This is a genomic window from Mitsuokella sp. UBA4253, assembly GCF_002395285.1.
In the GTDB taxonomy this organism is placed as follows: domain Bacteria; phylum Bacillota; class Negativicutes; order Selenomonadales; family Selenomonadaceae; genus Mitsuokella; species Mitsuokella jalaludinii.
This window is the reverse complement of the sequence record NZ_DGWR01000004.1, coordinates 1-115,343: the sequence shown is the minus strand read 5'-3', so window position 1 is coordinate 115,343 and position 115,343 is coordinate 1. Positions and strand designations below refer to the sequence as shown.

General features: G+C 58.8%; 104 protein-coding genes, 5 tRNA genes and 1 rRNA gene (1 of these 110 running past the window's edge). 19 read left to right on the top strand and 91 right to left on the bottom strand.

Annotated elements, in window-relative coordinates; translation table 11 throughout:
* The 6 genes from B2X55_RS02205 to brnQ form a co-directional block, all read right to left on the bottom strand.
* On the bottom strand, positions 1-764 hold the beginning of the coding sequence (locus tag B2X55_RS02205; RefSeq protein WP_286820702.1) for a sensor histidine kinase. 808 nt of this gene lie to the left of the window's left edge; the window shows 764 of its 1,572 coding nt (coding positions 1-764); it begins with the start codon at positions 762-764; the stop codon falls past the left edge of the window.
* A gap of 108 nt (positions 765-872) precedes the next feature.
* The gene (locus B2X55_RS02200) at positions 873-1,925 is read right to left on the bottom strand and encodes an ABC transporter substrate-binding protein (protein WP_286820701.1); all 1,053 of its coding nucleotides are present in this window, start codon (positions 1,923-1,925) and stop codon (positions 873-875) included.
* Between the two features lie 36 nt (positions 1,926-1,961).
* Complete coding sequence (locus B2X55_RS02195; RefSeq protein WP_226867821.1) at positions 1,962-3,611, bottom strand: ABC transporter permease; 1,650 nt, start codon at positions 3,609-3,611, stop codon at positions 1,962-1,964.
* A complete protein-coding gene (locus B2X55_RS02190; RefSeq protein ID WP_226867820.1) occupies positions 3,604-4,728 on the bottom strand; it encodes an ABC transporter ATP-binding protein in 1,125 nt (374 codons plus the stop codon). The genes B2X55_RS02195 and B2X55_RS02190 overlap by 8 nt, the downstream gene beginning before the upstream one ends.
* Positions 4,729-4,929: 201 nt before the next feature.
* Positions 4,930-5,274, bottom strand: a complete 345-nt coding sequence (locus tag B2X55_RS02185; protein ID WP_286820698.1) for a nitrous oxide-stimulated promoter family protein — start codon at positions 5,272-5,274, stop codon at positions 4,930-4,932.
* Between the two features lie 236 nt (positions 5,275-5,510).
* Complete coding sequence (gene brnQ / locus B2X55_RS02180) at positions 5,511-6,836, bottom strand: branched-chain amino acid transport system II carrier protein (RefSeq protein WP_286820696.1); 1,326 nt, start codon at positions 6,834-6,836, stop codon at positions 5,511-5,513.
* Positions 6,837-7,015: 179 nt separating this feature from the next.
* Here brnQ and B2X55_RS02175 point away from each other — a divergent pair, with 179 nt between their 5' ends.
* Complete coding sequence (locus tag B2X55_RS02175) at positions 7,016-7,456, top strand: hypothetical protein (protein ID WP_286820695.1); 441 nt, start codon at positions 7,016-7,018, stop codon at positions 7,454-7,456.
* Positions 7,457-7,561: 105 nt separating this feature from the next.
* On the opposite strand, the gene B2X55_RS02170 is transcribed toward B2X55_RS02175, so the two are convergent.
* From B2X55_RS02170 to rsmH, 16 genes are all read right to left on the bottom strand, one after another.
* Positions 7,562-8,374, bottom strand: coding sequence for a G5 and 3D domain-containing protein (locus tag B2X55_RS02170; RefSeq protein ID WP_036374180.1), 813 nt, complete (start codon positions 8,372-8,374; stop codon positions 7,562-7,564).
* 198 nt (positions 8,375-8,572) lie between these two features.
* Entirely contained in the window at positions 8,573-9,349 is a 777-nt protein-coding gene (locus B2X55_RS02165) for a TatD family hydrolase (protein ID WP_036374185.1), read from the bottom strand.
* Positions 9,349-11,301, bottom strand: coding sequence for a methionine--tRNA ligase (gene metG / locus B2X55_RS02160; RefSeq protein ID WP_270527748.1), 1,953 nt, complete (start codon positions 11,299-11,301; stop codon positions 9,349-9,351). Before metG ends, B2X55_RS02165 begins: the two co-directional genes overlap by 1 nt.
* Positions 11,302-11,425: 124 nt before the next feature.
* A complete protein-coding gene (locus B2X55_RS02155; RefSeq protein WP_286820694.1) occupies positions 11,426-12,715 on the bottom strand; it encodes a tetratricopeptide repeat protein in 1,290 nt (429 codons plus the stop codon).
* 165 nt (positions 12,716-12,880) lie between these two features.
* A complete protein-coding gene (locus B2X55_RS02150; protein ID WP_270527746.1) occupies positions 12,881-13,912 on the bottom strand; it encodes a LacI family DNA-binding transcriptional regulator in 1,032 nt (343 codons plus the stop codon).
* Positions 13,913-13,947: 35 nt separating this feature from the next.
* Entirely contained in the window at positions 13,948-15,453 is a 1,506-nt protein-coding gene (gene galT / locus B2X55_RS02145) for a UDP-glucose--hexose-1-phosphate uridylyltransferase (RefSeq protein WP_286820692.1), read from the bottom strand.
* Positions 15,454-15,498: 45 nt separating this feature from the next.
* Positions 15,499-16,488, bottom strand: a complete 990-nt coding sequence (galE, locus tag B2X55_RS02140; protein WP_036374199.1) for a UDP-glucose 4-epimerase GalE — start codon at positions 16,486-16,488, stop codon at positions 15,499-15,501.
* 80 nt (positions 16,489-16,568) lie between these two features.
* On the bottom strand, positions 16,569-17,744 hold the full coding sequence (locus tag B2X55_RS02135) for a galactokinase (protein WP_286820691.1): 1,176 nt from the start codon (positions 17,742-17,744) through the stop codon (positions 16,569-16,571).
* A gap of 275 nt (positions 17,745-18,019) precedes the next feature.
* Positions 18,020-18,892, bottom strand: coding sequence for a 16S rRNA (cytidine(1402)-2'-O)-methyltransferase (gene rsmI, locus B2X55_RS02130; protein ID WP_286820690.1), 873 nt, complete (start codon positions 18,890-18,892; stop codon positions 18,020-18,022).
* A complete protein-coding gene (locus B2X55_RS02125; protein ID WP_036374207.1) occupies positions 18,889-19,647 on the bottom strand; it encodes a tRNA1(Val) (adenine(37)-N6)-methyltransferase in 759 nt (252 codons plus the stop codon). The genes rsmI and B2X55_RS02125 overlap by 4 nt, the downstream gene beginning before the upstream one ends.
* Positions 19,644-20,804, bottom strand: coding sequence for a PSP1 domain-containing protein (locus tag B2X55_RS02120; protein WP_286820689.1), 1,161 nt, complete (start codon positions 20,802-20,804; stop codon positions 19,644-19,646). The genes B2X55_RS02125 and B2X55_RS02120 overlap by 4 nt, the downstream gene beginning before the upstream one ends.
* A gap of 19 nt (positions 20,805-20,823) precedes the next feature.
* Complete coding sequence (holB, locus tag B2X55_RS02115) at positions 20,824-21,834, bottom strand: DNA polymerase III subunit delta' (protein ID WP_286820688.1); 1,011 nt, start codon at positions 21,832-21,834, stop codon at positions 20,824-20,826.
* A gap of 123 nt (positions 21,835-21,957) precedes the next feature.
* Entirely contained in the window at positions 21,958-23,214 is a 1,257-nt protein-coding gene (locus B2X55_RS02110; protein ID WP_286820687.1) for a PucR family transcriptional regulator, read from the bottom strand.
* Between the two features lie 121 nt (positions 23,215-23,335).
* Entirely contained in the window at positions 23,336-24,061 is a 726-nt protein-coding gene (locus tag B2X55_RS02105; RefSeq protein WP_286820686.1) for a phosphatase PAP2 family protein, read from the bottom strand.
* Between the two features lie 46 nt (positions 24,062-24,107).
* Positions 24,108-25,004: an NAD(P)/FAD-dependent oxidoreductase gene (locus tag B2X55_RS02100; protein WP_286820855.1), complete on the bottom strand. Its 897-nt coding sequence runs from the start codon at positions 25,002-25,004 to the stop codon at positions 24,108-24,110.
* A 148-nt stretch (positions 25,005-25,152) separates the two neighbouring features.
* Positions 25,153-26,244, bottom strand: a complete 1,092-nt coding sequence (rsmH, locus tag B2X55_RS02095) for a 16S rRNA (cytosine(1402)-N(4))-methyltransferase RsmH (protein WP_270527737.1) — start codon at positions 26,242-26,244, stop codon at positions 25,153-25,155.
* Positions 26,245-26,468: 224 nt separating this feature from the next.
* On the opposite strand from rsmH, the gene B2X55_RS02090 reads away from it, so the two are divergent.
* The gene (locus B2X55_RS02090) at positions 26,469-27,776 is read left to right on the top strand and encodes a dicarboxylate/amino acid:cation symporter (RefSeq protein WP_286820685.1); all 1,308 of its coding nucleotides are present in this window, start codon (positions 26,469-26,471) and stop codon (positions 27,774-27,776) included.
* A 75-nt stretch (positions 27,777-27,851) separates the two neighbouring features.
* On the opposite strand, the gene B2X55_RS02085 is transcribed toward B2X55_RS02090, so the two are convergent.
* The 12 genes from B2X55_RS02085 to B2X55_RS02030 form a co-directional block, all read right to left on the bottom strand.
* Positions 27,852-28,691, bottom strand: a complete 840-nt coding sequence (locus B2X55_RS02085; RefSeq protein WP_286820684.1) for an RsiV family protein — start codon at positions 28,689-28,691, stop codon at positions 27,852-27,854.
* Between the two features lie 105 nt (positions 28,692-28,796).
* Complete coding sequence (gene smpB, locus B2X55_RS02080; RefSeq protein ID WP_036374220.1) at positions 28,797-29,270, bottom strand: SsrA-binding protein SmpB; 474 nt, start codon at positions 29,268-29,270, stop codon at positions 28,797-28,799.
* A gap of 28 nt (positions 29,271-29,298) precedes the next feature.
* Positions 29,299-31,998 carry a ribonuclease R gene (gene rnr / locus B2X55_RS02075; RefSeq protein ID WP_286820683.1) on the bottom strand — a complete coding sequence of 900 codons (2,700 nt, stop codon included), beginning with the start codon at positions 31,996-31,998 and terminating at the stop codon, positions 29,299-29,301.
* A 56-nt stretch (positions 31,999-32,054) separates the two neighbouring features.
* The gene (locus B2X55_RS02070; protein WP_055162152.1) at positions 32,055-32,837 is read right to left on the bottom strand and encodes an alpha/beta hydrolase; all 783 of its coding nucleotides are present in this window, start codon (positions 32,835-32,837) and stop codon (positions 32,055-32,057) included.
* A gap of 63 nt (positions 32,838-32,900) precedes the next feature.
* Positions 32,901-33,113, bottom strand: coding sequence for a preprotein translocase subunit SecG (gene secG, locus B2X55_RS02065; RefSeq protein ID WP_005841344.1), 213 nt, complete (start codon positions 33,111-33,113; stop codon positions 32,901-32,903).
* A gap of 191 nt (positions 33,114-33,304) precedes the next feature.
* On the bottom strand, positions 33,305-33,514 hold the full coding sequence (locus B2X55_RS02060; protein WP_036374228.1) for a hypothetical protein: 210 nt from the start codon (positions 33,512-33,514) through the stop codon (positions 33,305-33,307).
* A gap of 192 nt (positions 33,515-33,706) precedes the next feature.
* Positions 33,707-35,134 carry a pyruvate kinase gene (gene pyk / locus B2X55_RS02055; protein WP_286820681.1) on the bottom strand — a complete coding sequence of 476 codons (1,428 nt, stop codon included), beginning with the start codon at positions 35,132-35,134 and terminating at the stop codon, positions 33,707-33,709.
* 347 nt (positions 35,135-35,481) lie between these two features.
* Positions 35,482-36,078 carry an AAA family ATPase gene (locus B2X55_RS02050; RefSeq protein ID WP_036374234.1) on the bottom strand — a complete coding sequence of 199 codons (597 nt, stop codon included), beginning with the start codon at positions 36,076-36,078 and terminating at the stop codon, positions 35,482-35,484.
* Between the two features lie 233 nt (positions 36,079-36,311).
* On the bottom strand, positions 36,312-37,322 hold the full coding sequence (locus B2X55_RS02045; RefSeq protein WP_036374237.1) for a Gfo/Idh/MocA family protein: 1,011 nt from the start codon (positions 37,320-37,322) through the stop codon (positions 36,312-36,314).
* Between the two features lie 66 nt (positions 37,323-37,388).
* Positions 37,389-38,222 carry a sugar phosphate isomerase/epimerase family protein gene (locus tag B2X55_RS02040; RefSeq protein ID WP_036374521.1) on the bottom strand — a complete coding sequence of 278 codons (834 nt, stop codon included), beginning with the start codon at positions 38,220-38,222 and terminating at the stop codon, positions 37,389-37,391.
* 168 nt (positions 38,223-38,390) lie between these two features.
* Positions 38,391-39,296 (bottom strand): AraC family transcriptional regulator, encoded by a 906-nt coding sequence (locus B2X55_RS02035; protein WP_286820679.1) that lies wholly within the window; start codon positions 39,294-39,296, stop codon positions 38,391-38,393.
* A gap of 157 nt (positions 39,297-39,453) precedes the next feature.
* Entirely contained in the window at positions 39,454-40,860 is a 1,407-nt protein-coding gene (locus tag B2X55_RS02030; protein ID WP_036374240.1) for a sugar porter family MFS transporter, read from the bottom strand.
* A 269-nt stretch (positions 40,861-41,129) separates the two neighbouring features.
* Between B2X55_RS02030 and B2X55_RS02025 the strand changes: the two genes are divergently transcribed.
* Positions 41,130-41,975, top strand: a complete 846-nt coding sequence (locus tag B2X55_RS02025; RefSeq protein ID WP_279182857.1) for an AraC family transcriptional regulator — start codon at positions 41,130-41,132, stop codon at positions 41,973-41,975.
* Between the two features lie 62 nt (positions 41,976-42,037).
* Here B2X55_RS02025 and B2X55_RS02020 read toward each other — a convergent pair whose 3' ends face one another.
* Both B2X55_RS02020 and B2X55_RS02015 read right to left on the bottom strand, forming a co-directional pair.
* Positions 42,038-43,201: a Gfo/Idh/MocA family protein gene (locus B2X55_RS02020; RefSeq protein WP_286820677.1), complete on the bottom strand. Its 1,164-nt coding sequence runs from the start codon at positions 43,199-43,201 to the stop codon at positions 42,038-42,040.
* Positions 43,202-43,321: 120 nt separating this feature from the next.
* Positions 43,322-44,248: a TIM barrel protein gene (locus B2X55_RS02015; protein ID WP_286820676.1), complete on the bottom strand. Its 927-nt coding sequence runs from the start codon at positions 44,246-44,248 to the stop codon at positions 43,322-43,324.
* A gap of 458 nt (positions 44,249-44,706) precedes the next feature.
* On the opposite strand from B2X55_RS02015, the gene B2X55_RS02010 reads away from it, so the two are divergent.
* The 4 genes from B2X55_RS02010 to B2X55_RS01995 all read left to right on the top strand — a co-directional run bounded on the left by B2X55_RS02010 (position 44,707) and on the right by B2X55_RS01995 (position 47,891).
* A complete protein-coding gene (locus B2X55_RS02010) occupies positions 44,707-45,627 on the top strand; it encodes a sugar phosphate isomerase/epimerase family protein (RefSeq protein WP_036374251.1) in 921 nt (306 codons plus the stop codon).
* 16 nt (positions 45,628-45,643) lie between these two features.
* Positions 45,644-45,964 (top strand): PTS lactose/cellobiose transporter subunit IIA, encoded by a 321-nt coding sequence (locus B2X55_RS02005; RefSeq protein WP_036374255.1) that lies wholly within the window; start codon positions 45,644-45,646, stop codon positions 45,962-45,964.
* A gap of 265 nt (positions 45,965-46,229) precedes the next feature.
* The gene (locus B2X55_RS02000) at positions 46,230-46,931 is read left to right on the top strand and encodes a YczE/YyaS/YitT family protein (protein WP_286820675.1); all 702 of its coding nucleotides are present in this window, start codon (positions 46,230-46,232) and stop codon (positions 46,929-46,931) included.
* Between the two features lie 93 nt (positions 46,932-47,024).
* A complete protein-coding gene (locus tag B2X55_RS01995; protein WP_286820674.1) occupies positions 47,025-47,891 on the top strand; it encodes a helix-turn-helix transcriptional regulator in 867 nt (288 codons plus the stop codon).
* A gap of 51 nt (positions 47,892-47,942) precedes the next feature.
* Here B2X55_RS01995 and B2X55_RS01990 read toward each other — a convergent pair whose 3' ends face one another.
* From B2X55_RS01990 to B2X55_RS01965, 6 genes are all read right to left on the bottom strand, one after another.
* A complete protein-coding gene (locus B2X55_RS01990; protein WP_286820673.1) occupies positions 47,943-49,292 on the bottom strand; it encodes an amino acid permease in 1,350 nt (449 codons plus the stop codon).
* 124 nt (positions 49,293-49,416) lie between these two features.
* Positions 49,417-50,082, bottom strand: coding sequence for a respiratory nitrate reductase subunit gamma (gene narI, locus B2X55_RS01985; protein ID WP_036374266.1), 666 nt, complete (start codon positions 50,080-50,082; stop codon positions 49,417-49,419).
* Positions 50,079-50,618, bottom strand: coding sequence for a nitrate reductase molybdenum cofactor assembly chaperone (gene narJ, locus B2X55_RS01980; protein WP_286820671.1), 540 nt, complete (start codon positions 50,616-50,618; stop codon positions 50,079-50,081). Before narJ ends, narI begins: the two co-directional genes overlap by 4 nt.
* 1 nt (position 50,619) lies before the next feature.
* On the bottom strand, positions 50,620-52,044 hold the full coding sequence (narH, locus tag B2X55_RS01975) for a nitrate reductase subunit beta (protein WP_286820670.1): 1,425 nt from the start codon (positions 52,042-52,044) through the stop codon (positions 50,620-50,622).
* Entirely contained in the window at positions 52,034-55,717 is a 3,684-nt protein-coding gene (locus B2X55_RS01970; protein ID WP_286820668.1) for a nitrate reductase subunit alpha, read from the bottom strand. The genes narH and B2X55_RS01970 overlap by 11 nt, the downstream gene beginning before the upstream one ends.
* A 134-nt stretch (positions 55,718-55,851) precedes the next feature.
* Positions 55,852-56,559 carry a Crp/Fnr family transcriptional regulator gene (locus B2X55_RS01965; RefSeq protein ID WP_286820667.1) on the bottom strand — a complete coding sequence of 236 codons (708 nt, stop codon included), beginning with the start codon at positions 56,557-56,559 and terminating at the stop codon, positions 55,852-55,854.
* A gap of 242 nt (positions 56,560-56,801) precedes the next feature.
* Here B2X55_RS01965 and B2X55_RS01960 point away from each other — a divergent pair, with 242 nt between their 5' ends.
* Positions 56,802-58,142 (top strand): MFS transporter, encoded by a 1,341-nt coding sequence (locus B2X55_RS01960; RefSeq protein WP_286820666.1) that lies wholly within the window; start codon positions 56,802-56,804, stop codon positions 58,140-58,142.
* Between the two features lie 114 nt (positions 58,143-58,256).
* Positions 58,257-58,757, top strand: coding sequence for a cyclic pyranopterin monophosphate synthase MoaC (gene moaC, locus B2X55_RS01955; protein ID WP_055161853.1), 501 nt, complete (start codon positions 58,257-58,259; stop codon positions 58,755-58,757).
* Positions 58,758-58,948: 191 nt separating this feature from the next.
* On the opposite strand, the gene B2X55_RS01950 is transcribed toward moaC, so the two are convergent.
* From B2X55_RS01950 to purB, 5 genes are all read right to left on the bottom strand, one after another.
* Positions 58,949-59,809, bottom strand: coding sequence for an AraC family transcriptional regulator (locus B2X55_RS01950; RefSeq protein ID WP_286820665.1), 861 nt, complete (start codon positions 59,807-59,809; stop codon positions 58,949-58,951).
* A 146-nt stretch (positions 59,810-59,955) separates the two neighbouring features.
* The gene (locus B2X55_RS01945; protein ID WP_036374284.1) at positions 59,956-61,248 is read right to left on the bottom strand and encodes an ammonia-forming cytochrome c nitrite reductase subunit c552; all 1,293 of its coding nucleotides are present in this window, start codon (positions 61,246-61,248) and stop codon (positions 59,956-59,958) included.
* A complete protein-coding gene (locus B2X55_RS01940) occupies positions 61,241-61,729 on the bottom strand; it encodes a cytochrome c3 family protein (protein ID WP_036374287.1) in 489 nt (162 codons plus the stop codon). The genes B2X55_RS01945 and B2X55_RS01940 overlap by 8 nt, the downstream gene beginning before the upstream one ends.
* Before the next feature lie 144 nt (positions 61,730-61,873).
* Complete coding sequence (locus B2X55_RS01935) at positions 61,874-63,289, bottom strand: anion permease (protein WP_286820664.1); 1,416 nt, start codon at positions 63,287-63,289, stop codon at positions 61,874-61,876.
* Between the two features lie 23 nt (positions 63,290-63,312).
* Positions 63,313-64,671, bottom strand: a complete 1,359-nt coding sequence (purB, locus tag B2X55_RS01930) for an adenylosuccinate lyase (protein ID WP_286820661.1) — start codon at positions 64,669-64,671, stop codon at positions 63,313-63,315.
* 328 nt (positions 64,672-64,999) lie between these two features.
* On the opposite strand from purB, the gene B2X55_RS01925 reads away from it, so the two are divergent.
* Both B2X55_RS01925 and B2X55_RS01920 read left to right on the top strand, forming a co-directional pair.
* Complete coding sequence (locus B2X55_RS01925; RefSeq protein WP_286820660.1) at positions 65,000-65,911, top strand: LysR family transcriptional regulator; 912 nt, start codon at positions 65,000-65,002, stop codon at positions 65,909-65,911.
* Positions 65,904-66,782 (top strand): hypothetical protein, encoded by an 879-nt coding sequence (locus B2X55_RS01920; RefSeq protein ID WP_286820659.1) that lies wholly within the window; start codon positions 65,904-65,906, stop codon positions 66,780-66,782. Before B2X55_RS01925 ends, B2X55_RS01920 begins: the two co-directional genes overlap by 8 nt.
* 108 nt (positions 66,783-66,890) lie before the next feature.
* Here B2X55_RS01920 and B2X55_RS01915 read toward each other — a convergent pair whose 3' ends face one another.
* The 11 genes from B2X55_RS01915 to B2X55_RS01865 all read right to left on the bottom strand — a co-directional run bounded on the left by B2X55_RS01915 (position 66,891) and on the right by B2X55_RS01865 (position 75,723).
* Positions 66,891-69,008 (bottom strand): heme lyase CcmF/NrfE family subunit, encoded by a 2,118-nt coding sequence (locus B2X55_RS01915; RefSeq protein WP_288851229.1) that lies wholly within the window; start codon positions 69,006-69,008, stop codon positions 66,891-66,893.
* Positions 69,009-69,065: 57 nt separating this feature from the next.
* The gene (locus B2X55_RS01910; RefSeq protein ID WP_036374293.1) at positions 69,066-69,434 is read right to left on the bottom strand and encodes a cytochrome c maturation protein CcmE; all 369 of its coding nucleotides are present in this window, start codon (positions 69,432-69,434) and stop codon (positions 69,066-69,068) included.
* On the bottom strand, positions 69,431-70,081 hold the full coding sequence (locus tag B2X55_RS01905) for a cytochrome c biogenesis protein (protein WP_055161862.1): 651 nt from the start codon (positions 70,079-70,081) through the stop codon (positions 69,431-69,433). Before B2X55_RS01905 ends, B2X55_RS01910 begins: the two co-directional genes overlap by 4 nt.
* A 30-nt stretch (positions 70,082-70,111) precedes the next feature.
* Positions 70,112-70,780 carry a heme exporter protein CcmB gene (locus tag B2X55_RS01900; RefSeq protein WP_036374298.1) on the bottom strand — a complete coding sequence of 223 codons (669 nt, stop codon included), beginning with the start codon at positions 70,778-70,780 and terminating at the stop codon, positions 70,112-70,114.
* Positions 70,752-71,384 (bottom strand): ABC transporter ATP-binding protein, encoded by a 633-nt coding sequence (locus B2X55_RS01895; protein ID WP_286820657.1) that lies wholly within the window; start codon positions 71,382-71,384, stop codon positions 70,752-70,754. Before B2X55_RS01895 ends, B2X55_RS01900 begins: the two co-directional genes overlap by 29 nt.
* Before the next feature lie 4 nt (positions 71,385-71,388).
* Positions 71,389-72,069, bottom strand: a complete 681-nt coding sequence (locus B2X55_RS01890) for a Crp/Fnr family transcriptional regulator (RefSeq protein ID WP_036374303.1) — start codon at positions 72,067-72,069, stop codon at positions 71,389-71,391.
* A 242-nt stretch (positions 72,070-72,311) separates the two neighbouring features.
* Positions 72,312-73,946, bottom strand: coding sequence for a hydroxylamine reductase (gene hcp / locus B2X55_RS01885; protein WP_286820656.1), 1,635 nt, complete (start codon positions 73,944-73,946; stop codon positions 72,312-72,314).
* A 147-nt stretch (positions 73,947-74,093) separates the two neighbouring features.
* A tRNA-Arg gene (locus tag B2X55_RS01880) sits at positions 74,094-74,170 on the bottom strand.
* A gap of 51 nt (positions 74,171-74,221) precedes the next feature.
* Positions 74,222-74,995, bottom strand: coding sequence for an acetolactate decarboxylase (gene budA / locus B2X55_RS01875; protein ID WP_286820654.1), 774 nt, complete (start codon positions 74,993-74,995; stop codon positions 74,222-74,224).
* Positions 74,996-75,189: 194 nt separating this feature from the next.
* Positions 75,190-75,393, bottom strand: coding sequence for a protein kinase (locus tag B2X55_RS01870; RefSeq protein ID WP_036374308.1), 204 nt, complete (start codon positions 75,391-75,393; stop codon positions 75,190-75,192).
* 84 nt (positions 75,394-75,477) lie between these two features.
* Complete coding sequence (locus tag B2X55_RS01865) at positions 75,478-75,723, bottom strand: hypothetical protein (RefSeq protein WP_036374311.1); 246 nt, start codon at positions 75,721-75,723, stop codon at positions 75,478-75,480.
* Between the two features lie 185 nt (positions 75,724-75,908).
* Here B2X55_RS01865 and B2X55_RS01860 point away from each other — a divergent pair, with 185 nt between their 5' ends.
* Positions 75,909-76,508, top strand: a complete 600-nt coding sequence (locus B2X55_RS01860) for a hypothetical protein (RefSeq protein WP_286820652.1) — start codon at positions 75,909-75,911, stop codon at positions 76,506-76,508.
* Positions 76,509-76,629: 121 nt separating this feature from the next.
* Positions 76,630-79,293, top strand: a complete 2,664-nt coding sequence (locus B2X55_RS01855) for an EAL domain-containing protein (RefSeq protein ID WP_286820650.1) — start codon at positions 76,630-76,632, stop codon at positions 79,291-79,293.
* Between the two features lie 84 nt (positions 79,294-79,377).
* Here B2X55_RS01855 and B2X55_RS01850 read toward each other — a convergent pair whose 3' ends face one another.
* The gene (locus B2X55_RS01850; protein ID WP_286820649.1) at positions 79,378-80,637 is read right to left on the bottom strand and encodes a DAK2 domain-containing protein; all 1,260 of its coding nucleotides are present in this window, start codon (positions 80,635-80,637) and stop codon (positions 79,378-79,380) included.
* A 317-nt stretch (positions 80,638-80,954) separates the two neighbouring features.
* On the opposite strand from B2X55_RS01850, the gene rpmF reads away from it, so the two are divergent.
* A complete protein-coding gene (gene rpmF / locus B2X55_RS01845) occupies positions 80,955-81,134 on the top strand; it encodes a 50S ribosomal protein L32 (RefSeq protein WP_036374320.1) in 180 nt (59 codons plus the stop codon).
* A 105-nt stretch (positions 81,135-81,239) separates the two neighbouring features.
* Here the strand turns inward: rpmF and B2X55_RS01840 are convergent.
* A tRNA-Ser gene (locus tag B2X55_RS01840) sits at positions 81,240-81,328 on the bottom strand.
* 242 nt (positions 81,329-81,570) lie between these two features.
* On the opposite strand from B2X55_RS01840, the gene B2X55_RS01835 reads away from it, so the two are divergent.
* Entirely contained in the window at positions 81,571-82,011 is a 441-nt protein-coding gene (locus B2X55_RS01835) for a Fur family transcriptional regulator (protein WP_036374322.1), read from the top strand.
* 88 nt (positions 82,012-82,099) lie between these two features.
* Here B2X55_RS01835 and B2X55_RS01830 read toward each other — a convergent pair whose 3' ends face one another.
* The 13 genes from B2X55_RS01830 to B2X55_RS01770 all read right to left on the bottom strand — a co-directional run bounded on the left by B2X55_RS01830 (position 82,100) and on the right by B2X55_RS01770 (position 95,946).
* Positions 82,100-84,037: a TRAP transporter permease gene (locus B2X55_RS01830; protein WP_414683475.1), complete on the bottom strand. Its 1,938-nt coding sequence runs from the start codon at positions 84,035-84,037 to the stop codon at positions 82,100-82,102.
* A 44-nt stretch (positions 84,038-84,081) separates the two neighbouring features.
* The gene (locus tag B2X55_RS01825; protein ID WP_414683481.1) at positions 84,082-84,567 is read right to left on the bottom strand and encodes a DUF1850 domain-containing protein; all 486 of its coding nucleotides are present in this window, start codon (positions 84,565-84,567) and stop codon (positions 84,082-84,084) included.
* A gap of 98 nt (positions 84,568-84,665) precedes the next feature.
* Positions 84,666-85,628, bottom strand: coding sequence for a TAXI family TRAP transporter solute-binding subunit (locus B2X55_RS01820; RefSeq protein WP_036374327.1), 963 nt, complete (start codon positions 85,626-85,628; stop codon positions 84,666-84,668).
* Positions 85,629-85,821: 193 nt separating this feature from the next.
* Positions 85,822-86,466 carry a CBS domain-containing protein gene (locus B2X55_RS01815; protein ID WP_036374329.1) on the bottom strand — a complete coding sequence of 215 codons (645 nt, stop codon included), beginning with the start codon at positions 86,464-86,466 and terminating at the stop codon, positions 85,822-85,824.
* Positions 86,467-86,565: 99 nt separating this feature from the next.
* Positions 86,566-87,270, bottom strand: coding sequence for an ABC transporter ATP-binding protein (locus tag B2X55_RS01810; RefSeq protein WP_081828385.1), 705 nt, complete (start codon positions 87,268-87,270; stop codon positions 86,566-86,568).
* A 45-nt stretch (positions 87,271-87,315) separates the two neighbouring features.
* Entirely contained in the window at positions 87,316-88,080 is a 765-nt protein-coding gene (locus B2X55_RS01805) for an ABC transporter ATP-binding protein (protein WP_036374332.1), read from the bottom strand.
* Entirely contained in the window at positions 88,073-89,029 is a 957-nt protein-coding gene (locus B2X55_RS01800) for a branched-chain amino acid ABC transporter permease (protein WP_036374334.1), read from the bottom strand. The genes B2X55_RS01805 and B2X55_RS01800 overlap by 8 nt, the downstream gene beginning before the upstream one ends.
* A 12-nt stretch (positions 89,030-89,041) precedes the next feature.
* Entirely contained in the window at positions 89,042-89,929 is an 888-nt protein-coding gene (locus B2X55_RS01795) for a branched-chain amino acid ABC transporter permease (protein WP_036374336.1), read from the bottom strand.
* Between the two features lie 73 nt (positions 89,930-90,002).
* Positions 90,003-91,172 carry an ABC transporter substrate-binding protein gene (locus tag B2X55_RS01790; protein ID WP_036374338.1) on the bottom strand — a complete coding sequence of 390 codons (1,170 nt, stop codon included), beginning with the start codon at positions 91,170-91,172 and terminating at the stop codon, positions 90,003-90,005.
* Positions 91,173-91,440: 268 nt separating this feature from the next.
* Positions 91,441-92,013 (bottom strand): 3D domain-containing protein, encoded by a 573-nt coding sequence (locus tag B2X55_RS01785; protein ID WP_407717118.1) that lies wholly within the window; start codon positions 92,011-92,013, stop codon positions 91,441-91,443.
* Positions 92,014-92,135: 122 nt separating this feature from the next.
* Positions 92,136-93,332: a putative lipid II flippase FtsW gene (ftsW, locus tag B2X55_RS01780; RefSeq protein ID WP_286820643.1), complete on the bottom strand. Its 1,197-nt coding sequence runs from the start codon at positions 93,330-93,332 to the stop codon at positions 92,136-92,138.
* Positions 93,333-93,352: 20 nt separating this feature from the next.
* Positions 93,353-94,003 (bottom strand): tRNA (guanosine(46)-N7)-methyltransferase TrmB, encoded by a 651-nt coding sequence (gene trmB / locus B2X55_RS01775; protein ID WP_055161893.1) that lies wholly within the window; start codon positions 94,001-94,003, stop codon positions 93,353-93,355.
* Positions 94,004-94,029: 26 nt separating this feature from the next.
* Positions 94,030-95,946 carry a sigma 54-interacting transcriptional regulator gene (locus B2X55_RS01770; protein WP_286820642.1) on the bottom strand — a complete coding sequence of 639 codons (1,917 nt, stop codon included), beginning with the start codon at positions 95,944-95,946 and terminating at the stop codon, positions 94,030-94,032.
* A 231-nt stretch (positions 95,947-96,177) separates the two neighbouring features.
* Between B2X55_RS01770 and B2X55_RS01765 the strand changes: the two genes are divergently transcribed.
* A complete protein-coding gene (locus B2X55_RS01765; RefSeq protein WP_036374344.1) occupies positions 96,178-96,510 on the top strand; it encodes a hypothetical protein in 333 nt (110 codons plus the stop codon).
* Positions 96,511-96,574: 64 nt separating this feature from the next.
* Here B2X55_RS01765 and B2X55_RS01760 read toward each other — a convergent pair whose 3' ends face one another.
* Positions 96,575-96,946, bottom strand: a complete 372-nt coding sequence (locus B2X55_RS01760) for a RidA family protein (RefSeq protein WP_055161902.1) — start codon at positions 96,944-96,946, stop codon at positions 96,575-96,577.
* A gap of 85 nt (positions 96,947-97,031) precedes the next feature.
* Positions 97,032-99,308, bottom strand: coding sequence for an anaerobic ribonucleoside triphosphate reductase (locus B2X55_RS01755; protein ID WP_270527690.1), 2,277 nt, complete (start codon positions 99,306-99,308; stop codon positions 97,032-97,034).
* A gap of 322 nt (positions 99,309-99,630) precedes the next feature.
* On the opposite strand from B2X55_RS01755, the gene B2X55_RS01750 reads away from it, so the two are divergent.
* A complete protein-coding gene (locus B2X55_RS01750) occupies positions 99,631-101,460 on the top strand; it encodes a phosphoethanolamine transferase (RefSeq protein ID WP_286820640.1) in 1,830 nt (609 codons plus the stop codon).
* A gap of 143 nt (positions 101,461-101,603) precedes the next feature.
* Entirely contained in the window at positions 101,604-102,338 is a 735-nt protein-coding gene (locus tag B2X55_RS01745; protein WP_036374352.1) for a LytR/AlgR family response regulator transcription factor, read from the top strand.
* Positions 102,339-102,343: 5 nt separating this feature from the next.
* On the opposite strand, the gene B2X55_RS01740 is transcribed toward B2X55_RS01745, so the two are convergent.
* The 10 genes from B2X55_RS01740 to B2X55_RS01695 form a co-directional block, all read right to left on the bottom strand.
* Positions 102,344-103,684, bottom strand: coding sequence for a GHKL domain-containing protein (locus tag B2X55_RS01740; RefSeq protein WP_286820638.1), 1,341 nt, complete (start codon positions 103,682-103,684; stop codon positions 102,344-102,346).
* Complete coding sequence (locus B2X55_RS01735; RefSeq protein ID WP_286820637.1) at positions 103,681-104,595, bottom strand: hypothetical protein; 915 nt, start codon at positions 104,593-104,595, stop codon at positions 103,681-103,683. The genes B2X55_RS01740 and B2X55_RS01735 overlap by 4 nt, the downstream gene beginning before the upstream one ends.
* A gap of 48 nt (positions 104,596-104,643) precedes the next feature.
* On the bottom strand, positions 104,644-105,552 hold the full coding sequence (locus tag B2X55_RS01730; RefSeq protein WP_278821675.1) for a radical SAM protein: 909 nt from the start codon (positions 105,550-105,552) through the stop codon (positions 104,644-104,646).
* A gap of 22 nt (positions 105,553-105,574) precedes the next feature.
* Complete coding sequence (locus B2X55_RS01725; RefSeq protein WP_414683474.1) at positions 105,575-107,458, bottom strand: LTA synthase family protein; 1,884 nt, start codon at positions 107,456-107,458, stop codon at positions 105,575-105,577.
* A gap of 143 nt (positions 107,459-107,601) precedes the next feature.
* Entirely contained in the window at positions 107,602-108,369 is a 768-nt protein-coding gene (locus tag B2X55_RS01720; protein WP_040635996.1) for a DeoR/GlpR family DNA-binding transcription regulator, read from the bottom strand.
* 168 nt (positions 108,370-108,537) lie between these two features.
* Positions 108,538-110,097 carry a ClC family H(+)/Cl(-) exchange transporter gene (locus B2X55_RS01715; RefSeq protein WP_055161914.1) on the bottom strand — a complete coding sequence of 520 codons (1,560 nt, stop codon included), beginning with the start codon at positions 110,095-110,097 and terminating at the stop codon, positions 108,538-108,540.
* 70 nt (positions 110,098-110,167) lie between these two features.
* Positions 110,168-110,398, bottom strand: coding sequence for a 30S ribosomal protein S18 (gene rpsR / locus B2X55_RS01710; protein WP_199497607.1), 231 nt, complete (start codon positions 110,396-110,398; stop codon positions 110,168-110,170).
* A gap of 21 nt (positions 110,399-110,419) precedes the next feature.
* Positions 110,420-110,866, bottom strand: coding sequence for a single-stranded DNA-binding protein (locus tag B2X55_RS01705; RefSeq protein ID WP_286820633.1), 447 nt, complete (start codon positions 110,864-110,866; stop codon positions 110,420-110,422).
* Between the two features lie 73 nt (positions 110,867-110,939).
* Complete coding sequence (rpsF, locus tag B2X55_RS01700) at positions 110,940-111,227, bottom strand: 30S ribosomal protein S6 (RefSeq protein WP_036374361.1); 288 nt, start codon at positions 111,225-111,227, stop codon at positions 110,940-110,942.
* Between the two features lie 131 nt (positions 111,228-111,358).
* Complete coding sequence (locus B2X55_RS01695) at positions 111,359-112,303, bottom strand: DMT family transporter (RefSeq protein WP_286820631.1); 945 nt, start codon at positions 112,301-112,303, stop codon at positions 111,359-111,361.
* A 140-nt stretch (positions 112,304-112,443) separates the two neighbouring features.
* Between B2X55_RS01695 and B2X55_RS01690 the strand changes: the two genes are divergently transcribed.
* A complete protein-coding gene (locus B2X55_RS01690) occupies positions 112,444-113,397 on the top strand; it encodes an AEC family transporter (protein ID WP_286820630.1) in 954 nt (317 codons plus the stop codon).
* A gap of 66 nt (positions 113,398-113,463) precedes the next feature.
* Here B2X55_RS01690 and B2X55_RS01685 read toward each other — a convergent pair whose 3' ends face one another.
* From B2X55_RS01685 to rrf, 6 genes are all read right to left on the bottom strand, one after another.
* Positions 113,464-114,087, bottom strand: coding sequence for a DedA family protein (locus B2X55_RS01685; protein WP_036374366.1), 624 nt, complete (start codon positions 114,085-114,087; stop codon positions 113,464-113,466).
* Between the two features lie 83 nt (positions 114,088-114,170).
* Positions 114,171-114,746 (bottom strand): TMEM165/GDT1 family protein, encoded by a 576-nt coding sequence (locus B2X55_RS01680; RefSeq protein WP_278821685.1) that lies wholly within the window; start codon positions 114,744-114,746, stop codon positions 114,171-114,173.
* A 58-nt stretch (positions 114,747-114,804) separates the two neighbouring features.
* Positions 114,805-114,880: transfer RNA gene (locus B2X55_RS01675), tRNA-Phe, on the bottom strand.
* Positions 114,881-114,884: 4 nt separating this feature from the next.
* Positions 114,885-114,961: transfer RNA gene (locus B2X55_RS01670), tRNA-Asp, on the bottom strand.
* 38 nt (positions 114,962-114,999) lie between these two features.
* A tRNA-Lys gene (locus B2X55_RS01665) sits at positions 115,000-115,075 on the bottom strand.
* Positions 115,076-115,254: 179 nt separating this feature from the next.
* A 5S ribosomal RNA gene (gene rrf, locus B2X55_RS01660) occupies positions 115,255-115,343 on the bottom strand; the annotation flags it as partial.

Sequence of the window (115,343 nt, the reverse complement as noted above, 5' to 3'; positions counted from 1 at the left end):
GTGTAGAGGCGAAAATCACCTTTCACAAGCACCTGCGACGTCACGTAATAATAGTCCTGATGGACGCGCACGAGCCGCTGCACGCTGCCGTGCAGTTCAGGGAAGAGCTTGTGCAGACCGCTGGCATAATCGCTGCCGGTCTGCAGGCAGACGTTGCCGAAGGAATCTTCCAGCACGAAGTCAAGCTGCGGCGAGCTGATGTTGCGGCGCAGGTATTCAGCCGGAGTCACGAAGAGGATGTATCCCTCGACGCTGCCCGCCTCCGATACGATGGCCTGCCCGATGACGAGGTCCTGCAAGCCGTCAGGGCGCAGGACAAATTCGACACCAGCATCATGAGGAGTCCGCGACAATCGCCGCAGGATGCCCCACGACTGGCCGAGCGGCAGGAGATATGGCGGCAGGCCGCCGACATTGCTTAGGACGACCTGGTCGCCATCGAGCAGGAAGAAGGACGTCCCGTCATGCGTGATATTGACCTCGTGATAGAGATAGGCGTAGAGCGCTGCGCGGCCCGCTCCCACCGCCCGCAGGTCGGCGGGATGGAGTCCCAGCCCTGCCACGTATGAGGCGCGCGCCTCATAGTCCCGGATCTCACTGTCGAGGACCTCCGCCGCCACCTCGCGCCGCTCCTCGCTGAGACCGGCCACGTAATACTGCCAGCTCGCGCCGATCAGCACGAGCCCGACCACGCCGAGGAACAGCACGGGCAGCAGGGCGTACTTCGTCAGCGACCGCCTGACCTCATCCTGTATCGCCTTCATTCGCTCACCCCGCAATCCCCTTTCTCATAATAGTATACCAGAAAAACAGCCAAAAAGAATCCTCCGGCCGAAGCCGGAGGACTCCCTTCCTTCTCGATACAGATAGTATCACTGCACGCTCGTGAAGATATCCTTGAACTTGTCGAGCCATGCCTTCTTGTTCTGGTTGACGACCTGCTCATCGTCATTGATGATATGGATCTCGGACTTCTCCTCGAGGCCTGCCGGCGCCGGCACATCATCGCGGACGCTGCGGCGATGGAGTTTCTGGGTGATCAGGGTCTGTGCTTCCTTGCTCGTGACGAAGTCGATGAACTTCTTGGCGTTCTCCATGTGTTTCGCATTCTTGATGATGTAGATGCCATCCGGTTTCGAGATGACGCCTTCCTTCATGTAGATGAGCTTGACAGGAGCGCCATCGGCGACGTACTTCGCGCCGCCCTCTTCAAAGGTGCAGCCCACGACGTACTCGCCATCGGCAACGCCCTTATAGACGGCCGAAGAACCGGAGAGCAGCTTGCCGTCCAGGTTCTTGCAGAACTTCGTGACGTAGTCCCAGCCATTGTCCGGGTTTCCGTTGCCCATCGCGTAGAGCATGTTGATGAGGTGCTCATAGGCCGACGAGGATTTCGACGGGTCTGCCATGGCAATCTTGCCCTTGAGCGCCGGATTCAGCAGGTCTTCATAGCCCTCGACCTTGATGTCGCCGATGAGGTCCGTGTTGACCATGATGACGCTCGGGATATCCGTGAAGCGCGTCATCGAGCCCTCAGTGTTCTTGAAGGCTTCCTGGATATGGTCTTCATTCGCAGACTTATAGGGCTCGAAGAGGTTGGCCTTCGGCTTCATCGTCGAGAGTGAGCCTCCCCAGAAGATATCGCCGAGCGGATTGGCCTTCTCCGACTCGACGCGCTTCAGGAGCTCGCCCGTGCCAGCTGCGACGACCTCTACCTTGATGCCGCTCTCTTTCTCGAATTCCTCGACGAGCGGGTTGATGAACGAGAGCGGATGCGGACAGTAGACGACGAGCTTGTTCTCGTCGCTGCCCGAGCCGGCAGAGCCGCTCGTCCCGGCCTGCTTGCTGTCGCCGCCACAGCCGGCGACGCTGACTGTCAGCATGGCTGCACCTAATAGAGTCGCGATGACCTTCTTGAGTTTCATGAGATTACCCTCCCTTTCATGAAGAAAATACATGTATCAAAGCGTGACATCCCTGCGGCCAGAAACCTTGAAGAAGAGGACCATGGCCGTGATGGTCGTGACCGTCAGGATGGTCGACAGTGCCGCTGCCGTGCCATAGCTTGCGCGGATGACTTCCGTGTAGATGGCGACCGACATCGTCTTCGTCGCGCCCGTGAACAGGATGATGGAGCTCGAGAGCTCGTTGATGGCCGTGATCCACGAGATGATAGCACCGCTCATGACGCCCGGCAGCATCATGACAGCCGTGATCTTGAAGAACGTCTTGAGTGGCGATGCGCCGAGGCTGATGGAAGCCTCTTCCATGCTAGGGCTCAGCTGGTAGAGGATGGCCGAGCTCGAGCGCAGCGTGTACGGCAGTCGCCGGATGATCAGCGAGATGATGATGATCGCTGCCGTGCCCGAGAGCAGGAGCGGCTCATCGTTAAAGGCCAGCAGCAGCGTGATGCCGAGGACAGAGCCCGGGATGATGTACGGGAACATCGAGAGTGTGTCGATGATCTCGGTGAGCCAGCTCTTCTTGCGCGTCGTCAGGTAGGCGATCGTCATACCGAGGAAGACGATGGCAATCATCGCCGTCGTGCTGAAGAGGTACGTATTCGAGATAGCCGTGCCGAGGCTGTCGAAGATGGTCCGGTAGCTGTCGAGCGAGTAGCCGTCGACGAAGATCGAGCCGCTCGTCTTGAGGAACGAGGTGTAGATGACGACGAGCTGCGGGATCATCGAGAGCGCGACGAGCGTGTAGATGAAGAGGTGCACGATGACTTTGCGCAGGCCGTGGAGCTCGCCGACCGGCAGCGGCCGCAGGGAGCTCATCGTGAAGGACTTGCGGTTGACGACGTATTTCTGCAGCATGAAGATCGTCGAGGTGATCAGGACCATCAATGCGGCCATTGCCGCTGCGAAATTCGCCTGATCGCCGACCTCATTGATGAACTCCGAGTAAATCATGACCGGCATGACGTTGTAGCCCTCGCCGATAAGCATCGGCGTGCCGAAGTCGGCCATCGCGTTCATGAAGACCATCAACGCACCGGCAAGGATGGTCGGCGTGATCAGCGGGACGATGATCGTCACGACCTTGCGGATGCCGCTGCAGCCGAGGCTCTCCGCCGCCTCGATGAGCGCCGAATCGATGTTCTTCATCGCGCCGGCCACGTAGAGGTAGATGAAGGGGTAGAGCTTCAAGGTCAGCACGAGCAAGATGCCGGCAAAACCGTAGATTGACGGGAAGTCGATGCCGTACTGCGCGAGGAAGCGCGTGACGTAGCCATTGCGGCCGCCGATGAGGATCCAGGAGTACGCGCCGATGAATGGCGGCGACAACAGTGAGATGACAATGCAGATCTCCACGGCGCTCTTGAACTTGATCTTGTAGAGCGTCATGAAGTAGGCGACGATTGTGCCGATGATGACGGCAAGGATCGTCACGCATGTCGTGACGGAGAAGCTGTTGATCATCGACTGGTAGTAGTACTTGCGTTCAAAGAAGTGCACGAAGTTCTGCATGCTCCAGGCACCAGTACTGGCATCCTGGAAGGCGCTGACAAAGAGCGAGAACAGCGGGTAGATGAGGAAAAGCGCGAAGACCGCGATGGAGAGCAGCGTGACGCCTGCCCAGAAGTCCCAGTGGAATCTCTTATTCATTCTGCACCACACCTTCCATCAGGCTGTGACTGCCATCCGCCGAGAATACATTGACCTTCATCGGATTAGGACGCAGCGTCACCATGTCACCTACCTCGAGAATCTGCTCGGCATGGCCGAGGTCTTGGCTGAACTCGATGGACGGCTGGTCGGGGATCAGCATCTCCTCCGGGAATTCCAGCCCGTAATTGATGTACTTGCCGAGGAATACCTTGCTGTGGACGCGGCAGCGCACGCCCTGCCCCTCCGGCTGGATGGAGAACTCCTCCGGCCGGACGGAGATGATGACTTCCATGCCAGGGCTAGCCTCTGCGCCGAGCGTCGTGAGCGGCATCTCGTAGCCGTCAGCAAACACGGCCTTGAGCCCCTCTTTCGCCTCCTGCAGGCGGCCGCGAAAGAGGTTCGAGTGGCCGATGAAGGTCGAGACGAAGACATTGTAGGGGCGCGTGTAGACTGTGTGCGGCCTTGCCGTCTGCTGAATCTCGCCCTTCTTCATGACGGCGATGCGGTCCGAGATGGAGAGCGCTTCTTCCTGGTCGTGCGTGACGTAGACCGTCGTGATGCCGACCTGCTTCTGCACCTCGCGGATAGCCGAGCGCATCTCGACGCGCAGCTTGGCATCGAGGTTGGAGAGCGGCTCGTCCATGAGCAGCACGCTCGGGTGGATGACAATGGCGCGCGCCAGGGCGACGCGCTGCTGCTGGCCGCCCGACAGGCGCTCCGGCAGGCGGTCCTGGTACTCCGTGATCTGCACGACATCGAGGATCTTGTCTACCTTCTCCTTCATCTCGGCCTTCGGCGTCTTGCGGAGCTTGAGTCCGTACTCGACATTCTCGCGCACCGTCATGTGCGGGAAGATCGCATAGCTCTGGAAGACCATGCCGATATTGCGCTTGTGCGCCGGGATATCGTTGATGACCTGGTCATTGAAGCAAATCTTGCCGCCTTCAATGGTGTTGAAGCCCGCGATCATGCGCAGGAGCGTCGTCTTGCCACATCCCGACGGGCCGAGCAAGGTGAAGAATTCTCCATTCTTGATGTGCTCCGTCAGTCCCGGGATGATGGTCAGCTTGCCGTAGCGCTTGATGACCTGGTCGATGTTGATTGCCACACTCATAGGATAACCTTCCTTCCTCCACAGGATTCTACGATTTTACGATTCACGATGCGAAGTAAAATTCCGATATATCTGATTTATCTTCATTGTAAAAAAAATAGCAGGATGGAACAATCCCAAATCCTGCAATACTATCCGCAAAACTGAACAAAAAACGTTTACTATCCGCTATCCTGCCATCATATCCCCCAGGCGCTCACTTCATCTCAGCGCGGCGCGCAGCCGGGCGAGACGCGCCTGCCAGCCCAGCATCATGTGGCGCAAGGTCATCAGCGGGTGATGGAGCAGCATGCGCGGGCCGCCGTAGCGCATGACGGCCTGGATTTCCTGGCGCCGCGCCGGTGCGTAGCAGTGCACGGGACAGACGCTGCAGAAGCTCTTGACCGCCATACGCGGGCAGGCGGCGATGCGCGCTTCTGCGTAGCGGGCCAGGGATTCGCACTGCGGGCAGAGCCCTTCTCTCCTGCCATGATGAGCCCTGCAGTAGATCGCGATGATCTCCGCCACGGTCTCTTGCTCCTGCTGCCGCTTCTTCTCAACATCCATCTTCAATGTCCATCCCCCGCTTTGCCAGTCGTCGCCTATCGTACTATCATCATATTCTGATGCAATCGTAACAAAAAAAGAGGAGCTACGCGGTGACTTTTGTTACGCGCAGCTCCCTGTGGATAAGTCGCCGATTTCCGCACAACTTATCCACAGCTCACACAGCAATTATCCACGGAATTTGTGGATAACTGCGAACCTGTCAAGGTCAGCCGTCCACTTTTCCAAGAAAAGCCTCACTCGGCCGGTCTTCTCTGGAAAAACGAGAGCACGAGGCCGATGGCCGTGCCGCAAAGCGCCGGCACGACCCAGCCCATCGTCAGGCTGTAGAATGGCAGGTATGCCGTCAACAGCTGGTTGAGCAGATGGAAGTGGATACCCGCGGCGTTGAGACCGTCAATCAGGGCGAAGATCAGCGTGAGGTTCAGCGCCCAGCGGTAGACGCCCTTGCGCCAGCCGATCATGCGGTCGAACAGCGAGAGGATGACGAAGACGATGACGAGCGGGTAGATCGTCACGAGGAACGGCACAGCCAGCGCGATGATCTGCGTCAGGCCGACGTTCGAGACGGCGAAGCTGAAGAACGTGAATAAGAGCAGCAGGCGCTCGTACGAGATGCGCTTCTTGAAAAGCTGGTTGAAGAACCAAGCGCCGCCTGAGAGCATGCCGCAGCTCGTCGTCAGGCAGGCCAGGATGATGATGGCCGCCAAGAGGCCGTTGCCCGCCGTGCTGAAGAAGATGCTGACGGCGCTCGCCAGCAGTTGGCCGCCGTTTGGCGAGTGGCCGAGCACCATCGTGCTCGTCGCGCCGAGATACGCGAGCGAGCCGTAGACGCAGGCCATCAGCGAGACGGTGATGAGCCCTGCAATCAGGCAGATGCGCCCGATTGCCCGGTTATCCGTCACACCGCGCATGCGCACGGCATTGACGACGAGCGTGCCGATGGCCACTGAGGCCAAGAGGTCCATCGTCTGGTAGCCGTCCTGGAAGCCCTGCGTGAACGGCGCGTCGATGTAATTGCCCGTGGGCGGCAGGATCGTGCCGAGCGGCGAGAGGAACGCCTTTGCAAACAGCACGGCCAGCACGACGAGCAGGACAGGCGTCAGCATCTTGCCGACGCGGTCGATGAGCTTGTTGGGATTCAGCGAGAGGTAGTACGAAGCGCCGAAGAACAGAGCCGTGTAGACAGCCTGCCCAATCTTCAGCGAATCCTCCTGCAGGAATGGGCGAATGCCAATCTCAAAAGAGACGGCACCCGTGCGCGGCACGGCGAAGACCGGGCCGATGCAGAGATAGAGCACAACGAGCAGCGCCGTCGCGAACCACGGATACATCCTGGTGTTGATGAGTTCGAGGTAGCGGCCGCCCTGCAGCGCGATGGCGGTGATGCCCAGAAGCGGCAGGCCGACGCCCGTCGTCAGGAAGCCCAGCATCGCCAGTGGCGTGCTCGTGCCTGCCGCCTGCCCGAGTGCAGGCGGGAAGATCAGGTTGCCTGCACCGAAGAAGATGGAGAACATCATGAAGCCGATGGTGAGCAGTTCGCTCTTCTTGAATGAATTCATGGATTGATTCCTTTTCCTTTTTCTTGATTTCGCTTAGCTTCTAGCCAGCGATACTTATTTTATCACAGGATGTACATCAGTGCAAGACCACGTGTCTCTTTGTAAAGGATAAAGACAAGAACTTCCACCCTGTTCATATGGTATAATAGAGGAAATACAGAGAAAAGGAAGTGTCTCCCATGGCAGAAGAAGCAGAGAACAACGACAAGAATGCCCCCGTGAGCATCAAGAGAGCCCACGGCCAGGAACAGCAGATCAAGATGGATGTCCTCGACATGGTCAACCGCGCGGAGGACCCCTTTGCCATCATCTACCACCTCGTCAAATGGCTCGGCGAGTTCTCCGGCGAGCCAAGCTATGCCAAGTACGTCGAAGACCAGATCCGCGCAATCTACGGCCTGGCCCTGCAGCATGTCAAGCCCATGCAGGACGAGCTAGATGAGGTCGAGGCGCGCCTCAAGCGCATCGAAGACGCCTACGAGAAGCCTGAGTTCACCGAGGAAGAGCGCATCCGCATCGGCTTCGCGATCCAGCACCACAAGGAGAACATCGAGCGCCTCAAGGTCCTCATCAAGCAGGCCAAGGCCGACCACACGAAGATGGTCATCAAAAAAGACTGACCCCGTGCAGCAGAAATAAAGAGGAGACGGCTCATGAGGAATTCTCATGCGTCGTCTCCTCTTTATCTACGAGATGCGCGATGTATCGATGTGCTGTATGCGCTTTCAGTCGAGGACGTAGACCGTCACATAACGGCGGCCGAAGTCCATGGCCTGGCCGTAGTCCTCCATGCAGAGGTCGATGCGGTCGCCGACGATGGCGCCGCCCGTGTCCGCGGCGATGGCCTCACCGTAGCCCGGGATGTAGAGACGCGTCCCGAGCGGGATCACATCCGTATCGACGGCTGCGATGCCGTACTGGGCCGGGAGGCCCGAGGCCGTGATGCCCTCTCCACCGCCGTCCCACGGCAGGTAAGCTGTCGCTTCCATCGTGTAGACTGCGCTGTAAGGTGCCATGCCATATGAAGTCTCAACTTGTTCTCTTGCTGGTTCCGGTTCGGCAATCTCCAGCGCTGCTGCGTTGTCCACCACCGATATGTCCATATTGCTGTGAATTTTCGTGTCCATGCCCGGCGATGCTGTCACATCGTCCGGATTGTAGCCCTGTTCAACGAGGGCGTCTTTTACGGTCTGAGTGCTGGTCAGGACCTCTTTTTTCTGTCCCTGATAGTCAATCGTGACAGGGACCGCTCGATAAATCGTGATGTCTGTGCTTCTGTCGTCTAATTTCTGTAACTGGTAGGAATCTTTGGCGCTGAGTTTCACGCCAGCTCGTTCGAGTATTGCTTCTGGATTTCTGTGTATCGTGCTGAGTTCAATCGTGTGTCCATCGACGTGGATCTGTACCTGATGCGCATTGTCGGGTGCGCCTGCGCGCGTGAAGCCCGAAGTCATCATGAGCATGATGACCAGCGTCATGCATACCAGGACCTTCTTTTCTGCTTTGTTGTGTAAGGAAATGAGTCGTCTTATACTCATTCAATCCCCCCTTTTTCTTTGATGGGAACCCTTTGAGAACAAGTTCAGTATAGCATAGCAAAAAGAGCAGTGTCAAACTGCATGGTTCTATTGTCCCACTTAAAGCTGAAATCAACCTGAAAAATGGGAACGAAAAAGTGGTGAGCGGCTCTTTCATCGAGCTACTCACCACTTTTCTGTTTCATGTATGTTTCACGCTTATAGGCCGTATAACTGGACCGCATTCTCGGTCGTCTTCTCTGCCACTTCGTCGAGCGTCATGCCGCGGAGCTCTGCGACCTTCTCGGCGACGAACCGCACATACGCAGGTTCGTTCCGCTTGCCGCGCATCGGTACGGGGGCCATGTAGGGGGCGTCTGTCTCGACGAGCAGGCGTTCCATCGGCATGGCCTTGACGATCTCCGGCAGCTTGGCTGCGTTCTTGAACGTCAGCGGGCCGTCGACACCGATGTACCACCCCATCTTGATGAGCTCTCTGGCCATCTCATAGCTGCCCGAGTAGCAGTGCAGGACCCCACGGATGCCCTTACCCTCTTTCTTGAGGATGGCGAGCGTATCGCCGTGGGCATCGCGGTCGTGGATGCAGACAGGCATGTGCAGCTCGCGCGCGAGGTCGAGCTGCCGGATGAAGATGCGGCGCTGCAAGGCGCGACGATCTTCATCCTTCTCCCAGTAATAGTCGAGGCCGATCTCGCCGATGGCAACGACCTTCGGCATGTCCGTCCAGCCCGCAAGGATGTCGTCCTCGCGCGAGGTCATCTCAAAGGCCTCCTCCGGGTGGATGCCGACACCGGCGTAGAGGCCCTCATAGGACTCGGCCAGGTTGACAGCCCGCTCCGAGGACTCGAGCGTGTCGCCCATGTTGATCATGCGCGTGACGCCAACGGCTCTGGCTCTCTGCACCGTCTCCTTGACATCCGCCTGGAACTTCGCGTCATTGAGATGCGTGTGCGTGTCGACGAGTTCGATGCTCATCAGCGCACCTCGGTGCCGGCTGGCATGTTGACCTCGAGCACCTTGAGGCCCTTGCCGTCGCTGGCGGCGAGGATCATTCCCTCGGAGACGACGCCGCGGAGTTTGGCCGGCTTGAGGTTGGCAACGAGCACGACGTGCTTGCCGACGAGCTCATCCGGCTGGTAGAACTTAGCGATGCCCGAGACGACCTGGCGCTGCGGCTGGCCTTCGCCGAGGCTCAGCTGGAGCTTCAGGAGCTTGTCGGCCTTCGGCACCGGCTCTGCCGCCACGACTTCTGCTACGCGCAGTGCGACCTTGCCGAAGTCCTCGATACCGATCACGCCCGGCACTTCTTCTTTCTTCTCTGTTTTCTTCTGCTTGGCAGCTTTCTCCTGCTTTGCCTTCTTGGCAGGCTTCTCCGCCTCTTCCTTCTCTACCTCGATGCGCGGGAAGAGCTGCTCCGGCTCACCGACCTTGAGGCCGGCCGGCACGCCGCCCCACGACTCGATATCCTCGATCTGGACGTCCTTGAAGGCCTGCGGCAGGTTGAGCTGCTTCCAGATGCGCTCCGCCGTGACTGGCATGAACGGGGAAATCAGCACGCTGATGACGCGCAGGGATTCTGCCAGGTTGTACATGACATTGGCAAGTTCCTGCTTCTTCTCCGGATCTTTGGCCAGCGCCCACGGCGTCGTCTCGTCGATGTACTTGTTGGCGCGGCTGATGAAGGCCCAGACCTTCTTGATGGTGGCCGAGAGCTGCATATCCTGCATATTCTTCTTGAAGAAATCCACCGTCTCCTTGGCGTCAGCCTTGAGCGACTTGTCGACTTCACTCTCGCCTTCCGGTGCGAGCAGGACGCCGTCCTGGAACTTGATCGTCATGTTGAGCGTGCGGTGCAGCAGGTTGCCGAGGTCGTTCGCGAGGTCGCTGTTGATGCGCTGGATCAGGGCATCGCGCGAGAAGTTGCCGTCCTGGCCGAGGTTGATCTCGCGCAGCAGGAAGTAGCGGATGGCATCGGCGCCGAACTCGTCGATCAGGCCGTTCGGATCGACGACATTGCCCTTGGACTTCGACATCTTGTCGCCGTCGACGATGAGCCAGCCGTGGCCGTAGACCTTCTTCGGCAGCGGCAGGTCGAGCGCCATGAGGATGCACGGCCAGATGATCGTATGGAAGCGCACGATCTCCTTGCCGACGAGATGCAGGTCAGCCGGCCAGTACTTCTGGAACTTCTCCGGATCGTCGAGGAAGCCGATCGGCGTCAGGTAGTTCGTCAGCGCATCAAACCAGACGTAGATGACGTGCTTCGGGTCGATGGGGACCGGGATGCCCCAGTCGAACGACGTGCGCGAGATGCAGAGGTCATCGAGACCCTGCTTGATGAAGTTGATCATCTCGTTGCGACGCGAGACTGGCTGGATGAAGTCGGGATGATCCTCGATGTACTGCAGCACGCGGTCAGCGTACTTGCTCATCTTGAAGAAGTACGCCTCCTCCGATACTTCCTGTACCGGACGGTGGCAGTCCGGGCAGCAGCCGTTCTCATCGAGCTGATGCTCCGTCCAGTAACTCTCGCACGGCGTGCAGTAGAGTCCCTTGTAGGAGCCTTTGTAGATATCGCCCTTCGCGTAGATGCGGTTGAAGATCTCCTGCACGACGCGCTCGTGACGCTTCTGTGTCGTGCGGATGAAGTCATCGTTGCTGATATTGAGGCGTTTCCAGAGATTCTGGAAGCCTGCGACGATCTTGTCGACGTACTCGATTGGCGTGACGCCTGCCTCTTCTGCCTTCTGCTGGATCTTCTGGCCGTGCTCGTCGGAGCCCGTCAGGAAGAAGACATCCTCGCCGATGAGGCGATGAAAACGAGCGATCGAATCCGCGATCGTCGTGCAGTATGCATGACCGATGTGGAGCTTGGCACTCGGATAGTAGATTGGTGTCGTGATGTAGAATGGTTTCTTTTCCGTCATGAGATTTCCTCCCCGTCAGGCGCTAATGGAACGCCTGCGTAAAATTCAGTATCCTTGCGAATCTGTTGTGTCTATTATAGAACAATTTCCCGCAAATGGAAATAAGCGTAAGAATCAGCGCGGCTCACTTGAGGCATGCTTCGAAGATGAACTGGTTGGCCAGCACGTTCATGTTCGCCGAATTGATATCGGCTGCCTCGCCGAGTGCCTGCCATGCCTTGGCGTAGTCCTTCTGCCGAATGTAGGCGACGGCCTGCGCGTTCTTGGCATCGGCCGTCTGCGGCGTCAGGCGAAGTGCCTCCTGGAAATCGGCCAGGGCTTCTGTTTCCTTTTTCTGTTCCAGCGCCAAGAAGCCGCGGTTATACCAGGCCTGCATGAACTCCGGGCTGAGCTTCAGCAATGCATCGTAGCTCTTGAGCGCCGCCTTGTGGTCGCCCTCGCGCTGCTGGGTGATGGCGAGGTTGTAGTGCGCCGCCATCGAGTCCGGCTTTAGGCCTGCTGCCTGCTTGAAATCCGCCTGAGCCTCCTTGTAGGCGGCGCGGTTGAAGTAGACGATGCCGCGGTAGATGTAGGAGCCTGCCTCGTCCGGCATCTGGCGCACCTTCTTCTCGGCGGCGGCCAGCGAGGCATCAGAGCCGTCCGGAGCCTGTGCCTGCTGCCAGAGGTAGAGTATCTCCTGGCCGTAGCGCGTGCCCGGCACAGCCCAGACGCCGTTGAGCCCCGTCCACTTCGTGATGTGGCCGTGGATGTCGGGGCGGTTGACGACGACATGCTTGTAGCGCGGGTCGACGATTGCACCGTGCGGCCGCTCCTGCGTGGCATAGGCCATAAGATGCTGGATGTGGGCGCGCACGCCGAGCTGCGGCGTCGCAAAGCTCGCGCCCGGCTCGCGGTTGCCCGTCGCGCCGAGGCCGCAGAAGTTGTTCTGCTTCGGCGAGACGTCCCCGCCGTAGGCAAAGAAGCCCGTCTCCTTCAAGGCCTGGCACAGGGCGACGTCCGGCCGGATGCCCTCGCGGCCGGCCTCTTCGTAGTAGTAGCGGACAATGTCCTCGACCGAGCAGTTGAGCTTAGGCTGCGGGTTGCGCTTCTCGATGTAGTGGACCATCTGCTCCTCAGACGCCTCTGCCGCGCCCATGATCGTGATGGTATCGGCCGCGGCCTCCGCCTCGAGCATCGGTTCCTCGTAAGCCGGCGCCAAACGCCACTTGACGCTGTCCATCGCGCGGCGGTTGACCTTGCCCGCCATCTTCTCGGGGAACTGGGGGCGCCCCGGTATCGTGCGCACCGCGGCATCGGCCGCCTTCGACGAGGCAGCCGGGGCGGCCTGGGCCATCACCGGCGCGATCAGGGACGGGATGGGATAGAGCGAGGCCCCGCAGAGCGCGGCAGCCAGCATCACACGCGAAATCTTCATAAAAACCTCCAGGATGTCAATCGAAATGTCAATGTCAATCGTGTCGAATGCTCAAGAGCATCCACCCCATTATACCATATCAAGGCAGTGCCCTCATCCCCGTCGCTTCCCTCGATATTTGCGGATAAAAAAGCTCCCCGCCGCTTATGCAGTGGAGAGCTTCTGTCATGCTTCTGTTTTGCAGGGGCCTGTCGACTCGCGCGTGATCAGGATGTTCTCGAGCGTGATGCGCTTGCTCTGGCCGCCGTGGATCATCTCGACGAGCACGGCGGCTGCGTTGCTGCCGAGCTGGAACATGTTCTGGTCCATCGTCGTGATCTGCGGGTCTACGAGCTTCGAGAGCGTGATGTTGTCGAAGCCGACGACCGAGACGTCCTGCGGCACGCGGAGGCCGAGGCGCTTGCAGGCGCGGATGGCCCCCGTCGCCATGAGGTCATTGCAGCAGAATACTGCTGTCGGAGCGAGCTCCGGCATCACCTTCATGAGCTTGATGCGCGCAGACGTCACCGTATCGATGTTGTTGCCCTCACCGATGTCGACGATGTCTTCCTCATTGAAGAGGCCCTGCTCCGCCATGAAGGCGCGGTACGCCCGCTCCTTGACCGTGTAGGAATCGGAATTCTCACCGCGGACAAAGAGGATGTGCTTGTGGCCGAGCCCTGTCAAGTACTCGAGCGCCTGCCTCGTGCCGAGTGCCTCGTCGTTGGCGACGTACGAGACGTTCGGGATGCGGTGATAGCCATTGATGAAGACGAGCGGCACACGCTTGACGATGCGGCGGTAGAACTCCTCGCGCAGCCCCTCTGTGTTCGGGCTGATGACGATGATGCCGGAGACACTGCGCGAGACGAGCGCATTGATGCACTCCATCTCGAGCTCCGGATCGTTCTGCGCACAGTTCAGGAGCAGGGAATACCCCTGGCGCCGCATGGACTTCTCGATGCCGTCGATGACCTCTGCGAAGAACATGTTGTAGAGGCCGGGCACCACGACGCCGATCGTCGAGGAATGGCGCGTGTTGAGCTCGCGAGCCTGCACATTCGGCACGTACTGCAGTGCGTTGATGGCAGACTGGACGCGCTCACGCGTCTCCGGCTTGACCGGATAATTCCCGTTGACGACGCGCGACACTGTCGCAACCGAGACGCCAGCCTCTTTGGCGACGTCCACGATGGTGGCTTTCTTCTTCATTTCCATGGTCGTTCCCTGCTTTCTTTGGATGATGAGCGTCCTCAATCCTTAGCAGCAGTTGCAACGAAGCGGTCAAATGCCTCCATGCCCTTCGCGTCGCGCTTGTAGACGCCGGCATGCGTGAGAACTGTCTCGAATACTTTGCCTATTTCCTCCTCGAGGATGCCCGTGACATCCTGCTCCGATACCGTCGGGTACCTCTCGCGGAGCATCTTGTACCAGTCAGCATGGCTGGCAATCTCCGTCATGCCCGAGATATCCGGCGTGCCCTTGACGAGCTCCTCGCCGACGCGAGCCATCTCCTTCTTGAGGCGGGCCGGCAGCACAGCAAGACCCATGACCTCGATGAGGCCGATGTTCTCTTTCTTGATGTGATGCACTTCGGCATGCGGATGGAAGAGACCGAGCGGATGCTCTTTCGTCGTGCGGTTGTTGCGCAGCACGAGGTCGAGCTCGTAGAGATTGCCGCGGCGGCGCGCGATCGGCGTGATCGTGTTGTGCGGCGTGCCGTCTGTCTCAGCGAGGATCTCGACGCTCGGGTCGCTGTACTTGCGCCATGCATCGAGAATCTTCTCAGCGAGGTCCGCGAGCTCCTCGCGGTCTTCGCCCTGCAGGCGAATCGTCGACATCGGCCATTTGACGCGGCCTACCTTGATGTCCTCAAAGCCCGGGAAGGTATAGAACTTCTCGATTGGGGCCTTGGCCATCGCGAAGGTGTAGCGGCCACCCTGATAGTGGTCGTGCGAGAGGATGGAACCGCCGACAATCGGCAGATCTGCATTGGAACCAAGGAAGTAGTGCGGGAAGATCGTCACGAAGTCCAGGAGATTCTCGAAGCTCTTGCGCGAGACTTTCATCGGCACGTGCTTGCGGTTCAGGACAATGCAATGCTCATTATAATACGTATACGGGGAATATTGCAAGAACCAGCGGTGAGCCGAGAGGCGCAGCGGGATCAGGCGATGCGTCTCGCGAGCCGGATGGCCCGGATGGCCGGCATAGCCTTCGTTCTCGCGGCAGAGCAGGCACTTCGGATAGCCCGAGGACGGTGCGAGCTTCGCCTTGGCGATGTCGCGCGGGTCCTTCTCCGGCTTCGAGAGGTTGATCGTGATGTCGAGATCACCGTACTCTGTCGCCGTCTTCCAGACGATGTTCTTGTCGATGCGGTCCTTGCGGATGTAGTTCGACGCGATGCTCATCTTGTAGAACTCGTCCGTCGCGGCCTTCGGGCTGCGCGCGTAGTCATTCGTGAAGCGGCGCACGACTTCCGACGGGCGCGGCATGACACAGTCCATGATGCGCGTGTCGAAAAGGTCGCGATTCTCGGTCGTATTCTCGATCAGGCCCTTCTCGGCAGCATAATCGAGCATGTTCTCGAGGATCGGCATGGCCGTCGGCAGCTTCTCGTCGACGAACTCCGGCTCAAAGGCATCGACTTTCAGGACGTCGATCAGGCGGTTGGCCGCATAGTAGTAGTCATCCTCGTTGATCAGCATGTTCTGCTTTGCAAAATTCAACAAGCGATTGATTTCCGTATTGATGGACATGATTTTCCTTCCTTTCACCCTTCGGCTCTTGCAAGACTGCCTATCTTATTTCTCGTAGCCGTTCGGGTGTTTCTGGTGCCAGGTCCAGGCCGTGCCGATGACCTGCTCGACGTTCGTATAGCGCGGCTTCCAGCCGAGGATCTTCTTGGCCTTGTCCGAGGAAGCGATGAGCTGGGCCGGGTCGCCGGCGCGGCGTGCGCCCATCTCGACCTTGATGTCCTTGCCCGTCGCCTTCTTTGCTGCCTCGATCATCTCCTTGACCGAGAAGCCCTTGCCGTTGCCGAGGTTGAAGATATTGCTCTCGCCGCCCTTGCGCAGGTACTCGAGGGCCAACACATGAGCGTCAGCGAGATCGATGACGTGGATGTAGTCGCGCAGGCACGTGCCGTCCGGCGTCGGATAGTCATCGCCGAAGACCGTGATGTGATCGCGCTTGCCGAGCGGGACCTGCAGGATCAGCGGGATGAGGTGCGTCTCCGGGTTGTGGTCCTCGCCGATGGAGCCATCGTCGAGTGCACCGGCTGCGTTGAAGTAGCGCAGCGAGACGTAGCGGATGCCGTTCGCGCGGCTGACCCACTTCATCATCTTCTCCATCGTGCGCTTCGACTCGCCGTACGGGTTCGTCGGCTCCGTCGGATCGTCTTCCATGATTGGCACGCGCTTCGGCTCGCCGTAGACAGCAGCCGTCGACGAGAAGACGATCTTATCGACGTTGTTGCGTACCATCGCCTCGAGCAGCACCTGCATGCCGTAGACGTTGTTGTTGAAGTACTTCAAGGGTTTCTGGACGCTCTCGCCGACGAGGGAGTTCGCTGCGAAGTGGATGACCGCCTCGATGTTGTTCTCCGTGAAAATCTTGTCGAGGATGGCTGCGTCGCGGATATCGCCCTCGTAGAACTTCGCCTTCGGATTCAGGGCATCGCGATGACCCGTCTGCAGATTGTCGACGATGACAACGTCTTCGCCCTTCGCCACGAGCTGATGGACTGCATGAGAACCGATATAACCAGCGCCGCCACAAACCAGAATAGACATATGTAATCTTCTCCTTTTTTCTTTCATGATACAACAGATTGTATCCGGAAACCTTACCGACTTGTTAAGATTCTGTTACGTCAGCCCTCGATGCGGTGCGTACCGTCCGAGATGCTGGCAACGACGAAGCTCGGCGCGTAGCCGATCTTCTCCGTGTATGCTTCGCCGACATTCTTCTTGAATGCCTCGATGGCATCGTTCTTGACGAGGCTGACCGTGGAGCCGCCGAAGCCTGCACCCGTCATGCGCGAGCCGATGACACCTTCCTGCTGCCATGCGATCTCTGCGAGCGTGTCAAGCTCCTTGCCCGTCACTTCGTAGTCGTCGCGCAGCGAGAAGTGCGACTCGTTCATCAGGCGGCCGAACTCCGTGACATCATTGTTCTCGAGTGCCTTGACGGCGTCGAGCGTGCGGTTGTTCTCGTAGACGGCATGGCGTGCGCGATGACGCTCGAGGACTTCCTCGATGTGGCCGGCAATCTGATTGAATTCGTCATTGCCGAGCTCGCCGAGTGCCTTGAGCTCCGGCTTGACTTCCTTGAGCTCGTTGAGCGCATGCTCGCACTGTGCGCGGCGGACATTGTAGGCCGAGGAAGCGAGGCTGTGCGGCTTGTTGGTGTTCGTGATGACGATGCTCGCGTCCTCAAGCGCGATCTTGCTGTAGCGATACGAGAGCGTGTTGCAGTCGAGCAGGATAGCGCAGTCCTTCTTGCCCATGCCGACAGCGAACTGGTCCATGATGCCGCAGTTGACGCCGACGAACTGGTTCTCTGCCTTCTGCGAGAGCTTGACCATCTCGATCATGTCGAGTCCGAAGCCGAATGCCTCATTGAGGATGACCGACGTCAGCACCTCGAGCGAAGCCGAAGAAGAAAGGCCAGCGCCTGCCGGCAGTGTGCCGTAGATCAGGATGTCAAAGCCGTGCGTGGCCTTGTGGCTGGCCTTCTCGAATACATCGACGACGCCCATCGGGTAGTTTGCCCAATCCTTGGCAGTGTCATAAGAGAGGCCCGTCATCGGGAACTCGATGATGCCCTTGTCGGCAAGGTTCATCGAGTAGATGCGCGTCGTCATGTCCTTGCGGTCTGCGACGACAGCGTACGTGCCGAGCGAGATGGCGCACGGGAAAACATGACCGCCATTGTAGTCCGTATGCTCGCCAATCAGATTGACGCGGCCTGGGGAGAAGTAGCTGCGCTCCGCTTCCCCGCCGAACTGCTTTGCAAATTCCTGTTTCATCGTCGCTAAGATTTCCATTTTTGTAACCCTCCATCGCCTTAGTTTGACTCTTCGTCTGCTTTGTCTCTGTGCGTCTCCGATCGATATGATTCGGTAAACGTTTTCTTATAGCCCCTAAAAGATGGCGCAAACCTGATTACCCGCCGATTTGCACCTTCTTTTTTCTTGTTGTCTCTAGTTTACCGCGTCTAAGCTGTATTGTCAAGTATTATTGTAAACGTTTTCTGGAATTGTTTCTATCAAAAAGAAAAGACCAGGTCGCAGCCTGGTCTTCCGTACAGATCCAATCGCTCTCACGAATCCGCCTGCAACAAGGCGTTGTAGACATCGCGGCGCGCAATGCCAAGCGTCTTTGCCGCCTCGCGCATAGCGTCTTTCTTGCCGAGCCCTGCCGCCATGAGCTCGCGGCAGAGCGCGACGGGGTCCTTCTGCTGCACCTCAGGTTCAGTCTCCTCGCCGGAGAAGCCCTCGACAATCAGGACGTACTCGCCGCGCGGCTCCTGCGCGTCGTAATAGTCTGCGAGTTCCTGCAGCGTGCCGCGGTGGAATTCCTCGAAGCGCTTCGTGAGCTCACGACCGAATGCAGCGCGGCGTGCGCCCCCGAGGACAGCTATGAGCTGGCGCAGTGTCGCGCGCAGGTGGTGTGGCGCCTCGTAGAAGATCAGCGTCTCACGGTGATCTTTGACCTCTGCTAGGACTTCCTTCTGCTTCTTGGCCGTCTTGGGCAGGAAGCCGACGAAAGTGAAACGCGTCGTGTCAAGCCCCGAGCAGATCAGGGCTGAAAGCCCCGCATTGCAGCCCGGAAGTGGCGAGACGCGGATGCCCGCCTCGATGGCGAGCATGGCGAGATGGCTCCCCGGGTCGCAGATGCCTGGCAGGCCCGCGTCGCTGACGCAGATCAGGTCGTGGCCCTGCAGCAGCCATTCCACGAGCTCCGGCCCCTTCGTGAACTTATTGTGCTCGTGATAGCTCGTGAGCTTCGTGTGGATGTCGAAATGCGTGAGAAGCTGGCGCGTGTGACGCGTGTCCTCCGCCGCAATGAGCTCGACCTCGCCGAGCATGCGCACAGCGCGGTACGTCATGTCCTCGAGATTGCCGATTGGCGTCGCGCAGAGGTAGAGGGTGCCTGCGGCAGCGCCCCGCTTCTCTTCCTGTTGTTCCTTCATTTGTTTTCTCCTGCATCCTGCATGCCGTAGATGGCAAGGATCTCCTCCGTATAGCTGCCGTCTTCCCGATGCACGATGAGCGGCGGCATGACCTTGAGCCCTCCAGGGGCCGCGCCGACAACGGCTTCGATGAGCATCATGTTCGGCGCCCGGCCCTCCTTCGGCTGCACCATGCGCAGCCGCTTGGGCTCCATCTGATTCTCGTGCATGGCCACGATGATCTCGCCGAGGCGCTCTGGCAAATGGACCATCGCGAAGCGGCCGCCGAACTTCAGCGCGTAGCGTGCAGCCCGCACGACGTCCACAAGCCGCGCCGTGAACTCATGGCGTGCGCGCGCGACGCCGCTCATCTTGTTGACCTGCCCGTGCGCCACGGGGCGGTACGGCGGATTGGCCAGCACGGTGTCGAAGGATTCGGCGGGGTAGAGCGTGCGGATCTCGCGGTAGTCGCCCTGCCGGACCGAGATGCGCGCCTCGAGCTCATTCATGTAGACATTGCGCGCCGCGAGCTCCGCCATGACGGGGCTGATCTCCACGGCTTCGACGTGTGCAACCTCATCGGCGATGAGGAGCGGGATGACGCCCGTGCCCGTGCCGAGCTCCAGCACGCGCTGGCGTGAGCGGTAGTGCGGGAAATGCGCAAGGAGGACCGCGTCGAGCGAGAAACAGAATTCCCGCGTGTCCTGGATGATCTTGCGGCCACTCCTCATGAGGTCATCGAGCCGCTCGTGCTCGCGAAGCACTGCCTCTCTCATGACTTCGTATCCTGACGGGCCTGCTCCTTCGGCTGCCCGCTCTCCTGCTTCTCGCGCGGCGCTCTCGGACGGCGCGCATTGTGCGGCCGGCTCTGGCGCTCAGCGCTGCGGTTCTCGCGCGGGCGACGGCTGCGGCGGCTGCGCGAGCTGTGCTCTCTTGCCTGCTCGCTGCTTCCGTTGCTGCCATTACCATTGCTGCCGTTGCGGCCGCTGCGGCTGCCGTGCTCGCGTCCCTCGCGGGGGCGGCGGCTGCCCGTGCGCTCGCGTTTCGACGGGCGGCGTTCTTCGCGCGGCTCCCGCTTGACCTCAGGCGCCTTTTGCTCCGCGCTCTCGACTTCGACTTCCTGCTCGATGACATCTTCCCACGCAGCGACAACCGTGCGGCTATTGTCGAGCAGGATGGTCGCCGTGCGCCGCTGCTGGTTGAGGGAGATGACCTTGCCTTCCCCATCCACCGTGACGACGCGGCCGCCCTGCTGCGGCGGTTGGATTTTCTTCACCTGCTTCGGGCACTGGCCGCAGTAGCAGTCGCTTTCGTATTTGAGGCAGCACATGAGGCGGCCGCAGATGCCCGAGATCTTCGTCGGGTTCAGTGAGAGATTCTGCTCCTTAGCCATGCGGATGGACACAGGCTCGAAATCCCCTAGGAAAGTCGCGCAGCAGAGCGGCCGCCCGCAGCAGCCGATGCCGCCCATCATCTTGGCCTCATCGCGCACGCCGATCTGGCGCAGCTCGATGCGCGTGCGGAAGACAGAGGCAAGGTCCTTGACGAGGTCGCGGAAGTCAATGCGGCCGTCCGCCGTGAAGTAAAAGATAATCTTGTTGAGGTCGAACGTGTACTCAACCGAGACGAGTTTCATGGGAAGGCCGTGCTCGCGGATCTTCTTCTTGCAGATGACGCGCGCCTCTTTCTCATGCTTGCGGTTGTCCTCGACGCGCTGCAGGTCGTGCGCATTCGCGATGCGCTGGATGACCTTGAGCGGCGGGGCATCCGGTGCCGGCTCGATTTCCTCGGGACCCGTGACGACGCGCCCGCACTCCATGCCCCTCGCCGTCTCGACGATGACATGCTGTCCCTTGGCAATCGTGAGCTGCCCGGGGCTGAAATGATAGATCTTGCCCGCTGTCCTGAAGCGGACTCCGATGATTGTCTCCAATATGTTCCTCCTAAATATATCAAAGCGTGCGCAGCGCGATATCGCGCGCACGGATCAAGAAGCCTTCCATCAGAAGGCGCAGATTGACATTGGCCTGCAGGCGCTTCTGCACCTCGCGCAGCTCTCCGAGCAGCGCGAAGACAATGTCCTCCGGATAGCGCGGCAGGAGCTCCAGGAGCTTCGCGCGGATATCCGCATGGTACAAGAGCGCGCTGCCTCCGTCCTCAGCCAGGACGAGAAGATCGCGCAGCATCATGTTGAGATACAGGAACCATTCCCGCAGCGCCTCGCGGTCGCGCGCGCCCATATCGCTGGCGAGCGACCAGACGCGCTCCATGTCGAAGGACGGCAGCTGCGTCAAGAATTCCAGCACCTCGCCGCGCAGGTGCAGGCCTTCGTGCTCGTGAAGCATCAGAGCCCGCCCGGGGCTGCCATCCGACAGAGCGGCGAGTTCCACGGCCTCCTGCTCTGGCACGCCGCGGCCCAGCAGCACCGGCTTCATCTCCTGCGGCGTGAGCATGCCGAAGGCCATGGGCATGCAGCGCGAGAGGATTGTGTCGAGCAGGGCACTGCGCGCACTCGTGACCAAAATGAAAGTCACGGGGCCTTCCGGCTCCTCGAGCGTCTTCAGCAGACTATTCTGCGCCGCTTCATTCATGCGGTCCGCCTCATCGATGAGGACGACGCGCTGCTTGGCGAGCACGGGATAGCGTGAAACCTGCGTCTGCATGGAGCGTATGGCCTCGATGCGGATCTGGGCCGCCGATTTGCCATTCTGCTCCGGCACGACTTCGAGGTAGTCGGGATGCGAGCCGAGCTGCATCGCCCGGCAGGACTCGCAGTGGCCGCAGGGGCCTTCCTGCGAGTCGCAGAGTATGGCCGCAGCGAGCACATGGCCGAGCATGCGCTTGCCGATGCCGTCAGGGCCCGCAAAGAGCAGAGCATGCGGCAGGCGCCCCTCGCGCAGCATCGTGCGCAGAGATGCCTTCTGCCCCGCATGACCCGAAATCGCATCCCATCGCAGTCCCATCTCGATTGCCTCCTTCACACGCTTCTCGGCCTTCTGGTCAAGGTAGAGTCATTCTTCTCATTATATCGTCGCCACGTTTTTTTCGCAATGGCGGAGTTCAAAAGCACATGGCTTTACGCGGCTTCAATGACCGGTGGCAGCCTCACTGCTGTGCAGCTTCTCGTGCACCCTGCCGACGTAGCCGCCTGGCAGGATGTGCATGTCGACGAGGATCTCCTGTACGCGCAAGGCCGCATAGAGATTGAAGCGCACATCGGGGTCACGGAGGTCGAGCATGAGCAGCTGCTCGATCTTCTCGCAGCGGTAGCGCACCGTGTTGGCGTGGATGAAGAGGTCGGCTGCCGTTGCTGAGTAGTTGAAGTTCGTCTCCAAGAGCAGTTTGAGCGTCACTAAGAGATCCGCGTCATTCTCGCCGTCGTAGTCGAGCAGACGCCCGAGCGCCGAGCGGCAGAAGGCAAAAGCTGACTCCACGCCTCCCGAGAAGATATTGCTGATGATGCCACAGTCCTCGTAGCAGCGGAAAAAGCCGTGCTCATGCTTCGTCCGGCCGTAGGACAGCGCCAGGCGCGCCTCCTGATAGCTCTTCTGGATCTCCGGCAGCACGTGCAGATCGCCGAGCCCGCAGTCGAGCCGGACCTGATGGCGCTTCGAGAAATCCTGCTGCCAGTCATGCAGGAGATCCTGCATGACCTTCGCATGCTCGCAGAGCGCCTGGTCGGCGATGCGGTCGACGTCCGGCATGATGACGAGTCCCCTGCCGTTCCAGGTCAAGGGGCAGAGGATGACATCTGTGTAGCGGTGCGCGAGCTGCGCGAGGCTCCCCTTGAAGTCCACCCCCATCTCCGAGACGGAGCGGTCCTCGAACTCGACGAGCATCACGCGGTACGCCTGGCTCTCATCGAGATGGATGCCGTTCCGGCGCAGCAGATTCTCGAGGCGGTACTGTATACCAGAGAACGCATCCGTCAGTATCCCCTCAATGGCACGCTGTATCTCGTTCCCGAGGTCAATCTGGCTGCGCAGGAAATACGCCAGCGCCAGGCGTGCCGGCCTGACCTTCTGAACGAGCTCATCGATGTCCTCTGCCGCCGTGCGGCTGATGAAGAGGAAGAGGCGCAACTCCTCCTGCGGCAGGCTTTCCTGCAACACGAGCAGGCGCCTGTCATGTATGTAATAATACTGTTCGTCTTGAAAAGATGGCATATGGCAGAGGATCTTGCGGATGGATTCCGCCACGGGAATCCGCTCCGGATAGAACTCCCTGCCATTCCCCGTGACCAGCAGGATTGGCTTGCTCAGAATCTTCTTTAAATATTGGCCGAGTCCGTCCGCGCCCTGAACGATACTCGTCTGCAGCAGCTCATATGACTTTTGATCCAAAGTATGTTCACCCTTTTCCAAAACCTTTCCTTTCATTATAGCACAGGATTTCCTCTGAGCAGAATAGGTATCCAGCAAAAAAGCAGCGCAGCCTCGTGGACTGCACTGCTGAAAACAAGATTCAGTTTTTCGTTTTGGCCTTGTCCTGATGCGGCAGATAGCGGTCAAACAGCGCAATGATGCGGTCCGATGCCGGTGTCAGGAGCATCCAGCTCAGGACGATGCTGCAGATGGAGCCGGAGCCGACGACGACATCCGTCAGCCAGTGTGCCCCCGACATGATGCGCGGCATCGAGAAGACGATGACGACGAACAGGCTCGCCGCGAAGGCCTTCTTGCCGAAATAGCGCAGCATGTAAAAGGTGAAGATCAAGAGCATCATGCCGTGGTCGCCTGGAAAGCTCGTGCTCGACCAGTCCTTGGCCGGCCAGCCCGTGAGCTCGGAGACACGCAGCACGGGCACCCCCTGCAGGGTGAAGAACTTCGTCGCGCTCGGCCGCTCAAAGCCGAGCATCATATCGAACTGCTTCGCGATCACGGCCGTCACGAGCATCGTCAGGCCGATGCAGAGCATCCAGCGCCTGCCCTTGGCATCCTGCTGGCGGTAGTAGTGGTAGAAGATTCCCAGCATGAAGAGGAAGGCCACTGCATCGAACGGGCGCAGATTCGTGAAGGCCACCAGATAGAGCAGGGCCTGGCTCTGCCCGATCAAATGATTGAAGAAGAAAAATACCGAGCTGTCGAGTCCATACCAGAAGCCCATCTGCCCCGGAAGCAGCCAGCTCGCGAAGAGCAGGATACCGAAAATCGTGAAGCCCAGGACACCGAGCCATCGTTTTGTCGTCAAGAAATCATCCTTCTTTCTCGTAAAACCATCGTATCATCATGTGCCATCACTTGGCATTGCGCTTGCTGCGCACATAGCGCAGCGCGGAGAGACCGGCCTCGGCCCCCTCATGAACGGCCTTGGCCACCTGCAGCAGACCGCCCGTGCAGTCACCTGCCGCAAAGAGGCCCGGCACATTCGTCGCCTGATGCACGTCCACCTTGACATCGGCACCGTCGAGCATGGCACCGATCTTGCGCGCCAGCTCCGAGCTGCCCGCCGTGCCGATGGCGAGGAAGAGCCCGTCGAGCGGCAGCACTTCGCCGTCTGCAAAGCGCACGCGCTCGACGCGCTCCGCGCCTTCCGCGGCTGCGATCTTGCCATCGCATACTGCCACATCATCGGGCACCTCCGCCGTCAGCGGCTCGCCGTTCGTCAGCAGCGTGACCTTCTCGGCATGCGGCAGCAAGACCTGTGCTTCATGCACGGCGTACTCGCCCGAACCGATGACGGCGACTTTCTTGCCGCGGTAAAAGAAAGCATCGCAGATGGCGCAGTAGCTCACACCCTTGCCCTCGAATTCTGCTATCCCCGGTATCGGCAGCGTGCGGCGCGAAGCACCGGCAGCAAGAACGACGGCCGATGCCTCCCACTCGTGCTGACGGGAAGCAGCCTTGAAGCCGTCGAACGTATCGTTGAAGGAGAGCGCCAAGAGCTCCTCCTCGACGATCTCCACGCCGAGGCGTCTGGCACCTGCCGCGCCGCGGCGCAGGAGCTCCTTGCCGGAGATAGGCTCAGCAAAGCCGTAGTAATTCTCGATTTTCTCCGCCTTAGAGAGGCCGCCCGTCTCAATGCCCTTTGTCACGACCGTCACAGAGAGGCCGCCGCGCCTCGCATAGAGCGCCGCTGAGATGCCCGCAGGGCCTGCGCCAATCACCAAAAGATCTGTCTTCTCCATCGTCATCCAGGAACTTCCTTTCTTGCTTGCTTTCTTGCTTTTCTCAATCTCACTTTTCAGTTCCATCATCGTCCATCGTCCGCTATGCGGACGTTTATCCGTCCAGTATAGCAAGTGTCAGGCGCGAAGTCCGTGAGCCAGTCACAAGCGCGGCTCACTCGGCGCGGATGGCCCAGCGCAACTTCGTCGAGTGCGCGCGGCTGTTGTTGTAGCACTCCTCGCGGCTTGGCCGGATGACATCGCGCGCGATGTCCTGGTAGATGCCCTGCTGGTGGAACGCCTTGAACGCCTTCTTGACGATGCGGTCCTCGCCCGAGTGGAACGTCAGGATGGCGGCGCGCCCGCCCGGTGCCAGCGCAAACGGCAGCTTCTCCATGAACTCGTAGAGGACTTCGTACTCGTGGTTGACATCGATGCGCAGGGCCTGGAAGACGCGGGCACTGCTCTTGCGGATGACGTCGCGTCGATCAGGCTGCCTGCCGTCCGCGCCGCGCTGCAGGCGCACCTTCTCGAGAGCCGCCTCGATCACCGCGTAGAGCTCCCGCGTCGTGCGGATGGGCCGACGCTTCTCTGCGCGGACAATCTGGCGCGCGATCTCCTCGGCATACGGCTCATCGGCGTTCTCCTGCATCATGCCGACGAGCTCCGCCTGCGTCATCTCGCGCAGTCGGTCCGCCGCCGAAATGCCCGCCTGCGGGTTGAGGCGCAGGTCAAGCGGGCCGTCCGACTTGTAGGTGAAGCCGCGCTCCGGATTGTCGATCTGCATGGAGGAGACGCCGAGGTCGGCTAGCACGAAGTCAAAAGGGCCGGCCTCCTCTACTAGCTTGTCGATCTCGCAGAAGTTCATCAGGCGGCGTTCCCAGATCTCAGGTCCATAGCCCTTCGCGCGGATGCGCGCCTCCGTCTTGGCCGACTCGATCGGATCGACATCGCCGCCGTAGAGGTGGCCTCTGCCCTCGAGCTTCTCGAGCATCGCCATCGTGTGGCCGCCGTAGCCGAGCGTCGCGTCAAAGCCGCGCTCCCCCGGCTTTATCGCGAGAATCGCGAGGATCTCCTCGACCATGATGGGGATGTGCGTGCCAGCCGGCGTATTCCCCTTGGCGCGCACGTGAGCGATCTCCTCCCCGTACTTCTCCGGGTTGAGCTCCTTGTATTTCTCCGCGAAGTGGCGCGGATAGCGCCCGCTGTAGTGGATGCGCCGCTTGTGCACTTTCTCCTGCTGCTTGTTTTCGTCCTGTCCTTCCATATCATCCGCCTCTCTTTCTATCTTTCTCTTTTCTCTGTCATGTGATACTATGGTCCAGTATAGCAATGACATTTCCACTCTGTCAAAGGCACGATTGCCAAAATGGTGATTTTCACTCTTGACAGGTCGCCGCAATCCATCTATAATGTATCACATATTAATCATATATGCTTTACAAGCACTTAGCCATCATCCACGATTGAATCAACGAAAGAAGGTATATTATGGCAAATCCCAATAAAGATTCCGTCGACCTCGCGAAAGACGAGGCCCTGCGCCAGCGCAAGGGCGGGCAGGCCAAGCAGATGATCCTCTGGTTCGCCGCTCTGATTGTCGGCGCCATCCTAGGCTGGCTGCAGGTTCCTGCGCTCAACGAGCTCTTCAACTTCGTGGCCACGGTCTTCACGCGCCTGTTCCAGTTCATCGCCGTGCCGACCATCGCGCTTGCCGTCATCACGACGCTCTCGGCGCTCGGCGCCAAGAAGGACACGGGCCGCATCTTCGCGCATGCCGTCACCTACACGCTGCTGACGACGATTGCCGCCGCTTCCATCGGCCTCATCCTCTACCTCTGGATCGCGCCGGGCAATCTGCCGGCTGACCTCATCGGCGCCGGTGCCTCGGATGTCCCGATGCAGAAGCTCGGCTCCCTCTCCTACTACGACCACTTCCTCTCGGTCATCCCGAACAACATGCTGCAGCCGTTCCTCGCCGGCAATGTCCTGTCCGTCATGCTGATTGCCGCGGCCGTCGGCCTCGCGCTCGCCTTCATGCCGAAGACGGAAAACCGCGCCGTGCTCCTCAAAGGCATCCACGGCCTGCAGGAACTCCTCTTCACGCTGATCCGCGCCCTGCTCTGGGCTCTGCCGACTGGCATCCTCGCCTTTGCCGCACAGCTCTCCTCGCAGATTGAAGCAGGCGTCATCGTCGGTGCACTCGGCAAGTACACGCTCGTCGTGCTCGGCGGCAACGTCATCCAGTTCTTCATCGTCATCCCGCTCTTCCTGCTCGCGCGCGGCCTCAACCCGCTCTACGTCTTCCGCAAGATGGCACCGGCCATCGCCGTCGCTCTCTTCACGAAGAGCTCCGCCGGCACGCTGCCTGTCACGCTCGCCTCTGCTGAAGCGCGCCTCAAGGTCAACCCGCGCGTCTCGCGCTTCGTCCTGCCGATCTGCACGACGATCAACATGAACGGCTGTGCGGCCTTCATCCTCGTGACGTCGCTGTTCGTCATGCAGAACGCCGGCTTTGACCTCTCGATTGGCACCATGATCACGTGGCTCTTCGTCGCCGTCCTCGCCGCCATCGGCAACGCCGGCGTCCCGATGGGCTGCTACTTCCTGACGCTCTCGCTCATGAGCTCCCTCGGCGCACCGCTCGGCCTCATGGGTGTCATCTTGCCGATCTACACGATCATCGACATGATCGAGACGGCCGAGAACGTCTGGTCCGACTCCGCCGTCTGCGCGATGACCGACCACGACCTCCAGGGCAAGATCGAAGATTCCCGCGGCGAAGCCGTCGAGGCCTGAGCCCGTAAAAAAAGTCCCATCCATCAGATACTGCTATCTGATGGATGGGATTTTTTCATTTTTCATGCACGCATATCAGCGCGCCTTGAAGAGCCCCGGATTTCCCTCGGGCATCAGCGTCAGGATGAAGTCGCCGGCAGCGTACGGTGCGAGCTCGTAGGCGCTGTAGTAGACGCGGATACCGCCTCCGGGCAACATGATCCAGACCGTGGACTGATCCCAGTCGAGGTACGGGTAGATGGACTCAAGCTGCGCGTCGATCGTGCGCCGGAATGTCTCATCTTCGCGCCCCGGATACTGCGCGCGAAACGCCGCCGCCACAGCCGTCAGGAAGGCCCTTCGGCTCGTGACGATATCGCGAAGCGCGATGGGCTCGCCCGTCCGGAGATCCAAATTCCAGCTCTGATAGGCGTGATTCGGATGCGCGCCGCCCGTATAGGACTCCGTGCGCGTGCAGAAACTCAGCACCGCATCGTCGACGCGTCCCCAGCCCGCGATGGAATGGCCCATGTAATACGGCGCATACATCGGGATGCCGTTCTCCTCGGTGAAGTGCACGGCATTCCTGAGCATCTTCTCGTCGCCTGCCCAGCGCGTGCGCTCCGCATCATTCCAGCGCGCTAGCGACCGGCGCAGCGCATGGCTTGCCCCAGGCTTTGCGGCCAGTTCAAGGTATTTGCCTGTGTGGAGCTCCCTGCCCTGATAGTCCCTGAGTGCCACATTGTGCTGGCGCACTGTCACGAGAGCATTCCCAGCAACCTCTTGGATATGCTCCTGCCTCTCGGCCGCTGCCGATGCCGCCTCAGCGGCCTGCAAGCAATCTGGCACAGCGCTGACCGCCGAGATCACGCTGCCCGCACCGACAAGCAAGGCGATGGCCAGCGTGCGACCAAGTTTTTCCCCCAGATCTTTCATGATAATCACCTCTTCTCAACATACATACTTCCTTACTGAGTAATTCGCGCTACTGACAAAAAACTCCTGCCGGCCCCGCAAATGCGGAGCGGCAGGAGTTTTTTGTCAGTAGCGCTGGCGATCCTTGAGCGCGCGCTCGATCTCGCGCTTGGCGGCCTTCTCGTGGAGGTCCTGGCGCTTGTCGTAGTTGTGCTTACCGGAGGCCAGTGCAATCTCCATCTTGGCCCGGCCGTGCTTGAAGTAGATCTTGAGCGGCACGAGCGTGAAGCCCTTCTCGCGGGTCTTAGCGAAGAGCTTCACGATCTCGGCCTTGTGCATCAGGAGCTTCCTGCGGCGCAGGGGATCGTGGTTGAAGATATTGCCCTGGTCGTACGGGCTGATGTGGAGATTCTCGACGAAGAGCTCGCCATCCTGGATGCTCGCATAGCTGTCCTTGAGGTTGGCGCGGCCTGCGCGCAGGGACTTCACTTCTGTTCCCTGCAGCGCGATGCCGGCTTCGTATGTCTCGTGTATGAAGTAATCATGGCGTGCCTTGCGGTTCTCGCAGACCGTCTTGATACCTGCATTCTTTCTTCCCATTTATCTCACCTGAGTGGTTTCATTGGTCTTATTTATTGGACGTCGTGCCGCCCTCTGTCTTGCGGTGCGGGCGCGGGCGGTGCTTCGGGGCGGCCTTTGCCTTCTCGGCGCGCGCCTCTTCGCGCAGCTTGCGCTCGTGGTATCCCGGCGGGTCCGGCCAGACGGCGCTGTTGAGGCCCGTCACCGTGACGCGATGGTAGTCGCGCTCCCCGCGGCCATTCTCGCGGTCACGGCGCTCCTGGCGGTTACCGGAACGCTCCCTGCCCTTGCCGTGATCGCGCTCGCGTTTCTCACGCTTCTCGCGCGGGGCGCGGCCATGGTCCGGGCGCGAGAGCTTCTCGCCCGAGGCGCCGCGGTTCTTCTTGCCGTGGCTGCGCTTCTTCTTCGGCTTCTCCTCGCCCTCTGCTGCCGGCAGGTCCGCGATGATGTCGTCGACGGGACGGCGTGCCGGGCGCTTCTTGGCCTCCTGGCGGCCGCCCTTGTCCGCCTTGCCGTTCTTGTCGTTCTTATCGACCTTGTCGGTCTTCGCCGGCTTCGGCCCCTTATTGCGGCCGCCGCGCACGGCATTCCTCATCGCGAGGGGGTCATAGGCGCCGTTGTCCTTGAGCACGAAGTCGAGGTTGCGCTCTTCGACGTTCGCGCGCACGAGCAGGACTTCGACCTCATCGCCGAGGCGGTACGCCTTATTCGTGCGCTCGCCGACCATCGCGAACTGCTCTTCGCGGTACTCGTAGTAATCGTTGACCATCGTCGAGACGTGGACGAGTCCCTCGACGCCATTGTCGAGCTCGACAAAGATGCCGAAAGCCGTGACACCGCTGATGATGCCGGTGAACTCCTCGCCGACGAACTGCGCCATGTACTCGATCTTCTTCATGTCCGTCGTCTCGCGCTCCGCTTCGATCGCGATGCGCTCGCGCTCCGAAGCGTGATCGGCGATCTCCGGCAGCATCGTGCGAAGCTTCGCCTGGCGCTCAGCCGGGATGCTGCCCGTCGCGAACGTCTCGCGCAGCAGACGGTGCACGATGAGATCCGGATAGCGGCGAATTGGCGAGGTGAAGTGCGTGTAATAACGCGCGGCCAAGCCGAAGTGGCCGAGGCTCATGTCGCTGTAGCGCGCCTGCTGCATCGAGCGCAAGGCTACCGTGCTGATGATGCGCTCCTCCGGCTTCCCCTTGACCTTTTCGAGTACCTGCTGGACATCCACCGGCTTGATATCGCCCGTCTCCGATTGATGAACAAAGAGGCCAAATGCTCCGAGCAAGTTGTTGAGGCGCTCGATCTTCTCATCCGACGGCTGCTCGTGCACGCGGTACATGAAGGGCTGCTGCTTCGTGTCCATGTGACGCGCCACCGTCTCATTGGCGATCAGCATGCACTCCTCGATGATGGACTCCGCCAGCGAGCCCTCGCGCTTGATGAGCGCGACGGGATGGCCCTTGTCGTCGAGCTTGACCTTGACCTCCGGCACATCGAAATCAATGGAGCCGCGGCGATGCCGCTTGGCCTTGAGAACATGGCGCAGTGCTTCAAGCGTCTCGAGCATCTCGCGGATGTCCTGGTTGTCCGAGAGGAACGGCTCTGCCTTGTCGACGAGGACCTTGTTGACAATGTTGTAGGTCAGACGGCGGTAGACGTGGATGACAGTCGGCACGATCTCGTAGCTCGTGACCTCGCCCTCCGGCGAGATCTGCATCTCACAGGCCATCGCGAGGCGGTCGACGCCGACGTTGAGGCTGCAGATGCCATTGCTGAGCTCCTTCGGCAGCATCGGGATGACGCGGTCGACGAGATAGACACTCGTGCCGCGCTCGCGTGCCTCGCGGTCGAGCGGCTGATTCTCACGCACATACCAGCTGACATCGGCAATGTAGACGCCGAGGAAGAAGGAACCGTCCGGATTGCGGCGCGCAAAGACGCCGTCATCGAGGTCCTTCGAATCCTCGCCATCGACCGTGACGATCGGCAGGTCGCGGCGGTCGCGGCGGCCTCTGTACTCCTCCGGCGAGGGCTCCTGCTCCACGTTATCGGCTGCCTCCTGCACGTCCTCGGGGAACGTCTCCGAGAGGTCGTACTGGCGCATGACCGAAAGAACGTCGACGCCAGGGTCGCCGACCTTGCCGAGCACCTCGATGACCTTGCCCTCCGCATTGCGGCGGCGGTCCGGCCACTTCGTGATCTCGACGACGACCTTGCTGCCCGTCTTCGCGCCGTGGAATGCTTTCTTTGGCACGAAGATATCCTGGCTGAGCTTCGTGTTGTCCGGCGTCACGAAGCCGAACGTCTTGCTGCTCTCGAACGTGCCGACGATCTTCTCGTTCGCGCGCTCGAGGATGCGGATGATCTCGCCCTCGCGCGAGCGGCCTTCCTCCTGAGCTGGCGTCACGCGGGCGACGACGCGGTCGCCGTGCATGGCCGTATTGAGGTCCGCGCCCGGCACGAAGACATCTGTCTCCTCTTCGGAATCGCGCACATCCGGGATGATGAAGCCGAAGCCCTTGGCCGTCATCGAGAGGCGGCCGACGACGAGGTGCATGCGGCTCGGGATGCCGTAGAGGTCGCTGCGATTCTTGATGATCGCGCCCTCTTTTTCCAATTCTTCAAGCGCTGCATCGAACTGTACGAGGTCCTCCGGCGTCAGCTGCATCCCGTCGGCCAGCTCCTCGGCCGGCAGCGGGCGGTACGCCTCTTCATGCATGTACGCTAAAATTCGTTCTTTTAAATCCATACTCTTTTCTCCAACAATCTGTCTATCCGTTTCTTCTCATCAGGTCTTTGCCTGTTCTATCGATCCGCTTCTGCCCCGCCGCCGGCAAGCGCCCCGATAAAGGCAGCCGACTCCGAGAATACGATATCCCTCTCCTCGCCGAGCGGGATCAGGTGGCCCGACGATTTGAGCCAGACGAGCCTCTTCTGCGCGCTGCCCAGATTCTCCCGGATGTAGATGGCGCTCTCCGCATCCGCCGTCCTGTCGTTGAGGCTGTGCAGGATGAGCGCCGGGAGCTTGAGGCCCGGCAGGGCCGCCTTCGTGCGCTCGATGAGCGCGAGCATCTCGTAGACGCCCTCGAGGGGCATGAAGCGGTACGTGTGGTTGACGGCAGGCGGCACATCCCTGAGGCGCCGTCTCGCCTTGGGGACGAACTTGCCGCGGCAGAGCTCGCGCGGCGGCAGCTGTGCGATGCCCCGCTCCTCTGCGATGTAGATGGGCGCCGCCATCGAGATGACGCCGGCAAGTCCCGTGTCCTTGCCGGCTTTCTCGGCTGCCAGCAGCAAAGCGAGCAGGCCGCCCATCGAATGGCCAGCCACGACGACGCGCTCGCATGAACCCCTGAGCAGGGCATAGCCGTCGCGGACCGAATCGAGCCAGTCCTCAGCCGTCATGCGGCTCATGTCCTCGACTGTCGTACCGTGGCCGGCCAGACGCACACCGAGGACGGTGCAGCCCCGCTGCTGCAAGTACTCCCCCATCATCGAGAGCTCCGCCGGCAGCCCCGTGAAGCCATGGACGAGCAGGACTCCCATGCTGCCTCCCGGGAGGAAAAAGGGCTCTGCCCCTTCCATGATCATGGCAAGCACCCCCTATGCAAGAAAATTTCCCCTGCCGGAGAGCAGGGGATGATCATCATCATATCAGTTCGTCATACGTGCAATCACGATGGTGATGACCGCAAACAGAATGGCGAAGACGACCGTCACGCGAGCGAGCAACGCGTCCATGCCGCGCGCCTTGCTCGAGAAGACGGTATCCGCACCGCCGCCCATGCCGCCCATGCCGGCGGATTTGGCTTCCTGTCCGAGGATCGATGCAATCAGGATGATGCAGACAATCGCATCGAGTATCATTAAAATGGTAAGCAAAAGATTGGCCCCCTTAAAAATGCGGAACAAATTACTCCTTTATCATACCATACAATGCATTCCCTCCGCAATAAAAATGGCTGAAACCTTTGCTACACAGAGGTTCCAGCCATCTTCATGCTTGTCGTTGTACGTCCGTTACTGCATCGTATGCCTCATTCCCTTCCCCGCAGCGTTCAGTTGCCCCGCATCTCTGACGAGTTCTCGCTTTTCTGGCGGGAGAGAGGAATGCCATTATAGCACTTACTTGAATATTTTGCGGAAAAATAAACGGTCTTGTCATCTGCTTCAGCCACGACATACGCGCCATGTACCATGTACATGTAATCATCGCTGCAATGGCGACTGCCACCTGGCTTCGGCGTCATCGTATCCAGCCAACCCATAGATACTCCTCCTTTTATTTATTCCAATTCTTTCTTTATTGTATCACATTGTAACAGTATTCTCAATCGATTTGTAGAAATTTTTTTGAGCTGTACAGCCTATCTCTCCGTAGCGGACACAAAAGGCCACCGGCTCTGCCGGTGGCCTCTTCTCGGTCAACGAGATAGACCAGGATATGCGCTATCCTGCAATCAGATCTTGTAGACGCGGATCATGTTCGTGTTGTTGCCGACGCTCGTCTTGCTCTGGAGCTTGATGCCGGACGTGATGATCGTCGTGTCGCCGCGCTTCACGAAGCCATCCTTGACGGATGCGGAAACAGCGTTCGCGATCATCTCGTCGACGTCCTTCCACTGCGTGCCGAGGATCGGGTATACGCCCCAACGGAGGTTGAGCTGGCGGACGACCTTCTCATGCGGCGTGTAGGCAACGATAGCTGCTTTCGGACGGTAACGGGATACGATCTTCGTCGTGTAGCCGCTGTCGGTCGGCGTGATGATAGCCGGGACATCGAGCTCGTAAGCCATCTGTACCGTAGCATGTGCGACGGCGCGCGTACGGCTCTGGCTGTGCTCGAAGCCGCGCTCGACGAAGAGATCCTTGTACTCGAGGGATTCCTCGATGCGGCAAGCGATGCGGTTCATCGTGGAAACAGCCTCGACCGGGTAATCGCCGGAAGCCGTCTCGCCGGAGAGCATGATGGCGTCCGTACCATCGAGGATAGCGTTGCCGACATCGGAGACCTCAGCGCGCGTCGGGCGCGGGTTGCGCTCCATGGAGTCGAGCATCTGCGTAGCGACGATGACCGGCTTGCCAGCCTTGTTGCACTTGCGGATGATCTCTTTCTGGATCAGCGGAACGTCCTCAGCGGGGACCTCAACGCCGAGGTCACCGCGGGCGACCATGATGCCGTCGGAGACTTCGAGGATTGCATCGAAGTTCTTGACGCCTTCGAGGTTCTCGATCTTCGGCAGGATCTCCATGTGGCCCTTGTGCTCCTCGATGAGCTTGCGGATGGCCAGGACGTCTTCCGGACGCTGGATGAAGGAAGCAGCGACGAAATCCATGTCCTGCTCGCAGCCGAAGACGATGTCCTTTGCATCCTGCTCCGAGATCGGCGGCAGGCCAAGGGATACGCCCGGAGCAGCGACGCGCTTCTTCGTGCTCATCTTGCCGCTGTTCTGGATTGTCGTGATGATGTCCTTGCCGCGGATCTCATCGACCTTCAGGGCAACGAGGCCATCAGAGAGGAGCAGCGTGTCACCCGGCTTGACTTCCGTGTAGAGGCCCTTGTGGTTGACGGAGACATGCGTCTCATCGCCCGGGATGTCCTCATACGTCAGCGTGAACTGATTGCCCTTCTCGAGCATGACCTTGCCGTCCTTGAACTCGCCGAGGCGCATCTCCGGTCCCTTCGTATCGAGAATCAGGGAAATGACCTTGCCGGCCTTCTTGGCAGCCTCGCGCACCATGTTGATGCGGTTGAGGTGCTCTGCGTGGTCACCATGGGAGAAGTTAAAGCGTGCACAGTTCATGCCGTTTGCAATCAGTGCATCGACTACGCCCGGTCTCTCCGTAGCAGGACCCTGCGTGCAGATAATTTTCGTCTTCTTTAACATGTGATAATCCCCACCTATTCTTTTAGTACCCTACTATCTATTCAGACAGATGCCGCCGCGCACCGAACCGCTGCAGCATCATGTCTCGGCCTGTTTCAAAGGGGTTTTCTTGCCCCTGTCTATCCTTATTCTACACTGTTTAACGGCATAAGTAAAACCATTTCCCTCAAAAACTCCTAAAATAAATTTATTCTGAAAAGTCTCTGTCATAATCAAAATTTATTGCTTGTGTTTGCCGCCCTTTGCGCCGACTTCCGTATCAATCCGAAAGAAAAGCGAAGCTGGCCCGCGCGTCCTCACACAAAAAAACTGCCGCAGGCTGCGGCAGTTCTGAGAGAAGAGGCTACTCAGCCTCTCGGGTTCTTCTTGATGTAGTCGAGGATGAAATCTGCTACATCCTCGAGCGCCATGTTCGAGGTGTTGATCATGAGGTCGTAGTGCTCTGGAGCACCCCAGGTCTGGCCCGTGTAGAACTCATAATACTGCTTGCGGCGTTTCTCTTCCTTGTTGAGCTGGTCAAGCGTCGCCCCATTGTAGTCCGTCTTGGCGCGCTGTGCGCGGAAGTCATCATCTGCATAGATGAAGAACGAATAGCAATTCGGCTTGTCCTTGAGGATGTAATCTGCACAGCGGCCGAGGAAGACAGCGCTCTCCTTCTCCGCCACGCCGAGGATGACCTTGGCCTGCTCGATGTACATGCGGTTGTGGCGCGCCACGCGCTCATAGCCGTAATCGCCGAGGTTGCCGAGGCAGTTCGACGGCGTGTTGTACGAAAGTTCGACGGCTTCCTTCGGGTCCATGCCCTCCTCGATGTTGTCGGCAGCCATCTCGACGATCTTCTTGTCGTAACGGCGCACGCCGAGTTTCTTGGCCAGGATTTTCGAGACCTCACGGCCGCCGCTGCCGAACTGGCGCGAAATCGTGATCAGCATATGTTTTTCCATGTTTCAATTCCTCCATAAATCGTTATTCAAAAGTAAACATAAGGATTTCCATTGATTTCTCACTTGCAGTATACTACAACCGCACTAAAATTTCCACTGACTTCTGTCCAAAAGAAAAGGCCCGCCAGCCCTCGCGGGCGACGGACCAAAGAAACGATTCTTGGAACAGAGAACAACAGTACAAGTAAAAGGGGAAATGAATTTTCAAGGAGTGGGAAAGAGTAGTCGGGAAATCAGGCGTAGAATGCCGGTTTCTCCTTGGCCGGAGTGATCGTCTCGACCTTGCCGCTCGTCTGAGCGCGTACCAGGGCATCTGCCGTGATAGCTGCGAGATAGCCGTCCCAAGCGTTCGGGCCGCCGATGACGCCTTCAGCTGCCTCGTTGACCCAGTTCTGGACCTCTTCGTCATAGGCGCCGTAGAAGCGGACGAAGCAGTCCGTATCGATCGTCTGCGAGATCTGTGCGTTCTTGCGGTACGTCGGATAGAGCGGCTGCGGCATCTCGATGACGCCATCTTCGCAGACGACCTGGCAGTTGATGTCATAACCGAACTTGCAGTTGACGAAGACTTCGTCCTCGACGACAATGCCGCTCTTCGTCTGCAGGATCATGAGCTGCGGGTCAGCGAGTTCCGTGTGCGCATACTTCGTGACCTTCGGCATGATGACCTGTGCCGAGACGAAATCGTCGTTGACGAGCCAATGCGTTACATCGATCTCATGGATGGCCGTATCATGGACAGCCATGGCCGTCGTATAGCTGTCCGGTACTTCCGGATTGCGGTGCGTGCAGTGCAGCAGCAGCGGCGAGCCGTACTCACCGGAATCGAGGGCAGCCTTGACCTCGTTGTAGCCCTTGTCGTAGCGGCGCATGAAGCCGAGCTGGATCAGGTGTTTGCCGGATTTGACTTCTGCATCGATGACTTCGAGGCAATCCTCAGCCGTCGTGCAAAGCGGTTTCTCGCAGAAGATGCGCTTGCCAGCCTTGATGGCCATAAGCAGTGCTTCTTTGTGGGCAAAGCCCGGCGTGACGATGAAGACGGCATCGACGGCCGGATCGTTGATGAGGTCGGCTTCGCTCTTGTACTTCTTGCAGTTCGGGCCGGCGATAGCAGCACCCTTCTCGACGAGTGCGTCCACCATATCCGCAACGGCGACAACCTCTGCACCCTGCGTGCGATTCGTCAGACGATCAATGTGGCTTCTGCCCATACCACCGCAACCAATGACACCTACATGTAACATGATGATTCCTCCTCATATATCTTAAAAATGATACTTCTGAATGACTCAGTGACTCAACGACACAGCTCAGAAATTGCGCTTGATGACCGCTTCGGACTTCTCCTTGCCGATGCGATAGACATCTTCCGGGTCCATCTTGTAGTATTCCGGACGGAAGAGCTCGAGCGAGACGACATCTTCCTGCCAGCCGATCTTCTTGAGCGTCTGGAAGATAGCGTCGAGGTCGATGCAGCCATCGCCAGGCCAGACGCGGTCCTCATCGAGCAGCGAACCGATCGGGAAGTCCTCCGTATCGTTGAGGTGAACGATGAAGATTTTCTTGCCATCTGCCTTGGCGAGGTCTTCGAGCTTCGAGCCCATGCCATGGAAGTGGAAGCAGTCGAGCGTGATGCCGACGTTGTCCATGTCGACGTCCTCGATGACCGACCAAGCTTCACCGAACGTGTTGATGGAAGCAGCCGGATGGCCGATGAACTCGACCGAGATGCGCATGCCGTACTCTGCGGCGATCTCGCCCATCTCCTTGAGGCACTTGACAGCCGACTTGTGGATTTCCTGGCGCGTGACCTTCTTGAGGTCGACCGTCGGCACCGTGATGATCGTCTTGCAGCCAATCTTCTTGCCCCACTCGCACATCTGGCGCAACTCCTGCAGGACTTTCTGGTAATCCTCCGGCGTGCGGTTGTTGAAGAAGCAGAGCGTATTGAAGGCCAGCGGCTTTACCTTGTGGCTCTTGAACCAAGCGGCGAGTTCATCGATCGTGTGGTTCTTGAGGTAGTTCGGGATGCCGTCCATCGTGCGCGGCTCGATCATGTCGTAGCCGTATTTCTCGCAAAGCTCGAGATCCTTTTCAAGACTGGATTTTTCCAGGCAGGTTGCCTGATTCATGCTGAGTTTCATCGCATTCATGCTCCTTTTCTTTATTCTTCAGGATGTTTTCCTCTCACTTGATGGTTTTAGTATACCTCTGTTTTCAGAATATTACTTTCTCGTTCCTGCTCCCTTTCGCCAAAAAAATAACGTGCAAGTCCGATGACTTGCACGTTTCTGCAAAAACGCTCCTGAAGACTAGCTGTTGAGGTGCGGAACCAGTTTATTGAGGTTCTTGAACTGGCGCTCTCCAACTTTGTATTTGCGGTAACTCTGTGGCGACATTCCTGCAAAGCGCTTGAACTGATTGTTGAAGTAGCTGATGTTGTCGTAGCCCACGCGCACGCTGACCTCCGTGATGGAGAGGTCCGTCGTGATCAGCAAGGTCTGTGCCTGGCCGATGCGCCGCCGGATGATGTACTGGATGGGCGGGAATCCGAAGATCTTCTTGAACTGATGCGCAAAGCCCGAGACACTCATATGCGAGCGCTCTGCCAGCTTCTCCACCGTCAGCTCTTCCGTGAAATGACAGTCGATGTAGTCCTTGCAGTCAATCAGCAGACGTTCCTTCTCCTTGGACGGCGGCTGCTTTTCCCGCGGCAGCTGGTAGAGGATGATCTCGACGAGTGCGCGCAGGACTGCCTGCGTGATCTCATCATTCTTCGGCAGATTGCGATCCACTTCTATATAAAGGAGACGGAACAGAGACTCGATCTCCTCCGACAACTCGCCCGCATGAAGGCGCGGCGAGATGTCCCGCTCGATGAGCACGCCTTCGCTCTGTCCGGGCAGGGAGATCCCCGTCACGCCGCAGTTGTAGAACCACAGGCCCTCCTGCGGGTCCGCGCTCTCATCGTGGAATTTTCCCTGATTGTAGACGAGGATATCCCCCTTCTGCACCTCGTAGAGGCGCCGTCCGATCCGGATGTTGCCGCGTCCGCCGCATATATACTGGAGCTCGAGATTGTTCTCATGACAGTGGACCGCCGTCGGGGTCAAGGTCTCCTTGCTGTCGTTGAAGCTCACGTAGACGAGGCGCATGCCCTCCCACGAGAGATGCGGCTCGAGGATATTCTTATTCTGCTTGTAGTAAACGACACCCATTTTTCCCACCTGCTGTCACGTATCTTATCTTTATTTATATCTTACCAAGTATTTCTCGATTCGACTTGACATATCCTGCAATAAAAAGCACCCCCTACCCGCCGCCGGAGCGGGGAAGGGGGGGGTGCTGTACACGCAATGGATTCAGATGGAACGATCAAGCTTTCTCTTCGCAGTGAACGCTCTTCTCACCGTGATGGCGGAAGTCATGCTCGATCTGCTCGAGCGTGCGGCCACGCGTCTCCGGCACGAACTTGTAGACGAAGGCGAGGCCGAGAAGGCCGATGGCCGCGAAGATGAAGAACGTAGCCGAGAGGCCGAACGAGTAGAGCAGCGACGGGAAGGCCGAGCCGATGCAGAAGTTCGTCAGCCAGAGGCAGAGGACGGCGCAGCCCATGCCCATGCCGCGGATGCGCAGCGGGAAGAGCTCCGAGAGCAGCAGCCAGGTGACCGGGGAAAGGAAACCCTGCTGGAAGAACAGGAAGGTGACAGTCAGCGAAAGGACGACGAACGGCAGGATCTCGGTGCCGGCAAGCAGATTCGAGAGAACGCCGATCGCGCAGAGGCAGGCCATCGTGCCAATCTGGCCCGTCATGATGAGCGGACGACGGCCGTGACGCGTCATGAGCCACATGCCAAAGATCGTGGCAGCAACGGAAATCGTGCCGTTGGCGATGTTGCCGATCAGTGCGGCTTCCGTCGAGAAGCCGGCCTGCGTCAAGATCTGCGTGCCGTAATACATGATGGAGTTGACGCCAGAAATCTGCTGGCAGATGGAGACGCCCATGCCGATGAAGACGATGCGGCGGATCCAAGGCGTTGCCAGGTCCTTGTAACCAGCCTTGTCGAGATGCTTCTCCGAATCGATGCTGTCCTGGATCTCGTTGAGCTCTGCGATGGCCATGCGCTCATCGCGGATCTTCTTGAGTACCTGCATCGCATCGCTGACACGGCCCTGCAGCAGCAGCCAGCGCGGGCTCTCCGGCATCACGAGCATGCCGAACCAGAGCACGACAGCCGGGATGGATGCGAGTGCGAGCATGTAGCGCCAGATGTGGCCGACCTCACCGAAGGTGACGCCGAGGATAGCGTTGAGGATGAAGGCGAGCAGCTGGCCCGTGACGATCATGAGCTCATTCTGGGTGACCATGCGGCCGCGCCTGTCGGCCGGTGCCATCTCTGCCAGGTAGGCAGGTACCGTGACCGAAGCACCACCGACTGCCAGGCCGAGGACGAAGCGGCAGGCGATGAGGATGCCAGCCGTCGGTGACAGCGAGCAGCCGATGGCTGCGAAGAAGAAGATGACTGCCAGGCAAAGCAGCATCTTGCGGCGTCCCTCAGCATCCGAAAGACGGCCGCCGAAGAACGAACCGATGGCCGCACCGAAGAGCAGGCCACTGGCCACGAAGCCCTCCACTGCCGGAGTCAGGTTCAACTGATCCGGACGGGCCATGAAGGCAAGGGCGCCGTTGATGACGCCGGTGTCATAACCGAAGAGCAAGCCACCGAACGTCGAGACGACTGTGACACGCTTGAGGTATTTGCGATGAGATGATTCCGCCATGTTACATTTCTCCTCTCAAATTATGTTAGCCGTTCCCACCTCGCAGGAACATCGCTCTTTTTCTTGACAAGTCATATTATAAATGAATTATCAGAAAAATACTTCATTGTTTCTGTCTCGTTTCGTCTTAGAAAACGTTATCTTTCATTGCCTTTTGTATTATTCTGCACGGATATCTGCTGGAATCAAGCGGCCAGTCGATTCTCCTTCAAAAATACACAAAAGCTTGCTAGACTATAGAAAAGACATTGCAGAAAGAAGGTTGTTCCATGGCATTCATCTCGACAAAGTACCGCCCCGTCTTCACAGGCGAGGCCATGCCCCGGCTCACGACGCTCTACCGCGCAGAGACGCTGTACACCTCGATGCCGCGCACGATGCACCGCCATGAGGATGTCGCGGAATTCATCCTGATCACAGAGGGCAGCGGCATCCATATCATCGACGGGCAGCGCTACTACACGCAGAAGGGCGACCTGCTGCTGATCGGTCAGGGCGTCGTGCACGATGAGTCCTCCCCCGCGAATCGCAATCTCTCCATCTACTCTGGAGCCATCCGCAATCTGAGACTGCCTGAGCTGCCCGCCGGGCAGTTCTTGGCGCAGGACGTGCTTCCCGTCCAGAAGACCGAGGAGCTCTTCCCCGCCTTCTGCCATCTGCTCGAGCTCATGTACCGCGGCGCACAGGGCAAGGGCTGCCACCCCGAAGAGAGCATCAATCACCTGCTCTGTGCCCTGCTACTCCTGACCATGGAAGTGACGAGCCGCAGCATCGTGCTGCCGCCCGAGGAACACAATCTCATGGACGCCGTGCGCAGCCGCCTCGATGCATCGTACGACGAGACCATCACGCTTGCAGCACTCGCCAGAGAATTCCACATCAGCAGCTTCCACCTCGCCCATGCCTTCAAGGCCGCCTACGGCTATGCGCCGCTCCAGTACATCACGCGCCGCCGCATCGGTGAAGCACAGACCCTACTCATCGACACGGCACTGCCCATCACGGAGATCGCCATCCGCACGGGCTACAACAGCTCCAGCTATTTCAACAAGGCCTTCCACAAGATCACCGGCATGTCTCCGCGCGACTACCGCAAGGCATATCGCAAGATATGAGGGCATGCACAAAAAAACCGCTCGAATGAGCGGTTCTTTTTGTTGGGGATATGGCACTTTTATCAGTATTTGACCCAGACAGCACCCTTCTTGGCCGATTCCACGCACTTCTCGACCCACTTGACGCCTTCGGCACCAGCATGGACATCCGGATACCAGAAGTCAGCCTTCTCACCTTTATTGGCCTTCTCCATGGCGATGGCAAAGCGGCGGTAGAGGTTCGACCACGCATCGAAGAGGCCTTCCGTGTGGCCGCCGCTGATGCGGTCCTCCGCACGAGCCGAAGGATAGAGGTAAGCGCCGCCGCGCTCGAGGATGCGGACCGGCTCGCCCTCGATCTCGTACGTCAGCTGGTTCGGGCGCTCGTCGTACCACTCGACAGAAGCCTTCGAGCCGACGATGCGGACTTTCTGGCCGTGCAGGGCGCCGCAGTTGATGGCCGAAGCCCAGCACGTCGCCTGCGCGCCGCCCTTGAGGTTCATGATGACAAACGCGTTGTCTTCGAGCTTGCGCGTCGGGATGAAGGACTTCGTCGTGCACATGAGGTTCTCGATCTCGAAATCAGGAACCATCGTCTCAGCGAGGAAGAGAGGATGCGTGCCGACATCGCCGAGCACAAAGGACGGGCCAGCCTTAGCGGGGTCCATGCGCCAGCGCGCCGCAGCATTCGTCTCTTCGACTGCCGTATTGTAGGCACCGAACGGGAACTGCATCTTGATGAGGCGGATCTCGCCGAGGTCGCCGTGCAGGACCATCTGGCGGGCCTGCTCGATGAGCTGATGGCCGGAATAGCCGTACGTCACACCGACGACGAGCCCTTTGCTGTCAGCCAGATGGACGAGTTCCTCTGCCTGCTCCGTCGTGAAGCAGAGCGGCTTCTCACAGACGGCATGAAAACCGGCTTCGAGCACAGCCTTGCAGACCGCATAATGAAGGCCATTCGGCACGGCAATCGTCACGGCTTCAATGCGGTCCTCAGGGCTGCGCTTTGCCTCTTCCATGAGCATCGTCTTGTAATCCGGGTAGCAGCGTTCCGGCGCTACTCCGAGCTGAATGCCGAAGTCCTTGCCGCGCTCCGGATTGATATCGAAAGCGCCTGCCACGAGTTCAAACGAACGATCGCGCAGGGCGGCGCTCCTGTGGATATAGCCGATCTGGCTGCCGCGGCCGCCGCCGACCATAGCCCAGCGAATCGGGTGATCGAGTACTTTTTCACCATTGATCATGATAAACGCTCCTTTGTCTGAATAAACTCTTGAAATCCATCCCAAAATTCATGATGCCGGCCAGTATCTATAGTTGTCAGGATCATGCGCAGGCCGGCCTGCGTCATCCATCCGATTGTCTCATTCAAAGCCAAGACTGTGCAGGTAGTCGCAGCTGGCCTTGACATCGCGCAGGCTCGTCGCGACGTTGCGCGGATCGCGCTCCTGCTCGACGGTGATGTAGCCATTGTAGTGAATCTCTTCGGTCAACACTTTGTAGATGGCAGGATAGTCGAGCATGCCCGTGCCAATCGGGCACATCGACCCCTTGCCGCAGCCCTCGAAGAAGCGGATGTGCTCCGAAAGGACCTCGTTGTAGACCTTCTCGTCGATATCCTTGAAGTGGATGTAGTCGAGACGGTCTGCGTACTTGCGCAGCCAGGTGACCGGATCCATGCCGGAATACCGCAGATGGCCCGTATCGAAGCAGAGACCTGCAACTTCCTTCGGGATATCGCGTGCGAGCTTGTCGATCTCATCGGCAAATTCGATGTAACCGCCAGCATGCGGATGAACAACGGCCCGGACGCCCCACGAAGCCGCCTTTTCGGCGATACCCTTGATGTGGCTCATCATGCGGTTCCAGTCTTCATCGCTGAGGCGCGGCGCCCTGTCGCTGTGTCCAGCATTGTAGTCGCGCTCATCGTGGCCCCAGTCCATAACCGTCAGATATGGCGCCGGATAACGCTGCCCCGGCTCCGTCGGCAGCTTGGGCAGTTTCGTGATGATGCCGCAGATATCGTCGACCTGATGAAGGACGTTCTCGTAGTTTCCTTCATCCAACAGGTCATCAAAGATCGTGCCCGCCACGATGCCGATGTTGTTCTTCGCGAGCTCTTCGCTCACGACGTCGATGTCGAGCGGCAGATAGCCGTACGGGCCAAGCTCGATGGCCTTGTAGCCTGCCTGCCCTGCTTCGTAGAGCACCTTCTGCCAAGGTGGCAGATACGGATTCTTGACATCGTCGACGCCCCAGCAGCACGGTGCGCCTGTGATATGGATTGCCATGGATAAATCCTCCCTTTCTTTCCCTGTCGTGTCCCCGGTCGTCTGTTTGACCTTGCACTGTCATTATACGGCGAAACGCCGCCAAATAATTCCACCATGTTGCCTTTGTTGTGGGCAAAAAACTGCCGACTCAGCGCCAAAATAGCACAATCTTGTCTTCTCTCTTATTATCTATCGCTATTGTTTTGACGCGAAAATTTCTTTCAAAAAAATTTTCAAGGTGAAACTTGCACAATCCTGCTGTAGAACTCCGTCTTGTCGAGCGCTCCCCTCCCATAGTTGTACAATCCTGCTAAAACCGCGCCATTACTAGCGTTACGGTGTAGTCGGAACATTCTTGACAACTCGTTTCAGCCATGGTATTTTGTAAGCACAGCAAGAAAACAGCGCAGACCTCCCGCGAGGCTGTGCGGGTCATCCATATTACTTTATCGTGTTTTGCAATTGGAGGGTTTACCATGAAAATCGCATTCGATGTTGACGTGCTTTCCAAACAGATGAGCATCAACGATCTCGTTCACCAGGTCGCCGACTGGGGCTATAAGTACATTGAGCAGTCCCCGCATCCGCGGATCAATCCCTTCTACAAGCACCCACTGTTCTCCAAGGAGTGTGAAGAAGAATACCGCAAGGCACTCAAGGAGACGGGCGTTGAGATCTCGTCCTTCATCTGCGTCTATCGCTGGTCCGGCCCGACCGAGGAGCAGCGCAAGATGGCCGTCGCCAACTGGAAAAAGATGATTGAGATTGCCGTCAACATGGGCGTTCCCGTCATCAACACGGAACTCTCCGGCGATCCGAACCAGCAGGAGATCTGCAACGGCATGTGGTTCCGCTCCATGGAAGAGCTGCTGCCGATCATCGAGCGCGAAGGTCTGCGCGTCGAGATCCAGTCGCATCCGTACGATTTCTGTGAGCTCAACGACGAGGCCTGCGACATGGTCAAGTCCTTCCGCTCCAAGAACCTCGGCTACGTCTACTCCTCCCCGCACGGCTTCTTCTACGACCAGGGCAAGGGCGATGTCCGCCATATGCTCAAGTACGCCGGAGATGAACTCACGCACGTCCTGTTCGCCGATACGTTCAACCAGACGCTCGACTGCCGCTACATCCTCAACCCGCCTTCTCTGAATCAGCGCGGACGCGAGGACGTCAGTGTCCACCAGCACCTCAACCTCGGCATGGGCGATGTCGACTTCGACGGCATCTTCGAGACACTGCGCGAGATGGATTTTGCCAACAAGCAGCTCAAGCCAGATGCGCCGAAGGTCGGCGGCGACAACATCGCCTGCGTCTCCATCTTCGGCTTCCCCGAGAAGATGAACGAGTGGGCTCCAGCAGCACGCGAGCGCATCGAGAATGAACTGCTGAAGAAGTAATAAGGAGGAATTATAAATGGCAAAGACAGAAGATGTGGCATTCGCAATCATCTCGGCGGCTGGTGACGGGCGCGCGAAGGTCGCGGAAGCCCTCAAGCAGGCCCGCCGCGGGAATTTCGGTGAAGCAGAGGAATGCCTCAAGGATGCCGACGAGCATCTCCTCAAAGCGCACAAACTCCAGACGGAAGAATTGCTGCAAAAAGAAGCCAGCGGCGAACTCCAGGGCCCGTTCAACGTCCTGATCTCTCATGCACAGGATTACGTCATGACGGGCATGGCCATGAAAGAGATGGCCGTAGAGATCGTCAATCTCTACACGCAGCTGCGCGCCAAGTAATCCCATCTCAGATTTCAGTACAGCGGCATATTCACCCCCGAGAACAAAGCGGACAGGAATTCATCCTGTCCGCTTTTTCTGTACCTCCCCGCCAGAAAGCAGGAATGTCCAGTTTTTACAGCGAATCATTTCAAAGAACACGATAAGACAAGGCTTTGCGGGTTTCACATTTTGCTAGATTGTGAAGGAATTTCTCCAGAAAAACAGGTATGATAGAGTCATCGTTGAGACGTAATCTTTTCTGTGCACCCAGAAGGAGGGTAGCATGATGACATCCCCGCTCATTCTCTATCAGAAGCTCATTGCCGAGGCAAAAAGCAACAGCCAGACCGGTCTTTCCTCCTCTCTGCTGAAGCGTGGTGCGTTCTTTTCCGCAGCAATCAGCTGCATGGCCTGCTCGACCAGTCTGCTGCGTCTGAGCCTTTTCGGCAACGATCCATATTCCTGCATGAACCTCGGCTACAGCCTGCTGACAGGGCTGAGCTTCGGCAGCTGCGTATCGATCTTCAACGTCCTGCTGCTCATCCCGATGCTGACCTGTGGCCGCCGCTACCTGCGCATCGGCACATTCTTATACCTCATCCTGCTGGGGTCCGTATCCGACGTCAGCTACAGCATCTTTGCCCCTGTCCTCGCAGTCCCGGCCAGTGATCTCGCTGCCCGCATCATCCTGCTGCTGAGCGGCATGGCCGTCTCCTGTTTCGGTGTCTCGCTCTACATGTGCCTGAACTTCGGCATGGGACCATACGACGCCTTCAGCTGCATCATCGACGATATGACGCACGGACGCCTGCCCTTCCGCTATGCGCGCATCCTGCTCGACAGCACAGCCGTCATCATCGGCTTCCTGCTCGGCAGTCTCGTGGGCATCGGCACTGTCGTCATGGCACTGGGCATGGGACCTTTGATCAATTTCTTCAACAAGCACATCAACATCCCCATCCTGCGCCGCAACGGCCTCTATTAAGCCCGCCCCCTCCGCTCCCTTGCCCTTTCATGTTTGCAAAGGAGCTTTTTTTTTGCAAGATCAATACTCTATCAGACCAGAAAGGAACAACGTATGCCCGTCTCCATCGACATCAATCAACAGGAAGCATCCCCCTTCCAGCAGGAACCGCGCCTCATCGGCTTCTATCACTGGAACCGCAGCGTCCGCACGATGCATCAGCACGAGAACTGCATCGAGCTCAATTTCATGCTCTCCGGCAACGGCACGCATATCGTCGGCAATGAGATATGCCATACGCAGCCCGGCGATATCATCGTCTACGACAGTAAGATCATGCACGATGAAAGTCTGATGCTTGATTCGCTCACGGATGCCTGCTGCATCGCCGTCACAGGACTCCAGCGCCCCGGCGCTCGCCCCAATGCACTGCTTCCGCCCGGCACTCATCCCTGCATTCCCTGCCAGTCCATCGCCGAAGAACTCCGCACCCTCTACCACATCATTGAACACAGCCTCGCCAAGCCGCACGGATATCCCGCAGCAAATGCAGCAGCCCAGACCATCGTCCATCTTGTATGGCAGCAGATCTCGAAGCGGGCCGTCAAAGCTGCTGAGCCGGAAAACCTCTTGGTTGAACACGCCCGCTCGTACATCGAAGAGCATTATGCCGAAGACCTCTCCATCCGCGACATTGCCCAGCATTTCCACGCCAGCCGCGACTACATCTCCCATGCGTTCAAGCACACGACCAACTACGCCCCGCTTCAGTACCTGCGCCGCTGGCGCATCGGCAAGGCCCAGACCCTGCTCATCGATACCGACCTGCCCCTGACCGAGATTGCCCTGCGCGTCGGCTTCGATGACTCCAACTACTTCAGCCGCGTCTTCCGTCAGATCATCGGCATGCCGCCGGGCACATTCCGCCGCGCCTGGCGAGCCGCCCAACAGGGCAGGCCAGCAGATTCGCGCGCCAAATAAAAAAGACTGCTTCATGCGAAGCAGTCTTTTTTTGACATCATGTTGCAGCGGTCAAATCCTATGCCGCTTGTACTGGCAGTAGCCGATCCAGAGCACGAGCAGCCATATCGGCAGGAAGAGCACAGCGAGCTGCATGTCAGGAATCTGGGCCATAAAGAAGATGACGCCGGCGAGGAAGGCAAGGGAGAGGTAGTTCGCCCACGGATAGAGGATAGCGTGGAACTTCGTTTCCTTCTTGTGCCGCTTGCAGTAGGCGCGGAACTTCAGGTGTGTGACACAGATGACCACCCAGCTGATGACGGCGGCGCACGTCGCAATCATCATGAGGTACATGAAGACGTGGCCCTGCAGGAAGTAGTTGAGCGCGACGACGATGAGCGTGATGCCCGACGAGACGAGAATGCCGCGCACGGGCACGCCGCGCGGCGAGAGCTTGCGGAAGAACGAAGGGGCCTCGCCCGTGCCCGCCAAGCCGTAGAGCATGCGGCTGTTGCTGTAGATGGCCGAATTGTAGACCGAGATGGCTGCCGTCAGCACGACAAAGTTCAGGATGTGCGCGGCGGCCGGGATGCCGACGTTGTTGAAGATCTGGACGAACGGACTCGCCTCCATGCCGACCTTGTTCCACGGCCAGAGGGCCATGAGGACGATCATCGTGCCGACATAGAAGATCAGGATGCGCCAGATGACCTGATTGATGGCACGCGGAATCGTGCGGTCCGGATCTTCGGCCTCACCGGCCGTGATGCCGATGAGCTCGATGCCGCCGAATGAGAACATGACGACAGCAATCGAGAGCGCGAGCCCCCAGAGGCCGTTCGGCAGGAAGCCACCGTTTTCCCAGATATTGCTGAAGTTATCGGGGAACGGCTGGCCGTTCGTGAAGATCAGGCCGAGACCCAAGAGGATCATGCTGACGATGGCCGCAATCTTGATGAGTGCCATCCAGAACTCTGCCTCGCCGTATGCCTTGACATTGACGAGGTTCAGCGCTGTGATGGCCACGAGACAGACGAGTGAAGAAATCCACTGCGGCAGGTTGGGGAACCAGAAGTTCATGTAGATGCCGACGGCCGTGAGCTCTGCCATCGAGACGAGCACGTAGTTAAACCAATAATTCCACCCCGAGAGGAATCCCGGGAAGCGTCCCCAGTACTTCGTCGCGTAGTGGCTGAAGGAGCCCGACACCGGCTCATCGACGGCCATCTCGCCGAGCATGCGCATGATCAGGAAGATCACGATGCCGCCGATCAGGTACGAGAGCATCACCGCAGGCCCCGCGAGCGCGATGGTCGAGGCAGAGCCGTAAAAGAGACCCGTGCCAATCGCGCCGCCGAGCGCGATCATCTGCAGATGGCGGTTCTTGAGCCCCCGCTTCATCTCTGTATTCTCATGTTCCATATATTCATCTCCTAACAAAAATATGCCTCCATTATACCATCATGCAGGCCAGATGCACAGGTTTACACCGAGAAAAGCGAAAAGCGAAGCCCGGCTGGACTTCGCTTTTCATCTGCAGGAAAAATCACTTGCGGCGGTAGACGATATTGCTGCGCATGAGGTACTCGAACGGCAGGCTCAGGCAGTGCACGAGACGCGTGAACGGGAAGAGGATGGCCGTCATCATCCACATGAACATGTGGAACTGGAAGATGGCGGGGACATCCTTCATGAGGCTGACGTCCGGCGAGAGCATGAGCACGGAGCGGAACCACGGCGAGATGCTCTCGCGGTAATCAAAGCCGGCCGAGATGTTCGAGAGCGTGCCCGCGGTGCCCGAGAGGATGGTCAGGAGCAGTACGAGATAGAGCAGCTTGTCCATCGAGCTCGTGTTGACCTTCATGCGGCTCGTGCCGAAGAAGCGGCGCTTCATGAGCCAGAGGAAACCGCCGAGGAACAGGACGGCAGCCGGGATGCCGCCCGCGAGCGAAATCATGTGATACGTCGCTTCATCCGTCCCCGCTGCCTCCGTGACGAACTTCGGCACGAGGATGCCGATGAAATGGCCGCCAAAGGCCATCAGGAGACCGAGGTGGAAGACGGGGTTCGCCCACTTGAGGCTCTTCTTGGCGAGAAACTCACTGGACTTCGTCGTCCAGCCCCGCTCAAAGACGGTGTAGCGGACGATTGTGCCGCCGACGAAGATCGTCAGGGCAATGTACGGCAGGACGCCGTAGAAGAATGTATTCATGGCTTAACCTCCAATCCTGCCGTTTCTGTCAAGACGATGTCGAGCAAGAAGGCATGCGGCAGCTTTGCTTCGATGAAGCGCGTGCGCAGGAGCTCGACGCGCGGGCGGATAGATCCGAGGACCTTGCCCGCCTGCTCTGGCGGCAGGGCGGCCGAGAGCTCCAGAAGAGCCGGCAGGTAATCCGGCAGCTGGTTCGGCGTGTCGAGACCGTTTGCCAGGAAGAGCTCCTTGTAGTGGTGCATCTCCTGCGACTGCTTGCCGAAATCCGTGCGCTCCTGCGTCGTCAGATAAAGATTCGTGTTCTGCGAGAAGTCGAAGGACCGCACGTAGAGGTCCTCGTACTCCTTCGCCCCCGTCTCTTCGACGAAATCGAGGAAATCGCCGAAGACCGAAGAGGCCTGAGCATTCTCGATCTCGCGCTGGGCCTTGCGGCAATCCTCTAGGTCTGCCCACCAGGCAGCATCGGGATACTCGAAGAGATGGGCTGCGAGCAGCAGTACTTTCTGGTAATCCTTCATTTCAGCTGCATCAGCCATATCAGCACCCCCCACCCGGGCAGGTGTAGAGGCCGCCGCCCTGTTCCTTGCGCATCTCGGCGTGGCTCTTTCCCTGTATGCCCGCCGGGATGTTGAAGCGGTCCTTGTACTTGGCGATGCCGAGCAGGCGGAACATCTTCTCGTAGACCTCCGGCGCGAACTCGAGGCGAGAAGGCAGGTCGTCGCCCGTCGTCTTGGCGCGCATGACGGCGCGCATGTCCAAGAGGCGCTGCAGGGTGCGCGTCATGACAGCCGTGTTGCCCGCAGCGAGGATCTCGGCGAGGTACGCAATGGGGATGCGCATCTCATCGGCTTCCGGCAAGTAGCAGTTTGCCTCCATGCGGCGTGTGATCGGCGAGAGAGGCGGCACGTACCAGACCATCGGCAGCGTGCGGAACTCCGGATGGAGCGGCAGGCCGAGCTGCCATTCCTTGACGATCTTGTAGACGGGCGACTCCTGAGCCGCCTTGATCCACGCTTCCGAGATGCCCTCTCTGCGCGCAGCCTCGATGACCTCGGGGTCATTGGGGTCGGCGATGACATCGAGCACCTGGTGGTAGATCTCGCCCTTATCGCGCGTCGAAGCGGCGGCGACGACCTTGTCCATGTCATAGAGCAGGACGCCCATGTAGCGCAGGCGTCCGACGCACGTGTCGGAGCAGACGGTCGGCAGGCCGTTCTCAAGGCGCGGGAAGCAGAAGATGCACTTCTCGGCCTTGTTCGTCTTCCAATTGAAGTAGACCTTCTTGTAGGGGCAGGCCGGCACGCAGTGGCGCCAGCCGCGGCAGCCATCCTGCGAGACGAGCACGACGCCGTCCTCCTCGCGCTTGTAGATGGCACCCGACGGACACGCTGCGACACAGGCCGGATTCAGGCAGTGGTTGCAGACGCGCGGCAGGTACTTCATGAAGAGGTCGTGGAACTCGAGCGTGATGTCCTCCGAGATCTTCTTGAGGTTGACGTCCTGGCGGGCCGACTCGCCGTTGGCGAGGTCGTCCTCCCAGTTCGGGCCCCACTTGATCTCCATGCGCTCACCCGTGATGAGCGAGCGCGGGCGGGCAATCGGCTGATGGTTGCGGCGCTTGGAGTGGATGAGCGTCTCGTAGTCGTAAGTCCACGGCTCGTAGTAATCGTCCATCTCCGGCTGGTCCGGATGATAGAAGAGCTTCAGCAGGCGCTCCGGCTTCGAGCCGGTGCGCAGCGAGAGCTTGCCATCCTTGCCGAGCTTCCAGCCGCCCTTCCACTTCTCCTGGTCTTCCCAGTTCTTGGGATAGCCGATGCCCGGCTTCGTCTCGACATTGTTGAAATACATGTATTCCGCGCCTTCGCGGTTGGTCCAGACATTCTTGCAAGTGATGGAGCACGTATGGCAGCCAATGCACTTATCAAGATTCATGACCATGGAAATCTGTGCTTTAATCTTCAAGCCAGTCAACCTCCCCCTGCATCTTGCGCGCGACGACGTACATGTCGCGCTGGTTGCCCGTCGGGCCGTAGTAGTTGAAGCCATAGCTGAGCTGGCCATAGCCGCCGATCATGTGCGTCGGCTTCATGTGGATGCGCGTCGGCGTGTTGTGCGTGCCGCTGCGCGTGCCCGTGATCTTCGAGGCCGGCACATTGATGTGGCGGTCCTGGGCATGGTGCATGAATACCGTGCCCTGCGGGATGCGCGGCGAGACGGCCACGCGGGACGTCACGACGCCGTTGTGGTTGTAGAGCTCGATCCAGTCGTTGTCGCGCACGCCGATCTCCTTGGCATCCTTCTCGCTCATCCAGACCGTCTGGCCGCCGCGGAACAGCGTCAGGAGCTGCTGGCTGTCGAAGTACATCGAATGCGTCGACCACTTGTTGTGCGGCGTCAGGTACTTGAGCGTGATCTCCTTCGTGCCGCCCAAGAGATTCTTGATGGGGCGGTAGTCGAGGATCGGCTTGAAGGTCGCCATGGCCTCGCCGTACTCGCGCATCATCTCGTGGTCGAGATAGAAGGACTGGCGGCCCGTGACGGTGCGGAATGGCACGAGCTCCTCGATGTTCGTCGTGAATGGCGTGTAGCGGCGCCCCTGGTTGCTGCCCGTGAACGTCGGCGATGTGATCGTCTCCTTCGGCTGCGCAGCGATCTCATCGAACGTGAAGCGCTCGTTCTCGCGGTCCTTGGCCAGATGCTCGAGGCCCTTGAGGCCCGTCTTCTCGTTGAGGCTCTTGAAGGCCTTGACGGCCACCTTGCCGTTCGTCGTCGTCGAGAGGCCCATGACGGCCTCGACGGCCTGGCGTGCGTCGTAGATGGACGGCATGCCGTACGAGACGAAGTCCTTGTTCTCGATGACGCCATTGCGCGTGCGAATCTCCTCGTACTCATCGGAGGAATCCCACGTCATCGTCAGCGATCCCATCTTCTTGGAGACATTCGGTCCGAGCGCGATCCACTTCTCATACGTCTTCGTGTAGTCGCGCTTGACCGGCACGAGATTCGGCATCGTCTTGCCCGGGATGGGCTCGCACTCGCCCTTGCTCCAGTCGCGCACGAGGCCCTCAGGCTGAGCCGTCTCGCCCTCGCTGTCGTGGCCGATTGGCACGGCGACGAGGTCTTCATACGGCTTGAGCTCGGCTTCCTTGGCGACCTTCGAGACGGCCTCTGCGAGCGTACGGAAGACATCCCAATCACTCTTAGCTTCCCAGAGCGGATCGACAGCGGCCTGGAACGGATGGACAAACGGATGCATGTCCGTCGAAGAGATATCGTCCTTCTCGTACCACGTGGCCGTCGGCAGCACGACATCGGAGTAGAGTGCCGTGCCCGCCATGCGGAAGTCGATGTCGATGAGCAGGTCGAGCTTGCCCTCGGCAGCGCCACCCGGCTTCTGGAGCTCCTCCTGCTCGCGCCACTTGATCTCCGTCGGGCGCGTCGGGCCCTCTTCCTCGGCAAAGATCGTGTGCTCTGTGCCGAGCAGGTACTTGTTGAAGAAGTCGTTGCCCTTGGCAGACGAGCCGAGCAGGTTCGCCGTCCAGACGAAGAGGTTGCGCGGGAAGTTCTCCGGAGCATCCGGGTCCTCTGCCGCGAACTGCAGGCTCTTGTCCTTGAGGGAACGCACGACGTACTTCTTGAGGTCCTCGCCCTTCGCCTTCGCTTCGTCCGTCAGCTGCTGGCCGCCCTTGTTGAACGTCGGGTAAGACGGCAGCCAGCCGAGGCGAGCGGCCATGACGTTGTAGTCGGCCGCATGGCGGTAGCGCGGGCTCGTCAGTGGCGAGACGAGATCCTTCATGTCGACCTCGTCGCTGCGCCACTGGTCCGTCGCGAAGTAGTAGAACGACGTCGAGTTCTGCAGGCGCGGCGGTGCCTGCCAGTCCGTGGCCGTCATGATGCGCGCCCAGCCCTCTGCCGGACGCAGCTTCTCCTGGCCGACGTAATGAGCCCAGCCGCCGCCATTGCGGCCCTCCGAGCCCGTGAAGAGCAGGAGGTTGAGGATCGTGCGGTAGACGATGTCGGCATGGAACCAGTGGTTGATGCCGCCGCCCATGATGACCATCGTCTTGCCCTGCGTCTTGATAGCATTGTCGGCGAATTCGCGGGCCGTGTGGATGCAAGTCTCAGCCGGGACACCCGTGTACTTCTCCTGCCATTTCGGCGTGTACGGCACATCCTCGTCGTACGAGGAAGCGCACGCGCCGCCGAGGCCGCGGTCGACGGCGTAGTTGGCGAGCGTCAGGTCGTAGACCGTCGTGACGAGGATCTCGCCCGCCTTCGTCTTGACGCGCTTGGCCGGCACCATGCGGCGGATGACGCGCTCCTCGCGCTCATTGCCGAAGTACGGGAACTCGACCTCGACGACCTCGTCGAACTGGCCGAAGACCGAGAGCTGCGGCACGATCTTCGCGCCCGTGTCGCGGTCTTCCTCGCGCAGGTTCCACTTCTTCTCGTTGTCCCAGCGGTCGCCCATCGTGCCGTTCGGCACGACGAGCCTGCCCGTGAGCTCGTCGATGACATAGTGCTTGAACTCCGCGTGCTTGTCCGTGCGGCCCATGTCCTTGCCGTTGAGGAAGCGGCCCGACTCATAGCTGCCGTCGGCGCGCTTATGAAGCTGCACGAGGAACGGGAAGTCCGTGTAATGGCGCGTGTATTCCGTGAAGAACTCGGCCGGCTCACCCCAGTAGTACTCGTTGAGGATAACATGGCCCATCGCCATGGCAAAGGCCGCATCGCTGCCGACCTTCAGAGAGATCCACGTGTCTGCTACAGCCGTCGACTCCGCGTAATCCGGCGCAATCGAGACGACCTTCGTGCCCTTGTAGCGCGCTTCTACCAGGAAGTGGGCATCCGGCGTGCGCGTCAGCGGCACGTTCGAGCCCCAGGTCATGATGTAGCCGGCGTTGAACCAGTCCGAGGACTCCGGCACATCCGTCTGGTCGCCCCAGACCTGCGGGCTTGCAGGCGGCAGGTCGGCATACCAGTCGTAGAACGACAGCGAAGCGCCGCCCATGAGTTGCATGAAGCGCGCACCGGCCGCGTACGACAGCATGGACTTCGCCGGGATGACGGCGAAGGCGAAGTTGCGGTCCGGGCCGTACTTCATCGCCGTGTGCAGAAGCGACGAGGCGACGAGTTCCGATACTTCATCCCAGCTCGAGCGCACGAAGCCGCCCTTGCCGCGCGCTTCCTTATAGCGCTTCGTCTTGGCGGGATCATTGGCGATGCTCTGCCAAGCTTCAAGAGCCGTCTTGTGCTCCTTGCGCGCCTCGCGCCAGAGCGCAGCGAGCTCGCCGCGCAGATACGGATACTTGATGCGGTGCGGATTGTAGAGATACCACGAGAACGTCGCTCCGCGCGGGCAGCCGCGCGGCTCGAAGTCCGGCATGTCCGGGCTCGTCTCCGGATAATTGTGCTCCTGGTTCTCCCAGGCCACGAGCCCGTTCTTGACATAGATGTTCCAGCAGCACGAGCCCGTGCAGTTGACACCGTGCGTCGAGTGAACGCACTTGTCAAAAGACCAACGGTCGCGATAGGTGTCTTCCCATTCACGGCCGCCTTCAAAGAGCTGCTGATGTCCCGTCGCCGATTTCTCGACCGGGATGAGATGCTTCCATTTTGTAAAGATATTGCTCACGTCATCACCCTCCTGTTGCATCTCATTTTATCCGATTTTATCTCCCACTCATGTGATAAATATCACGGTCGTACCCTTCTGCGCAAAAAAAATCTGCCGAGGCGCATTTCGCGTCTCAGCAGTATGGATTCAGCTCATTCAATGTTGCAGATTTCCCTGCCGCAATTCTCACACTGGATGGCTTCCTTGAGGTAGTCGATGTCCTTGATGAAGATCAAGTGGCCGCGGTACTCGATGATATCGCTCTTGCGAAGCTCGCTGAGCATGCGGTTGAGGCTCTCGCGCGCCGTCGCCGAGTAGTTGGCCAGCTCCTGGTTCGTCAGTGGCACCGATATGAGGATGCCGCCGTCCATCTCCTTGCCGTAGCTGTTGGCCAGGCGGATGAGCGTCGAGTAGAGCGCGCCCTTCTTGCCGTAGAGCAGGAGGTCGCGGAACTTCGAGTGCTGCTTGCGCATGTGCGCCCCCATGATCTTGAGCAGGTTGACCGCGAGCGCCGGCTTCTTCTCGAGATAGCTCTGCAGCACGGGAAACTCGATTGCGTAGACCTCTGCCGCACTCTGCGCCACCGCATTGAAGATGTATACCGGCTCCTTCTCGTAAAGCGGCAGCTCGCCGATGATGCTGCCGCGCGAGGCGAGGCGCAGCGAGAGCACGCGCCCCGACATCGCGTACTTCGTGATGAAGATCTGGCCCGAGCGCACGATGTAGAAGTAGCGCGCCATATCCCCTTCGTGGAAGAGATATTCACCGTCGTGGAGCATGACAACCTTGCCCGGTATCTCATAGAAATGGCGCACGAGCGACTCCATCTGGTCCTGCTGCTTCGTCTTCCGTTCTTCCATAGATCGATTCCCCTTTTCTATCTCAGATAAATCCCTTATCGCTATTGATTCGCGACACGGACGGTGTATTCCTGTTCAGGATACGGGAAAGTTTTTACCTGTGCCGTGATATTTGTTACATATAGCGTGATTTTTTTTACAGATTATTTGAGGTATCTCCTCTATAATGTGACAAAGAGTTTATCGTTCCTTATTGCTTAGCAAGGTTTTATACCAAATTCAACGAAAAGGAGAGTCAACGTATGGCAGAATCAGCTGTGACAAAAAAATTGGGGGCAAATCCCACGCGCAAGGAGATCCTAGCGAACTGGACCCCGGAGGATCCCGTCTTCTGGAAGAAGTTCGGCGAGAGGATCGCGAAGCAGAACCTCTACACCTCGACATGGGCCCTCGTGCTCTCCTTCGTCGTCTGGACGCTCTGGGCGACGATTGCCGCCAAGCTCAACATGGCCGGCTTCCACTTCTCCGATGAACAGCTCTTCACGCTCGCTGCACTGCCGGGTCTCGTCGGCGCGACGGGCCGCCTCTTCTACACGTACCTGCCGGGCCTCATCGGCGGCCGCAACTCGGCCTTCATCACGACGGCCCTGCTGCTCTTCCCGCTCTTCGGCCTCGGCCGCGCACTGCAGGACCCGACGACGTCTTACGACACGTTCGTCCTGCTCGTCTCCTTCATCGGCATCGCCGGCGCCAACTTCTCCGCCTCGATGGCCAACATCGGCTTCTTCTTCCCGAAGGCGCATAAAGGCCTTGCGCTCGGCATCAACGCCGGCATCGGCAATCTCGGCGTCTCGCTGATCTACCTGACGGCGCCTCTGCTGCTCGGCTGGAACCTCTCCTCGTTCTTTGGCCCCGGCGTCGAGACGCCAAGCGGCATGATGTACGTCCAGAACGTCTGCTACTTCTGGACTGTGCCGACAGCCCTGACGCTCGTGCTCATCTGGATGTTCATGGACAATCTGCCGCTGCCGAAGCAGAGCCCGAAGAGCATGCTCTCAATCTTCGGCAACAAGCACACCTGGCTCATGTGCTGGATCTACACCTGCGGCTTCGGCTCCTTCATCGGCTTCTCCGCCGCACTCGGCTTGCTCGTCTCGAAAGAATTCCCGGAAGTCTCCTTCTCGATGGCCGCCTTCCTCGGACCGTTCATCGGTGCCGGCATCCGCCCGGTCGGCGGCTGGCTCGCCGACCGCCTCAACAGCGGTTCTAACGTCACGCTCGTCTCGCTCTTCATCATGCTCGCTGCGAGCATCGTCGTGCTCTTCGGCATCCAGACGCATGCCTTCGCGCTGTTCTTCGGCGCTTTCCTGCTGCTCTTCCTGACGACGGGCTTCATCAACGGCGCTTCGTTCCGCATGATCCCCTACATTTTCGACAACCCGTTCCACGCCTCGCTCGTCACGGGCTTCACGGCAGCGATTGCCGCCTACGGCGCTTTCCTGATCCCGAAGATCTTCGGCTGGTCGTACACCAACTTCCAGAGCGTCGCACCGGCCTTCTACATCATCATCGCCTTCACGGTGGTAACGATCCTCATCACGTACTTCTTCTACGCGAGAAAGGGCTCCGGCATCAAGTGCTGATATACGGATATCGCAAGAAAAGTCAGGCTGTCCGCCGATAACGGATAGCCTGACTTCTGCATTCTATGGTAAAATTCTAGACAGCGAATACGCAATGAGAAAGGATGATCTTTTATGGCATACGAGAACGGACTCACACATTTTGACGAGAGCGGCCAGGCCATCATGGTCGACGTCAGCGAGAAGAAGGAGACAAGCCGCACGGCCATCGCCTCGGGGCGCATCCGCGTGAACAAGGCGGTCTACGAGGCCATCGAGCAGGGCACGGCTAAGAAGGGCGATGTGCTCGGCACGGCCCGCATCGCCGGCATCATGGCGGCCAAGAACACGAGCTCTGTCATCCCGCTCTGCCACCCGCTGCCGATTGCGAAGTGCAGCGTCGACTTCACGATGCTGCCCGAAGAATGCGCCGTCGAGGCGCGCGCCACGGTCAAGGTCACGGGACAGACGGGTGTCGAGATGGAAGCGCTGCACTCCGTCAGCGTCGCACTCCTGACCATCTACGACATGTGCAAGGCGCTCGACAAGGGCATGGAGATTGAGTCCATCCACCTCGACAAGAAGACGGGCGGCAAGAGCGGCACCTACCTGCGCAAAAATATCACAGAGGAGTGACCAACCCAACAAATGGGGGGATTCTTCCAACAAGATTGGCTTGCCCTTTCATTCGAAACGTACTACCATATAAAGCAGATGGATTGAATGAGCTGTAAGGTCAGCTCCCCCCTCATCCATCTCCCCTTATATTTTTCCCTCATTCGAGTCAGCATGCGATGTGCAGGCTCTTTTTTTTGCGTTTTACAATTTTATTTTTTATTTTTTGCCGCACGCCGCTTCTCCTGCTGGCTTGCCAGAAAGAGCTTGCGATAATCGGCCGGGCCGATGCCGTACATGCGGCGAAAGATCCGACTCAGCGACTCGCCCTTCTCGTAGCCGCAGGACTCCGCGATGCTCGCGACTGAGAGATGCGTGCTCTCGAGCAGGTACTTGGCCCGAGTCATGCGACAGGTCTGGATGTACTTCTGCAGCGTCATGCCCGTCTTGCTGCGGAACAGGCTGCTGAGGTAGCTGCGGTTGAGGCCCATCGTCGCGGCGATGTCCGCCGTGCTCATGTGTTCGTGCAGGTGATGGCGCACATACGTCATGGCATCTGCAGCGTATGAATTGCCGCTCTCTATCGACCGGTGGTCCTGACGCTCTTCACTGAGGATGGCGATGAAGCGGTAGAGTGTGCTCATGCGATAGTAATGGTCCGTCAAAGTCAGCTGGCGGTGCTCCAGCATGTCGTGGAGGCAGCGGATGAGCCGCTCCCCCTGATGGCACGAGAAGATGGGGTTCGCCTGATTGAGCCCGATGTCATGCATGAGATGCTTCATCTCCTCACCAGCTGCACCGACCCAGATGTACCTCCAGGGCTCATCACCATCCGTCTCATAGCGCGTCTCGTAGTCAGGCGCAATGAAGAAGCCCTGCCCCGCCTGCAGGTGGTATGCCATGCCGTTGACAAAGAATCTGCCGCATCCCTTCGTGACGTAGTGCAGCACATAATACGGCCGCACCTTGGGGCCGCAGCTCCCGCCCGGCAGCATCTCCTCTTCGCCGATGGTCGTCAGGTAGAGACGGGCCTCGTGTTCCGTCGGCATCTCCGTGAATTTTATCTTGTCCATTTCCTATCATCTCTAACGTACTTACATTCGATACTTTCCTCTTATTCTATCATAACCAGTCAAATATGCAAAAAGAAAGCCAACTCAGAAACGAGCTGGCTTTCCCATATGTGATAGGAGTTGTATCCGAGGTATCGCCGTAAGGATCAGAGGCTGCCCTTCATGATGGCGTTCGTCTTCTCGATGCACTGATGTGCCTTGTCGATGGAGAGGCCGAGCGTGCGCATGATCTTGTCCGGATTGTGGAAGCCCATGCCATTTTCAGCGGCGACCCAATCCCAGTACCACTGCGCTTCGCGGACGAGCTGACGCGGCTCTTCGAGCTGTTCATCCGTCGCACCGGCATCCATGGCGGCCTTGATGGTCTTATGGGCCTGCGCAACCGTCTTGCCAGCGATGCGCTGGAGCTTAAAGGTGTTGTCGCCGATCGTCTGGACGCGCGCCTTGAGCGTCTCAGCGCTCTCGTCGTGGCACTTGAGGCACGACTCTTCCGTCGTCTTCAGCGGGTTCGTCATCCAATGCGAGGTGTACTTCTGGCCGTTCTCTCTCATGTACGGCATATGGCAGTCGACACAGGTGACACCGGCGTCAGCGTGGACGCTCGTCGCCCAAGTCTCGAAGTCCGGATGCTGTGCCTTGAGCATCGGGGCCTTGGAATCTGCATGGATCCAGTCCTGCTTGAAGGCACCAGCCTGACCGGACTGATAGAACTCATACTCCGACTCCGCATCGAGCCCGTTGTCAAACGGATGGTTGACGCGGCCGTCTTCCTTCGTGAAGTAGTACTCATTGTGGCACTGTGCGCAGACGTAAGCGCGCTTGTCGTTGTGCGAAGCGTTGTTGACATCGATGCCGCGGCGGGCCATCGAATCGATGAAGCCCTGCTGGTAGACGCGCAGTTCCATCGTCTCCGGATCGTGACACGTCGAGCAGCCGAACCACTGGTCGTCCTCAATGGGCGCCATGACTTCGTCAATCGGCTTCGAGGCGTAATCCCAACCGCTCTGCTTGTAGTAGACATCGTACATGTACGAGCTCTTGCAAGTAATGCAGTTGCCCTTCTGGCCGGGCAGGCGCTTCGTGTTCTTGAAATCCTCGCCTGCGTATGTGTGACCGCGGTCATCATCGTACTGGAGCGCAAACTTGTAGCCCTTGAAGTTCTCGACCATCTCCGGCTGTTCCGTCAGGTGCGAGTTCTCCGCCTGGGCACCGCCGTACCCCGTCGGCGACGGCGAAGTGTCATTGTTCTTCATGAACGAATTGTACTCGAGCGGATAAGCTTCCTTATATGCTTCCTTGCCGAGCTGTTTGTCCTGGGGAATCTTAGCGAGCTTGACACTCGTGTCGTTCGGTGCCGCGACGATGCGGACGACGACAAAGCCAAAGAATACAACGCAGACAGCTATGATTCCCGCCAATATCTTCTGTAGCTTACTCAACTTTTATCCCCCCTTCGAGATGGTTCGAGCCATGTGCGATACTGCTGTGGCATTTGAGGCAGTCGCCGCCAGTATCCATACTGACACCGACGTCGGCGTGGACACTCCCCATCGTCGTCTGATGGCAGCGCAGGCAGTTGTCGTTGACCGTCTGTCTGCCCTCAGACGAGATCTTTATGTTCGCCGGATAGTCGCGCAGCACTTCATGATACGTGTCGATCATGCCCGTGCGTCCCTTCTCGAACATGTAGTGCACAGCATTGTCGTGTGGCAGGTGGCAGTCCGTGCATTCCAGCGCACGATGCGAAGACATCGCAAAGGTTGCCGCCTCTCCTTTCATCGCATGGCACGACCCGCAGAAGGCCGGCGATCCCGAGAAGGCCATGGCCGCTGAGCCGATGCCGCAGACCGCCACGCCGATGACGAAGCCGCCCGCCAGGCAGGCCAGCGTGTGTTTCTGAAACAGTTCCTTGAACTCCACTCTGCTCCCCCTCCTCTCTCTTACGCTCTTATTCTGCCTTGTTTTCTATCATTATATCATCCGGCAACGAAAAAAGGCGTTGCCGCCGCAACGCCTTTCAGAATCTTTTCATATTTTATATTTATGAAACAAGGGTTATACGATTTACCAAAGTCCGATAATATGCCACCAGAATGAACCGATGCCGAGCCAGATGACAAGATTAACCGTAACCATAATGAACCCAAGCCTCCACCAAGTTCCCTGCGGCACATAGCCAGCACCGTAAAGGATTGGCGCTGCACCTCCGCCGTAATGCGTCAATGGAATCATGATATTCGAGAGCGCAGCGAAGGAAATTGCAGCGAGAAGCGGCGGCGTGCCGACAGCTACGGCCACAGCCAGGAACGCTGCGTACATAGCACCGATATGAGCAGAGACGCTGGCAAATGCATAGTGAGAATACACATAGATGAGCACTAGAATGATAAAGGCTGTGAGCCAGCTCAAGCCTGCACTTTGGATTGCCGTGCCTGCCATATCTGCCACCACTTTGATGAAGCCGGAGCTCGATAGTGCACCCGCCAGAGCAATCAAAGAGCCCATCCAGAACATAGTGTTCCAGGCACCTTTTTCCTGCAAAACATCCTGCCAGGTCAGCACATTTGTCAGGATGAGGACTGTGACAGCCAGCATGCCAACGCCCGTCGCATTCATATGCGTCAGCGACGACGTGGCCCAGAGTACCAGCGAACCGACGAAGACCGCGAGCACAACCTTCTCCATCCAGCTCATCGGCCCCATTTTCTCAAGAGCCTCCACTGCCATCTGCTTAGCGTGCGGCATCTCATGAATCTCAGGCGTATAGAGCTTGTAGAGAAGATACGGCATCAACAAGAGTGAAATCAGCCCCGGCACAATGGTAGCCGTAGCCCAAGCACTCCAAGTAATCTCGACGCCGATTGTCTTAGCCGCAAGTTCGACAGCCATCGGGTTGCCAGCCATTGCCGTCATAAACATCGCACAAGTGATGGCATTCGCCTGATACTCGATCTGCATGATGTAGGCACCGAATTTCCGCGCCGTGCCATCATCCGGCTCCGAGTGGAGCGCAGACGACAGGCTGCGGATGATTGGGTAGATAATGCCACCCGCTCGAGCTGTGCTCGACGGCGTAGCCGGCGAAATAACAAAATCGGAAAGCGTGATGGCATAGCCGAGTGTCAGACTAGACTTCCCAATGGCCTTGATGATCAGATAAGCAATGCGACTGCCGAGTCCACTCTTGATAAAAGCCCGGGCCAGCAGGAATGCACAGATGATAAGCCAGATTGTGCCGTTGCCGTAACCGGAAATCGCGACCTTGACACTGACGACACCTAGCAGCGCAGCCACCGAGACGCCAATAAATGCGACTGCTCCGATAGGTAAGGGCTGTAGAATAAAGCCTGCGATGGTCGCTGCAAAAACGGCAAAGAGATGCCAGGCAATCGGCGTAATCGCATCAGGATGCGGCAGAAACCAAATGACTGCGCCGAGCAGGATGACACCAACCAGCTTTTTCTTTTGACTTGCATCCATTGTTATTCACCTCTTGCCATCGCTCAGTCTTCTGTATACGCAGTGTATTTAGCGAGCACGCGGTCGCAGAATACCGGCGCAAGGCCGAGGTAGTTGTGTGGATCGAGCATGTAGTCGACCTCTTCTTCCGTAAAGGCATCTTCTACCTCTTTCGTCTTCATGAGCACATCCTTGAGAGGAATTTCCTTCTCATAAGCTTCCATGCAGGCATTGTAGACAATGTGATGCGATGTCAGGCGGCCGAGTTTGCGGGCCAGATGCATCATGACGCACTCACTCATCATGAGCCCCTTCTGCACAAAGAGATTGCGCTCCATGTGCTTCTCGTAGACGATGAGATTCTCAAGGATGTATTTTGTCTTATGCAGTGCCGTGGCCATGAGCTCGCAGGCACGCGGAATGGCTTCCCACTCCGAGATAAAGCAGCCCCAGTCGCGCTCATTTTCCGAAACCATGCTCTCGACAACCGTCGGTGCGATGCCGCGGACATTTCGCAGGAGGGCCAGAACATTCTCGAGTACGGCCGGATTGCGCTTGTGCGGCATCGTCGAGGATCCGACTTTACCCATGAAGAACGGCTCTTCGAGCTCCAATATCTCGGTGCGCTGCAACGTGAAGATTTCATGCGCGATGCGGCCGAGTGTTCCAGCGAGCAGAGCGAGCATGCTGGTAAATTCCGCCTGATTGTCACGCGCGACATGCCATGCAATCGTGGGGACCTCGAGTCCCAGGATTTCAAACATGCGCTGCTGCGTCTCAAGGCCCTTCTCTGGCTGCGAAGCGAGCGTACCGACAGCACCGGCCATCTCTCCAACAAAGACGCGCTTCTTCATGCCTTCAAAACGTTCAATCTGCCGGCCCAGCTCATCGGCCCAGACAGCCGCCTTGTAACCGAACGTGATGGGGATAGCATGGACCACATGCGTGCGGCCGGCTTCCGGCGTGTCGCGGTATTTTTTGACGAGCTTGAGAATAGCCTTAAGGCAGGCTTTGGCATCGCGCAAAATGATGTCATAGGCATCGCGCTCCAAGAGAACCATGCCAGTATCGACGATATCCTGACTCGTAGCGCCCCAGTGCACATACTCACCAGCATGTTCCGGAAGAATCTTCTTGAAGGCATTCAAAAGCGGCACAATCGTGATAGAGCTCTTATAGCCTTCGCCGATGGACGGGATATCGATGAGGTCGGCCTTTGCATACTTTACGATGATGTCAGCTTTCTCCTTCGGTATGACACCGAGCTCACCCTGAGCCTGTGCCAGAGCCGCTTCCGTATCCAGCCATTTCTGCACCCAGGCTTTCTCCGAGAAGACTGCATTCATTTCCTCCGTACCGAACAGGAAACCGTGAATCTGACTATCGATGACCGTTGCTGACATATGAAAAACCCCTTTCCAAACTCTGACGGCAGGCTCTGTCGTGCCTGTCTTTTTCTATCTGGCTCAATCATACCATCAAAGACTCTGCCAAGAGAAATACCGGCCCCTTATCCAAAGATAAGACAGATATCCTTCTTTACGACAGAAGTGGCAATATCCCGCGATTTTTCATCTCTTTATATAATCATAAATTATTAATCAGTCAAATTATCATCATTTTAGATTATCTTATAAGTTTTTCTTATCTTTACAAACAGATTTCTTATCCCTCATCAGAAGGTGTCCCCTTAGGACATGACGAATCCTGTCGTAACAGAAACTCCATCACATGGATATAAACAGCAAAGGAGGCTTATCCTTGGAAATACGACAACTCGAATACTTTCTTATGGTACGCGAAGCCGGCAGTTTCACACGCGCGGCAGAAAGGCTCTATATCTCTCAGCCCGCCGTCACCAATGCCATCCGCAGTCTAGAGGAAGAACTCGGCATCCAGCTCTTTGATCGCAGCCAGAAACTGGTCACGCTGACAGCTGAGGGACGCATCTTCGCCAACCATGTCGAGAAAATCATGCACGGCATCACGACGACCGTCGAGGAGATCCACGCCCTCAAGAACCTGACGAGCGGTATGCTGACGATTGGGATTACCCCGTTTGGAGCAATGCGTGCCGTCGTCCATCAACTCAAGGCATACCATCTTGCATTCCCCGATATCCGGATATCCTTGCGCGAGGAAAACATGAGTCACCTCCAGCAGGCCCTGCTGGAGGACAAACTCGACCTCGTAATCCTGCCTGCTCCTGACGAGAATCACGTCCTTTCCAGCCTGAGTTTCACACCGGAAGAGCTCGTCATCTGCTGCAGCCGCAATCATCCCCTGCACCGCCGTAATACACTGGAACTGAAAGCGCTCTCCGCAGAACAGTTGATCCTGCCGAAGAAAGACTGCTTCTACCGACAGAATCTCATCGATGCATTCAATGAGACCAGCAGCTCGCCCCACATCGTCTTTGAATCCCAGAGCGCACAGACAATCAAGGGACTTGTCGCCGCCGGCTGCGGCATTTCAATTCTGCCGGAAAGTCTCGTGGAGGACGACACAGCTCTCGCTGTTATCCCGGTAGAGCCGCCACTGCACCTTACAAATCACGTCTTCTGGAAGACGAACCACCATCTCTCACATGCCGCTGAGGCATTTCTCAAATTGTTGAAAAAAGGAGGATCTCCTGATGAATAACCCCCGTCTAGTCGCTGTCGGCAGCAGTGAACTCGTGGCTCATGAAATCGCCGATATCACTTCAGCTCTGCTAGGCTCCTCCCTGCCAATCGAGACCATGCTGACTACAAAAATCAAATGTCCTGCCCCAGATACCTTTTATATATGTGCTGTCACGCAGGAAGCCCGTCTGCGCAGCGTATTGCCCGAGGGGCAGCTCTACGTCTTTGATCTGCATCCAACAACGCGATTCTTCCTCGATATCGCCAAGATCCCCGCAGGAGAAACAGTCTATGTATTCAACAACCTCTATCCTTATACAGAACTGCTAATTCAGGAATGCCACGAACTCGGCATCAATAAGCTCCACTTCCGGTCACTTGCCTTTGAAGAAATGGCCCTGCCCGCTCTGATGCGCGAACTCGAGCAAGCCCGCTGGCTCATTGGTGTTGAGCCGTTCGTCGGCAAAGAACTCCTTCTAGCGCCGCCCTATCGCGAGCATCTGCGCTGCGACCTTACTATTATCCCAGGACATCGTACGGCCTCCGTTACATCGGCCTGCCATCTACTAACGGGGTTAGCCGAATACTGCCAGCTGCACCTGAAACGAGAATACCAGGAACTCTGCACCCCGGTCGAGCCCCCAAAAGAGCGCTTGTTCGCGCTCGCCCGCGAGATAGAGAAAATCACGCGGCTACTCCAGCGCTCTTCGCTCGAAGCCATCAAGCAACAGATTGGCAGCATAATCTCACCAGATGCAGATATACCAACTGACTGCTCACAAGAAGAGGCACATAATGATAACCCCCGTGCGCTCATCCAAGACCGTTTCGCCACACTGGCCTATCTGACGGACCGCCTGAATCGCCTGAGTCAGCCAACTGCACAGTAAAGACTGTGGCCGATTGATAACCCAATGAAAAAACAGGAGCTGTCACGCCCATGGGGATTCCCATGAGCGTGACAGCTCCTATTCATATCGACTGCTTCCATCCAAAGATCAGCGGCGCATGGCTGCGAAGCAGCCGAGCGAGGCGGCGACGGCACCGATCCAGAGCAGGTAGATGAAGGGCTTCGTGCTGACGGAGGCCGTCACGGCAATCTGCGCTTCTTCCTCAGCTGACGGCAGGATCTCGAGGCGCGCCTGCGAGTCGTTGCCGGAGATGCCCGTCAGGCGGATGCGCTTCTGGCCGCCGAAGACGGGAACAGGCGTCGAGGTGCCGCCGTCGCGCGTCGCGATGATGGTCGGCTGTGCGTGCTCGACCGTCTCACCGTCCGTCACGGCAATCGTGGCCGTCACGAGCATCGTGCCGTCCGGCTGGTTCTCCATCGTGACGTCGTCATAGCGGTAGGCGAAGATGTCGCCCATCTCCATGCGGCCGCGCTTGAGGAGGAGCTCCATGCGGCCCGTGTCCTTCGGCGGTGTCGGCGCGATGTAGATATCGCCCGTGAGCGTGTGGGCGATGGCCGGTTCGCGCGCGGCATCCTCGCCGTTCTTGTGGAGCTTCGTCATGGCGCGCGCCTCGCTGCCGTCGACGCGGTAGCAGTAGTACTTCATCGTGCCATCCTCGGCGAAGGCCTGGCCCTCATACGTGACCGTGTGGTCGGCGATCTCTGCGCTCGCGCCGGTCTTGAACTCCTGCGAGAGCGACTGGCTGGCACCGCCAGAGAGCACCATCGCGAAGAGCGCGAGTGCCACGCCGCCGTGCGCGATCACCGCGCCAAAGCGCAGCAGATGGCTGCGCCAACTGATGAGCGTCTCACCGAGGAGCAGGATAGCGACAGCTGCCAGCACAAGCAGCCCCGGGGAGCGCACGCCTGCGAGAAACGCAAGTGCAAAGCCCAGCACGGCCAGTACGGCAGGCACGACCTTGCCCTGCGGCTCCGCCTGCTTCCCGTAGCGCAGGCAGGAGCCGGCGGCCATGACGAGGCACATAGCGATGGCCAGCGGCATGGTCGTACGCACATAGAAGTCCGTATCGACGGCGGCCGGCTTGCCGATGAGCTGCGTGAAGAGCGGCATCGACATGCCGATGAAGATGATGGCGGCGATGAAGACGAGCACGAGCGCGCCCAGGAGCAGGCAGAACTCACGGCTCGCATAGTCTTCGTAGACCTTGCCCTGCGGCAGCTTGCCCGCCTTGAGCGCGAGCAGCACGAGGCCGCCGATGAGCACGATGGCATTGACGACGGCCAGCGTCATGCCGATGCTCGTGCCGCTGAACGAGTGGACCGAGAAATCGCCGAGGATGCCGCTGCGCGTCAGGAACGTGCCGTAGATGACGAGCGCGAACGTGAAGATGACAGAAAGGTGCAGAACGGACAGCGCCGCAGGCCGCCTTTTGGCGACGTGCAGTACGTGGACAAACGCCCCCGCGAGCAGCCACGGCACGAGCGAGGAGTTCTCGACGGGGTCCCAGCCCCAGTAGCCGCCCCAGCCGAGCACCTTGTAGGCCCAGTAGCCGCCGATGAAGACGCCGGCGCCGAGGAAGCCCCAGGCGAGCAGCGCCCAGCGGCGCGCCGGCTCCAGCCAATTTCCCTTTGCCTCATCCTTGAGCAGAGCGCCCATCGCATAGGCAAACGGCACGGCCAAGAGCGCGTAGCCGATGAAGATGATCGGCGGGTGCACGGCCATCCACGGGTCCTGCAGCAGAGGGTTGAGGCCGACGCCGTCCTGCACGGCCGCCGCCGAGGCCACGAAGGGGCTCTTGGCCAGCACGAGGATGACGAGCAGCGACTCGAGGGCGGAGTAGACCGTGAGCCCCGCCGCCGTCATGCGCTCCCTGCCGCAGAGGTACAGCGAGGCCAGCGCGTGGATGAGCAGCCAAAGGAGCAGCGACCCCTGCTGCCCGGCCCAGAAGGCCGAGATCTTGTACATGAGCGGCAGTTCTCTCGACGAGTAGCTCGCCACATAGGCGATCTCGAAGTGGTCGCCGAGGATCATCGCCCAGAGATAGATAGAGGCGACGACAGCTGCCAGGCACGCGCCCAAGAGCGACCACCGGCCCCAGCGCCGAGCCCTGTCCTGCTCCTCCTCGACCTTCATTGCATAGCCGTAGGCCATCACGGCCAACAAGGCGAAAAACAGAGATGTTGCCAGAGATATTGTTCCAATCATACGATAAATCCCCCATGGATTGCATTCAGGTTGCATCGAAATTGCCTGCAGGCCGCTTCACTTCTGCTGCTCGTACTTCGACGGGCACTTGATGAGGAGCTTGTCCGAGGAGAATGCCTCGCCCTGCATCTTGCCGATGGCGACGATGTGATGCGCCTCGTCGAACTGGTCGGGCTTCGTGCCGTGGTAGTGCACGAGCAGTTCCTCGCCCGTCTCCTCGTCCTGCAGGGTGAAGACGAAGTCGTTGCCCTCCATGTGCGGAGCCGGTGCATCCTTGGCCAGCAATCCCTTGACCTGGACACTCGAAGATGTAGCCGCCTTCGCCTCTTTGATGCCGACGTACGGCGTGACCGAATCGGCAAAGCTCCAGCCGGCGTAGCCGACGAAGGCCAGCAATAGCGCGACGAGCAGGATCTTGCGTTTCATGATGATGCACCTCTTTCAGATTTCACGCGATGACAGAGCAGGGCTATGTAGATGAGCGTCATATCCAGCAATGACGCCAGCAGTACGCGCAGCATGACGGGGTCCATGTCGATAGAGCCGCTACCGTTGAGGACGGGAGCGGGATGCAGCGAGAAGTAGAACCGCGGGATGATGAAGACGAGGAACGGGACGGTCAGGAACGAGAACAGCGCGTAGATGGCCGAGACGCGCGCGCGGCGCCGCTCGTCCGCGATCACCGAGCGCAGCGTCAGGTACGCCGCGTAGATGAGCAACAGCACGAAGATCGTCGTCTGCCGCGGGTCCCAGTTCCAGTACGCGCCCCAGGTCAGCTTCGAGAAGACGGCGCCGCTGAGCGTCGCGAACACGACGAAGATGATCCCGAGACGCGCGGACGCCGCGCTGATGGCGTCGAAGCGCTCTGCCGGCCGCCGCAGGTAGCGCAGAGCATACCAAGCGCTGACGAGAAAGGCGAGCACCGCGACCCAGGCCACGGGGATGTGAAAGAACGCGATGCGCACGAGGTTACCGAGCCCTTCGGCCGGCGGCACGAGGAAGAACACGGCATACAGAAGGCCTGCCGTCAGCAGCAGGATGAGGGCCCAGAGCCCCTTCTCACACGACTTCATCCAATCAACTCCTTATCGTATATCCGCATGTCAGTCCTCATACCAGAGGAAGTCAAAAAGCAAAGATGCGGCAATCGTCATGATCGCGTCATAGAGGAACATGCCGACGAGGTACGAGCCATTCACATCGCCCGTGAAGCAGCCCGCCGTCAGCACGATGGCCGGCAGCAGGATTGGCAGCAGCACCGGCAGCATCAGGATGGAGAGCAGGCCGTTCTGCGCCCTGGCACCGGCCATCAGCGCCGAGAGCAGAGTGCCCGCCATCGCCATGCCGTACGTCCCGGACAGCAGTGTCAGGAGGAGCAGGCCCCAGGCAAAGACCGCGACATCCATAAGCACGAGGTAGACGGGCACGATGAGCAGCGAGAGCGCAAACAGCAGGACTGCCATGAAGAGCCCCTTGCCGAAGAGAACAGCCTGCGAGCTGCCGTAGACCGAAAGCGCCATCAGCGTCCCCGCCTGCTCCTCATCGGCAAAGCCGCGGCCCGCGCCTGAGAGCAGCGAGAAGAACAGGATGACCCAGAGCATGGCGGCCGCAAGGCGCGGCGAGAGCACATCGCCCTGCATCAGCAGGCTCACGCACGAGAGCGTCGTCAGCGCGAACATCAGGACGACGAGCCACGACGAGCGCGAGCGCAGAGAGATGCGCGCCTCCTTGCGGAAGACCGCCTCAACGGCCCGATAGAGAGATGCATGCATCGGCCTCCGCCTCCTCTTCTCTGTCATTCGTCGCGAGCAGCACGAGCTTGCCCCCATCAGCTGCGAGGCGTGCCTCCCGGCGCACCATCGAGCGGCCCACAGCATCGAGATTGGCACCGGGCTCATCGAGCAGCCAGACATCCGCCTCGGACGCCAGGAGGATCGCGAAATGCAGCCGCTTCTTCATACCCGTCGAGAACTGCTCGACCATCTTGCCATCCACCGCCCCCGGCGTGAGCCCCACGCGCTCCAAGAGCCGCTCGTAGAGCGCGTCCGAGAGGGCCTCTGCGCAGCGAAAGCTCAGGAAGAAATCGAGGTTCTCTCGCGCCGTGAGCTTCGGGTAGGCGTGGAATTCCGGCGTGACGATGGCGAGCCTCGACCGGTACGACGCCTTGCATAGTTCCTGCTCACCGTCCCGGGCCACGATTTTCCCCGCGTCCGGCAGCAAGAGCTTCGCCGCCATCTTTAGGAGCGTCGACTTGCCGCTGCCGTTCGTCCCCGTCACCGCCGTGACCGTGCCGCCCGCAAGCGTGGCCGAAAGGCCTTCGATGACCGTCCGGCCGCCGAAGCGCTTCGTCACATCCGAGAATGTCAGGCTGACCATACACTCACCTCTCCTCGCGAAGCCGCGCCTCGTCAAGCTTCATCCAGTCCGGGCCGCATTCAAGGAGCCCCTTCTCCTTCATCAGGCCGATCTCACGCGTCAGGGCGCTCCTGTTGCACTCGAGCTCCTTGGCAAGCTGCACGCGGCCCGGCACCTTGACGCAGTCTGCCTGCTGGCGGCTCATCTGCTGCAGCAGGTAGAGAATCAGCCGCTCGCGCAGCGTCTTCTGCGAGAGCACCTCGAGCTTCTGCATCATCAACACGTTCTTGCGGCAGAAGGCCACGAGCAGATTGCGCATGACGATGCCGTGGATGCGGCCGAGCCTCGGCCCGGCCACGATGAGCGCCGTGTAGGGCACCCAGAGCACGAGGACATCCGAGACGGCCTCGATGGCCGTCGGGTTCGCGTACTCGGGCAGGATGGCCGTCGTCGAGCCGAACAGCGCCCCGCGGCCCAACCGGTGCCCGACCGACTCATTGCCGAAGCGGTCCTCCGCGATGACGAGCGCTTCGCCCTCCGCGATGATGCCGATGCGGCTGTTCGCCTCGTACGCCTTGAGGATGCGCATCTCCTTGCCGTAGCGCTTGACCTTGGCCCCCGTCGCCTGGATGAACTGGTCCACCTCGTCGGCCTTGAGCCCCTCGAAGAGAGGCAACTCCTGCAAGTCCAGATCGTAGATTCCCATCCCTCTTCCTCCTGAATGTTCTTGATTCCCTCTAAATTATATAAATCATTTCATTCATCTGTATTATAGCAATGAGAAGCGCATAGTGATGTTGCAAGAGCAACATTACCATGTCAAAAACAATACAATGCCGAAAAAAATCAGCAACATCGATACGCAAAAAGAGCTGCCGTATGGCAGCTCTCTGCAGGTGTATGGTGTATATGGATTTGAGAGAATGCTAGGAAATGTCGGGGTGGCTATCAGCCGATCATCGTCTTGATGTCGTCCTCGACCGTCGTGATGCCGCCGATGCCGAAGTTCTCGACGAGAACCTTGGCGACATTCGGGGAGAGGAAAGCCGGCAGCGTCGGTCCGAGGTGGATGTTCTTGACGCCGAGGTGCAGCAGGGCCAGCAGGACGATGACGGCCTTCTGCTCGTACCAAGCGATGTTGAAGACGAGCGGCAGCTTGTTGATATCATCGAGGCCGAAGACTTCCTTGAGCTTGAGCGCGATGAGGGCGAGACTGTAGGAGTCGTTGCACTGGCCAGCATCGAGGACGCGCGGGATGCCGCCGATGTCGCCGAGGTTCATCTTGATGTACTTGTACTTCGCGCAGCCAGCCGTCAGGATGACCGTATCCTTCGGCAGAGCCTTGGCGAACTCTGCGTAGTACTCGCGGCTCTTCATGCGGCCATCGCAGCCAGCCATGACGACGAACTTCTTGATGGCGCCGCTCTTGACAGCCTCGACGACCTTGTCGGCCACGGCGAAGACCTGCGCATGTGCAAAGCCGCCGACAATCTGGCCCTTCTCGAGCTCCTTCGGGGCCTGGCACTTCTTGGCCATCTCGATGACCGCGCTGAAGTCCTTCGTGCCGTCTGCCTTCGCCTCGATGTGCGGGCAGCCCGGGAAGCCGACAGCGCCCGTCGTGAAGATGCGGTCCTTATAGGAATCCTTCGGCGGGACCAGGCAGTTCGTCGTCAGGACGACAGGGCCGTTGAACGCTTCGAACTCTTCCTTCTGCTTCCACCAAGCATTGCCGTAGTTGCCAGCGAAGTGCTTGTAGTGCTTGAACTTCGGATAGTAATGAGCCGGCAGCATCTCGCCGTGCGTGTAGACGTCGACGCCCGTGCCTTCCGTCTGCTCGAGCAGCATCTCGAGGTCGCGCAGATCGTGGCCCGAGATCAGGATGCCCGGGTTCTGGCGCACGCCGAGGTCAACCTTCGTGACTTCTGGATTGCCGTAAGCCTGCGTGTTCGCCGTGTCGAGCAGAGCCATGCCGTCGACGCCGAACTTACCCGTCTCGAGTGCGAGAGCCGTCAGCTGCTCAGCCGTCTGGCCGTCATCGAGCAGGCGCGCGAGTGCCGACTGGATGAATGCATCGATGGCCTCGTTTTCCTGATTGAGGACGTTGGCGTGCTTGACATAGGCAGCGAGGCCCTTGAGGCCGTACGTCGTGAGCTCGCGCAGGCTGCGGACATCCTCGTTCTCCGTGGCGAGGACACCGACCTTCTTGGCCTTCTCGTCAAAGCCGTCGCGGCCGTCGCTGTAGAGCGCTGCTTCCGGCAGGTTCTCACGGCTCGTGAGCTTTGCCAGGCACTCCGATTTGACCTTCAGCGTCGTCTCGATGGCCTTGATGATGGCCTCGCGGTCAAAGTTCGCATTCGTGATCGTGATGAAGAGGTTCTCCGTCACGAGGTGGTTGACCTCGCGCGAGACCTGCTTGCCCTCAGCGCGCAGGCGCGTCGTGACAGCGGAGAGGCCTTTCGTCACGTAGATGAGCAGGTCCTGCATCGCTGCGACTTCCGGCTTCTTGCCGCAGACGCCTACCTGCGTGCAGCCCTTGCAGCCAGCCGTTTCCTGACACTGAAAGCAAAACATCTTATTTTCCATGATCAACTCTCCTTATATCAAACACACATTGGTTTCTCGTTTCATTGACCTTATCATAGCAGAAGTCCTGCGCCCTTTTCTGTAACGATTGTTACAATACAAAAATCCCATCCCGCTTGTGAGCAGGATGGGATATCGATGACAGGATGGTGCGATTGGTGAGAGTCGAACTCACGACCTGCCGCTTAGGAGGCGGACGCTCTATCCAACTGAGCTACAACCGCACAATACCTTTATTGTAGCAGAGGTGCCGGAATTATGCAAGACATGCCGCCTCAGTCGCCGCCGCCCTGCTCGACCTTGTGGATGTCCTCCTTCGAGGCGTTTGCGAGGTCGGCGTACTGGAAGGCCTGATTGCTCGGCAGGTCGAGGATAAAGCGGTCTGTCTTGTTGAGCGTCGCCGTGCCGCGCACCATGTCGACATCGAAGACGTGGCCGCCCAAGGTGCGCGCCGCATTGATGAAGTGGAAGTGCCAGCCTGGCGTGTTGACGCCGTCCATGAACGGCGGGAAGTAGAAGCAGACGAGCGAGCCCTCGATGTTCTCGAAGGCAAAGCGGCGCTCATCCGTCTCGAGCACTTCGGCAAACGGCTTGTAGGGCTCGTGCTGATAGAGCTCCGTGCGCGCCGCCACGCGGTTGAAATAGCCGTCGATGCGCACGACGTACATGCTGTTCGGGCCAAGCAGCTCGATGCTGTCATCGAGCGCCTCGCGCAGGGCCTCGGCCGTCGCCATCGCGCCGAACTTGATCGTATGGCCTTCCTCGAGGTAGGCGATACTCGCAAAAGGCGTCGTGTCGAGCGGCTGCGCCTCGAGGACCGAGCCGTCCGCGAGGATGCGGTAGCAGTGACCGTCGATGACGATGAGCTCGCCCGCAACGGCGTGGAACGTGCCGATGCCCGTGTCACCATGCTTCAGCAGGTCTTCGATGTAGAGGCAGCCGTAGTAGTTGCCGAGGATCAGCGATTGCAGTGTCGAGATCTGGTAGACGGGCTCGCGCTTTTCCTTGATGCCGCTGACATCGCGCGGGCGCAGAGAATGTTGTGTCATAAAGATTCCTCACAATACAGAAGTCCAATCAAATGGCGGGATTGGATATAATTTTTTTGATTCAGTAAAATTGTTTACAATTCGTTTTCATTATAGCACAACCTGGCACAGACATGCTATGCGTCGCGTCCACAGGATAAAGATTCCATCAAAAAAGGCTCACAGTCGCCTGTGAGCCGCAAAGGTCCTAATGATCAGCCCTTGATGGCACCGAGGACATCCTCTGCCGTCAGGTTATTCTGTTCCATGTACTCGACAAGCACCTTGTAGTCCTGCTGCGCTTTCTTTGCCTTTACTTCTTCAAGCTGAGCCTTCAGACCTTTGAGCTCTTCCTGCTTCTTCGCAATCTTTTCCTGCAGGGTTGCAATCTTTTCCTCATAATTTGCTTTTCTTGCCATAATAGAAGTTCTCCTTCCGAAAAATAAGTGAAAATTCCTTTTCTTATTATACGTCAAAGATATGCATTTTCTCAAGAAAAAATTTTATTCCTTTTTCCGCTTCCAGATATTCTGCTTGATGTCGGGAATATCTTCGTTTTTGACTTCATTCCATTTCTGCGCCTGCCGCAGGCAGAACCAGGCTCCACCGAAGCCGATGAGCAGCAGGATTGCCCCTGCGATGAAGTTTCCCTTCGTCAGCAGATAGAAGCCGCCGAAAGCCAGGAAGCCAAAGAAAATCGTATTCCACGACTGGATCATGACATTGAACCACTTCGTGATTCCCCGCATATGAACCCCTCCTATTCCACGAAAAACTCTCTTTATATTATAGCGGATTTCCTTTATTCCTGCACGTAAATCTGCAACGGAATCTCGATAGAACCGCCTTGAGACGATTGCCAAGAAAGCGCTTCCTGCTGTAAAATAAATGAAAGATACATCATCGGATTCGATACAATGGAGGAATCATTACCATGAAGAAAATAAAGCGTTCTTATCTCGCTTTGGCCATCGGACTTGCCCTGGCATTCACAGCGCCGCAGGCAGCATCTGCTGCTGGCGCCGCCTGCGGGACGGTCACGGGCGCAGTCTACACGCACGGTTCCGAGCGCGGCATGAAGATTGCCTCTGCTCCGGATGCATCGGCAGGCGGTATCAGCTGGGATCTCGCCGCCCCCAAGAGGAAATTCCACGACAAGGAAGCCGACATCTGGCTGATCGGCAAGGATTTCACGTACGATAAACTGAGCGCACAGGAGATTGACGACTGGTATCGCTTCGGCAAGATTCCCAAGGACACGCCGGTCTATCACACGGAGACGGAGAAGAAGACCGGCAAGTACAAGTTCGAAGGCATCCCCGAGGGCCAGTACTTCCTCGTCATCCTCGACAGCTACGGCCGTGACGCCGCGCAGAACCTCACGGAGCTCGACGACAAGCAGCAGCTCCAGAAGAAGCTGCCCAACTGGGATGCCTTCGAACTCTTCAACGTCGGACCGCGCAGCTGCCTCGTGCAGATGGTCACCGTCAAGCGCGGTGAGACCGTCAACATCAAGCCCGGCACCATCGGCTAAAATTTTCCAGCGATTGTATACATTCTTGCTATGTTTTCCGCGATTGATATGGTATAATAGCCCTGCGCTCTTCAAAGCGCAATGATCTAGAACAGAACAATCGTGGAGGAATACGAATACATTGAAGAAAAGATTGTTTCGTTTCTTTGCATCTTTCATCTCCATCCCATTCCTCGTTTGCGGCCTCAGCCTGCAGTTCACAGTATCAAGTGTGCAGGCGAGGCCGCTCCTGCGCGTGGGGATACACCATGTCGGCACGGACATCACACAGGATGCAGCCGGCAATTTCTACGGCATGGAGACGGACTTCATGCAGGCGCTCGGCAGCTATGCAGGGCGCGAGGTCGTCTTCGTGCCGGGCACCTGGGAGGAGTGCCGATCTCGCCTGGAGCGCGGCGAGATCGATGTCATCTCCGGCATCGTCAAGACGCCGCAGCGCGAGCAGACCATGCGCTTCTCGCGCCTGATGATGGGGCGCGCCAATGACAGCAGAGACGTCCATGGCACGCTGCTGCCGCACCGCGTCAACCAGCTCTATTTCGCCGTGCGGCGGGATGATGAGGCGCTGATGCAGGAACTCGACCTCGCGGCCGACCAGCTCATCGGCAACCGGCCGTACTTCGTCAGCCATCTCTACCAGCTCTACTACGGCCAGCGCGGCTCCGCAGAGCTCCGGCTGACCGAGAGGGAACAGCGCTTCCTCAAGAGCCACCCCGTCATCTCAGCCGTCGTCGTCGCGCGCGAAGCTCCCTTCGCCTACGTCGACAAAGAGGGCAATCTGCAGGGCACGATGAAGAAGCTCGCCGACCGGCTCGAGAGGGATCTCGGCATCAAGCTCGCGCTCGTCATCGAGCAGGATTATGCAGCCGCACAGGAAGACCTCGACAAGGGCCGCGCTCAGATCCTTCTCAATGCCGACTGGGATGTCGGTTGGGCAGCCGCCCACAACATGGACCTCTCTGCCGTCTACCTGACGTCCTACTACACGACCGTCACGCGGCGCAACGGCGCGCCGAAGAGCCCGCGCATCGCCTGCCTATCAAAGCGCCTGACGGACCGCGTCCTCTTAGAGCGCTATGAGAAGAACCAGATCCGGCACTACGCCACGGCTGAGGAATGCCTGCGCGCCGTCAGCAACGGTCAGGCGGACATCGCCTTCCTGCGGCAGGAGACGGCGCAGTACAACATCTGGCAGGGGGATTTCCCGGAGCTCATCACGGACGGCATCGTCACCTCCTCGCAGGACATCGCCATCGGCATCTCCGACCAGATGGAGCCAGAACTGCTGACCATCCTCGACAAGGAGATTCGCTTCATCGGGCCAACCGGCATTTTCGACTACGCGTCCTTCTACGATCAGGGCCTCGACAAGCGCCGGAGCATCCAGTCTCTCTTCTATGCCTACCCGCAGTACTTCATCACAGGCCTGCTGCTCCTGTTCTTCGTCCTGCTGCTGCTGACCTGGCGCCAGTCCCGGATGCGCCGCAATCACCTGGAGCAGATGCAGCACATCATTGACACGGACCGCTACACGGGACTGTACAACCGAAGCTGGTTCAAGTACGAAGCCAGTAAATACCTCAAAGGACACGAAGCTCAGGGCCATTTCGCCATCGTCGAGATCGGCATCAGCCGCCGCGACATCCTCGTCGAGACGTACGGGCAGGATGTCATCGTGGAACTGTTGCGCCGCATGGAGGCGACGCTTCAGAAGACAGAATGGGCTAAGCTGCCTGCCGTGCACACGAGCACCGGCAGAGTCTTCTTCCTGCTTCACATGGACGCGTTCGACGACAGGACGCAGCTCACGACAGCCCTTACACACCTGATGCATCTGAATGAATACATCAGCATCGGCCATCTGGTCGTACACATCGCGTTCCACATCGGCATCTGCCCGCTCACACCGGGCCTCTCTGTCGCCGACGCCATGAACCACGCCAACCTCGCCCTGCACGAAGCGAATCCCATCTGCTTCTACAACGCGGAAATGCAGCAGAAAGCCGAGTTCCAGAGCCGCATCGAGAGCTTGCAGCAGGGCGCTCTTTCCCGCAAGGAGTTCGAGGTCTGGTACCAGCCGAAATACGACCTCGCGACGAGAAAGTGCATCGGCGCCGAGGCGCTCGTGCGCTGGCGCAGCCGCGAGCTCGGCTTCATGATGCCGGGCCAGTTCATCCCGCGCTTCGAGAGCAACGGCTTCATCACACAGCTCGACTTCTATATGCTGACCCACGTCATGGAGACGGTGAAAGAGCGCCGCACCACCGGCCTGCCCATCGTGCCCGTATCCGTCAACCAGTCGCGCCTGCACATGCAGGAGAAGAATTACCTCGCCTACATGCAGCGCCTCAAGACGTACTACGGCACAGAGGACATCGAGCTCGAACTCACCGAGACAGCCTTTGACTTCGACACGCCGGAGATGCGCGAGCACGCGCTCCACGTCATGCACGAGCTGCACGAGATGGGCTTCCGCCTGTCCATCGACGACTTCGGCAGCGGCTACTCCGATCTCACGATCCTCAATGCCATCCCTCTCGACGTCATGAAGATCGACCGCTCGCTGCTGCTCGCCTCGAGAGGAGCCAAGCGCATGCAGGCCGTTCTCGCGCGCATGATCGACCTCGGCCATGCACTCGGCATGACAGTCATCTGCGAGGGCATCGAGGAACACGAGCAGGAAGAAATGCTGCGCAGTTACGGCTGCGATCACGGCCAGGGCTACCTCTACGGCAAGCCCATGCCCGAGGCAGAATTCAGCAGCTTCTTGGAGCAGCACATCTGAAGCGCGCAGCAGGTTGCACAAAAAAAGACCTGAGACAGCGATGTCCCAGGTCTTTTTATTCGCTTGTATCCAACAGAGATCGATTCAGTCTTCTGCGGCCCCCGCTGCCTGCCGCATGGCACAGCTATTCTCCTCGGCATCCTTCTCCGGGTCAAATGCCTTGATGGCCTTGGCCTGCTGCATCTTGTCCTGGCAGAGGACGAGCTCGACGCGGCTGCCGAGCAGGCGCTTGGCCTGGCGGAAGGCCAGGCGGAAATCCCGGCTCCACGACAGCATGACGTAGGAAGAAGCGAGGTCACTGTGCGCCGCATTGACGAGCTCACCGACCGATGGGCAGTTGCTCTCGCCTCCGCTGACGATGATGTGGACGCCAGCCTCCTGCAGCTCGCGCGCCTGCACCTTGTTCTCGGCGACAGCGAGCAGGGCGACACGCATCAGGGCGCCGTGCGCATTGAGCACGTGCACTTCGCTCATGTTCGTGATGTGGAGGTTCTTGATGGGGCCCCAGCCGATGGCCTGCTCCACAACCTTGCCGACGTGGTCCGTGTGCAGGTGGACCTCGATGCCCTTCTCGTGGCGCTCGACGAGCGCAAAGCTCGAGTATTCGCGCAGGTGACGCTCAAACTCCGGCACGTCGACGCGCGTGTTGCAGACCGTGAAGCGCACGCAGTACGGGCGCACGAGATCCTGACGCGGATCAGGCAGGCCCGGCTGCCCGGCCTCAAGGCCGAGCGAGAGGCTGATGGTCGGCGAGACGAAATTGCCGTCGAGGCCCTTGAGGCAACCCGTCAGGAATGTAAACATGATGCGCGCACCGGCATCCTCCTGTCCGATCTGCGTCAAGGCCTGTTTACCCGCCTCGATGGCCGCCTGCAGGATCTCCGAGATCGGCAGGTTGGCGCGCACAGCGTGGTAAGCGCCCTTGGCCACGGCCTTGGCCACCGTGATGATCGGCTGCTCCGGCTGCTCCGGCACCGCGCGCTGCGCGTAGAGGACGCCGTACTGGAACGCTTTGCCGAACTCCGACGACGTCGCATTGTACTTGCCCGAGAGCCCCTTGCCGAGCCCGCGGAACATCTGCGCGAGCACGACGCCCGCGCTGCCGCGCGCGCCAAAGACAGCAGCCGTCGCGATGCGGCGGGCCAGCCCGCCGATGCTGTCATCCTTTGTATGCGAGAGCGGCATGACGGCCGCCCCCATCGTGCGCAGGATGTGCGTGCCCGGCATGTGCCCGGCGCCCTTGAGCGCATTGATCTCCTCATACTCCAGCAGGAACTCGCTGTACGCACCCGATACCATGCGCTTGAAGTCACTGCCCGTGATTACCTCTCTATTTCCTGTCATGTTCATCACACCCGTTTCTTTTTGCTGCCTTGGCCTTGCCAAAACAGGAATGCTACTTTCTATTATAATTCGCGGCGAGAAAGAAAACACCTCTATTTTCACGAAAATATCCGATATCTTTCAAAAAAAGACGGAAAACTCACCTGCCGAAAGAAAAAATCACCAAAAGCGAAAATTTCTCTTGCCATCAGAGAGAAAAACAGCTATCATAGATATATATGTCAAAATCACATAATTCACGTGAAATGAATCCATCCAGCATCAACCCATTGCATGGATTTCACTGAAGGAACACATACCTCGGAGGTGAAAATCAAATGGCAGTACCAAAGCGCAAGACTTCCAAGGCCCGCCGCGACCAGCGCCGCGCCAACTGGAAGCTCACGGCTCCCGGCTACGTTGCCTGCCCGCAGTGCCACGAGCCGAAGATGCCGCATCACGTTTGCCCGGAATGCGGTTACTACGATGGCAAGGAAGTCGTCAAGGCAGCAGAATAAGGCAGCAAAAAGAACCAGATCATCCCTACGGACGATCTGGTTCTTTTTATGCTCTGATGCGGGCAACGAAAAAGCCCTTGCAGACTGCAAGGGCTGATTTGCAAATGGCAGAGAGGGTGGGATTCGAACCCACGGTGGCTATTAACCACACTTGATTTCGAGTCAAGCACCTTCGACCACTCGGACACCTCTCCGTGTTCCTCTACGTTCGTTGAAGAACATAAAGTATGATATCACACATTCCCGCAAATGTAAAGCACTTTTTTCAAATGGCAGTCGCTCTCAACTCTTTTCTGGAATCATCCATAAAGAATAACGATTACTCGTTGACAAAATACTAAATAACGGGTAGAATAATCTTACAAATATTTATTATCCATTACTGTACCCTAAAAACAGCTTGACGGGACAGGAATAGAAAGAGATAGGTGATGATATGCTGACTTCTGCTGAATTGACCAGTCGTCTGCGCGAAGCCGGTTTCAAGGTAACGCCGCAGCGCCTTGCCGTCTACAACATGCTTTCCCACACGAAAGCACACCCCAATGCCGATACGATCTACAAAGAACTGCAGCCGCTCTACCCGACGATGAGCCTGGCCACCGTCTACAAAGCGCTCGCCATCCTCTGCGACCTCGGGCTCGCACAGGAACTCAACGTCGGCGAGGAAGCCTTCCGCTACGATGCCGACACGAGCCACCACCCGCATATCCGCTGCACGTGCTGCGGCCGCGTCGACGACGTCCCGGCACTCAACACCGAAGGCGTCTACGAGCAGGTCAAGGACGAGACGGGCTATGCGCTCTCCGACCACCAGCTCTACTTCTTCGGCGTCTGCCCGGAATGCCAGGAAAAGAAAGCCCATGCCGTCCACTGACAACCAATACCTCTTCCCCTCATCAAAAAAGCTGACACATGGTGTCAGCTTTTTTGATGCATATATGGGATTTGAAAGAGAAAGCAATTCAGGCCTGCACAGTGCTCTTGCGGCGCTTGAGCTGCAGGAGCAGGATGACGACGAACAGCGCAAAGCCTGCGATGTCCGTCAGGAAGCCTGGCTTGATCATCATGAGGCCACCCGCGATGAGCACGAGGCGCTCCACCGTGCTGCAGTCATCGGCCAGGTAGCCGATGAGGGCCGACGAGAGCGCAACCATGCCGATGAGGGCCGTCAAGGTCGTCAGCAGCAGGTCAAGGGCCGTGCCCTCAATCATCAGCAGCACCGGCGACAGGACGAACATGTACGGGATGATGAAGGCCGCTATGGCAAGCTTCGAGGCGTTGATGCCTGTCCTCAGGGGATTGCCGCCAGAGATGCCTGACCCTGCGAAGGCCGCCAGCGCGACAGGCGGCGTGACGTCGGCGATGATGCCGAAGTAGAAGACGAACATGTGCGCACAGAGCACCGGCACGCCCATCTGCACGAGCGCCGGAGCGGCGATTGTCGAGGTGATGACGTAGTTGGCCGTCGTCGGCACGCCCATGCCGAGAATGATGGCCGTGATCATCGTGAAGAACATCGTCGGCAGCAGCAGGCCGCCCGAGAGATCCAGGAGTCCAGAGGCCAGCTTGAGTCCGACACCCGTCTTCGTCACGACGCCGATGATGATGCCGGCCGAGGCGCAGGCGACGAGGACCGAGAGCACGTTGCGCGCGCCGCGGTCGAGGCCGCGGACGATCTCGATTGGCTTCATGCGCGTCGACTTGCGCAGGGCCGAGCAGAGGATGGACAGCACAATGGCGACGAGCGCTGCGCGCATCGGCGTGTAGCCAGAGACGAGCAGGTAGACGATGACGATGAGCGGCAAGGCCAGATGGCCGCGCTCACGGAGGATCGTGCCGATCTTCGGCAGCTGGCTGCGCGGGATGCCCTTGAGGTTGCCGCGCTTCGCCTCGAAGTGGACGCCGAGCCAGATGCCCGCGAAGTAGAGGAAGGCCGGCACGATGGCCGCCTTGACGATATCGATGTAGGGAACGCCGACGAACTCAGCCATGAGGAAGGCCGCAGCGCCCATGACCGGCGGCATGAGCTGGCCGCCCGTCGAGGCAGCCGCCTCAACGGCTCCAGCGAAATCCTTGTGGTAGCCGAGTTTCTTCATCATCGGGATGGTCAGGGAACCCGTGCCGACGACGTTGGCGACGGAGCTGCCGGAAACTGTGCCCATGAGACCGGACGACAGCACGGCGACTTTCGCCGGGCCGCCGCTGGCCCAGCCGGCGATGGCATTGGCGAGGTCGATGAAGAACTTGCCGAGGCCCGTCGACTCCAGGTAAGCGCCGAACAGGATGAACAGGAAGATGAACGTCGACGAGACGCCGAGCGGGATGCCGAAGATGCCCTCTGTCGTGAAATAGAGGTGGCCGACGAGCTGCTCGATCGTCAGCCCGCGGTGCGCGAGGACGCCCGGCATGTAGGGACCGGCAAAGGCGTAGATCAGGAAGGCCAGCACGACGCAGACCATCGGCAGGCCGACGATGCGGCGCGTCGCCTCGATGACGAGCAGGATGCCCAGCAGGCCGACGACGAGGTCAATGCCCGAGACAGTGCCCGAGCGCAGCACGAGATGCTGATACTCCATCACGATGTAGGCAGGCGTCGCAGCGCCGAGAACGGCGAGCAGCACATCGAAGGGATGCACCTTGTAACGCGACCACGACTTGCGCGTCGGGTACAGCAGGTAGACGAGCGCCAGGCCGAAGCCCAGATGGACGGCTCGCTGCAGTTGCGCGTCGAGCACGCCGAACGTCGCCGTGTAGAGCTGGAAGACGGAGAACGTGATGGCAATGGCGGAGACGATTTTCGCCATGATGCCCTTGTACATCATCGTGTCGGATTCTTTGTCGTATTTCTTTAAGATGTCATCTGCGGATTTTGGATCCAGCTTTTCAGTCATAAAAAACATCCTTTCTGCTTCTCTGCTTCCCTATTCTCGGGAAGGAAAAGTATTCAGCAGCCGAGCAGAGCCCGGTAAAATGGCACAATGGAGAGATCGATGCGCGTGCCGGGCGCATATCGCTCATAGAGGCGGTACTCCCGCCCATCGACTGTCAGCGTGAGCTTCGTGCCCACCCCCGTCCGCAGAGAGAGCGTCCGGAAGTGACGGTCCATGTGATCGAAGATGTAATAATCCCCTTCCTCGCGGAAGTCTCCTTCCTCCGCGAGGAACGGCAGCCCTACGCCGAAGGACTGGTACTTCGTCGAGAGCAAATTGAAGCCATCCTTCTCATCGTTGATCTCGAGATTCTCGAGCACCGGTGTTTTCTGCACCGAATGGATGAAGTGGATGGAAAAGGGCAGTCCCGCCCTCGCCTCGACCATCACCACGCGCTCCCCCTGCGCCCGCACGACGAAGCACGGCATCAGGAATACGGAGAGCACAGCGATGATTGAGCCGAGCACGGTCAGCCACAGACAGATTGGATAACGACGCATAAGACCACCAGACAAAATCAAAAAGGCCTCCTCCATCGCACACCGCACATGCATGAGCTGACGAAAGAGGCCTTTCCTTATATTACGCTTTTACTCGATTACTCTTTGAAGAACTTCTCAGCACCGGCGTTCATCGGCAGAGACATGCCCTTGAGGGCCGTGTCCTTCGTGATGAGCTTGCCGACGGAATGAGCGGCCTGCAGGCGGTCGAGGTTCGTGAAGATGGCCTTCGCGATATCGTAGCCCATCTTGTCGTCTACCTTGTCCGTCGCGACAAGCATGGCCATGACGGAGATCGTCGGGACGTCCTCGTCGAAGCCAGCATACGTGCCAGCCGGGATCGTCGTCTTCGTGTAGAACGGATACTTCGCGATCAGGGCCTCAGCCTTGTCGGCATCGATTGGCAGCAGGCGTACCTTGTTCTGAGATGCGATATCCTGTACGGACGAGGTCGGATAACCGGCCGTCAGGAAGGCTGCATCGACGTTGCCATCCTTGAGGGCGCTGGCGCCTTCTGCGAAGGACAGGTACTGGACATCGATGTCGTTGTAGGTGATGCCGTAGGCCTCGAGGATCTGGCGGGCATTCGCCTCAGCACCGGATCCGGCTGCACCGACGGCTACGCGCTTGCCCTTGAGCTCCTTGATGCTCTTGATGCCCGACTTGTCGAGCGTGACGAACTGGCACGTCTCCGGATAGAGCGAAGCGATGCCGCGGATGTTGTCGACCTTCTTGTCCTGGAACATCTCCGTTCCATTGACGGCATAGTAGGTGATATCGTTCTGGACGATGGCCAGGTCGACGGAATTGTCCTTGAGCATGTTGATGTTCGCGACCGTCGCACCAGTCGACTGTGCACTCGCATTCATGCCCGGGATTTCCTTGTTGAGGATCTCCGCCATCGCACCGCCGATCGGATAATACGTACCGGCCGTACCGCCCGTCGCGATGTTGAGGAATTTCTTCTGGCTGCTCTCACTGCCACAGCCGGCCAGGAGCGCTGCTGTCATAACCGCTATGAGTCCCACGGTCAGCATTTTGGTCAAGGAATGAAACTTCATATTGAACGCCTCCCACTTTATGCAAAACAAATCATATCATGTATAAAATTATAACATAGTACATATACACTGACAAGACGAAATTCGTCATTTATCTAAAAATCTGTAATGTATATGTGTATACAAGAAACAAAAAGAGTCTTCCCCTATTGTGGGAAGACTCTTCGTTGAGTCATATCTGTCGTATCGAAGTTCAGCCGATGCGGGCCGTGTGGATGATCTCGTAGCCCTTTGCCTTGATCTTCTCGGAGATCTCATCGACGTTCGGGATGTTGCCACGCACGACAATCTCGTACTTGCCGTAAGGCTGACGGCAGGTCACGAGGCTGTCGATGGACAGGCCGCACTCCGTGAAAATGCCGGCGATATCGTAGACGACGCCGACCTTGTTGTCGACGAGCAGTGTCAGGCGCGTCTTGCCCTCCTGCAGGCCCATGACATCGACGAACGTCTTGAAGATATCCGTCTCCGTGATGACGCCGACGACGGCGCCGACGCTCGAGACGACCGGCAAGCCGCCGATCTTGTTGTTGTACATGATGAGCGCCGCTTCCTCGATCGTCGCATCCTCATTGACGGAGATGACCTCCTTGCTCATGATGTCCCTGATCTTGAGCTTGGCGAGCAATGAGCGCGCCTCGTAGCGCGAGAGCGTCGTCGCGGGCGACGGTGCCACGCGCATGATGTCCTTGTCGGACAGGAACCCGACGAGCTTGCCGTTCTCGACGACCGGCAAGCGGCGAAAATGGCCCTTCTTCATGGCGGAGGCCGCCTCATCGACCGGTGTGTCCGGCGTGACGGTCACTGGGTTCTTGGCCATGCGATTTGCTACAAACATTCAGAATCCCCCTCTGCAATTTTCTTGATAAGGATACATTCGCCGCAGAGCTTTGAGTTCCTGCTATGCAGCGAAGGCAAATACAAGGGATAAAGCGTCTCAGCCGCCAAGGTATGCCTTGCGGACATCCTCGCTGGCCGCGAGATCCTGTGCCTTGCCGGAGAGCGTGATGCGCCCCGTCTCGAGGACATAGGCACGATTTGCGATGGAGAGCGCCATGTTGGCGTTCTGCTCGACGAGCAGGACCGTCGTGCCGCTCTTGTTGATGTCGACGATGATGTTGAAGATCTCCTTGATGAGCAGCGGCGCGAGGCCCATCGAGGGCTCGTCGAGTAGCAGGAGCTTCGGACGGCTCATGAGGGCACGGCCCATGGCGAGCATCTGCTGTTCGCCGCCAGAGAGCGTGCCGGCCGACTGATTCTTGCGCTCCTCGAGGCGCGGGAAGAGCTCAAAGACGTGCTTGAGGTCCTGCTGGATGCCAGCCTTGTCCTTGCGCACGAAGGCGCCGAGGTCGAGGTTCTCCATGACCGTCATCTCCGCGAAGACGCGGCGGCCTTCCGGCACCTGCGAGATGCCCTTCTTGACGATCTCATGGGCGCGGACACCGGCGATGCTCTGCCCCAGGAAGGTGATGCTGCCCGTCTTTGGCTTCAGGAGGCCTGAGATCGTGCGCAGCGTCGTCGACTTGCCGGCACCGTTGGCACCGATGAGCGTGACGATCTCGCCTTCATTGACTTCGAGGCTGATGCCCTTGAGCGCATGGATGGCGCCGTAGTAGACGTCTATATTATCGATTTTCAGCATGGGTTCTGCCATATACATACCTGCTTTCCATACATCTGATTCTGATCATTCGCCGCCGAGATATGCCCGGATGACCTCCGGGTTCTTCTTGATCTCGTCCGGCGTTCCCTGCGCGATGATCTCACCGTATTCCAGCACGTAGATGCGCTCGCAGATGCCCATGACGAGGCTCATGTCGTGCTCGATCAGGAGGATCGTCAGGCCGAACTCCTGCCGGATCCAGCGGATCATGTCCATGAGTTCCTTCGTCTCCTGCGGGTTCATGCCGGCAGCCGGCTCGTCGAGCAGCAGGAGCTTCGGCTTCGCCGCGAGGGCTCGCGCGATCTCCAGGCGGCGCTGTGCGCCGTACGGCAGATTCTTGGCCACCTCATCCGCCTTGTCATCGAGGTGGAAGATCTTCAAGAGACTGTGCGCCTCTTTCTCAATGGCCTCCTCTTCCTTGAAGTAACGGCCGATGCGGAAGACGGACTCCAAGATACCGTACTTGACATGGTAGTGGAAGGCGATCTTGACGTTCTCGAGAACCGTGAGCTCTGAGAATAGTCGGATGTTCTGGAATGTGCGCGCGATGCCGCGCTGCGTGACCTGGTACGGCTTGAGGCCGACGATGCTCTCGCCCTCAAACGTGATCGTGCCCGTCGTCGGCTGATAGACGCCCGTCAGCATGTTGAAGGCCGTCGTCTTGCCGGCACCGTTCGGGCCGATGAGACCGACGAGTTCCCCGCGGTCCAGATGGATGTTGAAATCCGTGACGGCCTTGAGGCCGCCGAATACCTCCGAGACATTCTCGGTGCGTAAAAGCTCACTCATGAGGCGTCTCCCCTTTCTTGAAAATGCGGCGGAAAATGCCCATATTCGTGATCTCCATGTAGCCGAAGAGGCCCTGCGGACGGTAGAACATCAAGAGGATCAGCGCGATGGCGTAGATGATCATGCGGAACTCCGGCCAGCTTGCGAGCGCGGCCGAGATGAAGGTGACGACGAAGGCGCCGGCAATCGAGCCCGTGATCGAGCCGAGGCCGCCCATGACGACCATGATCAGGTAGTTGAACGTCTGCATGAAGGTGAAGGACGCCGGGCTGATGAGGTAGAAGCAGTGCGCGAAGAGGCCGCCTGCCACACCGGCAAACGCTGCGCCAATCGTGAAGGCCATGACTTTGTACTTCGTCGTGTTGACGCCCATGGACTCCGCCGCGATCTCATTCTCGCGGATGGCCAGGCAGGCGCGGCCATGATTCGAATTGACAAAGTTCTTGATGAAGAACAGCGTGAACAGCATGATGAAGAATACCCAGGCAAACGTCGTGTGGTGCGGGATTCCCTTGAAGCCGGCCGCGCCACCGACGTACTGGATGTTCATGATGACGATGCGGATGATCTCGCCGAGGCCCAGCGTCGCGATGGCAAGGTAGTCGCCGCGTAGGCGCAGCGTCGGGATGCCGACGAGGAAGCCCAAAAAGCCGGCCGCGATGCCGCCCGCGATCAGCGCGACGGCGAACGGCATGTGGAAGTTGGCCGTCAGCACGACGCCGACATAGGCGCCGACTGCCATGAACCCGGCATGGCCGAGCGAGAACTGGCCCGTGTAGCCATTGATGAGGTTGAGGCTCGCGGCCAGGATGATGTTGATGCCGATGATCAGGAGGTTGAGCTGCCAGAAGGAACTCAGGACGCGCTCCGTGATCAGGACCTGCAGGACTGCAAACAGGACAACCGAGAAGGCGAGCATGATGCAGTCATTCTTGCGTAAGTATTTCATATGCTCCCCTCCTTAAACCTTTTCCTTCGTGTTCTTGCCAAAGATACCGGCCGGCCGCACGAGCAGCACGAGGATCAAGATGGCAAAGGCAGCCGCATCGCGGAACGTCGACGAGATGAAGCCCGAGACGAGCGCCTCGACGACGCCGAGGATCAGGCCGCCGACCACAGCGCCCGGCAGGATGCCGATGCCGCCGAGGACCGCTGCGACAAAGGCCTTGAGGCCCGGCATGATGCCCATGAGCGGGTCAATCGAGTTGTAGTAGATGCCGACGAGCACACCGGCGACAGCAGCGAGTGCCGAGCCGATGCCGAACGTGATCGAGATGATGCGGTCTGAATTGATGCCCATGAGTTCCGCCGTCTCCGTGTCAAAGGAGGCAGCGCGCATCGCCTTGCCCGTCTTCGTCTTCTGGACGATATACGTCAGGATGACCATGAGCACGGCCGTGATGCCGAGGATCAGCATCTGCTGGCCGTTGATGACGATGCCGCCGACCGTGACGGCCACGTCACCGAACATCGCCGGGAACGTGCGCGGCGTCGGCGAGACGAAGTACATCGTCGTGTACTCGAGGAAGAACGAGACGCCGATGGCCGTGATGAGCACCGAGATGCGCGGCGCATGGCGCAGCGGCTTGTAGGCGAGACGCTCGACGAGCATGCCCAAGAATCCCGTGACGACGAGCGAGATGAGCAGTGCCGGCACGACAGACAGGTGTGCCTGCGTGATGGCGAAGAAACCGATGTATGCGCCCACCATGTAGATATCGCCATGGGCGAAGTTGATGAGCTTGATGATGCCGTAGATCATCGTATAGCCTAGCGCGATCAGTGCGTAGATACTGCCGAGCGAGATGCCATTGATGAGCTGCTGCAAGACTTGATGCCAGACTTCCATAGAGAGCTCCTTCCATATAGCAAGAGGCCGCATCCCTGCGGCCCCTTCTCTTCTAGCCTATTGTGTACGCTTCTTACTCTTCCGGCATGATCTTCGCGACCATCACGCGATCGCCATCCTTGTTCTGCAGGATGACGGCCTGCTTGATCGGGTTGTGGTTCTTGTCCATCGTGATCGTGCCAGTACCGACCTTGAGATCCTTCGTCTCTTCGAGAGCCTTCTGGATCTTCTCCGGGTCTGCGCTGCCTGCGCGCTTGATGGCATCAGCAAGCATCTTGCCGGCATCATAGCCGAGAGCTGCGAAGACGTTCGGCATATGGCCGTACTTCTTCTGGAATGCTTCGACGAACGGCTTTACCGATTCGTCCTTGTCGGAGTAATGCGTGCTGAAGTACGTGTTGTTGAGCGCTTCTGCACCGGCGATATCCGTGACCTTCGAGTCATCCCAGCCGTCCGTGCCGAGGATTGGGGCCGTGATGCCGAGCTCGCGGGCCTGCTTGACGATCTTGCCGACTTCTTCATAGTAAGCCGGGACGAAGATGACATCGGCGTTAGCCGTCTTGAGCTTCGTCAGCGTTGCCTTGAAGTCCTGGTCCTTGGCGAGGAAGGCTTCTTCCATGAGGACCTTGCCGCCTGCTGCCTCGAACTTCTCCTTGAAGACCTTGCCGAGGCTCTTCGAGTAATCCGTGCTGTTGTCGACGTAGATGACAGCCGTCTTAGCCTTGAGGTTCTCGGAAGCAAACTTCGCCATGACCGTGCCCTGCTGCGGATCGATGAAGCAGCTGCGGAAGACGAACGGCTTGACCTTGCCGTTCTCTACCGTGACGTCCGGGCTCGTGGCATCCGGTGCGATGATGGGGACCTTGTTGTCCGTGGCGACCTGCGACTCAGCGATGACGTTCGCCGTGACAGCCGGGCCGACGAGGACGGATACCTTATCATCCGAGATCAGCTTCGTTGCCGCATTGACGGCCTCTGATGCCTCGGATTTATTGTCGGCCGTGACCAGCGTGATCTTCTTGCCATCGACGCCGCCCGCATCATTGATCTCATCGATCGCGAGCTTGAGGCCGTCGAGCGTTGCTGCACCGTAGTTGGCAACGTTGCCCGTCATCTCGAAGTTCGCACCGACCTTGATCTCGTTGCTGTCAGCTTGGCTGCCGCAGCCTGCGAGTACGCCGCCCATGAGCATCGTGCCCATGAGGACGCTGGCGAGTTTCAGACCTTTCTTGCCGAAATTCATATGAATTCCTCCCTTTTCTCTCCCTAGCAATGTTTGATTGCGATGAACCTATTATAGTTTACACAGTTACAATAGTCAACACTTTTGTGCAAAGAAAAGGAACAAAAACTTGAATTTTGTTTTTCTAAAGGGGACTTTTCTTCCGTTCACTCAGGTTTTGTACCATTGAGATGGAGTTTCCGGCCAAAACGTTCACACAAGAAAGGTATTGTTTACAGTCTCTGTGTATACAAAAAGAGCGCAGCCAAAGCTGCGCTCTTCCCGAGTCTTAATCGCGTATGTAAATCTCGATGTCCTGGCGGCCGAAGGCCAGCGCCTCCGCTCTTGTGTCAAAGGCCACATCGATGCGGTGGCCCTGGATAGCACCGCCGACATCTTCGGCCACAGCCTCGCCGTAGCCCGGGATGTAGACATGCGTGCCGAGCGGGATGATGCTCGGATCGACGGCGATGATGCCGTGGCGCACGTGAGTGCCGAGCGCCGTGTAGGCGGAGTTGCCCGGATCATCGGCACTGTAGGCCGTCGCATTGACGTACATGACCGTGCCGTCGCTCTCATCCGATGACGGCTGGTATTCCTGCCCGCCTGAGAGCACGGAGTACGTGCCATTGCCGCAGACGCCGTCATCATCGAGACCATTCGCCTTCTGGAAAGACTTGATGGCCGCGACAGTCTGATTGCCGCAGATGCCGTCCGCCGCGCCGGTCAGCCACCCCTGCTCGATGAGCAGCGTCTGCACCTGCCGCACGGCCGGGCCGCGGGAGCCCTGCCGGACGAGGATATTCGAAGCCATTGCCTCCGTCGTGCCGAAGAGCAGGAGAAAGGAGGCCAGAAGAAACACTAAAACGCATTGATTTCGCAAACGCACGCACCTCTCTCAAAAGCATCTAAAAGCATCTGTCAAGCTGGATAATCTATGCCATCTATTGTACCACATCGCGCAAGACCCGGTCAAAACAAGACTCACTTGACCAGGCGCAGAGGCGGCGCCCCAGGCTCTCTCCCGCGGCCTTCCCGGATGGCATCCTTGCGGGCGTCCTGCCGCTCATCGTGCTGCAGCTGGAAGCCGTGGCGACAGATGTTCAGCAAGATGCCCATCGAGGCCATCGTGACGAGCAGCGAAGAGCCGCCGTAACTGATGAAGGGCAGCGGGACGCCGACAACTGGGAAGGTTCCGCTGACCATGAAGAGGTTGCCGAGGGCCTGGCCGACGACGAGCAGCATGATGCCGATCGTCAGGATCTGGCCGTAGATGTCGCGCGCCCGCGCCGAGATGTAGTAACAGCAGACCGCCAGCATGAAGAACAGCGCAATGACGAGCAGGACACCGAGATAACCGTGTTCCTGCGCGAAGATCGCGAAGGCGAAGTCAGTATGCGCCTCCGGCAGGTATTCGTACTTGCTGACACCCTCGCCGAGGCCCATGCCCCAGAGACCGCCCGAGCCGATCGTCGACATCGACTGCACGGCCTGGTAGCCGACGCCCTGCGCGTCGCTCCAGGGGTCATACGTCGTCTTCACGCGCAGCAGGCGGTACGGCTGCCAGACGATGAGGCCGATGAGGCCCGCAATGCCCGCAAAAAAGAGCACCTTCACCTGTTTCCAGGGAATGCCGACGAGAAAGGCCATGAGGAAAGGCACACCGAAGACGATGCAGGCCGTCCCCATGTCCGGCTCAAGTTCGACGAGCGCCGCCATGAAGAAGATGATCCAGTACGGCGGCGCCTTGAGCAGGTCGATCTTCTTCTCGCGCTTCATCATCATCGTCAGGAAGCGCGAGGCGATCAGGATGCCCGTGAGCTTGGCAAACTCTGCCGGCTGCACGCTGAAGCCAGCGAACGAGAGCCAGCGCCGCGCGCCGTTGACGACCGTGCCCATGACCAGCACGAGGATCAGAGCGAGGACCGTGGCAATGAGAAGCCACTTCGTGATGCTCTGCCAGCGGTGGTAGTTGATGCGGCTGCAGGCGAAGCAGACGAAGATGCCCAGGACGAGCCAGACGGCATGGCGGATGAGAAAGTAATACGGATTGTTGTAACTCGTCGTCGCGAGGACGAAGCTCGAGCTGAATACATTGATGGTTCCCAGCAGGAGCAGGACAGCCATGATGACGATGACTGGTTCTGATTCGTTGCGCCACGGCGTCTTCCGGATCAGCATCGAAATGCCCCCTTCATCCCTTACTCGAAAATGACTTCACAGCGGTTGATCTTCTCGCCGAAGCCGCTGAACTTGCGCTCATACTCCGTCATGATATTGTCCGGGCGGTTCTCAGCGTGCAGGTCGTACGAGACATCCTGGACCTTGAGGCCCGCCTCTGCAAACTGCTCGAGCGAGAAGTCGAAGAGCGGGCGGTTGTCCGTCTTGAAGTGGAGTTCGCCCGGCTTCTTGAGCAGGCGGCGGTACTTCTCGAGGAAGCCGACGTGCGTGAGGCGGCGCTTCGCATGGCGCTTCTTCGGCCACGGGTCGCAGAAGTTGATGTAGAAGCGGTCGACTTCGCCCTCGCCGAAGATGTCCTCGATGTGGTTGATGTCAAAGACAAGCAGGCGCACATTCTTGAGCTCTTTCTCCGCGATCTTCTTGGCCGCCGAATAGAGCACATCCTGCTGCATCTCGATGCCGATGTAGTTGATGTCCGGGTGGAGCTCAGCCAGCTGGCTGATGAAATCGCCCTTGCCCGTGCCGAGCTCGACATGAAGGGGCGCCTGGCGGCCGAAGATTTCCGCCCACTTGCCCTTCTTCTCCTCGCCGATCTCCTGGTCACGGCTCACGACAAAATCATCGAATTCGTGGATGGCTTCATCCACCCACGGCTTTCTTCTTAAACGCACGATATATCTCCTTTGTCCTATTTATCTTATTTCTTCTCGAGGTTGTACTTCTTGAGGTAGCGGTAAAGCGTCACGCGGCTGACATTGAGGAGGTTCGCGAGGCGGCTGACATTGCCGCCAGCGGCCTGCCATGCCTTGACGAAGACCTCTTTGTCTTCCTTCCACTTGTTGTCCGGCTTGACATCGCCCATGAGGCTGATGTTCTCCGGTGCAATCGTGTCTTTCGGCGTGTTGAAGAAGGCATATTCAAGCACGCTCTGCAGCTGCTTGATGTTGCCCGGCCAGTCGTAATGCTTGAGAAGCTCATCCGTCTCAGGCAGGATGCGCTTCGGCTTCATCTGATGCTGCTCCGCGAGCTCCGCGACGATGTGATCCGCCAGCTTCGGGATGTCCTCGCGACGGCTGCGCAGAGGCGGTACGCGCACGACGCTCTTCGAGACGATGTCATAGAGCTCCGGCGCGAAGAGGCCGCGCTCCGTCAGGCGCTTGAGGTCGCTGTCGCAGGCGGCGATGATGCGCACGTCGATGTCGCGCTCGACCGTCTCGCCGATGCGGTGCGTCTTGCCTTCCTTGAGTGCTTTCGCCAGCGCGACGGCAATCGAGCGCGGCATCTTCTCGATCTCATCGAGAAAGAGCGTGCCGCCCGAGGCGAGTTCCAGGCGGCCCTGGTGGCTCGCATCCGGCCCCATGACGGTGCCGAAGAGCTCCTGCTCCAGGATCTCAGGCGTCGCATCGCCGCAGCGCAGCGTGATGAGCGGGCCTGCCGCCCGCGGGCTCGCCTGGTGGATGCCGTGTGCCATGCGTTGCTTGCCCGTGCCAGCCTCGCCCTGGATCAGCACGTGGTGCTTGTTCTTGGCCACGCGGGCGGCCTTCGCGCGGACGCTCGCAAACGTCGTGCCTTCGCCGACCATCGAATTGAGGCTGTACTTTGCCGTGTAGCCCGCAGCATGCGCGACGAGCGTCCGCAGGTCCTCGATCGGCATCGAGACGACGACGACCGACTCAACCGCGCGGTCGGCATCGCGCTCCAGCGGCACGACCGTCGTGATGTCCTCATACGTCTTCTTCGGCGTGATCCACGTGACTTCTTTATTGTACGAAGGCACGCCGTTGAAGCCCTTGTAGATCGGCGTGTGCTGATAGTTCATGATGACATCGTTGAGGTTCGACGTGTACTTCTTGTCATCCGGCCGCTTGGCGCCGATGCCCTCAAGGCGCGTGTGGCCGAGCTTATTGGCATAGGCGACCTCGCCGCCCGGCATGACGTGGTAGACGGCAAACGGCGTCGCGTCGAGGATGGCCTCCTCCGCCTTGATGCGCACGGACTCCGTCAGATGTGCCTCGAGCGCGTTCTTCATCGTCAAGAGCAGCGCGATGATGGCATCCTGCGGCATCGGCACCTGCTCCATCGAGACGAGCGTGATGATGTACTGGAACTCTCCATTGACCTTGATGGGCGCCGAGCAGGCATCGCCGAGCTGGCATTCCTTGACCCACATCTCCGGACCGAACATCCAGAACGGCGTCTGATGCGCATAAGCCACGCTGATGCTCGACGTGCCGACATCCTCGACGCCGACGCGCACGCCCTCGATTTCGCCCGGCGTCATCTGATAGAACGGCAGCGAATAGCTCTTGAGCACGCGGCATTCCGAATCGATGAGCAGCAGCGACAGATTGTACTCCTGGAAGAATTCGCGGATGTCCTCGCTGATACCGCTGAGGTAGTCGATCGCATCCTGGTTCTTCGCCTGGAGCGCGGCAAACTCCTCCTTTGGCAGTTTGCGCGACACATCCATCTTCTCCGTGCCGATGCCGAGCTCCCGGCTCTTCATCCACGACTCCGCCACCCACGGATGGACATTCGGGTCGAGTATCCCCTCTTCTACGAACTTGCGATAATAGCCCTCGAGCTTCTCCCTGCTACGATGTTCCCTTATCACGTCAATCCCCCCTAAAAATAGAATTTCTCTTATTATGTGATGTACTGCAATGTACCGATTGATGGTTGATATCGATACCTTTACAAGGTTACAATCTTCCACAAAGCAATAAGACTGCACCTTATATTTTAACAATCATCCTTCTCGCCTGCAATTCTTTTTGCAAAAAAGTTTACAAAACGGTATAATATGGCAGAGAATATATGTAAATCACAAAGGCAGGGAATCTCCATGGCAAATCAGTATAAGAAACTGCAGAAGAAGCTCTACGAGAAGAACAAACCCGACGACAAGAAGAAAGAGCCGAAGGTCGGCAAGGACTACCCGATCCTGATCCTCATCGGGCTGACCATCTTCGTCTGCTTCCTCGGTTGGGGAAATTTTGATAACATGAACCGCGCGATGTACGTCCTGCTGACGGTCTCCCTGATCCTGACGTACGTGCGCCGCCACGCCAAACTCTCCGAGACGAGAGCCATCTACGTCGAGCGCGCCAGCGCCGCGAGCATCGGCCTCGCGATTGCGCTGTTCTTCATCGTCCTCTACTACCAGTTCTTCGGTTGAACCCAAAAAGAAAAAGCTCTGACAATGTCAGAGCTCTTTTTTTATCACGATCTTGCCGATTGACTCAGAGGACGGCCGTGACCTCTACCTCGCAGAGTGCGCCGGCTGGCAGGTCCTTGACCGCCACGCAGCTCCTGGCCGGCTTGGAGATGAAATGCTTGGCGTAGACTTCGTTGAAGGCCTTGAAATCCGCGATCTCCGCGAGGAAGCACGTCGTCTTGACGACGTGGCTCATGTCCGTACCGGCTTCCTTGAGCACGGCCTCGACATTGCGGCAGCACTGCTCGGCCTGCTCCTCGATCGTCGTGGCGACGATCTTGCCCTCTGCCGGATTGATGGCAATCTGGCCCGAGCAGTAGAGCACACCATTTGCCTCGATGGCCTGGCTGTACGGGCCGACAGCTGCCGGCGCCTGATCCGTGTGAATGACTTTCATGGTGATTCCTCCTCATGGTGAACTACAATCTGTCTCTATTCTACATCATGAGGCGCTGTGTTACAAGTTTACAGACAGCTTGGGATCACTCGCAGCAGCTCGTCTTCATGCGCGGGATGACGATGTGGCCGCGCTCGATTTCCTTGCGGTGGCAGTGCGGGCACTCGTTCTCGATGATGCCCGTGTAGCCGCAGACCGGGTCGCGGTCGACCGGATGGTTGATCGAGAAGTAGCCCATGTCTGCGTCGTGCATGGCGCGGACAACAGCCTCGAAAGCCTTGACGTTCTTCGACGGATCGCCGTCCATCTCGATGTAAGCAATGTGGCCGGCATTCTCGAGCGCATGGTACGGCGCCTCGATGCGGATCTTGTCGATGGCCTTGATCGGGTAGTAGACCGGCACGTGGCTGGAGTTCGTCATGTACTCGCGGTCCGTGACGCCCGGGATGATGCCGTACTTCTTGCGGTTCGCGCGCTGGAACTGGCCCGCCGTCGACTCAGCCGGCGTGCCGAACGTCGACCAATTGCGGTGCTCTTCCTCCGTGTAGGCATCCGTGCGCTCGCGCAGGTGGCCGACAATCTTGAGGCCGAGCTCCTGCGCCTCCTCGCTCTCGCCGTGATGCTTGCCGACGAGCGCCTTGAGGCACTCCGCGAGGCCGCAGAAGCCGATGGAGTACGAAGCGTGCTTGAGGACTTCCTTGATGGAATCCGTCGGCTTGAGCTTCTCGCTGTCCATCCAGACGCCCTGCCCCATGAGGAACGGGTAGTTGTAGACGTGCTTCTGCTCGATGATCGCGAGGCGCGAGAGCAGGTAGTCGTGGCTGAGTTCAATGTAGTGGTCGTAGAGCTCCCAGAACTTCTTGAGGTCGCCCTTGGCCTCGAGCGCGAGCTTCGGCAGGTTGATCGTCGTGAACGAGAAGTTGCCGCGGCTGCCCGACTCCTCCGGGCCGTTGACATTGCTCATGACGCGCGTGCGGCAGCCCATCGTCGCGACGACGCTGTTGTAGTCGCCCGGCTTGTAGTACTGCAGATTGTACGGCGCGTCGATGTTGACGAAGTTCGGGAACAGCCGCTTGGCGCTGACCTTGCACGCCTTGAGGAAGAGGTCGTAGTTCGCATCGCCGGGGTTATAGTTGACGCCCGCCTTGAGCTGGAAGACCGAGATCGGGAAGATCGGCGTCTCGCCGTAGCCGAGGCCAGCCCAGATGGCGTTGAGGACCTCGCTGATGACGAGGCGGCCCTCAGGCGACGTGTCCATGCCGTAGTTGATGGACGAGAACGGCACCTGTGCGCCAGCGCGGCTGTGCAGCGTATTGAAGTTGTGGATGAGTGCCTCCATCGCCTGATGCGTCTCCTCGACAACGTCGGCGCAGGCCAGGTGATAGATGTTGGCCGCATCGACGACGACATCCGTCGTCGGCTTGTGGTACTCATCCGCAAGCGTTGCCTCGAGTGCTGCGACGAGCGTGTCCATGCTCTCCTTGGCCTTCGGATCGTCATCGCTTTCCGTGAAGTGACAGTGCTCCATGGAAAGGTGTTCCTTGAATACGGCCTTGAAGGCGCCGTAATCGCGGAACGGATCCATGCCGAAGCGGTAAATCAGAGCCTTGTGTGCCTCATCGAAGATGGCCTTGCGGAAGGACTTGCGCACGCCCTCCGCCATCGCGTAGTCAAAGGCATTGATACTCTGGCCGCCGAACATGTCATTCTGGTTCGACTGGATGGCGATGCAGGCAAGCGACGCATAGGCACGGATCGAGTTCGGCTCGCGCAAAAAGCCGTGGCCCGTCGAGAAGCCGCCGTGGAAGAGCTTCAAGAGGTCGATCTGGCAGCAGTTGAACGTGATCAGCGAGAAGTCCTTGTCGTGGATGTGGATGTAGTTCTCGCGGTCTGCCTCAGCGTACTCCTCGTCGAGCACGTAATTGTCGACGAAGTGCTTCGCGCCCTCGGCGCCGAGCTTGAGCATGATGCCCATCGAGGCATCCGTATTGATGTTCGCATTGTCGCGCTTGAGGTCCGAGTCGACCGAGTCCGCAAAGAAGATGTCGCGGTACGACTCCATGAGGTGCTTCTGCGCCGCGCGGCGCTCCGCATGCTTCTGGCGGTAGGTGATGTACTTCTTCGCGATGTCGTAGAAGTCGTACTTCATGAGCTCCTGCTCGACGATATCCTGGATCTCCTCGACGCTGACGTTATCGCGGTCCTTGATGTCCCATTCGACCTGGCTCGTCACCTCGTCGATGTCCTTTTCCGACATCGTGTTGCCGCCGTCGGAATTGGCACCGGCGATGGCGTGGTAGATCTTTTCGCGATTATATGGCACGGTGTGGCCAGAACGTTTCGTTACAGTCTTCAGATTCATATGGTTCGTGCGCCGCGAGCTTTCGGCTCATCTTGTGCAGCGCCTCTGCGCCTCCCCTATATATAGTGTTCCGTTTCTTGATGACAGGTATATATTGTATCAGAGAAGCGCCCCTCTGGCAATCACGAAAATCACGCGGACAGACGGAAAACCACTCTCTGATGCTTCTTCCTGCAGATTCCAGCACCGTTTACAGCGCATTCTCAAATTGACGAACGACACGATTTCAGGTAAAATATAGCGGGATTTTTCGACAATCAAGGAACGACTCAATCCGCTATATAGACGGCTGCCCCAGGCAGCCTGGAACCGAGGTAATCGCATGCAACTTTCTACCGAGAGACAGGACCGTCTCATCCGCTGGCTGACGGCATCGGGCATCTACTACATCTGCCTGATCGCCTTCTACATCGACATCGGACAGGACATGGGCGCGGAGTACTTCATCCCCGTCTTCCTGCCCGTCATGCTCGCGCTCGTGCTCGTGCAGTACGGCACGCGCGTTCCGCTCTTCTCGTGGGCTACCCTGCCGAACCTCTTCACAGGGCTCGCCTGGTGCAGCGCCTTCCCGCTGCTCTACACCTGGACGTACCACCAGGACTGGTACATGTCGAAGATCTGCTTCGACTTCCTCGTCGGCACCTCGCTCTTCCTCTTGCTCACCGCGCTTGAGGGAGCGCTCTTCCGGCTCGGGCACGAGAAGATCATCGCCTTCTTCATGGCGCTGCTGAATCTCTTCGGCATCGTCATCCCCTTCATCCAGTACGCCTACTACTTCATCGTCTGGCACTGCCTCTCGCCCGCTTCGCTGATGGCGCTCTACCTGACGAACTGGCGCGAGAGCATCGACTTCATCGAGTCGAACGTCGGCGTCGTCCCCGCCTGCTTCATCATCGCAGGGCTCGCGCTCTTCCTCTACACCTGCTGGCGCGGCCACATGGCCTTTGCGCGCCGCCTCGAGCAGGAAGACTCGACGGCTGGCCGCATGGGCGCGCTCGCACTGCTCGTCATCGGCTCGCTCGTCTCACTCTGGTGGTACGTGCCGCAGACCTCGATTGCCGACCTCTGGAACGACGTCGACACCTACGTCAAGCAGACGCAGACCTACAGTCTCAACTACGAGGAGCGCTTTGCCAGCCTCTCCATCGAGGGAACACAGACACTCGCAGCAAAATCGCCCGGCACGGTCATCGTCGTCATCGGCGAATCAGCCTCGCGCAACTACATGAAGGCCTTCACCAATGACTACGCCTACGACGACACGCCGTGGCAGAGCCAGCAGAAAGCAAATCCTGACTTTCTCTTCTTCCAGAACGCCTACTCCTCGTGGTCGCAGACCGTGCCGGTCCTGCAGCGCGCCCTGACGGAGCAGAGCCAGTACAACGACAAGGAGTTCTTCAACTCGGCCTCCATCCTCGACGTCGCCAAGAAGTCAGGCTACGACACCTACTGGTTCAGCAACCAGGGACGCTACGGCCAGTACGACAGCGCCATCACGCTCGTCGCCAAGACAGCCGACCACGCAGAGTGGACCGACGACTCCTACAACTTCTCCGACAAGTACGACGAGACGCTGCTGCCGTACCTGACGCAGGTCGACCCGGCCAAGAACAACTTCATCGTCCTGCACATCATGGGCAGCCACATCTACTACAACAACCGCTATCCGGAGAGCTTCAACAAGTTCCAGGGCGAAGAGGGCAGCTCGACGATGACGTCAGAAGCATCGTACGCAAACAGCATACTCTACACCGACTACATCCTCTCGCAGGTCTTCGACTACGCCAAGAAGAACCTCAACCTGCAGGCGATGGTCTACTTCTCCGACCACGGCGAGAACCTGACGATCTCCCACAACCCGGACGTCTTCAGCTTCGACATGGTCCGCATCCCGATGTGGATCTACCTCTCGCCTTCGTACCAGTCGGCCCTGCCAGGCCGCACCGCCGCCCTCAGGAGCCACGAGAGCCGCTACTTCACGAACGACATGCTCTACGATACGATCTGCGGCCTCCTCAACGCCCCGTCGGAGCGCTACGATCCCGGCCAGGACTTCACGAGCACGTCTTACCGCTTCAACCGCGACAACTTGACGACCATGCTCGGCCAGTACAAGCTTTCCACCGACCCGGACGGCAATCCGGAACAGTGATATACCGACAAGAACAGGCCCTGCCGCAATGCGACAGGGCCTGTTTATGTCAAAAAACCGCCCTTTTAGGACGTTTTTTTGCGTATCGCAGAAAAGCGAGTATACTTTAAATTAAGACAAGATATTCGAAAGGATGTGACTCCATGCTGCATATCGCCATCTGTGATGATCAGCCGGACCAGATTCAATCCATCCGACGCTCATCTGAGACGTATTTCCAAAATAAACACGACACGGTGTCCTATGAAACATTTGACAAATCCTTCTCCTTTGTCGATGCGATCGAACAGGGCGCTGTCTTTGACATTGTCCTGCTCGACGTCTGCATGCCGGGAATCCTCGGCACGGAGGTCGCCCGCGAGCTGCGCAAATACAACCGCGCCACGGAGATCATCTTCCTGACGACGAGCGATGAGTTCGCTGTGGACGCCTTTGCGGTCAAGGCCACGGACTACCTGCTGAAGCCCTTCACGCAGAGCCAGTTCAACAAGGCGATGGACCGGGCCATCTCGTTCATCCGCCAGCGCAACAGCGCCAAGGTCGTGCTGCGGCTCGTGGGCGGCGGCATCTGCATCGAGGAAATCGCGCAGATTCTCTACTTTGAGAGCAACGGCCACATCCTGCAGGTCCACCTGGCAGACGGCACGGTTCTCGAGACGCGCAAGTCCGGCCAGGAGATGAAGGATGCGCTCGACAAGATCGCGCCGGGACAATTCGCCTCGCCGAACAAGGGCTACATCGTCAATCTCGCCGCCGTCCACATGATCAAGTCGGACTACGTGGAGATTGCCGGGCAGGAACTCCCGCTTGGCAAGCGCAAGTATCGGGATTTTCAGGAACTCTATTTCCAATTCATGTTCACGGCAAAGCAGATGTGATCCCCTCATGACGATGCGCGGAGCGGTATCTGGATGTAGGTCGTGAACCAGCCTTCTTTCTGCTGGCAGAAGACGGTGGCGTCGTACTTGTCGCGGAAGCGGGCCAAGGACTTCATGCCGAGGCCATGGCCCTTGACATGCGTCACGGGCAGGTCTTCCTCGTCGAACTCGACCGCCTTGTCAAAGCGGTTCTTGACGAGGAGGTTGATGACGCCGTTCTGGCACATCGTCATGACGACGATTTGGCGCGCCGATGGCGGCTGCTTCTGGCTCGCGATCAGGGCATTCTCTACGAGGTTCGAGAGCACGATGGAGAGGTCACTGCTGCAGAAGAGCTCTTCCGGCAGGTCGATGGTGGCCGTCACGGGGATGGAGAGCTCCTTGGCGCGTGCAAAGTAGACCGTCAGAGCCGCGTTGATCAGGGTGTTCTTGCAGTACTGCGGTAGCTTCGTGCGGCTGAACTGCGCACCGAGCGCCTCGATGTACGCCAGCGCCCCCTCGCGGTCGCGATGGCGCACGAGCGCAATCAGTTGGTCGATGTGCTGCCGCTGCTTCTCGTAGAGAACAGCCATGCGCTGCCGTGACTCCTCTGACAGTTTCACATAATGAGCCGTTGACACGAGCTGCTGCTGCAGCTCGTGTTCTTTTTCGAAGACCCGCAGGTCCCGATAGACCTCGCTCTGGCCGCTGCGGAGGGCGGCCATGAGCAGGAAGATGACGATGAGCAGCATGAGACGGGGCAGCAACAACTCGAAGACCTTCTCCTGCGAGTCGATGAGGCTCAGGTAGAGCGACTCGACGGCGAGCAGCACGGGGATCAGCGTGATGATGCGCCAGTAGCGTCGCGTCGAAGCCACCTCAAAGTGGCGGAAGGTATCGGTGAAGAAGCGCACGAGCAGCGGGAAGAGTAGCAGCGACAGCGCGCCGTAGAGCAAGATCTGCTCGAAGTAGAGGCTCGGCAGCAGCTTGTCCGGGAAGAGGAGCAGCAGGATGGCGCGCGTGACCGTGTAGATGATGCCCGAGAACAGGATGCGGAAGGCCGCGATGAAGATATGGCCCGCCCAGAAGCGGCGCGTGAAGCAGAAGGCCAGCGCGAACTGGGGAATCCAGACGAGGTAGCCGAGCAGCCAGTAGGCGATCTGGCGCGACGGGAAGACAGCTAAAGAGACAATCACCGTGATAAGGCCCGTCTCCAATACGACGAGCAGGCACCAGACGAGGGCGAGCTGCTTTTGCTGCGCGACGGTCAGGAAGCGGCGGAACGGCAAGATCTGCAGGAGCGCGAAGGGCTGCAGGATCAGGACGTAGACCGCGGTGATGCCCACTGTCATCATGTCAAAGCTCATCGTCTCTCCACCTCCTTCCTCATGGCCATCAGCTGCCGCTCAGCCTCATCGCAGTGGCCGCTCTCGATGAGCTCGGCCAGCATGCGCAGCTGATGGCGGCTGTCGTGGCGCATGATGGCGAGCTTCTGCTGCTCCTTCTGCATGGTATCCGCATAGTCGTGAATCTCGCGGAGCTGCTCCTGCATCTTCAGGCTGCGTTCCTTCGCCTGGAACATGCAGCGGATCTGCTGGAAGCCGCTGCGCACGGAGATGACGAGGATGACCGCGATGATGACGAGGATGACCCGGCTCACCAGCATGTAGAGGTGAATGCCCGAGAGGTCCTCGACCTGCTGGAGCAGGTCCGCATAGCCCATGCTGCCCTGGTAAAAGACGAGGGTCAGCGGCACAAAGCCGAGGTACTTCCAGAAAGCAGCCGTCGGCTTCCCTCTCAGCAGTTGCTCTCGCGTGAAGAGCTTGCCGAGCAGCCATATCATCCCCGGGAAGCTCAGCAGCAGCAAGCCGAGGTAGCATAAGAAGTACAGGCTGGCAAAGTAGGTCGTCTGCATCCAGATCTGCTTCAGGAGCAGGACTGTCACCGTGTGGAGGAAGACCGCGTAGATGCCCTGTATCCCGAGCACGAAGAAATGGCGGAACCAAAACGGGCGTATCGTGAACACCAGCAAAAAGAAGTGCGGCCAGTAGCAGATGAAGTAGAGCTTGTGGAAGGCACTTCCCGCCATCGGCGCCAACCCCGACGCGAAGAGCGCCGTGACGAGCAGGAACTCAGCCGCAAAGATGATGAGATGGCCGACGATCAGGATGCGCTGCTCGCGCGGCGTCGCGATGACACGGAACGGATAGTAGCGCAGATAGGCCATCGGCAACAGTGAGAAGCAAAACAAGAATACCGTGACGAAAACGTTGTCCACGCAGTACGCCCCCTTATCGCAAAGCCTTCTATCGGTAAGTCATGCGTATCATCCCTGCTCGACGCCGCTGCCGTCGAAATGCGGCACGAATTTTGTATCGGCCGTGCGGCCCTGCTGCACGTAGCAGTGCGTGATGCCGAGCGTTAGAGCGTGGTCGACGACCGACTGATACTCAAACGTCGTCAGGCGGCGGTTCATGCCCTTGTGCTCTGCCGCCCGGTACATTGGCGTGTACTGGTTCATCAGGGAAATCTGCACCGTATCGCCGAATGTCTTGTAAATCCAGTCGAGAACGCGCATGCTCTCGTGGCGGTGGCCCGGCAGCACGAGATGGCGGATGATGACGCCCTTCTTGAGCTGGCCGTCCGGCGCAAACTGCAGCGGGCCGACTTCCTCGTACATGCGCCGGATGGCCTTTGTCGCGACGGCGAAGTAGTCGGGTGCGAGCGAATACTCACGCGCACTCGCCTCATCGGCATACTTGAGGTCCGGCAGGAAGATGTCGACCTGGCCGCGCAGCGCCTCGATCGTCTCCTCTGTCTCATAGGCACCGGAGTTGTAGACGACAGGCAGGTGGAAGCCCTGCTCCCTGGCCATCTCGAGTGCATGCAGGATCTCCGGCACGTAATGCGTCGGCGTCACGAGGTCGAGCGTCGCCGCACCGCGCGCCTGCTGCTCGAGGAAAATCGCCGCGAGCCGCTCATCCGTGACTTCATAGCCGAAGCCCTCATGCGAGATCTCGTGATTCTGACAGAAGCAGCAGCGCAGGTTGCAGTACGAGAAGAAGACCGTGCCCGCACCGCGCCCATCGGCGCCTGTGAGACATGGCTCCTCCCACTTGTGCAGCGAGACGAGCGCGATGCGCGCCTTCGCCCCGGCACCGCAGAAGCCCGCCCGCTGCGTGCGGTCGACGCCGCAGCGGCGCGGGCAGAGCTGGCAGTCTTTCAGTGAAATCATCGTTTTTTCTCCCTTCATCGGCTCAGCGGCGCCCCTCAAGCTTCGTCTCATCGAGAACGGCACCGTACTTCGGGCGCCACCACGAGACGCTGCGGACGCCGTTGATGTAGTCCTCCATCGCCTGCTGGTCGAGCACCGGCTCCGTGCCATCGACAGACTCCGGCACGAGCGGCACGGTGTCTGCCTTGCCGATGGCATGGCGCGTGATGAAGAAGCCGTAGTTGACGCCCTGACGATTCGTGCGCGTCAGGCTCGAGCCGACGGCCATGTACGAGAAGCCCTTCGGTGCGATAAGCTCGTAGATGGTCGGCATGATGTCAATCTGGCTGCCGGCCGCATCCGGGAGCAGCGTGCCCTTGTGGATGCCCTTGCCCGTGATGATGAACGGGATGCCGTAGCGCTCGTACATCGTCGGCGTCTTGTCGATGTTGTAGCGGTCACCGTGATCGCCGACGATGACGATGAGGCTGTCCGGGCACTTTGCCTTGACCGCCTGGACGAACTTCGCGAGCTCGCGGTCGGCATACCAGTAGTGGCCGAGTTCCTTGAGGAGCTCTTCGTCCTGCTGATGGTCTTCAGGAAGCGCCTCGCGCACCGCCTCCTTGTCGAAGCCCTTGGCCGCAAGGTCAAGGTCGTACGGCGAGTGGTTCGAGGCGTTCAGGAGCACGTTGAAGCTCGGCGTCGCAGGGTCGAGGCCATCGAGCACCTTCTCGTAGAGGACTTCGTCCTCACAGCCCCAGACGCTGCCCGGCACATCGCCAAAGTCGCCGCGGCTGTAGAAGTGCTCGAAGCCCTGCGCCTGCGTGAAGGCGCCGATGCGCTCCCAGGTCGACGGCCCCGCGTACCAGAAGTTTGTCTCGTAGCCGAGTTTCTCCATCTGCGGCGCACTGGCCGTCGGATACGGCGCGTCAAACGACTCCGGCATCGTCGTCAGGTAAAGATTGGCGTCCGCAAAGTCCGTCACGACACCCGTGACGGCCGAAACGGTGCTCGCGCCATTCGGCAGGAACGTCGGACAGTAGTCCGTGTCATCCTCTGCGATGAGACCGCGCATGCCGTGCGAGATGGGGATGTCCTTGTACTTGTCGAGCAGCGGCCAGTTGGCAAAGCTCTCCGACAGGATGACAATGACCTGTGTCGGCCGCTCGATCTGCGGCCCCTGTGCCTCTTTCGTCAGATAGACATCAAGGTCATCCGTATCGGCCGGCTTGCCCGAGAGCTTGGCCGCCAGGTTGCGGATGTCCTCCGTCGTGAAGTCGAGGCCATTGCAGGCGAGCATGCGCTCATTGAGGTTGTAGGCGCGGTAGATGGCCTGCACATTGTCGAGGATGGCCTCATTGAGGAAGTCGTCCTTCGTGACGCCGGCATTCTCCCAGTTGACGGACGTCTGCCATCCCAGGCTGCCGCCGAAAATGCCGAGCAGTACGACAATGTATGTCAAACAGAGAAAGGCCAGCCGTCCGAACCAGCGCACGAATGCGGGCAGGCGCACCCCGTCCGTGCAGTTCTCGAGCCACGCGCAGGAAAGCAGCGCGCGCAGCCCGCGCCAAAGGACGCAGGCGAGCAGCAGGGCTCCCGCCAGACGCACCGGCAGGTAGTACTGCTGCACCATCGTGATGAAGAGCGCGTAGATGTCGTCGTTAGCTCCCGTGAAGAGCATCTGGTTGAAATTCGCGTGGAACTGGCGGTAAAAGGGAAAGCTCGCAACAAAGAGGATCGAGAGCACCGAAAGCAGCACGCCGTTCAGTGCGAGCACGACGCGCCGCCCCCATTGCGCCTTGAAGAAGTGCAGCAAAAGCCCCGGAACAAAGCTCACGAGCGTCAGGGCACCGGCCGTCTGCATCGAGAGGCGGAAGCCGCGCCATAGCGCGAGGAAGATATCATGAACCCCCGTGCCCGGTCCCATATACGGTGCCATCCAGGCGATGAAGAAGCCCCGAAAAAGGGAAAGGACTGCGAGGTAAAACGCAAATACCTTCAGTCCTTCCAGGATGCCCGTATATAGAGTTTTCCAATTGAACCGTGACAGCCATGCGGGCATAGAGATCATCATGGCAGGATGATCTCCACGCCGTACGAATCCGCCGCAGCGCGGATGTCCGCCGCCGGCTCCGAATCGGTGATGAGACCCGAGAGCGTGTCGAGCGTCGTGTAGTTGTAGTTGCCGTCCGTGCTGAGCTTGCGCGCCTCTGCGACGACGTATGCCTTCTTGCTGTGGCGGATGATGGCTGCCTTGTTGATGCCATCATCGATATCGTACGTCGAGACGCTGTTCTCCTTGACATCGACGCCGACTGCACCGACGAAGGCAATGTCCGGCTTGAGGCGCGAGATGAAGTCGAGCGTCATACCGCCCCAGAAGCCGTCGCGGCTCTTGTTGATCTTGCCGCCAGCGAAGACGACGCGGATCTTCGGGTTGCGCGCGAGCACAACGAGGATGTCGATCATGTTTGTGACGACCGTGACCTCGAGCTCCATCTTGACGAGGAGCTCCGCGATGGCGAGGTTGCTCGTCGAGATGTCGAGGAAGACCATGTCCTTCTCGTGGATGAGTTTGACCGCTGCCTGCGCGATGCGCTGCTTCGCCTCGACATCCGTATTGCGGTGTTTGCTGACTTCGACCATGTGGCTGTTCTCGCGGATACGGACCGCGCCACCGTACGTGCGCTTAAGCTTGCCCTTCTTCTCGAGGGCGCCGAGATCCTTGCGGATGCAGTCTTCCGTGACCTTGAACTTCTCACTGAGGTCGCGCACGCGGACCTTGCCGTCACGTGCCAGCATGCTCAGGATGATGTCTTGACGTTCTTCCAAAAACATATTAACCACTCCTATGAAACACTTGCTTTTATTGTTTGCTCTTGTTGTACGATTATTGTACTAGATAAGAGAAAAATTATCAAGCCTTTCTGCAAAAAACTCTCATATCTCATCACAAACATGGAAGATTATGCAGGATTTTGGCTGTTTTGTCCACATGAAGTCGACTCATCGGTCGGGATGCTCGGCGGCCAGGCCCTGAAGGGCCGCCGTATCATCGGCATCCGTCAGCACAAAGAGCGCATCGCCTGACTGCAGGCGGAGTTCGTCGCGCGGCGCGAGCTCCTGCGGGCCGCGGCGCACATTGACGAGCACGCAGCCAGACGGCCAGCCGGCCTGTGCGACGACAGCGCCATCGAGGGCCGACTTGACGCCGACTGACACCTCGAGGAGGATGCGGCGGTGGCGGATGCGGCGCGCAATCTTATCGCGCACGGCCAGGCTTTTAGAGAGCAGCATGTCGTAAACCGGCTCCCCGCCCGTGAGGTCCGAGACGAGGTAGGCCGTCATCGAGACGATGATCAGCGCGAGCATGTGCTCGAAGGACCCCGTCATCTCCATGATCAGGACACTGCCCGTGATCGGCGACTTGACGACAGCCGAGAAGTACGCCGCCATGCCGAAGACGATGCAGTTGACGGCGAAGAGCTCCGGCATCCAATGGAAGAAGATCGCGATCTTGGCGAAGACAGCGCCGCCAACCGAACCGAGTACGAGCATCGGCAGGAAGATGCCGCCCGGCACGCCCGAGCCAAAGCAGATCATCGTGAAGAGGAACTTTGCCAAGAGCAGCAGAGCGAGAAAGGCCAGCGTGTAGTCCGTCACGACGAGCGAATCGACGAGGCGACTGCCACCGCCGAGGATCTCTGGCAGCAAGAAGCCCAGGACGCCGGCGCAGAAGAGCGGCACGAGAGGACGGTAGCGCGCCGGCATCTTCTTGTAGAAGTCCTGTGAGCGCGTGAGCATCGGGTTGAACGCGAGGCCCAAGAGGCCGACGAAGGCGCCGAGCACGATGAGCAGGATGTACATGTGTCCCGTATCGATGACCGGCACGACGCCCATGTGGAAGACAGGCTGCATGCCGAAGAAGTACTGCGTGACCGTCGTCGCCGTGACGGCCGCCGATATCGCGCCCATGAGCACGAAGGCTGAGAAGTTCTTGGTGAGCTCCTCCAGACAGAAGATCACACCGGCCAGCGGCGCGTTGAAGGCAGCCGCGAGGCCCGCACCTGCGCCGGCCGTCAGCAAGTAATGGCTCTCTGCGTACGAGCGGTGCGTGAGACGACCGAGGCCCTGGCCGAGACAGGCGCCGAGCTGGACGCTCGGGCCCTCACGGCCGAGCGACATGCCCGCGCCGATGCCGAGCACGGCACCTGTGAACTTCAGGATGAGCACGCGCGCCCAGTTCATGTCCATCTCGCCGAGCAGGATGCCCTTGATCTGCGGGATGCCTGACCCTGAGGTCATGCCGTCCCTGCGCACGATGCGGTAGAGTACCCAGCCGCAGATAGCCAGCAGCAGGAACCACACGGGAATCCAGGCGATGTGCTCCGGCAGCCAGCGGTAGAGCACGGGCAGGTATTCCTCCGACAGCTCCAGCAGATAGCGGAACAATGCGATAACCATGCCCGTGGCAATGCCGATGATATTGCCCTCAATGAAGAGGCGCAGTTTGAAATGACGTGGATCTGTCATCATGGTCATGGCACTCTCGATGCGCCTATGCATGATGTTCCCCCTTTCCATACGGGATACTCAACAAAAAAAGTGCTGTACCGAGGTACAGCACTTCATCATCTTATTCTGCAGTAAACGGCAGCAGTGCGATATTGCGTGCGCGTTTGATTGCAACCGTCACCTGACGCTGATGCTTAGCGCAGTTGCCGGAGATACGACGCGGTAAAATCTTGCCGCGCTCCGTAACGAAGCGGCGCAGTTTTGCAACGTCTTTATAGTCGATATGATCGACCTTGTCTACGCAGAACGAGCAGACCTTTCTGCGAGGTCTTCTGCCTCTGTCACGTCTCATCAAAGTAATTCCCCTCCAGTCTTAAAATGGGATTTCTTCATCAGGGATAGACGGACCAAACGAGCCAGCATCAGTCGGTTTGGACTGCGGCGGCTGCTGCGGTGCCGGAGCACCACCGAAACCACCCTCGTGCGAAGCCGAGTTTCTCGAATCGAGGAACTCGATCTCATCTGCTACGATTTCGGTCACATAACGCTTCAAACCGTCCTGTGCCTCGTAGTTCCTGACCTGGATGCGGCCTTCCACCGAGATGCGGCGGCCTTTGATCAGGTTGTTACCACAGATCTCAGCAAGCTTGCGCCAGGTCACAATGGGAATGAAATCCGCCGTTGGCTGGCCATCATTGGCATCTCTGCGAGCGAAACGGCGGTCAACAGCCAGTGTGAATGTGCATACAGCCACACCAGACTGCGTATAACGGACCTCAGGATCACGAGTCAGACGTCCAATCAGTATTGCCTTGTTCATGAGGTATGCCTCCCTGACACCCATATGGTGTAGTACATCTTAAAGAAATTGAAGACTTCTACAAGTCTCTCGCTCACTCCTCGTCGGATTTGACGATCATGTGCTTGAGGATCTCGTCCGTAATCTTCATGACGCGGTCGCACTCAGCAACGCATGCCGGCTCACACGTAACGTTGAACAGGCAGTAGAAACCTTCCGTGCAGTCCTTGATCTCATAAGCAAGACGCTTCTTGCCCCAGCGATCTTCTTTATCGATAGTACCACCGTTGTTCTGGATCAGGTTGCTGAACTTCTCGATGACAGCGTTCGTTGCATCCTCTTCCATCGGTTTCACGATAAATATGACTTCGTACTTTCTCACGAAATCACCTCCCTCTTTGGTCTTTGGCTCCCCCACTACGAGGAGCAGAGTTACATCTTCGCTTTTCAGCGACTAAATTAGTATACCACGAGCTGCGCTCGAATGCAAGCATTATTCAAGTGCCATCGCATTCAGTCTCCGCCGGGGTGTGAGGCCTTCCCGCTGTCCTGATGACAGCGCGCGAGCTTCTCGGCAGCCGTCGTATTGCCTCCGCGCAGCGCGAGCACGACACCGACTGCGATCAGCGTGAAGCCGATCCAGAAGTAGAGCGTGACTGGCTCAGCGAGCAGCAGCCAGCCGAGGAACGTCCCGACGGTCGGCTGGAAGAACATGAATAGACCGCCAAGCGAGGCATCCATATAGAGGAGCCCCTTGTTCCAGAGACAGAAACCGGCCGTCGTCGAGATGAAGCCGAGGTAGAGCACCGAGCCCCAGACGGACGGCGCTGACATCGCCGCGTAATCCGCAGAAGTCAGCAGCCAGTAAAGGCCGTACGGCGTCAGCGTCAAGAAGGCGATGAGCACGCTGTAGAACGTCACCGTGATGACGGGATACTCCGAAAGGAATTTCAAGAGGACCGACATGAAGGCCCATGTGACGGCTGCCACGAACAGCGAGAGTCCTCCGAGCGGATTGATCTCAAAGTTATCCGGATCCAGGACGATGAATAGAACGCCGATCGTGGCGAGAACGACGGAGATGATCCGCCCTGCCGTGAGTTTTTCATGGAGAAGGACATAGCCGAAGACGACCATGAACGCGGGCGTGGCAGCCGTGATGACCGAGCCCGTCTGCGCGGAAGTCATCATCGTACCCGTCTCCTGCGTCACGATGGAGAGCACTTGGCCGGAAAGAGCGGACAAGAGCAGCAGCTTGCAATCCTTCTTGTCGATATGCCAGGACGAATGCGTGATGACCATCAGGATGGTCAGGGCCAGCAGCGCCGTCCCGTAGCGCATCCAGACAAGCGGCACCGGCGGGATGACAAAGATTGCGAGCCGCACGGCGATGAACATGCCGCCCCAGATGCTCCCGGCCAGGGACAAGAGACACGATCCAATGACGAGATTACGCACAATACCCTCCTGATTCCCGAGGCCCCATTGCCTCATGCAAAGTATAACACAAGCCCCTCGATTTACAAGCCCTTCCAAACATGCTAGGATTAATGTGATAACGTAATTTATCGATCCGATATCTAGAAAGAAGTGACCACATGGACGCTATGAATCTGCGGCTGATCTTCGTGTTGACCGACCTCATCGCGCCGCTGGCCGTCGGCTACTACCTGCACCAGCGCCATCTCGTCTCTGACGAGTCCATCAACAAGCTCATCCGCTTCAACGTCGTCTGCATCTACACCATCCTCGCCCTGCTGAGTTTCTGGGTCCTGCCGATCTCGTGGAACCTGCTGATCGTCCCGCTCTTCGGCTTCCTGCTGATCCTCGTGCCAGGCGCCATCGGCAGCCTGCTCTTCGCCAGGCATTATGCGAGCTGGCTCGACCGCGGCGCCTACGTCGCGAGTGCCATGCTCTCGAACATCGGCACGCTCGGTGGCGTCTGCGCCTTCATCCTCTATGCCGAGCAGGGCTTCGCCTACACGCAGATCATCGGCACGTGCCAGAACATCATGCTCGTGCTCGTCATCTTCCCGATGGCCCAGTACTGCTACATAAAGCAGACGCACGCCATCCGCAAGACGAACCGCTTCAAGAGCTTCTGCGAGATGTTCTTCTCGCTCAATCAGATGAGCCTGCTCGGCATCGCGGTGGGGCTCTTGTTCAACGCCTTCGGCATCGCTCGCCCGGCCGTGCTCGGCACCATCTTCCAGGGACTCGTCCACATCGCCGCCTGGATTGCCATGCTGCCCGTCGGCTTCCTCATTGACTTTGGGCAAGTGCGCCACTACGAGCGCCAAGTGCGCTCCTTGACCGCCCTGCGCTTCGTGATCACACCGGCCATCTTCGGCGTGCTGATCTACCTCTTCGTCAGCGACCCCGTTGTACAGGGCACCCTGCTGATCTGCGCCTTCTGCCCGACGGCCATCAACGCCGTGCTGACCGCGCGCCTCTACCACCTGACGACCGACCTCTCCGTCGCCTCCTTCGTCATCACGACGGCGGCCTTCCTGCCCGTCATTTTCCCCGCGCTCTTCTTCCTGCTGCGCTGAGAAGCGCGCAACAAAAAGCCATCTCCAAGCCGCATGGACTCGGAGATGGCTTTTCTTTCTTTGTGTTTACTCTGCGTCAACGCTTTCCTGCGCGTTTTTTCTCTTCTTATGGCGGATGTAGAGGGCGCCGATGACGATGGCGGCGACCACGACGAAGACAATGCTCGCCTCATGGCCGATCTGCGTGAGGACCTTCCAGCTCTCGCCGAGCATCATGCCGGCGTAGAGGATCAGGGCCGTCCAAGGCAGTGCGCCCGCAAACGTCAGGATGAGGAAGCGCTTCATGTCGACGTGCGCAAAGCCTGCCGGCAACGAGATGAACGTGCGCACGACCGGCAGCATGCGGCTGAAGAAGACAGCCTTGAGGCCGTACTTGTCGAACCAGTTCTGCGCGACATCGACATGCGACTTCTTGATGAAGAAGTAATGGCCGTAGCGGTCAACGAAACTGCGTCCGCCGTAATGGCCGACGAGATAGGCAAAGATCGAGCCGAGCATGCCGCCGACCATGCCCGCCGTCAGGGCGCCTGCAAATGTCAGCTGCCCCGAGAAGATCAGATAACCCGCAAAGCCGAGGATGAGCTCACTGGGAATCGGGATGCAGGCATTCTCCGCAGCCATGAGGATGGCAATCGCGAAGTACCCCCACGAGGCAATGAACTCCAAGAACATCGTCGAAAACTGTTCCATGTTTGCAAGTCTTCCTTTCTTTTTATCGATATCTCAAACTACACTCATTATACATCACAATCTGGAAAATACAAGGAAAACGGTCACGCGAACACGCCCTGGAACGCGCTCTGCAGCAGGCCCAACACACCGAAGAATAGGAAGATCCCAGCCGACAGGTAGCGCATCTTCCTGGCCGGCAATTTACGGTGCAGGAAAGCCCCCGCAAGGATGCCAAGACTGTCAGCGAGCACCATGCCGACCACAGCTCCCAAGAGGACCATTGACCAGGAATCGTACTGCGCTGCCATCGTCATCGCCGCGAACTGCGTCTTGTCGCCCATCTCACCGACGATGAACGTCATGGCGACCGTCAGCAGCGGACCGAAGCGCGACGTTGCCGCCTCCTCTTCTTCCTCATCGTCACCGCGCAGCGTCCAGACGCCAAAGCCGATGAACAAGCAGGATGCGATGACCGTCATGAGATGGACCGGGATGAGCTGTCCTGCCAGAGAGCCCACAGCTACAGCCAGCGAATGCACGAGGAAGATGCCGATCGTCATGCCGGCAAAGACAGATTGCCAGCGGTACTTGGCCGTGAACGCCATGACAATGAGCTGCGTCTTATCCCCAAGCTCTGCCAGGAAGACCACGAGAAACGAAGCGAGAAGGGCCTCCATTGAATACCTCCGATATATACATACGAAAAAAAGCCCGCATAGCGGGCATGATGTCAAATGGTGCCTCAGAGCGGAATCGAACCACTGACACGGGGATTTTCAGTCCCCTGCTCTACCGACTGAGCTACCGAGGCAAGATGGCGACCCGAATGGGACTTGAACCCATGACCTCCGCCGTGACAGGGCGGCATTCTAACCAACTAAACTACCGGGCCATAATAAGGATTGATGCACATCGTGGATCATCATGAATTGGTGGCTCACCCGGGATTCGAACCCGGGACACCCTGATTAAAAGTCAGGTGCTCTGCCAACTGAGCTAGTGAACCAAACGTGAGCGTCGAAATTCACTGCTGCAATTAAACTATATATCCTGATGTGTCACTCACAGGTCATTATTATACAGAGATTCTCCTGGCCTGTCAAGCACTGGCAAAAAGATTTTTTCATCTTTTTCATCTCCTTGCCGTGCACAAAAAAGAGCCCCGCCTCAACGGAGCCCTTGCTCAACCGGCAACTTCCGATCCTCCCAGTCCGTCTCCAGACAAGTACTTTCGGCCTCTGAATGCTTAACTACTGTGTTCGGTATGGGAACAG

Bases quoted from the DNA above. Each gene is read 5' to 3' on its own strand.
- B2X55_RS01850 (WP_286820649.1), bottom strand. From the start codon at position 80,637: ATGACAGGAAATAGAGAGGTAATCACGGGCAGTGACTTCAAGCGCATG.
- B2X55_RS01895 (WP_286820657.1), bottom strand. From the start codon at position 71,384: ATGGTCAGCCTGACATTCTCGGATGTGACGAAGCGCTTCGGCGGCCGG.
- ftsW (WP_286820643.1), bottom strand. From the start codon at position 93,332: ATGCTGATCCGGAAGACGCCGTGGCGCAACGAATCAGAACCAGTCATC.
- B2X55_RS01730 (WP_278821675.1), bottom strand. From the start codon at position 105,552: ATGATTTCACTGAAAGACTGCCAGCTCTGCCCGCGCCGCTGCGGCGTC.
- B2X55_RS02150 (WP_270527746.1), bottom strand. From the start codon at position 13,912: ATGGAAATGAAGAAGAAAGCCACCATCGTGGACGTCGCCAAAGAGGCT.
- purB (WP_286820661.1), bottom strand. From the start codon at position 64,671: ATGTCAGCAACGGTCATCGATAGTCAGATTCACGGTTTCCTGTTCGGT.
- B2X55_RS02060 (WP_036374228.1), bottom strand. From the start codon at position 33,514: ATGGGTTGGCTGGATACGATGACGCCGAAGCCAGGTGGCAGTCGCCAT.
- B2X55_RS02035 (WP_286820679.1), bottom strand. From the start codon at position 39,296: ATGGGTGTCGTTTACTACAAGCAGAATAAGAATATCCTCGAGCCGCAT.
- B2X55_RS02125 (WP_036374207.1), bottom strand. From the start codon at position 19,647: ATGAGAGAGGCAGTGCTTCGCGAGCACGAGCGGCTCGATGACCTCATG.
- budA (WP_286820654.1), bottom strand. From the start codon at position 74,995: ATGACACAACATTCTCTGCGCCCGCGCGATGTCAGCGGCATCAAGGAA.
- B2X55_RS01825 (WP_414683481.1), bottom strand. From the start codon at position 84,567: ATGCGTCGTTATCCAATCTGTCTGTGGCTGACCGTGCTCGGCTCAATC.
- B2X55_RS01805 (WP_036374332.1), bottom strand. From the start codon at position 88,080: ATGAGTGAGCTTTTACGCACCGAGAATGTCTCGGAGGTATTCGGCGGC.
- B2X55_RS02025 (WP_279182857.1), top strand. From the start codon at position 41,130: ATGGCATTCATCTCGACAAAGTACCGCCCCGTCTTCACAGGCGAGGCC.
- B2X55_RS02165 (WP_036374185.1), bottom strand. From the start codon at position 9,349: ATGAGCATCGAACTCGTCGACACGCACACGCATCTCAATGACGCGAAG.
- B2X55_RS01870 (WP_036374308.1), bottom strand. From the start codon at position 75,393: ATGGCAAGAAAAGCAAATTATGAGGAAAAGATTGCAACCCTGCAGGAA.
- B2X55_RS02015 (WP_286820676.1), bottom strand. From the start codon at position 44,248: ATGGCAATCCATATCACAGGCGCACCGTGCTGCTGGGGCGTCGACGAT.
- B2X55_RS01860 (WP_286820652.1), top strand. From the start codon at position 75,909: ATGAAGAAAATAAAGCGTTCTTATCTCGCTTTGGCCATCGGACTTGCC.
- B2X55_RS02195 (WP_226867821.1), bottom strand. From the start codon at position 3,611: ATGAATAAGAGATTCCACTGGGACTTCTGGGCAGGCGTCACGCTGCTC.
- galE (WP_036374199.1), bottom strand. From the start codon at position 16,488: ATGTCTATTCTGGTTTGTGGCGGCGCTGGTTATATCGGTTCTCATGCA.
- B2X55_RS01680 (WP_278821685.1), bottom strand. From the start codon at position 114,746: ATGGAGGCCCTTCTCGCTTCGTTTCTCGTGGTCTTCCTGGCAGAGCTT.
- B2X55_RS01690 (WP_286820630.1), top strand. From the start codon at position 112,444: ATGGACGCTATGAATCTGCGGCTGATCTTCGTGTTGACCGACCTCATC.
- B2X55_RS01925 (WP_286820660.1), top strand. From the start codon at position 65,000: ATGGATATAAACAGCAAAGGAGGCTTATCCTTGGAAATACGACAACTC.
- B2X55_RS01915 (WP_288851229.1), bottom strand. From the start codon at position 69,008: ATGATTGGAACAATATCTCTGGCAACATCTCTGTTTTTCGCCTTGTTG.
- narJ (WP_286820671.1), bottom strand. From the start codon at position 50,618: ATGGCTGATGCAGCTGAAATGAAGGATTACCAGAAAGTACTGCTGCTC.
- B2X55_RS01725 (WP_414683474.1), bottom strand. From the start codon at position 107,458: ATGGGACCGGGCACGGGGGTTCATGATATCTTCCTCGCGCTATGGCGC.
- brnQ (WP_286820696.1), bottom strand. From the start codon at position 6,836: ATGAATTCATTCAAGAAGAGCGAACTGCTCACCATCGGCTTCATGATG.
- B2X55_RS01820 (WP_036374327.1), bottom strand. From the start codon at position 85,628: ATGAAGTTTCATTCCTTGACCAAAATGCTGACCGTGGGACTCATAGCG.
- B2X55_RS01745 (WP_036374352.1), top strand. From the start codon at position 101,604: ATGCTGCATATCGCCATCTGTGATGATCAGCCGGACCAGATTCAATCC.
- B2X55_RS01950 (WP_286820665.1), bottom strand. From the start codon at position 59,809: ATGGACAAGATAAAATTCACGGAGATGCCGACGGAACACGAGGCCCGT.
- B2X55_RS02175 (WP_286820695.1), top strand. From the start codon at position 7,016: ATGGCAGAAGAAGCAGAGAACAACGACAAGAATGCCCCCGTGAGCATC.
- B2X55_RS02020 (WP_286820677.1), bottom strand. From the start codon at position 43,201: ATGATCAATGGTGAAAAAGTACTCGATCACCCGATTCGCTGGGCTATG.
- B2X55_RS01715 (WP_055161914.1), bottom strand. From the start codon at position 110,097: ATGCATAGGCGCATCGAGAGTGCCATGACCATGATGACAGATCCACGT.
- B2X55_RS01795 (WP_036374336.1), bottom strand. From the start codon at position 89,929: ATGGAAGTCTGGCATCAAGTCTTGCAGCAGCTCATCAATGGCATCTCG.
- smpB (WP_036374220.1), bottom strand. From the start codon at position 29,270: ATGGGAAGAAAGAATGCAGGTATCAAGACGGTCTGCGAGAACCGCAAG.
- B2X55_RS02190 (WP_226867820.1), bottom strand. From the start codon at position 4,728: ATGAGTGTGGCAATCAACATCGACCAGGTCATCAAGCGCTACGGCAAG.
- B2X55_RS01705 (WP_286820633.1), bottom strand. From the start codon at position 110,866: ATGAACAAGGCAATACTGATTGGACGTCTGACTCGTGATCCTGAGGTC.
- rpmF (WP_036374320.1), top strand. From the start codon at position 80,955: ATGGCAGTACCAAAGCGCAAGACTTCCAAGGCCCGCCGCGACCAGCGC.
- rsmI (WP_286820690.1), bottom strand. From the start codon at position 18,892: ATGAAGGAACAACAGGAAGAGAAGCGGGGCGCTGCCGCAGGCACCCTC.
- B2X55_RS01865 (WP_036374311.1), bottom strand. From the start codon at position 75,723: ATGCGGGGAATCACGAAGTGGTTCAATGTCATGATCCAGTCGTGGAAT.
- B2X55_RS02085 (WP_286820684.1), bottom strand. From the start codon at position 28,691: ATGAAAGATCTGGGGGAAAAACTTGGTCGCACGCTGGCCATCGCCTTG.
- B2X55_RS02155 (WP_286820694.1), bottom strand. From the start codon at position 12,715: ATGAAGATTTCGCGTGTGATGCTGGCTGCCGCGCTCTGCGGGGCCTCG.
- B2X55_RS02100 (WP_286820855.1), bottom strand. From the start codon at position 25,004: ATGACGATGGAGAAGACAGATCTTTTGGTGATTGGCGCAGGCCCTGCG.
- B2X55_RS02185 (WP_286820698.1), bottom strand. From the start codon at position 5,274: ATGGATGTTGAGAAGAAGCGGCAGCAGGAGCAAGAGACCGTGGCGGAG.
- B2X55_RS02040 (WP_036374521.1), bottom strand. From the start codon at position 38,222: ATGAAACTCAGCATGAATCAGGCAACCTGCCTGGAAAAATCCAGTCTT.
- B2X55_RS01890 (WP_036374303.1), bottom strand. From the start codon at position 72,069: ATGGGAATCTACGATCTGGACTTGCAGGAGTTGCCTCTCTTCGAGGGG.
- B2X55_RS01685 (WP_036374366.1), bottom strand. From the start codon at position 114,087: ATGGAACAGTTTTCGACGATGTTCTTGGAGTTCATTGCCTCGTGGGGG.
- B2X55_RS02170 (WP_036374180.1), bottom strand. From the start codon at position 8,374: ATGAGTATAAGACGACTCATTTCCTTACACAACAAAGCAGAAAAGAAG.
- B2X55_RS01995 (WP_286820674.1), top strand. From the start codon at position 47,025: ATGCCCGTCTCCATCGACATCAATCAACAGGAAGCATCCCCCTTCCAG.
- B2X55_RS01760 (WP_055161902.1), bottom strand. From the start codon at position 96,946: ATGAAAGTCATTCACACGGATCAGGCGCCGGCAGCTGTCGGCCCGTAC.
- B2X55_RS02070 (WP_055162152.1), bottom strand. From the start codon at position 32,837: ATGATCATGGAAGGGGCAGAGCCCTTTTTCCTCCCGGGAGGCAGCATG.
- metG (WP_270527748.1), bottom strand. From the start codon at position 11,301: ATGACGGAAAAGAAACCATTCTACATCACGACACCAATCTACTATCCG.
- B2X55_RS01905 (WP_055161862.1), bottom strand. From the start codon at position 70,081: ATGAAGTCGTGTGAGAAGGGGCTCTGGGCCCTCATCCTGCTGCTGACG.
- B2X55_RS01900 (WP_036374298.1), bottom strand. From the start codon at position 70,780: ATGCATGCATCTCTCTATCGGGCCGTTGAGGCGGTCTTCCGCAAGGAG.
- B2X55_RS02010 (WP_036374251.1), top strand. From the start codon at position 44,707: ATGAAAATCGCATTCGATGTTGACGTGCTTTCCAAACAGATGAGCATC.
- moaC (WP_055161853.1), top strand. From the start codon at position 58,257: ATGGCATACGAGAACGGACTCACACATTTTGACGAGAGCGGCCAGGCC.
- rsmH (WP_270527737.1), bottom strand. From the start codon at position 26,244: ATGGAAGGACAGGACGAAAACAAGCAGCAGGAGAAAGTGCACAAGCGG.
- B2X55_RS01755 (WP_270527690.1), bottom strand. From the start codon at position 99,308: ATGAATCTGAAGACTGTAACGAAACGTTCTGGCCACACCGTGCCATAT.
- narI (WP_036374266.1), bottom strand. From the start codon at position 50,082: ATGAATACATTCTTCTACGGCGTCCTGCCGTACATTGCCCTGACGATC.
- B2X55_RS02135 (WP_286820691.1), bottom strand. From the start codon at position 17,744: ATGGAAATCTTAGCGACGATGAAACAGGAATTTGCAAAGCAGTTCGGC.
- secG (WP_005841344.1), bottom strand. From the start codon at position 33,113: ATGATACTCGATGCGATTGTCTGCATCATCCTGATTGCATCGATCCTC.
- B2X55_RS01740 (WP_286820638.1), bottom strand. From the start codon at position 103,684: ATGAGCTTTGACATGATGACAGTGGGCATCACCGCGGTCTACGTCCTG.
- B2X55_RS01720 (WP_040635996.1), bottom strand. From the start codon at position 108,369: ATGTTTTTGGAAGAACGTCAAGACATCATCCTGAGCATGCTGGCACGT.
- B2X55_RS02045 (WP_036374237.1), bottom strand. From the start codon at position 37,322: ATGTTACATGTAGGTGTCATTGGTTGCGGTGGTATGGGCAGAAGCCAC.
- holB (WP_286820688.1), bottom strand. From the start codon at position 21,834: ATGGGACTGCGATGGGATGCGATTTCGGGTCATGCGGGGCAGAAGGCA.
- B2X55_RS01810 (WP_081828385.1), bottom strand. From the start codon at position 87,270: ATGCTGAAAATCGATAATATAGACGTCTACTACGGCGCCATCCATGCG.
- B2X55_RS01790 (WP_036374338.1), bottom strand. From the start codon at position 91,172: ATGAATTTCGGCAAGAAAGGTCTGAAACTCGCCAGCGTCCTCATGGGC.
- B2X55_RS01800 (WP_036374334.1), bottom strand. From the start codon at position 89,029: ATGAAATACTTACGCAAGAATGACTGCATCATGCTCGCCTTCTCGGTT.
- B2X55_RS01910 (WP_036374293.1), bottom strand. From the start codon at position 69,434: ATGAAACGCAAGATCCTGCTCGTCGCGCTATTGCTGGCCTTCGTCGGC.
- B2X55_RS01920 (WP_286820659.1), top strand. From the start codon at position 65,904: ATGAATAACCCCCGTCTAGTCGCTGTCGGCAGCAGTGAACTCGTGGCT.
- B2X55_RS01830 (WP_414683475.1), bottom strand. From the start codon at position 84,037: ATGTTTTTTATGACTGAAAAGCTGGATCCAAAATCCGCAGATGACATC.
- B2X55_RS01965 (WP_286820667.1), bottom strand. From the start codon at position 56,559: ATGGAAGAACGGAAGACGAAGCAGCAGGACCAGATGGAGTCGCTCGTG.
- B2X55_RS01960 (WP_286820666.1), top strand. From the start codon at position 56,802: ATGGCAGAATCAGCTGTGACAAAAAAATTGGGGGCAAATCCCACGCGC.
- hcp (WP_286820656.1), bottom strand. From the start codon at position 73,946: ATGGAAAATAAGATGTTTTGCTTTCAGTGTCAGGAAACGGCTGGCTGC.
- B2X55_RS01750 (WP_286820640.1), top strand. From the start codon at position 99,631: ATGCAACTTTCTACCGAGAGACAGGACCGTCTCATCCGCTGGCTGACG.
- rpsR (WP_199497607.1), bottom strand. From the start codon at position 110,398: ATGAGACGTGACAGAGGCAGAAGACCTCGCAGAAAGGTCTGCTCGTTC.
- B2X55_RS01935 (WP_286820664.1), bottom strand. From the start codon at position 63,289: ATGGATGCAAGTCAAAAGAAAAAGCTGGTTGGTGTCATCCTGCTCGGC.
- galT (WP_286820692.1), bottom strand. From the start codon at position 15,453: ATGTCCATCAATACGGAAATCAATCGCTTGTTGAATTTTGCAAAGCAG.
- B2X55_RS02000 (WP_286820675.1), top strand. From the start codon at position 46,230: ATGATGACATCCCCGCTCATTCTCTATCAGAAGCTCATTGCCGAGGCA.
- B2X55_RS02030 (WP_036374240.1), bottom strand. From the start codon at position 40,860: ATGGCGGAATCATCTCATCGCAAATACCTCAAGCGTGTCACAGTCGTC.
- B2X55_RS01815 (WP_036374329.1), bottom strand. From the start codon at position 86,466: ATGTTTGTAGCAAATCGCATGGCCAAGAACCCAGTGACCGTCACGCCG.
- B2X55_RS01990 (WP_286820673.1), bottom strand. From the start codon at position 49,292: ATGGAACATGAGAATACAGAGATGAAGCGGGGGCTCAAGAACCGCCAT.
- B2X55_RS02090 (WP_286820685.1), top strand. From the start codon at position 26,469: ATGGCAAATCCCAATAAAGATTCCGTCGACCTCGCGAAAGACGAGGCC.
- pyk (WP_286820681.1), bottom strand. From the start codon at position 35,134: ATGTTAAAGAAGACGAAAATTATCTGCACGCAGGGTCCTGCTACGGAG.
- B2X55_RS02050 (WP_036374234.1), bottom strand. From the start codon at position 36,078: ATGGAAAAACATATGCTGATCACGATTTCGCGCCAGTTCGGCAGCGGC.
- B2X55_RS01835 (WP_036374322.1), top strand. From the start codon at position 81,571: ATGCTGACTTCTGCTGAATTGACCAGTCGTCTGCGCGAAGCCGGTTTC.
- B2X55_RS01765 (WP_036374344.1), top strand. From the start codon at position 96,178: ATGGCAAATCAGTATAAGAAACTGCAGAAGAAGCTCTACGAGAAGAAC.
- B2X55_RS02200 (WP_286820701.1), bottom strand. From the start codon at position 1,925: ATGAAACTCAAGAAGGTCATCGCGACTCTATTAGGTGCAGCCATGCTG.
- rnr (WP_286820683.1), bottom strand. From the start codon at position 31,998: ATGGATTTAAAAGAACGAATTTTAGCGTACATGCATGAAGAGGCGTAC.
- B2X55_RS02005 (WP_036374255.1), top strand. From the start codon at position 45,644: ATGGCAAAGACAGAAGATGTGGCATTCGCAATCATCTCGGCGGCTGGT.